Source organism: Atopomonas sediminilitoris (genome assembly GCF_022601735.1).
Lineage (GTDB): Bacteria > Pseudomonadota > Gammaproteobacteria > Pseudomonadales > Pseudomonadaceae > Atopomonas > Atopomonas sediminilitoris.
Window position 1 is genome coordinate 1 of sequence record NZ_JAKUMM010000009.1, and the last position, 115,343, is coordinate 115,343.

Annotated in this window: 101 protein-coding genes and 2 pseudogenes (1 of these 103 running past the window's edge); 44 read left to right on the forward strand and 59 right to left on the reverse strand. The window is 58.7% G+C overall.

The features are described from left to right. Positions 1-629: 629 nt before the first annotated feature. From MKI83_RS14215 to tssA, 32 genes and pseudogenes are all read right to left on the reverse strand, one after another. Positions 630-1,106: a hypothetical protein gene (locus tag MKI83_RS14215; RefSeq protein ID WP_241587652.1), complete on the reverse strand. Its 477-nt coding sequence runs from the start codon at positions 1,104-1,106 to the stop codon at positions 630-632. Continuing rightward, complete coding sequence (locus MKI83_RS14220; RefSeq protein ID WP_241587654.1) at positions 1,066-3,423, reverse strand: DUF8812 domain-containing protein; 2,358 nt, start codon at positions 3,421-3,423, stop codon at positions 1,066-1,068. The genes MKI83_RS14215 and MKI83_RS14220 overlap by 41 nt, the downstream gene beginning before the upstream one ends. A gap of 304 nt (positions 3,424-3,727) precedes the next feature. Further along, the gene (locus MKI83_RS14225) at positions 3,728-4,096 is read right to left on the reverse strand and encodes a hypothetical protein (RefSeq protein WP_241587656.1); all 369 of its coding nucleotides are present in this window, start codon (positions 4,094-4,096) and stop codon (positions 3,728-3,730) included. Positions 4,097-4,184: 88 nt separating this feature from the next. Further along, a pseudogene (gene tssI, locus MKI83_RS14230) lies at positions 4,185-5,186 on the reverse strand (type VI secretion system tip protein TssI/VgrG); the annotation flags it as partial. A 91-nt stretch (positions 5,187-5,277) separates the two neighbouring features. Beyond that, complete coding sequence (locus tag MKI83_RS14235; RefSeq protein ID WP_241587659.1) at positions 5,278-5,670, reverse strand: hypothetical protein; 393 nt, start codon at positions 5,668-5,670, stop codon at positions 5,278-5,280. After that, positions 5,667-8,591, reverse strand: coding sequence for an NlpC/P60 family protein (locus MKI83_RS14240; RefSeq protein WP_241587662.1), 2,925 nt, complete (start codon positions 8,589-8,591; stop codon positions 5,667-5,669). Before MKI83_RS14240 ends, MKI83_RS14235 begins: the two co-directional genes overlap by 4 nt. Before the next feature lie 15 nt (positions 8,592-8,606). Then, positions 8,607-9,602 carry an SEL1-like repeat protein gene (locus tag MKI83_RS14245; RefSeq protein WP_241587665.1) on the reverse strand — a complete coding sequence of 332 codons (996 nt, stop codon included), beginning with the start codon at positions 9,600-9,602 and terminating at the stop codon, positions 8,607-8,609. A gap of 14 nt (positions 9,603-9,616) precedes the next feature. Further along, on the reverse strand, positions 9,617-11,674 hold the full coding sequence (locus MKI83_RS14250) for a type VI secretion system Vgr family protein (protein WP_241587668.1): 2,058 nt from the start codon (positions 11,672-11,674) through the stop codon (positions 9,617-9,619). Positions 11,675-11,709: 35 nt separating this feature from the next. Then, positions 11,710-12,714 (reverse strand): serine/threonine-protein kinase, encoded by a 1,005-nt coding sequence (locus tag MKI83_RS14255; protein ID WP_241587670.1) that lies wholly within the window; start codon positions 12,712-12,714, stop codon positions 11,710-11,712. Then, positions 12,711-13,463, reverse strand: a complete 753-nt coding sequence (locus MKI83_RS14260) for a PP2C family protein-serine/threonine phosphatase (protein ID WP_241587672.1) — start codon at positions 13,461-13,463, stop codon at positions 12,711-12,713. Before MKI83_RS14260 ends, MKI83_RS14255 begins: the two co-directional genes overlap by 4 nt. Positions 13,464-13,468: 5 nt before the next feature. Beyond that, a complete protein-coding gene (gene tssM, locus MKI83_RS14265) occupies positions 13,469-16,981 on the reverse strand; it encodes a type VI secretion system membrane subunit TssM (protein ID WP_241587675.1) in 3,513 nt (1,170 codons plus the stop codon). Between the two features lie 15 nt (positions 16,982-16,996). After that, complete coding sequence (icmH, locus tag MKI83_RS14270; RefSeq protein ID WP_241587677.1) at positions 16,997-17,863, reverse strand: type IVB secretion system protein IcmH/DotU; 867 nt, start codon at positions 17,861-17,863, stop codon at positions 16,997-16,999. Between the two features lie 2 nt (positions 17,864-17,865). Further along, positions 17,866-19,197 (reverse strand): type VI secretion system baseplate subunit TssK, encoded by a 1,332-nt coding sequence (tssK, locus tag MKI83_RS14275; protein ID WP_241587679.1) that lies wholly within the window; start codon positions 19,195-19,197, stop codon positions 17,866-17,868. A gap of 10 nt (positions 19,198-19,207) precedes the next feature. After that, positions 19,208-19,690: a type VI secretion system lipoprotein TssJ gene (tssJ, locus tag MKI83_RS14280; protein WP_241588003.1), complete on the reverse strand. Its 483-nt coding sequence runs from the start codon at positions 19,688-19,690 to the stop codon at positions 19,208-19,210. 18 nt (positions 19,691-19,708) lie between these two features. Continuing rightward, positions 19,709-20,896 carry a type VI secretion system-associated FHA domain protein TagH gene (gene tagH / locus MKI83_RS14285; RefSeq protein ID WP_241587681.1) on the reverse strand — a complete coding sequence of 396 codons (1,188 nt, stop codon included), beginning with the start codon at positions 20,894-20,896 and terminating at the stop codon, positions 19,709-19,711. A gap of 14 nt (positions 20,897-20,910) precedes the next feature. Next, a complete protein-coding gene (locus MKI83_RS14290; protein WP_071871070.1) occupies positions 20,911-21,045 on the reverse strand; it encodes a type VI secretion protein in 135 nt (44 codons plus the stop codon). A gap of 39 nt (positions 21,046-21,084) precedes the next feature. Then, positions 21,085-23,220, reverse strand: coding sequence for a lipase family protein (locus tag MKI83_RS14295; RefSeq protein WP_241587684.1), 2,136 nt, complete (start codon positions 23,218-23,220; stop codon positions 21,085-21,087). A gap of 17 nt (positions 23,221-23,237) precedes the next feature. Next, positions 23,238-23,993: a hypothetical protein gene (locus tag MKI83_RS14300; RefSeq protein ID WP_241587687.1), complete on the reverse strand. Its 756-nt coding sequence runs from the start codon at positions 23,991-23,993 to the stop codon at positions 23,238-23,240. After that, on the reverse strand, positions 23,990-24,838 hold the full coding sequence (locus MKI83_RS14305; protein WP_241587690.1) for a DUF4123 domain-containing protein: 849 nt from the start codon (positions 24,836-24,838) through the stop codon (positions 23,990-23,992). Before MKI83_RS14305 ends, MKI83_RS14300 begins: the two co-directional genes overlap by 4 nt. Continuing rightward, positions 24,835-26,922: a type VI secretion system Vgr family protein gene (locus MKI83_RS14310; protein ID WP_241587692.1), complete on the reverse strand. Its 2,088-nt coding sequence runs from the start codon at positions 26,920-26,922 to the stop codon at positions 24,835-24,837. The genes MKI83_RS14305 and MKI83_RS14310 overlap by 4 nt, the downstream gene beginning before the upstream one ends. Before the next feature lie 21 nt (positions 26,923-26,943). Next, positions 26,944-28,458, reverse strand: a complete 1,515-nt coding sequence (locus MKI83_RS14315) for a sigma-54 interaction domain-containing protein (protein WP_241587695.1) — start codon at positions 28,456-28,458, stop codon at positions 26,944-26,946. Positions 28,459-28,468: 10 nt separating this feature from the next. Next, the gene (tssH, locus tag MKI83_RS14320) at positions 28,469-31,096 is read right to left on the reverse strand and encodes a type VI secretion system ATPase TssH (RefSeq protein WP_241587700.1); all 2,628 of its coding nucleotides are present in this window, start codon (positions 31,094-31,096) and stop codon (positions 28,469-28,471) included. A gap of 51 nt (positions 31,097-31,147) precedes the next feature. Further along, a complete protein-coding gene (gene tssG, locus MKI83_RS14325; RefSeq protein WP_241587703.1) occupies positions 31,148-32,158 on the reverse strand; it encodes a type VI secretion system baseplate subunit TssG in 1,011 nt (336 codons plus the stop codon). Next, complete coding sequence (gene tssF / locus MKI83_RS14330; protein ID WP_241587706.1) at positions 32,122-33,891, reverse strand: type VI secretion system baseplate subunit TssF; 1,770 nt, start codon at positions 33,889-33,891, stop codon at positions 32,122-32,124. Before tssF ends, tssG begins: the two co-directional genes overlap by 37 nt. Before the next feature lie 21 nt (positions 33,892-33,912). Next, on the reverse strand, positions 33,913-34,380 hold the full coding sequence (locus MKI83_RS14335; RefSeq protein WP_241587709.1) for a hypothetical protein: 468 nt from the start codon (positions 34,378-34,380) through the stop codon (positions 33,913-33,915). Beyond that, entirely contained in the window at positions 34,380-34,766 is a 387-nt protein-coding gene (locus tag MKI83_RS14340; protein ID WP_241587712.1) for a hypothetical protein, read from the reverse strand. The genes MKI83_RS14335 and MKI83_RS14340 overlap by 1 nt, the downstream gene beginning before the upstream one ends. A 2-nt stretch (positions 34,767-34,768) precedes the next feature. Beyond that, positions 34,769-35,614 (reverse strand): hypothetical protein, encoded by an 846-nt coding sequence (locus MKI83_RS14345; RefSeq protein ID WP_241587715.1) that lies wholly within the window; start codon positions 35,612-35,614, stop codon positions 34,769-34,771. Beyond that, positions 35,614-36,123 carry a PAAR domain-containing protein gene (locus MKI83_RS14350; RefSeq protein ID WP_241587718.1) on the reverse strand — a complete coding sequence of 170 codons (510 nt, stop codon included), beginning with the start codon at positions 36,121-36,123 and terminating at the stop codon, positions 35,614-35,616. The genes MKI83_RS14345 and MKI83_RS14350 overlap by 1 nt, the downstream gene beginning before the upstream one ends. A 10-nt stretch (positions 36,124-36,133) precedes the next feature. Then, positions 36,134-36,544 carry a type VI secretion system baseplate subunit TssE gene (gene tssE, locus MKI83_RS14355; RefSeq protein WP_241587721.1) on the reverse strand — a complete coding sequence of 137 codons (411 nt, stop codon included), beginning with the start codon at positions 36,542-36,544 and terminating at the stop codon, positions 36,134-36,136. 3 nt (positions 36,545-36,547) lie between these two features. Beyond that, positions 36,548-38,023 (reverse strand): type VI secretion system contractile sheath large subunit, encoded by a 1,476-nt coding sequence (tssC, locus tag MKI83_RS14360; RefSeq protein ID WP_241587723.1) that lies wholly within the window; start codon positions 38,021-38,023, stop codon positions 36,548-36,550. 17 nt (positions 38,024-38,040) lie between these two features. After that, entirely contained in the window at positions 38,041-38,550 is a 510-nt protein-coding gene (tssB, locus tag MKI83_RS14365) for a type VI secretion system contractile sheath small subunit (protein ID WP_241587726.1), read from the reverse strand. 18 nt (positions 38,551-38,568) lie between these two features. Then, positions 38,569-40,131 (reverse strand): type VI secretion system protein TssA, encoded by a 1,563-nt coding sequence (gene tssA, locus MKI83_RS14370; protein WP_241587727.1) that lies wholly within the window; start codon positions 40,129-40,131, stop codon positions 38,569-38,571. A gap of 587 nt (positions 40,132-40,718) precedes the next feature. Between tssA and MKI83_RS14375 the strand changes: the two genes are divergently transcribed. The 14 genes and pseudogenes from MKI83_RS14375 to MKI83_RS14440 all read left to right on the forward strand — a co-directional run bounded on the left by MKI83_RS14375 (position 40,719) and on the right by MKI83_RS14440 (position 58,131). After that, on the forward strand, positions 40,719-41,237 hold the full coding sequence (locus MKI83_RS14375; RefSeq protein WP_071871082.1) for an Hcp family type VI secretion system effector: 519 nt from the start codon (positions 40,719-40,721) through the stop codon (positions 41,235-41,237). A gap of 11 nt (positions 41,238-41,248) precedes the next feature. Further along, complete coding sequence (locus tag MKI83_RS14380) at positions 41,249-41,536, forward strand: PAAR domain-containing protein (protein WP_241587729.1); 288 nt, start codon at positions 41,249-41,251, stop codon at positions 41,534-41,536. 55 nt (positions 41,537-41,591) lie between these two features. Then, the gene (locus tag MKI83_RS14385) at positions 41,592-43,661 is read left to right on the forward strand and encodes a type VI secretion system Vgr family protein (protein WP_241587731.1); all 2,070 of its coding nucleotides are present in this window, start codon (positions 41,592-41,594) and stop codon (positions 43,659-43,661) included. After that, positions 43,654-44,541, forward strand: coding sequence for a DUF4123 domain-containing protein (locus MKI83_RS14390; RefSeq protein ID WP_241587734.1), 888 nt, complete (start codon positions 43,654-43,656; stop codon positions 44,539-44,541). The genes MKI83_RS14385 and MKI83_RS14390 overlap by 8 nt, the downstream gene beginning before the upstream one ends. Beyond that, positions 44,538-47,858, forward strand: coding sequence for a toxin VasX (locus MKI83_RS14395; protein WP_241587736.1), 3,321 nt, complete (start codon positions 44,538-44,540; stop codon positions 47,856-47,858). The genes MKI83_RS14390 and MKI83_RS14395 overlap by 4 nt, the downstream gene beginning before the upstream one ends. 11 nt (positions 47,859-47,869) lie before the next feature. Continuing rightward, the gene (locus MKI83_RS14400) at positions 47,870-48,967 is read left to right on the forward strand and encodes a DUF6708 domain-containing protein (RefSeq protein ID WP_241587739.1); all 1,098 of its coding nucleotides are present in this window, start codon (positions 47,870-47,872) and stop codon (positions 48,965-48,967) included. A 50-nt stretch (positions 48,968-49,017) separates the two neighbouring features. Further along, a pseudogene (tssI, locus tag MKI83_RS14405) lies at positions 49,018-50,031 on the forward strand (type VI secretion system tip protein TssI/VgrG); the annotation flags it as partial. Continuing rightward, entirely contained in the window at positions 50,028-50,591 is a 564-nt protein-coding gene (locus MKI83_RS14410; protein ID WP_241587741.1) for a DUF4123 domain-containing protein, read from the forward strand. The pseudogene tssI (MKI83_RS14405) and the gene MKI83_RS14410, both read left to right, overlap by 4 nt. Further along, the gene (locus MKI83_RS14415; protein WP_241587744.1) at positions 50,588-53,476 is read left to right on the forward strand and encodes a toxin VasX; all 2,889 of its coding nucleotides are present in this window, start codon (positions 50,588-50,590) and stop codon (positions 53,474-53,476) included. Before MKI83_RS14410 ends, MKI83_RS14415 begins: the two co-directional genes overlap by 4 nt. A 5-nt stretch (positions 53,477-53,481) precedes the next feature. After that, positions 53,482-54,432, forward strand: a complete 951-nt coding sequence (locus tag MKI83_RS14420) for a DUF6708 domain-containing protein (protein WP_241587746.1) — start codon at positions 53,482-53,484, stop codon at positions 54,430-54,432. Continuing rightward, positions 54,429-55,388, forward strand: a complete 960-nt coding sequence (locus tag MKI83_RS14425; protein WP_241587748.1) for a hypothetical protein — start codon at positions 54,429-54,431, stop codon at positions 55,386-55,388. Before MKI83_RS14420 ends, MKI83_RS14425 begins: the two co-directional genes overlap by 4 nt. Before the next feature lie 107 nt (positions 55,389-55,495). Continuing rightward, the gene (locus tag MKI83_RS14430; RefSeq protein WP_241587750.1) at positions 55,496-56,710 is read left to right on the forward strand and encodes a hypothetical protein; all 1,215 of its coding nucleotides are present in this window, start codon (positions 55,496-55,498) and stop codon (positions 56,708-56,710) included. Positions 56,711-57,062: 352 nt separating this feature from the next. Next, on the forward strand, positions 57,063-57,524 hold the full coding sequence (locus MKI83_RS14435) for a DUF3291 domain-containing protein (RefSeq protein ID WP_241587752.1): 462 nt from the start codon (positions 57,063-57,065) through the stop codon (positions 57,522-57,524). Between the two features lie 22 nt (positions 57,525-57,546). Next, positions 57,547-58,131, forward strand: a complete 585-nt coding sequence (locus MKI83_RS14440; RefSeq protein WP_241587754.1) for an NAD(P)H-dependent oxidoreductase — start codon at positions 57,547-57,549, stop codon at positions 58,129-58,131. A gap of 1 nt (position 58,132) precedes the next feature. Here the strand turns inward: MKI83_RS14440 and MKI83_RS14445 are convergent, their stop codons facing one another. Continuing rightward, positions 58,133-58,825, reverse strand: a complete 693-nt coding sequence (locus MKI83_RS14445; protein ID WP_241587757.1) for a TetR/AcrR family transcriptional regulator — start codon at positions 58,823-58,825, stop codon at positions 58,133-58,135. 152 nt (positions 58,826-58,977) lie between these two features. Between MKI83_RS14445 and MKI83_RS14450 the strand changes: the two genes are divergently transcribed. The 6 genes from MKI83_RS14450 (at position 58,978) to ggt (ending at position 65,160) form a co-directional block, all read left to right on the forward strand. Further along, positions 58,978-60,411 carry a coniferyl aldehyde dehydrogenase gene (locus MKI83_RS14450; protein ID WP_241587759.1) on the forward strand — a complete coding sequence of 478 codons (1,434 nt, stop codon included), beginning with the start codon at positions 58,978-58,980 and terminating at the stop codon, positions 60,409-60,411. A gap of 9 nt (positions 60,412-60,420) precedes the next feature. Further along, the gene (locus MKI83_RS14455) at positions 60,421-60,972 is read left to right on the forward strand and encodes a twin-arginine translocation pathway signal protein (protein ID WP_241587761.1); all 552 of its coding nucleotides are present in this window, start codon (positions 60,421-60,423) and stop codon (positions 60,970-60,972) included. 27 nt (positions 60,973-60,999) lie between these two features. After that, positions 61,000-62,595, forward strand: a complete 1,596-nt coding sequence (locus MKI83_RS14460) for a GMC family oxidoreductase (RefSeq protein ID WP_241587764.1) — start codon at positions 61,000-61,002, stop codon at positions 62,593-62,595. A 91-nt stretch (positions 62,596-62,686) separates the two neighbouring features. Next, complete coding sequence (gene coaD, locus MKI83_RS14465; protein ID WP_241587766.1) at positions 62,687-63,166, forward strand: pantetheine-phosphate adenylyltransferase; 480 nt, start codon at positions 62,687-62,689, stop codon at positions 63,164-63,166. Between the two features lie 38 nt (positions 63,167-63,204). Beyond that, complete coding sequence (locus MKI83_RS14470; RefSeq protein WP_241587769.1) at positions 63,205-63,456, forward strand: YfhL family 4Fe-4S dicluster ferredoxin; 252 nt, start codon at positions 63,205-63,207, stop codon at positions 63,454-63,456. 6 nt (positions 63,457-63,462) lie between these two features. After that, complete coding sequence (gene ggt, locus MKI83_RS14475) at positions 63,463-65,160, forward strand: gamma-glutamyltransferase (protein WP_241587771.1); 1,698 nt, start codon at positions 63,463-63,465, stop codon at positions 65,158-65,160. A gap of 46 nt (positions 65,161-65,206) precedes the next feature. Here the strand turns inward: ggt and MKI83_RS14480 are convergent, their stop codons facing one another. The 4 genes from MKI83_RS14480 to MKI83_RS14495 all read right to left on the reverse strand — a co-directional run bounded on the left by MKI83_RS14480 (position 65,207) and on the right by MKI83_RS14495 (position 68,038). Then, a complete protein-coding gene (locus MKI83_RS14480; protein WP_241587773.1) occupies positions 65,207-65,569 on the reverse strand; it encodes a multidrug transporter in 363 nt (120 codons plus the stop codon). A 78-nt stretch (positions 65,570-65,647) separates the two neighbouring features. After that, entirely contained in the window at positions 65,648-66,226 is a 579-nt protein-coding gene (locus MKI83_RS14485; protein ID WP_241587776.1) for a lysophospholipid acyltransferase family protein, read from the reverse strand. A gap of 62 nt (positions 66,227-66,288) precedes the next feature. Further along, on the reverse strand, positions 66,289-67,101 hold the full coding sequence (gene mutM / locus MKI83_RS14490) for a bifunctional DNA-formamidopyrimidine glycosylase/DNA-(apurinic or apyrimidinic site) lyase (RefSeq protein WP_241587779.1): 813 nt from the start codon (positions 67,099-67,101) through the stop codon (positions 66,289-66,291). Between the two features lie 7 nt (positions 67,102-67,108). Continuing rightward, positions 67,109-68,038, reverse strand: coding sequence for an AEC family transporter (locus MKI83_RS14495; RefSeq protein ID WP_241587781.1), 930 nt, complete (start codon positions 68,036-68,038; stop codon positions 67,109-67,111). A gap of 94 nt (positions 68,039-68,132) precedes the next feature. On the opposite strand from MKI83_RS14495, the gene MKI83_RS14500 reads away from it, so the two are divergent. After that, entirely contained in the window at positions 68,133-68,537 is a 405-nt protein-coding gene (locus MKI83_RS14500; protein WP_241587784.1) for a GFA family protein, read from the forward strand. Here MKI83_RS14500 and MKI83_RS14505 read toward each other — a convergent pair. The 7 genes from MKI83_RS14505 to MKI83_RS14535 all read right to left on the reverse strand — a co-directional run bounded on the left by MKI83_RS14505 (position 68,534) and on the right by MKI83_RS14535 (position 72,731). Beyond that, a complete protein-coding gene (locus MKI83_RS14505) occupies positions 68,534-68,743 on the reverse strand; it encodes a DUF1127 domain-containing protein (protein ID WP_241587786.1) in 210 nt (69 codons plus the stop codon). The two genes, MKI83_RS14500 and MKI83_RS14505, sit on opposite strands and share 4 nt — an antisense overlap. A gap of 145 nt (positions 68,744-68,888) precedes the next feature. Next, on the reverse strand, positions 68,889-69,338 hold the full coding sequence (locus MKI83_RS14510) for a YaiI/YqxD family protein (RefSeq protein ID WP_241587788.1): 450 nt from the start codon (positions 69,336-69,338) through the stop codon (positions 68,889-68,891). Next, complete coding sequence (locus MKI83_RS14515; RefSeq protein ID WP_241587790.1) at positions 69,338-69,763, reverse strand: TM2 domain-containing protein; 426 nt, start codon at positions 69,761-69,763, stop codon at positions 69,338-69,340. Before MKI83_RS14515 ends, MKI83_RS14510 begins: the two co-directional genes overlap by 1 nt. A 9-nt stretch (positions 69,764-69,772) precedes the next feature. Then, on the reverse strand, positions 69,773-70,630 hold the full coding sequence (locus MKI83_RS14520; protein ID WP_241587792.1) for a hypothetical protein: 858 nt from the start codon (positions 70,628-70,630) through the stop codon (positions 69,773-69,775). A 52-nt stretch (positions 70,631-70,682) separates the two neighbouring features. After that, positions 70,683-71,471, reverse strand: coding sequence for a zinc ABC transporter permease subunit ZnuB (gene znuB, locus MKI83_RS14525; protein ID WP_241587794.1), 789 nt, complete (start codon positions 71,469-71,471; stop codon positions 70,683-70,685). Continuing rightward, entirely contained in the window at positions 71,464-72,240 is a 777-nt protein-coding gene (gene znuC / locus MKI83_RS14530) for a zinc ABC transporter ATP-binding protein ZnuC (RefSeq protein WP_241587796.1), read from the reverse strand. The genes znuB and znuC overlap by 8 nt, the downstream gene beginning before the upstream one ends. Further along, the gene (locus MKI83_RS14535; protein WP_241587798.1) at positions 72,240-72,731 is read right to left on the reverse strand and encodes a Fur family transcriptional regulator; all 492 of its coding nucleotides are present in this window, start codon (positions 72,729-72,731) and stop codon (positions 72,240-72,242) included. The genes znuC and MKI83_RS14535 overlap by 1 nt, the downstream gene beginning before the upstream one ends. Before the next feature lie 70 nt (positions 72,732-72,801). Here MKI83_RS14535 and MKI83_RS14540 point away from each other — a divergent pair, with 70 nt between their 5' ends. Then, a complete protein-coding gene (locus MKI83_RS14540; RefSeq protein WP_241587800.1) occupies positions 72,802-73,725 on the forward strand; it encodes a zinc ABC transporter substrate-binding protein in 924 nt (307 codons plus the stop codon). Here MKI83_RS14540 and MKI83_RS14545 read toward each other — a convergent pair. Together MKI83_RS14545 and MKI83_RS14550 are read right to left on the reverse strand one after the other, a co-directional pair. Then, positions 73,720-74,670, reverse strand: a complete 951-nt coding sequence (locus MKI83_RS14545) for a homoserine kinase (protein ID WP_241587802.1) — start codon at positions 74,668-74,670, stop codon at positions 73,720-73,722. The genes MKI83_RS14540 and MKI83_RS14545 overlap by 6 nt on opposite strands. 3 nt (positions 74,671-74,673) lie before the next feature. Further along, positions 74,674-74,961 (reverse strand): DUF2782 domain-containing protein, encoded by a 288-nt coding sequence (locus tag MKI83_RS14550; RefSeq protein WP_241587804.1) that lies wholly within the window; start codon positions 74,959-74,961, stop codon positions 74,674-74,676. A 74-nt stretch (positions 74,962-75,035) separates the two neighbouring features. On the opposite strand from MKI83_RS14550, the gene polA reads away from it, so the two are divergent. The 3 genes from polA (at position 75,036) to ppk1 (ending at position 81,495) form a co-directional block, all read left to right on the forward strand. Further along, on the forward strand, positions 75,036-77,927 hold the full coding sequence (gene polA, locus MKI83_RS14555) for a DNA polymerase I (protein ID WP_241587808.1): 2,892 nt from the start codon (positions 75,036-75,038) through the stop codon (positions 77,925-77,927). Positions 77,928-78,267: 340 nt separating this feature from the next. After that, on the forward strand, positions 78,268-79,278 hold the full coding sequence (gene hemB, locus MKI83_RS14560) for a porphobilinogen synthase (RefSeq protein WP_241587811.1): 1,011 nt from the start codon (positions 78,268-78,270) through the stop codon (positions 79,276-79,278). A 57-nt stretch (positions 79,279-79,335) separates the two neighbouring features. Then, on the forward strand, positions 79,336-81,495 hold the full coding sequence (ppk1, locus tag MKI83_RS14565; RefSeq protein WP_370867404.1) for a polyphosphate kinase 1: 2,160 nt from the start codon (positions 79,336-79,338) through the stop codon (positions 81,493-81,495). 34 nt (positions 81,496-81,529) lie between these two features. Here the strand turns inward: ppk1 and ppx are convergent, their stop codons facing one another. Continuing rightward, a complete protein-coding gene (gene ppx / locus MKI83_RS14570; protein ID WP_241587815.1) occupies positions 81,530-83,029 on the reverse strand; it encodes an exopolyphosphatase in 1,500 nt (499 codons plus the stop codon). A gap of 190 nt (positions 83,030-83,219) precedes the next feature. Between ppx and trxA the strand changes: the two genes are divergently transcribed. The 5 genes from trxA to MKI83_RS14595 all read left to right on the forward strand — a co-directional run bounded on the left by trxA (position 83,220) and on the right by MKI83_RS14595 (position 88,948). Continuing rightward, positions 83,220-83,546 carry a thioredoxin TrxA gene (gene trxA / locus MKI83_RS14575; protein ID WP_241587818.1) on the forward strand — a complete coding sequence of 109 codons (327 nt, stop codon included), beginning with the start codon at positions 83,220-83,222 and terminating at the stop codon, positions 83,544-83,546. A 222-nt stretch (positions 83,547-83,768) separates the two neighbouring features. Continuing rightward, the gene (rho, locus tag MKI83_RS14580; RefSeq protein WP_241587821.1) at positions 83,769-85,028 is read left to right on the forward strand and encodes a transcription termination factor Rho; all 1,260 of its coding nucleotides are present in this window, start codon (positions 83,769-83,771) and stop codon (positions 85,026-85,028) included. Positions 85,029-85,114: 86 nt separating this feature from the next. Then, on the forward strand, positions 85,115-86,584 hold the full coding sequence (gene ubiD / locus MKI83_RS14585; RefSeq protein WP_241587823.1) for a 4-hydroxy-3-polyprenylbenzoate decarboxylase: 1,470 nt from the start codon (positions 85,115-85,117) through the stop codon (positions 86,582-86,584). Beyond that, positions 86,581-87,570 carry a CDP-6-deoxy-delta-3,4-glucoseen reductase gene (locus MKI83_RS14590; protein WP_241587826.1) on the forward strand — a complete coding sequence of 330 codons (990 nt, stop codon included), beginning with the start codon at positions 86,581-86,583 and terminating at the stop codon, positions 87,568-87,570. The genes ubiD and MKI83_RS14590 overlap by 4 nt, the downstream gene beginning before the upstream one ends. Before the next feature lie 169 nt (positions 87,571-87,739). Continuing rightward, positions 87,740-88,948: a PilT/PilU family type 4a pilus ATPase gene (locus MKI83_RS14595; RefSeq protein ID WP_245399789.1), complete on the forward strand. Its 1,209-nt coding sequence runs from the start codon at positions 87,740-87,742 to the stop codon at positions 88,946-88,948. A 3-nt stretch (positions 88,949-88,951) separates the two neighbouring features. On the opposite strand, the gene MKI83_RS14600 is transcribed toward MKI83_RS14595, so the two are convergent. Then, complete coding sequence (locus MKI83_RS14600; protein WP_241587833.1) at positions 88,952-89,356, reverse strand: MerR family transcriptional regulator; 405 nt, start codon at positions 89,354-89,356, stop codon at positions 88,952-88,954. Between the two features lie 108 nt (positions 89,357-89,464). Here MKI83_RS14600 and MKI83_RS14605 point away from each other — a divergent pair, with 108 nt between their 5' ends. Further along, a complete protein-coding gene (locus MKI83_RS14605; RefSeq protein ID WP_241587836.1) occupies positions 89,465-90,547 on the forward strand; it encodes an NAD-dependent epimerase/dehydratase family protein in 1,083 nt (360 codons plus the stop codon). Here the strand turns inward: MKI83_RS14605 and MKI83_RS14610 are convergent. The 8 genes from MKI83_RS14610 to MKI83_RS14645 all read right to left on the reverse strand — a co-directional run bounded on the left by MKI83_RS14610 (position 90,525) and on the right by MKI83_RS14645 (position 100,101). Further along, positions 90,525-93,422, reverse strand: coding sequence for a S8 family peptidase (locus tag MKI83_RS14610; protein WP_241587839.1), 2,898 nt, complete (start codon positions 93,420-93,422; stop codon positions 90,525-90,527). The genes MKI83_RS14605 and MKI83_RS14610 overlap by 23 nt on opposite strands. A 187-nt stretch (positions 93,423-93,609) precedes the next feature. After that, positions 93,610-94,845 carry a heme biosynthesis HemY N-terminal domain-containing protein gene (locus MKI83_RS14615; protein ID WP_241587842.1) on the reverse strand — a complete coding sequence of 412 codons (1,236 nt, stop codon included), beginning with the start codon at positions 94,843-94,845 and terminating at the stop codon, positions 93,610-93,612. Then, entirely contained in the window at positions 94,845-96,083 is a 1,239-nt protein-coding gene (locus tag MKI83_RS14620) for a uroporphyrinogen-III C-methyltransferase (RefSeq protein WP_241587845.1), read from the reverse strand. Before MKI83_RS14620 ends, MKI83_RS14615 begins: the two co-directional genes overlap by 1 nt. Before the next feature lie 38 nt (positions 96,084-96,121). Continuing rightward, on the reverse strand, positions 96,122-96,406 hold the full coding sequence (locus tag MKI83_RS14625; protein ID WP_241587848.1) for an antibiotic biosynthesis monooxygenase family protein: 285 nt from the start codon (positions 96,404-96,406) through the stop codon (positions 96,122-96,124). A 34-nt stretch (positions 96,407-96,440) separates the two neighbouring features. Next, entirely contained in the window at positions 96,441-97,223 is a 783-nt protein-coding gene (locus MKI83_RS14630) for a uroporphyrinogen-III synthase (RefSeq protein ID WP_241587851.1), read from the reverse strand. Continuing rightward, complete coding sequence (gene hemC, locus MKI83_RS14635; RefSeq protein WP_241587854.1) at positions 97,220-98,164, reverse strand: hydroxymethylbilane synthase; 945 nt, start codon at positions 98,162-98,164, stop codon at positions 97,220-97,222. Before hemC ends, MKI83_RS14630 begins: the two co-directional genes overlap by 4 nt. A 96-nt stretch (positions 98,165-98,260) precedes the next feature. Next, positions 98,261-99,013 carry a LytR/AlgR family response regulator transcription factor gene (locus tag MKI83_RS14640; protein WP_241587857.1) on the reverse strand — a complete coding sequence of 251 codons (753 nt, stop codon included), beginning with the start codon at positions 99,011-99,013 and terminating at the stop codon, positions 98,261-98,263. Positions 99,014-99,018: 5 nt separating this feature from the next. After that, on the reverse strand, positions 99,019-100,101 hold the full coding sequence (locus MKI83_RS14645) for a sensor histidine kinase (RefSeq protein ID WP_241587859.1): 1,083 nt from the start codon (positions 100,099-100,101) through the stop codon (positions 99,019-99,021). 167 nt (positions 100,102-100,268) lie between these two features. On the opposite strand from MKI83_RS14645, the gene argH reads away from it, so the two are divergent. From argH to MKI83_RS14670, 5 genes are all read left to right on the forward strand, one after another. Beyond that, positions 100,269-101,663: an argininosuccinate lyase gene (gene argH, locus MKI83_RS14650; RefSeq protein ID WP_241587862.1), complete on the forward strand. Its 1,395-nt coding sequence runs from the start codon at positions 100,269-100,271 to the stop codon at positions 101,661-101,663. Positions 101,664-101,725: 62 nt separating this feature from the next. Then, the gene (gene ypfJ / locus MKI83_RS14655; RefSeq protein WP_241587865.1) at positions 101,726-102,583 is read left to right on the forward strand and encodes a KPN_02809 family neutral zinc metallopeptidase; all 858 of its coding nucleotides are present in this window, start codon (positions 101,726-101,728) and stop codon (positions 102,581-102,583) included. A 133-nt stretch (positions 102,584-102,716) separates the two neighbouring features. Next, the gene (locus MKI83_RS14660; protein ID WP_241587868.1) at positions 102,717-104,243 is read left to right on the forward strand and encodes a methyl-accepting chemotaxis protein; all 1,527 of its coding nucleotides are present in this window, start codon (positions 102,717-102,719) and stop codon (positions 104,241-104,243) included. 8 nt (positions 104,244-104,251) lie between these two features. Continuing rightward, complete coding sequence (locus MKI83_RS14665; protein WP_241587870.1) at positions 104,252-104,956, forward strand: substrate-binding periplasmic protein; 705 nt, start codon at positions 104,252-104,254, stop codon at positions 104,954-104,956. Between the two features lie 16 nt (positions 104,957-104,972). After that, positions 104,973-105,710 carry a substrate-binding periplasmic protein gene (locus MKI83_RS14670; protein WP_241587873.1) on the forward strand — a complete coding sequence of 246 codons (738 nt, stop codon included), beginning with the start codon at positions 104,973-104,975 and terminating at the stop codon, positions 105,708-105,710. A gap of 82 nt (positions 105,711-105,792) precedes the next feature. Here the strand turns inward: MKI83_RS14670 and phnX are convergent, their stop codons facing one another. Genes phnX through MKI83_RS14685 form a run of 3 tightly spaced genes read right to left on the reverse strand, consistent with a single transcriptional unit; the run spans position 105,793 to position 108,470 of the window. Then, positions 105,793-106,623: a phosphonoacetaldehyde hydrolase gene (gene phnX / locus MKI83_RS14675; RefSeq protein WP_241587876.1), complete on the reverse strand. Its 831-nt coding sequence runs from the start codon at positions 106,621-106,623 to the stop codon at positions 105,793-105,795. A 2-nt stretch (positions 106,624-106,625) separates the two neighbouring features. Beyond that, positions 106,626-107,741 carry a 2-aminoethylphosphonate--pyruvate transaminase gene (locus tag MKI83_RS14680; protein ID WP_241587879.1) on the reverse strand — a complete coding sequence of 372 codons (1,116 nt, stop codon included), beginning with the start codon at positions 107,739-107,741 and terminating at the stop codon, positions 106,626-106,628. A gap of 27 nt (positions 107,742-107,768) precedes the next feature. After that, positions 107,769-108,470, reverse strand: a complete 702-nt coding sequence (locus tag MKI83_RS14685) for an HAD family hydrolase (protein ID WP_241587882.1) — start codon at positions 108,468-108,470, stop codon at positions 107,769-107,771. A gap of 173 nt (positions 108,471-108,643) precedes the next feature. Between MKI83_RS14685 and MKI83_RS14690 the strand changes: the two genes are divergently transcribed. From MKI83_RS14690 to MKI83_RS14725, 8 genes are all read left to right on the forward strand, one after another. After that, complete coding sequence (locus MKI83_RS14690; protein WP_241587884.1) at positions 108,644-109,564, forward strand: LysR substrate-binding domain-containing protein; 921 nt, start codon at positions 108,644-108,646, stop codon at positions 109,562-109,564. Between the two features lie 149 nt (positions 109,565-109,713). Further along, positions 109,714-110,730, forward strand: a complete 1,017-nt coding sequence (locus MKI83_RS14695; RefSeq protein WP_241587887.1) for a putative 2-aminoethylphosphonate ABC transporter substrate-binding protein — start codon at positions 109,714-109,716, stop codon at positions 110,728-110,730. Between the two features lie 58 nt (positions 110,731-110,788). Next, on the forward strand, positions 110,789-111,847 hold the full coding sequence (locus tag MKI83_RS14700; protein ID WP_241587890.1) for a putative 2-aminoethylphosphonate ABC transporter ATP-binding protein: 1,059 nt from the start codon (positions 110,789-110,791) through the stop codon (positions 111,845-111,847). Positions 111,848-111,895: 48 nt separating this feature from the next. Then, complete coding sequence (locus MKI83_RS14705) at positions 111,896-113,608, forward strand: putative 2-aminoethylphosphonate ABC transporter permease subunit (protein ID WP_241587892.1); 1,713 nt, start codon at positions 111,896-111,898, stop codon at positions 113,606-113,608. Position 113,609: 1 nt separating this feature from the next. Further along, entirely contained in the window at positions 113,610-114,515 is a 906-nt protein-coding gene (locus tag MKI83_RS14710; RefSeq protein ID WP_241587894.1) for an EamA family transporter, read from the forward strand. 47 nt (positions 114,516-114,562) lie between these two features. Then, positions 114,563-114,841 (forward strand): hypothetical protein, encoded by a 279-nt coding sequence (locus MKI83_RS14715; protein WP_241587896.1) that lies wholly within the window; start codon positions 114,563-114,565, stop codon positions 114,839-114,841. 88 nt (positions 114,842-114,929) lie between these two features. Beyond that, on the forward strand, positions 114,930-115,163 hold the full coding sequence (locus MKI83_RS14720; RefSeq protein WP_241587898.1) for a TIGR02647 family protein: 234 nt from the start codon (positions 114,930-114,932) through the stop codon (positions 115,161-115,163). A gap of 26 nt (positions 115,164-115,189) precedes the next feature. Continuing rightward, positions 115,190-115,343, forward strand: the 5' end (the start) of a protein-coding gene (locus tag MKI83_RS14725) for a class I adenylate cyclase (RefSeq protein ID WP_241587900.1). Its footprint extends 2,684 nt past the window's final position; the window shows 154 of its 2,838 coding nt (coding positions 1-154); the start codon lies at positions 115,190-115,192; the stop codon falls past the right edge of the window.

A 115,343-nucleotide genomic window follows, 5' to 3' on the forward strand; every position in this document is an offset into this window, starting at 1 on the left:
GCACGTAAACCTTGTACAACATCCGTTTGGCAGTTGACCTTATACAGCCCTGTAAAAATAAATCTGTCACCTTTTCGCATGCGGCCTTGCGGATGGAGGCGCCATTCTGCCCATTTCTTATATTGCCGTATATGCAGTCGATTACCGGTCCTATGTCTCTGAGCGCAAGGGTATAGAACACCTCAAATGAGGTGTTCTATCCGGAAGTTTCGTACGTCAACGCCGGAGTACCGTTAAACGCGACCAAGGCTCTGGACGTTTGGCCTGCGTAACCAACGATATCGGCTAGTACCATCGTTTCCGCCCCCCAACTTACCGTCAACTCCCCGGACTCCATGTTTCCTTGATAGGTCTCCGTGGTGCCGTTCCTAGTAAATGTGAGGGTCTCCTTCTGCGCATATGCCGAGGTAGCTAACGCCAGAGTAAGGAGCAAAGTGGCGAATAGCGGGAGCACTAGAATCGCAACCCCCAAGAAAAATCTATTAGACATTTACCACCTATCAACTTACGGAAAAGGCGGTAAATTTATTTCTAGATTTGCGATACCTAACAAATAAACCCACCTTTTATCCTTATGCAGATTTATAAAATAAATCCGCCACCTTCCCTGGTCACCTTTTCGTATATTTCTATTCAACCAAGCCCGGATCACTGCATTCTACGGCTTGCATTTTTTCCCCAACAACAACAACGGAGCAGTGTTGAGAATATTCGCCATAATTATCTTTTTCGAAATAATTAAACCTGAAGGTTATTCCGTCTTCTTTAAACACGAAAGAGTCGAACCCAGAATACGAGTACCCCACACCCAAGTCCTTTCCATTCATTTCACACATGTCTTTTCTATCAACAACCTTCCAGTGCTTTTGCGGACTTATTAGCTCAAGCCTAAGACATGGATAAGGGGACTCCGAGTTAAACCTGGTGTATCGAAAAATAACCTCATTAATTCGCTTTACGTTCATCTCCATCGCATAGACCGAAATCTCATCGGCTGCGACCGCATCGAATATAGGATGCAGCGGGAACATTACGAGCGCCGTTAACAATTGCCTTTTTTTCATTCTATTTTTCCAGAAATTCCAATCTTTTTGCGAATCGATCATTTGGTAAATTTTCCGGCCATATAGACCGTTTTTTAATAGCCGCACTAAAACTAGCCAAATCATTATTTGCCACATGAATTTGGATCTCTGCGCGTATAGATGGCGTATAGTCACCTCGATACCTGAGATCGATGAGCATGTCTTTAATTTTGGGGTTAAGCTTCTCCCAGTCTGTACTCCCGAAAGACTCAACCACATCTCTTTTTGCGCATATCCTTTTGACATCCTCTTCCATGAATCCGTAAACGAAAAGGAAAAGATCGTGCTGCTGCTTTCTTGTAATCTGAAACTGCCTGATTTTTTCGCTTGCACCCGCCAAATAATCGCGCGCATTATTCCTCTTAAGCCCTGCCCCATTATCTAGCCAAGACAAAAGAGGCTCTGAGATCCCAACACTTTCCAAGTTAGCCTTAACATTTGGCTGATGACCTACATCATATCCTCTGCCAATCGTTACCCCAGATGCTCCTACGGGCGGCCAATGTACTATTCGACTAAAATATATTGAACCATCAATGTCATTCCCTTCGACATCAAAAGTTAATTGTCCTTTTGGTACTTTCAGCCACTTTAGGTCATTCTCATCATCTGACTTTCTAAAATTAAAAATCAATCCAGTAGACTGAAAATGCCAAACCACCCCATCCGCAGCTATTCCAGACTGTTCGGCCAACTCACTCCACCAACGCAGCTTCTGAATTCGCTTCTTCTCTTCCACCCACACAGCATTCGGGTCTGCCGGGGTGTGTTCCATTAAGGCATCCAGCTCGTCCCATTTGGTTTGGTTCCAGAGCCACTCGCTTTCGTGTTGGGTGATCAGTTGGCCGAGGGATTGGGCTTGCCAAGGTTTGCTGAGTGCGGTGCGAATTTCGTCACTGGTGAGGTGGCCGTCTAGGTTGGTGTCGATCACGTCGTAGAGGCGCTGTTTGACTGGGCCTTTGTCGCTTTGGTCGATCAGGGCTTGGTATTGGGCTTTTTCGTCGTCGGTTAAACGGCGCAGGGCGTTGAGGTAGTAGGCCAAAGCCCCTTTGGGCGGTTCTCTGTTTTCGATGAAATCGTAGCCTTGCCACTCCCAAGGGCTGTGCCGGGTGGTGAGTGGGTCTTGCTCGATGACCCAGCCGCTAATCGGCTGCTGCTCTTTGTCGCAGAGCAGGTTGTCGATGCGCCAGTAGCGCTGTGGTTGACTGTTTTTATCCGCCGGCTTGCTGGTGATCTTATGGCTGGCCGGCAGACCGTCGAGGTAACTCTGCGGGATGAGCAGATCACAGCCAACTTCAGCTCCGCTATCGCTGTGCTTGGGCGGATTGTCGGCACTAAACGCGGCCTGATGACCAATCAAACGGCTGCCCTTATGCACTTTAAGCAGGGTTTGTTCACTGACGGGCAGCTGACTTGCCCACGCTCGTGATTTGGCGACAAAAGCGGGCATGTCGTCGGTGGTGAACAGCTCAACATGCAGCAAGGGGCTCGCCGCCACTTCGTCGTGGTTTTGGTACAAGCCCAAGTGGCCGATCAGCTCACCGGTTTTGATCGGGTATGGTGTGTCGAGCACTACCACGCTGTCAAAGGCCTTGGGCTTGTTATCTCCCTCCAAGCTTTTGCGCCACACATAGCCTTGCCCTGCCGCTATAGCCGGTGTTGCTGTGCCGGAGACCAACTCAGTGAGCTTCCAGTATTTGTCGCTCGGCTCGCCTTGTGCTTTAACCAAAGCGCCATCGGGCAGTACGCCCAGAATCGCTCCGCCGTCTTTGCCTTCACGAACGTGCAAGCCTTTTATATCGGCGCTAAACGGGTCTTTGGCACTCTTCCCAATCCGGTAGCGATCGCCACCTAAATAGTCCATTTTTCCGCTGTCTACCCAGCAACCCACGGCCTGATCCGCAGCTGGCGTGCAGCTGACGACTTTGCGCCAACCGCCAGAGCGTTCGTTAGGGTCCACCTCCACCACCGTGCCGCGCGGCAGTACGCACTGCACAGGGTACGTGCGGTTGTTGCCTTTTCGCGCACGCAAACCTTGCACAACATCCGTTTGGCAGTTGACCTTATACAGCCCAGCGCCCCAGAAGGCCGGCTTAGGCAGGTCTGGCTTAGCGGTATAACCCTGCCAATCTTGCAGGTGCATATACAAACTGTAGAGCGTGATAGCCGGCGGCGTAGCTGCACCGGGCTTATTCAGCGCTGGTGCTTGTAGGCGATGACGCACCAAGACAAAACCGGTGGAAAACGGCGCTCGCTTAAAGGTCGGCACATCCCCCGCGAACTCGCTGAAGGGGTAACGCTCGTCGATGCGATAAGCCACCACCTCACCATCGGCCATGCAGCGCACGCTGCTTTGATCGAAGGCGGCTTGAGTGCCGCTATCGAAGTGAATACCGCCATGCCACAGGCCGTTATTGCCCACGGGATAAAACCCGCCCTTGGCTTTGGCCAACGCGGCCATGGCGGCAAATGGGTCGGCGTTGGTGCTACAGGGGTATACCCAGCTTTTTGCCGGCGCCAGCGGCGTGCGCTTGGCCTCGCTGGGCGCTGCACTTGGCGCATTAGTCGCTGACGGTAGGTTTTCTTGTTGAGTCATGATTCTTCCTTGAGGTTAAACGCCAACTGCCCAGTGGCCGTTCGACTTAAATTCCACAGCTCTGCGCTGCCCCTGTAATAGCAAAATCACCTAGCGCACCAGAAAACGCCAAACGCATACGCTGATCAGCTGACTCTTCGTATTCAGAAATATTCGCCCGGCTTAAAACCTCAACCCGCAACACAATGCCTTGCGTGGCATATGCAGTGTATTCATCAGCAGCCTCTTTGAGCAGCATTTCCAGCAGCCCTGCTTTTGCCAGCTGGATGTAAGCCTTGTCCTCCAACAGCACTACGCTAAAAAACTCTTGCTCAAGAGCAACTGCCTTTTCAGCCGCAATAGCGCAGATGTAATTAGGCGAATCGCCACCCAGCTCATAAGCCGCCAACGCATCCTCATAACGCAAAGGCTGCAATGAGTCGCCATGACACCCCTGCAACACAGCGACGAGCCCAAGCAAGAGCAGCTGCGCATTCCATCGTTTATCGAGCACTGCGCATTCCTTAACCCGAAAAATTCAACATCCGCTTACGCTTCTTCTGCGTACTGGCGGTGCTATTGGTCAGGCCTTGGTCGAGTAAGTTGCCCGCTTGGTCTTTATCCGCCATGCCCGGTAGCACTGGCGGTTTAATGGCGATGCCGCTGCCTTTGCCGGGGCTGCCGCCTTCGTTGAGGCGGGCGAGCGGGCCGACTAGGGTGATGCCACCGGGGTCGAGTTTGATAAAGCTGCCGCCGGCGCTGAGGGTCAGTTCGGTGCCGGCTTCGATGACCATTTTTTGCCCAGCTTTAAGATGGATTTCGCGGCCTGCTTTGGTGAGCTGGGCGCTGCCAAGCTGGATGTGTTGTTCTTGCGCGATGGTCAGGTGGTCGTCGGGTTTGACTTCGACTTTGCGGTCTTTGACTACCGTGTGGTGCTCTTCGAGGCGCAGTTCGGTGTGGCTGTTGGCCTCGACCGTGTCGTGCCGCTCGTTGCCGATGCGGATGCGTTGGTCGTGCTCGATGTTTTCGTCCCAGTCGCGCTGGGCGTGCAGGTAGATCTGCTCTTAGCCTTTTTTGTCTTCGATGCGCAGTTCGTTGTAGCCCCCGCCGCCGGGGCTGGAGAGGGTTTTGAACACGCTGCGGGTTTTGTTCGCCGGAAGGTCGTAGGGCACCAGATGCTCTTTGTGGAACAGGCAGCCAGTCACCAGCGGCTGGTCGGGGTCGCCTTCTAAAAAGGTGACTAACACTTCCATGCCGATACGCGGGATGGCGATGCCGCCGTAGCGGTCGCCGGCCCAGTTACTCGCCACGCGCAGCCAGCAGCTGGTGTGTTCGTCGGCTTGGCCTTCGCGGTCCCAGTGGAATTGCACTTTAATGCGGCCGTATTCGTCGCAGTGGATTTCTTCACCCTGCGGGCCGGTGACCACGGCCGTTTGGCTGCCAAGCACTTGCGGTTTGCGATGCACAAACGGCGGGCGGTACGGCACTTGCCACGGGGGGGGGGGTGTGACGAGGAAGTGGTTGCGGTTACTCGGCTCGGCCGCGAAGGTGCTGAACGAAATCAACTGGATGGCGAACAGCAATACACTACTCGCAAATAGCTGAGGGCTTTTCACATTAATGTCCGATGCATTCTTCGTAATCAATTGCGAAGGAAGTGTCGAACTTAAGCTCTTGTGGTTCGTCCACATCACCTGAAATGTTGAATAACTGACGCAGGGTCACGTCGTACTGCACCCATCCGATAGTGCCGGTGCCGTTTGTATCGAAAAACAACTTGGCCATCACGCTCTCGCCAGTGTCGTTGTCGATCAGCAAATTGGTTTTTTCCTTACTCACATATTTGAACGGAAAGTTACTACTTCTCACTAGTTCGGTCAGATACGCATAGCAAGAGCCTTCCTCTTGATTCTGACTCGCCGAAAATGGCTCTTCCGGGGGAAGGGGGGCGCAGGCGGCATTGCCGATAAGTGTGAGTAGAAGTAGCGCGAGATAGAACGCTTTTCTCATTTTTTGTTGGCCTCGAACTCATTCACGAAACGGGGTTTGATGTTTTCCAGATGCTTCTTGTATGTGGCCTGGATCGTGGTATCCGTCGAGTGCCAGCGTGCCCAGTTACCATTGTGTTTGTTGATGTAGAACGCTTTGTACTCCATGCCACCGAGTACCGAAGGGAAGACGATGAAGCGTTTTTTCTTATCTGTGACTTGCTTGTTTCCGCCTTGGCCGCTCATGCCCTTGTTCTCGAACGCTTCCCAAATGCCCGTCGGTGTGAAATCCGGATGTTGCGAGAAGAATGAGCTATCCCAGCCGTAGTGGGGCGGCTCACCAAAAGCTTCCATGCCACCGGTGCCGCATTTTACGTACTGGAGCGATTTGAAATGCGCGGTTTCGTCTCGATACATGCGCTCGATGATCACTGCCATGTCTTTGCCGTACTTGTCATAGATGATCCGCAGCGCGGTCTTGCCATCCTCCACGGTGTAGTCGGCGCCACTGGATACTAGGGTGTATTTCTTCAACTGGTGGATAAAGGCAATGGGATGGAAGTGGTGGACCAACGGTTTGAGTCCGACCAATTTTGCGTCGTCCCAGAAAACCAAATTGTCGATTCGCTCTTGTTCGTGTCTGAGTAATTCCTGGTTGTCTTTGAGCAGGCTATTCAGGCGCTGCCATTTCGTATCACTGGACTTCGCTTGCCATTCTGTGGGGTGCAAGGCAATCAGTTTGGACCAGCGCTCGCGTAGGGCCGGATCACGCAAGGCCGCTTTTAGCTCCTTCGAACTTACCTCACCGTTCGCATCACCGTGGCTGTCGATCTCGTTGTACAGCTCTTTAAAGAACGCTGGCATGTTGTCGCTATCTAGGAAACCGTCAGAGTTGCAGTTCTGCTCTTCGACGATGCGAAAACCATACTTCTTCAGGTCGTACTGAGAGATGACTTCCAGACCCGAGGAGGCGTTGGTCGGCTTCTTTACCAAACCTGCGATGCTCTGCCGATTTTCCAGCACGGCCACCTGATACCACTCTTGCCCGTTGCTGTCCTTGATGATCGGGCTCTTGTCCATCGGCACGACGTGCTCCCGCTTCAGCCTGTAACTATTGGCGGGTAAGGGGCTCGGCTTTGCGTTCAGAATCGAGCGGTCGGCCAGCTCAGTCCCTGCGGGTAGACGCAGCTGCTTGCGCCCTTCTTCCAACTTGGCTTGGTTTTCTAGAAAGGCCGGCAGCTGAGCATCCCCAGTAAAAATCTCGACATGCACTTGGTGCTTGCCGGTTCGCCCACCAGCGACAGTCGGTGTTTCGTACAGGCCCATGTAGCCGATCGGATCACCGGCCTTGATGGCCGTCTTTAGAGTGGCGACGAAGTCGAAGCGGTTGGGAACAACGCTCTCGCGGTTGACCATTTTTCCTTTACCCGTGTCCTCCACGCAGATCCAGAAGGTTGACGGTAGGGTGCCTTCTCCCTTTAGTCCACCTTGTCCCGGAACAAAGGTACATTCGGCCATGGGATAGTTCTTTCCGTCTTCCAGCTGAAGCCAGATCACCTTTTCGCTATCGAATTCGACAATGCTACCTGGGCATAGAACTTGGTTCGGTGCCACCTGAGGTCCGCCTTTGTCTCCTGATGGCGCGCTGCGCACTTTGACGCCGTTTAAGGTGCTGACAGTCGCACGAACCTTGCCTTGCCAGTAGCCTGGGCGGTCACGCTCTGGAGGCAGCACCTCCTGTAGACGCCGCTTGCCGGCACTGTTTTGGATCGGCTGGCCGTTTTGCAACGATGCGAACCAGACTTCGTCACCCTCCTTCTTTTCTCCGACCTTTCCCTTGGTAATACGGCCCCGCGAGAACCGATAACTGCCGTCGGTAGTTTCTCGCTCTTCGAGAATCATGAATTCCGTACCACTGGGAATGTTGCCCAGTACTTCACTGCCGAGTTCGCCCTTAGGCAGGTTTCGCGCCGGCCAGCCGCCGTTGACCACTTTGACCCGTTGCGGTTCTTTTTCCTCTTCAGCCGCATAGTGCTCGTAGGGCAACAGATGCATGTAGAGGCTATAGAAAACCAGGCTGTTTTGTTTGTCCTTGTTGGCATCAGTCGCCTTGTTCGGTGGAGAGTAGTACTCATGGCGGACTAGGCAGAATGAGCTGGAATAACGCAGGTTGGTGCACTGCGCGCTGCCAGTGTAATTCGACTCCAGATAGTCTCTGTTCAGACGATAGGCCACGACCTCGCCATCGGCGATACAACGCACGGGCTGTTGACGGACACATTGCGGTGAGCTTGCTTCGCTGAAATGCACGCCGCCATGCCAGAAACCATGGTTTCCCAGTAGGTAATGTCCGGAGGATTCTTTGCTCAGAAGGCTGAACAGCTCTTCTGCTTCGCTGTATTGCTGACCGCTGGCTTTGCGGATCGGATATTCGAAGTTGAGCGTTGGCCTGACCTTCGCCTTGGGTGGTTCAGCCGCTGGTGCTGATGCCGTAGCTGAGGGTATGGCTTGGGCCGTGGTTCGGAACTCCTGCTTTGGCCGTAGGTACTTGTTGGGCATCGGCCAGTAACCGCTCCCCGCCCCGAAGCGAGCGGATTTTGGCCCTGTTGAGGTCTGCGATCCGAAGAACACTCCCTTAATTCTAGGCTCGGCGAAAGACTCCACAACGCCTGTGTGACTCATGTCGGTCCAGAGAGCTATATCACCGGGCTGTGCGGCCTCCTGAGAAATAGACTCAAAGTGTGTTGAGTCGATATTCAGCTGTGCCGTGGAGCGGTACGGAATGCTGTACCCCGCATCCTTGAGCATTAGATGCAACAAATGTGAACAGTCGACTTCTTTGCGCCCGTCTCCATCAACATCTGCATTGCCACCGCTGCCATAACCGTATTCGTAGCTTGTATTGGGGTAATTGACGCGTTGTTCGAGTAATCCGGTACTCATGCTGGAATCCCTGAATTAAAGGCAATGAATGTTGTTAGGCTCGACGCCAGCGGCTCTTAGAGCCTCAATGGATGGCTGCAGGCCATGGACTCCCATGGCCTTTGCTTCCTGATAACAGGCAAGGGCACGCTGAGCGTCGCGCTCGACGATTTTTCCGGCTGCGTAGGCGCTGCCCAGCTCCACCAATGCAGCGGATGCCCCCAATCGGGCCGAGCTTCGGAGGGCTTCCATAGACTTTTCCGGATTCAGGCATAGGCGGGGGGCACTATATTCGCCTTCGTCGCAGTAGAAGCTGGCTAGGGTGAGGGCGGCATCGGGGTCACTGTGCGATGCGGTTTCCAGCAGTGATTGGATAAGCGTGTTGTGCAGGCGTGGTGCCTGACCTGAGAGGCTGATTCCTGCCGCGAGATAGGCGGCCTTGGCCGACCCTAGATTGGCACCATACAGATAACTGTCTAACGCCGAGGCATAGAGAGCAACGAGGGAGTTGGAGGGTGTTTCGACAGCTAGACGGTCATAAAGGTTACCCCGCTTTACAGCGACGGCCGCCGGGTCGTTGGTATTATCGGTAGGCAATTGTTGACCCAGCGACCAGTCCTCAATTTTTTTAAGCTCCCAGCAGTTTGTCCGCTCGAATAACAAAATGATTAGAAACTCTCCTTTGTTGTCACGTAGCGTTATTCGATCAGGAGAATTCACTTCTACGTTCAGTTCATTGCTCTTTTGCAGGGCGAGCAATCGCTCCACCTCGCGAGTTGGATCCGATGCTTTGTTGCTGGTGACGCTTGCTTGATCGCCCTGTACAACGACTCGTTGCAGCGTCAGTGGCTTTTGTATGTATGCCTGACGAGTCTTAGTGTTTTGTATGAATGATTTGGTGAAATCATCAAAGTGCTCAGCGGGGCAAGAAGTTGCCCAGGCGTCGTTTATCAGCCCATTGGTAAAGAAGGCTGCCGCTAGGATCGCTGGCGCTGCACGACGTAGAAGTCGGGCTCGAGTAGGAAGGGGCATGGAGCAATGTCTCGTCATTCAGAAAATAGGAAAAATGCTTGCGGTTGCTTTTCTGTCTTCAGCAGTGAATTCAGCTGCGCCTGCTCCAACACATCCCCACCGATATCACTATCCGCCATGCCCGGTAGCACTGGCGGTTTAATGGCGATGCCGCTGCCTTTGCCGGGGCTGCCGCCTTCGTTGAGGCGGGCGATTGGGCCGACTAGGGTGATGCCGCCGGGGTCGAGTTTGATAAAACTGCCGCCGGCGCTGATGGTCAGTTCGGTGCCGGCTTCGATGACCATTTTTTGCCCCGCTTTAAGGTGGATTTCGCGGCCAGCTTTGGTGAGCTGGCCGGTGCCGAGCTGGATGTGTTGTTCTTGCGCGATGGTCAGGTGGTCGTCGGGTTTGATTTCGACTTTGCGGTCTTTGACTACCGTGTGGTGTTCTTCGAGGCGCAGTTCGGTGTGGCTGTTGGCCTCCACCGTGTCGTGCCGCTCGTTGCCGATGCGGATGCGCTGGTCGTGTTCGATGTTTTCGTCCCAGTCGCGCTGGGCGTGCAGGTAGATCTGCTCTTGGCCTTTTTTGTCTTCGATGCGCAGTTCGTTGTAGCCCCCGCCGCCGGGGCTGGAGAGGGTTTTGAACACGCTGCGGGTTTTATTCGCCGGCAGGTCGTAGGGCACCAGATGTTCTTTATGGAACAGGCAGCCAGTCACCAGCGGCTGGTCTGGGTCGCCTTCTAAGAAAGTAACCAGCACCTCCATGCCGATACGCGGGATGGCGATGCCGCCGTAGCGGTCGCCGGCCCAGTTACTCGCTACGCGCAGCCAGCAGCTGGTGTGTTCGTTGGCTTGGCCTTCGCGGTCCCAGTGGAATTGCACTTTGATGCGCCCGTATTCGTCACAGTGGATTTCCTCCCCTTGCGGGCCGGTGACCACGGCCGTTTGGCTGCCGAGCACTTGTGGTTTGCGGTGCACAAACGGCGGGCGGTACGGCACTTGCCACGGGGTGACGAGGAAGTGGTTACGGTAGCCTTGTTCGAAGTCTTCAGCGCTTTCTAGGCCCTCACCCTCAAAGTTAAGGATGTCGGCGTTTTCTTCCAGCACTTGCGGTTGTTTGCCGTGATGCAGCACTTCGGTGAGTAGCCAGAGGTCATTCCACTCTTTTCGCGGGTGGTCGCTGATTTCCAGCAGGTGGCCGGTGACTAAGCGCGGCTGGTCGCTATCGCCCTGGCCTTGTTGGTAGTCGGCGCGGTGGCGTTCTTGAATGCGTTGGCTTAGGTGTTTGCCGCGCGGGCGCTCGGTGAAGGCGCCGGGGTAGTCGTAGTCTTCTAGATCCGGTTCGCGGCGTTCATCGTTTGGCGTAAAGGCCGCCTCCATGAGCAGGCGCGGTTTTTCGAAGTCGTAATCGCGCCGGGTCACGCGGCGGGTGCGGCTGGCGACGCGCACGGCAAAATGTTTGATCACCGGCTCGTCGGCGGTCATGCCGCTATCGGGTAAATACACCGTGGGCCGGCCGAGTTTGCGGAAGCTGGTTTGGTCGTCGCCAAACACCAGCACATGGCCGGCTTGGCTGTGCTCGAAGTGGTAGTGGATGCCCTCTTCTTCGCACAGGCGCTGGATAAAGTGCAGGTCGCTTTCGTCGTACTGCACGCAGTAATCGCGCTTGGGGTACACCGTGGGGCCGAGCTGGAGCTGGTAACCGCCTTGGACGATGCCGTGCTCTTCCAGCACAGTAGCGATAATGTCGGCCACGGTTAAGTGCTGAAAAATCCGCTGGTTATGGCGCAGCGCTAAGTAGCTCAGTTGCGGCTGCAAGGTGACGTGATAGCGGGTGAGCCGATGGCCCGACTCTCCCTGCGCGACCCGCTGGATCACGCCATGCACACCCTGCCCTTGCGGGGTATAGGCGAGAAAGGCACGGCGGTGCAGCAGCGACTCTAAATCCAGATCAGGCTGCTCGCTGACTAAGGTGATGTCGAAGCGGTACGGCTGATTGAGCGCTTCGCGGCCCTCGAAGGCGAGCACTTGCAGGTCGTGCTCCAGCCCGTCGATGGCGAGGGTGAAATGCGCAGTATTGGCCGGGTTGAACATGGCGTTTCCTTCCGTGGTATTTCTGGGTGGTATCCCTAAGCGCGCCGACCGAACCAACGCGTTCGCCAACGACTCGGTACAGCAATCTCTTCGCACAAGCTTTGTAGCAGCTCGGCGAGGCTGATTCGTTTAAGCGGGTCAAACTCCAGCGCTTGCGCCAGCATCGGCCAACGGACTTCTGGCCATTGCGCAGCTGGCTCGAGCACTAAGCCCGTCTGCACCGCTTGCTTGGCGCTTAAACGGCGAAACGGGTGTTGTCCGCTGGCTAGCTCATACAGCACGCAGGCCAGCGCGTAGACATCAGCAGCGGCGGTTAACTCGCCACCATCGAGCAACTCAGGCGCGGCGTAACGCGGCGTCCACGCGGCAAAGCGGCTGCGCGCCAGCCGTGGCAAGCCGGGTAAGCGGCTTTCTTCAGCTTGGCCTAAACCAAAATCGAACAAGGTGATGGCGTCATCGCCGAGCATCAGGTTGCTGGGTTTGATATCGCCATGCAGTACGCCGTGTTCGTGGGCATAGCTCAACGCTTGGCACAGCTGCTGACCGATCTCTTGCACCTGCAGCCACGGCAAGCCTTGCTGATTACTCAACAATTGGTCGAGGGTAATCCCCTTAAGTAGATCCAAAACGATAAACGCGCGACCACAGTCGGCATCCACTTCGAAGCTGTGCAGGCGCACGATATTGGGGTGGCGTAAGCGGGCGGTTAAAGCAAACTCGCTGTACAGCAAGGCATTGGCGTCTGGGTATTCACAAAAATCCTCGCTGAGCACCTTTACCGCCACCACAGGATCGGGGTCGCCAAACTGTTCGCGCAACAAGTCACGACAGCGGTACACCGCCCCCATGCCGCCGACGCCAAGCAGGCGCTCGATTTTATAACGCCCGCACAACACCTCCGGCAGCGCATTGCCCGCCAACTGCTTTTGCCGCGCTTGCAACGAACCGGAGCGGGCATTGGCGGCAAACTCGGCAAAAGCATCGTCACGCTCGGGCGCATCGATGGCGGCGATGCGTAAGTCTTCCAGCGCTGCACTCATGGGCGACCTCCGTAGTGCAGCACCACGGCGCTCAAATTGTCGCGCGCGGGGCCGCTGAGCACCTGTGCGAACAGGCGCTCCAACGCTTGTTCAGGGTTGGGCGAGGCCAGCGCATGACATAACTGACTGGGGCTTAAGTATTGATACAAACCATCACTGCACAGCAGGTACGCATCCCCCGGCAGGGCTTCTAACTCAAGCATCTCCAGCTTCAGCTCGCTGGCCGCACCGATGGCTTGAGTCAGTGCTTGCGCCTGCGGATGTTTAGCCGCGGTTGTAGCATCCACTTGCTGCTGCTCGATCAGCTCGCGCGCCAAGCAATGGTCACGGCTGAGTTGATACAACTGGCGGTTACGCAGCAAATAACACCGACTATCCCCCGCCCACAAACAGCTGAGTTGCTGCCCGTCGGCCAACAGGGCGACGACGGTGCTGCCCATCACAGGGTCGAGACTGCGGTCGGCCAATAGGGTCAGCTCGTCACTAAAGCGACGATTTAACCAATGCAAACATTGCTGCGCATGGCGGGTACGTTCGGCCAAGCTCAAGTCCGCATAGGGTAGCTCCGTCAAGCTTTCGGCAATCAAACGGCTGGCCAACGCGCCGTCGCGATGGCCACCCATACCGTCGGCCACCAGCCACAAGCCGCGCTCGGCCAAGTTGACGAAGCTGTCTTCGTTACGCGCCCGCACCTTGCCGATGTCGCTGCGCGCGGCACTACGCCAGCGCGCGGCAACAGGTTGCAGCATGCCCATCAGAGCTGCGCCGGCAGTTGGAATTGACGCAACTGCGCCAAGTCAAACGGGTTTGGCGAGCGCTGGCTGTGCAGCAGGTAGTTAGCGCGCAGGCCGCCCAAATCGGCCTTGACCATCAACACATCGCGGCCGCTAAAGTGGTCGACATTCAGCGTGTCGAGCAAGCGGAACAGCGACCACACGCCGTTGTTTTGCTCTTGCGCCACGCGGCGACCGCTTAAGTCTTCCAACGTTAGGCTGACGCGCGCTTCACCGGCCTGCGCAGGCCAGCGGAAGGCGTGCTGCACAATCGGCCCGTGGCGGTATTCCAGCTGCTGATCGGCCATGCGGAAGTCGGCGCGGCCCACGGTGGGGTCGAGCGAATACGGCTCGAGCTTGAACAGAATCTGCGGCTCGGTGGGGTTCTCGGCAAAGAAGCTACGCTGAATCACCTGCGTGCGGTTGAGCTGGGCGAGGAAATCGCGCGATACCGGCAGCACCATGTCATCCACACGGCGCAGCTTGTAGCGGCCGTGGTCGAGGCTGACGAAGGCTTTCAGGTAGTCCTCATAGAAGCGCTGGGCTACGCCCTGCTCTTTGAAGAACTCGCGGAAATCCGCCAGCGCCACTTCGCTGTCGCTGTGCGCGGCAAACGGATAGCGCTTATCCAACGCGCTGGCGTAGAAGCTGTACAACTCATCTTGATAGCGACGATTGAGGTAGCCGTAGGACTGCTTGAGCAGCAGGTTCCAGCTTTCCCGCGCGGTGAGGCTAAACCAGTTGCCCACCGGCTGCGGCAAGCGCCCCGCGTTATAGCGCAGTTGGCCAATAGCACCGCTCTGCCCGCGCATGCGCGCTTTGGCCAGATCGAAGGCGGTTTGCCCCGGATTGCTGGCGTGCGCCACGCTAAACAACAGCTGTTGCAGGCTGTTCAGCGACTGCATGGCCTGCGCCAGATCGGCGGTGGGGCCGGCGTTGTCGTCCAGCAACTGGTGCAGCGGGGCGAAGCGCTGCTCGACACTCTGGCGCGCCGTGGCGGGCAAATCGGCCAGCGACTTCTGCGCTTTCTTCGCTGCTTGCGCGGCCAGCTTGCCGAGCTTTTTGTTTTTCGCCAGTTGGCCGGCGGCGTCTAGGTCGGCCTCACCAGCGGCATCGGTTAAACCTTTGAACTGGGTGTGCTCACGCACCAACTTAAGCGCAGCCAGAATCGGCGAATCAGCAGCAGTCAGCTGTGACAGCAAGGTCGCGCCCTGCTCGGCTTCGAGCACTGGCAGCAATTCAAGGCGATTAACCGCATCGCTCCAATGACTGGCGTAATCGCGGAAGTACAGCGCCTCGACCTCGGCCATTAAGCGGCGCATGTCCATCACGCTGAGTTCTTTGTCATCACCCAGCACCCAGTTGTCGCGCAGAATGTCGCGCAGCAGCTGGCCGCCTTGGCTGATAAACACCTGCTTGTAACCGCGTTGGGTGTACAGGCCCGGAATGCGGTAATCGCCACCGCGAAAGCCCGTGGCCACTTGGTCGAAGCTCAGCGGCGCCATCTCTTTAGAACGCGCGCGCAGTTCGCGGTACACCACGTTAGCCAGCGACTCGCTGCGCAAAATGGCGCGGGCCTCGGCCACTAGGGCGTTATCCAACGGATACGGCGCAAACGATTCACTCAGCAAACGCTCGAAGTGGCCATTCAAGCCGCTCTGCACAGCGTTATCGCCGGGGTAGCGCTGCGACCAATCGGCGGCCAACCATTCCTTAAGGAAGTCGGCATCCAGACGCTCGTGCATGTTGAGCATCAAGTAAGCACGCAGGCTGTTGAGCAAGGTTTCGCGGTCTTGGCGATTGGCACGCACTTGGCCTTCCAGCTGCGCAGCCACTTGCGGCAGCAGTTGGCTGGCGAGCACGTGGCGATAGTGCTGGTGCAGCTCAGGGTTTACTTGCTCGCCTTGATACAGACCGGCGCGACGCCACAGGGCTTCATCGGCGCTACGGGGGAACTCCAGACTTGCCGCGTAGGCTTTGTCCAGCAACGGCAGACGCGCTTCGGCGTCCTCCAGCCCTTGCTGCGCGCCCAGCATGTCGCGCAGCTCCAGCCAATACGCCTCAAGGTTTTGCAGGCGGGTGTGGTTCTGGTTAAAGCCCAGCGCCCACAGCGCAGCCATGGCGCTCACACCAACAATCGCCGCCGCATACAGGGCGCGCTGGCCCCAGCTGATGCGGTTCACTTCGCGCTTATCCAGCGTGGCTAAATCGGCCTCGGGGAAGATCACTTCGGTGAGCAGCTGCTTAATAAAGCGCGCGCGGCCGCTTTGGTAGGTGGGCAGCAAACCCCGGTCGAGGCCCAAGTTGCGGCCGATGCTGGCGGTTTGTGCGTCCATGCCGCTGGCCACGCTCGGCGCACTGGTTAAGTAGAAGCCGCGCAGCTTACTGGCCCGCTGGTAACGGTTGCCTGAGAACGCCAGCTCGACAAACAAGCACAGCGGCTCGCCCAATTGGCCAAGCTGATGCGGGAAGTCGAGAATGCGCCCACGGCGCTGCTGATCGCGCTCTTGGTGCACGCGCATGATCACTTGGCTGTTTAGGCGGCGCAGCAGCTCTTCAAACTCTTGGCGCACGGTTTGCGCATCGGCGCCGTTTTGCTCAACACGGAAACTCGTCCCCAGCACTTGGTCACTTTCTTCGCGCGACAGCTGATCGAAGAACTCATCAAAACCGCTCAACTGATCGCTTTTGCTCAGCACCAGATACACCGGCACTTCGGCCCCCAAGCGCTCGTGCACTTCGTGTAGACGCTGACGGGTCTGGCGAGCGAGATTTTCCAACGCCAACTCACTGTGGCTGAGCAGGCTCTCCACCGGCAGCACCACCAGCACGCCATTCAGCGGCCGCGCGCGGCGCTTGCGCAGCAGGCCCAGCAGGCCCTGCCAGGCGGATTTATCCACCGCACTTTCTTCATGCGACAGATATCGGCCGGCGGTATCGAGCAACACGCCATGATCAGCAAAGTACCAATCGCAATAGCGGGTGCCGCCGATGTCGCGGGTGAGCTTCTGTTGCTCACGATTCAGCGGGAACTCCACGCCAGAGAAATCCAGCAGCGAGGTCTTACCCGCGCCTTGCGGGCCGATCAGCAAGTACCACGGCAGGTCGTTGCGCCAGCGCTCGCTGCGGCCGCGATACAGGCTCGAGCGGCGAATGGTGCGCAGTGCGTCTTTAAAGCGGCGTTGCAGTTCGCCCTGCTCTTCGTCGATCACCTCTTGCTGCAACTGTTGCTGCTGCACGGCTTCGTCGCTGGCCTCGGCCTGCTGACGACGATTAGCGCGCCAGTGGCTAAACACCAGCCCCAAGCCCCAGCACAGCATCAGCACGCTGATGGTCACTAAGCGGCTCACCGCAGGCTCCCAGAACTTCACCTCGGCCACGGCGAAATACGGCCCGGCGAACCACACCAAGAGACTCAGTGCCAACACCAAGCACAGGCTCCACACCCAGGTTTTGGCGAAAAAGCCCGCCAACTTACCGAAGAAATCCTTCATCACTGTCGTCCCTGTTTACTTCACGGGCGCTTCAGGCGCCGCTTCCAGCGTTTGGTACTGCTCGAGTACCGCCGCACGTTCTTGACTCAACACCCACGAGAAACCGCCATAAATGGCCGCCATGCTCGCGGCGCTGAGCAGCAACACCAGCCACCACGGCACGATGCGCAGCAAGCGACGACGCACATCACGCAAGCCCTGCCAATGCGGTGACAGCTCACGCGGGGTATCACCGCGCAGCATGCGAATCTGCCGATACAGGCTGTCGCGGATGCCCTCTAGCTCAAGCATGCCGCGACTGAGCACGCGGTATTTACCTTCAAAACCCAAGCTCAGGCACAGGTACATCAGCTCGAGCATCGGCAAATGTTTCACTGGGTTGCGGCTTAGGCGTTCGAGCAGCTGAAAGAATTTCTCACCGCCGAAGGTTTCGTTATGAAAGTGGCTGAGCAGGCTCATCTGCGACCACTCGCTCTCGTTACCCCAGGCCGTGGTAACCACCGCCTCGTCAAGCACGGTGCACAGCACATAGCGCGCGGCCATCACTTGGCTGTTTTCCACGCCATCATGCAGGGCGCTGTGTTCGAACAGTTTCATTTCGCCGGCCAGCTGCTCTTGCAGCGCGCTAAGCTGCTCGGGCTCATCGCTGTGCTTTAAGCGCACCACTTCCGAAAGCAGGCGCGCGGCGGCGGCCACCAGCGGGTTGATGCTGATATTGAAGCTTTCTGCAGGGCGCAGGCGGGCGGCGTAGATCATCCGCTCTTCGAGCTGCTCAAACTTGGGCGCGCTGTTGAAGTCGGTCAGCGGGCTTTCTTTGCCAGCCTCGGCCTGACGGTTGAGGATGACGGTTTTGTCATCCGCGTAGTCCATTTCCTTGAACATACTCAGTTCCTAATCGCCCAGAATTTCAGTTCAAGCCCGGGGAAGTCCCCAGACACATGAAAGGCAAAGCCGCCGCTGCGCTCCAGCTGCGCCAGCTCTTGCGAGCTGATCTCCAGCGCAAAGTAAGTTTTGTCCGAGTGGAACGGGATCTGCCGCGGCGCGACCGGCATCGGTTTGACCTTAAAGCCCGGCAAATGCAGGTTGACCAGCTGGCGGATGCGCTCCACGGGGCCGACCTTGAGCTGCGCGGGCAGGCGGTTGCGTAGGGTTTCTGGGTCGCAATCGGCGCTGGCGGCGAGCACAAACGACGAGGTGCCGAGCAGCTTGTGGTCGTGCAGCGGCGACACTTGAATGCCGTACTGGCGCTGCTGCAACAGCAGCTCGATGGCGTGTTGTTCGAGCACCATCGACAGCACTTGGCGAATGGCGTCCATCAGCTTGCGGAAGCTCACGCCTTGGTCGCTGTGCACATAGCTGCTTTCTAGGCGCGGGCGTTTGCTCTCGCTGGCGAAGGTAGCCAGCTCGCCCAGCAGGCCGAGCAGCTCGCGGTAGATTTTCTCGGGGTGCAGTTGCGGCAGGCTGAGGTAATGGCGCAACACCGGCTCGCTGCGGTTGATCAGCTGCAGCATCATAAAGTCGCCCACTTCGGCGCCGCCGACCTTGCCGGTACTACGGATGCGTTCGGCCAGAATGTCGCCACGGTGGGCGAGCATGCTGATCACTTCTTTCAGGCACGACAGCAAGTAGGTGGACTGCTGAAAGTGCACAAAGGTGGGAATAAATTCGTAGTCGAGGGTGATCACCCCGTCCGGCGAGGTATCCAACACATCGCACAGCGCCAGCTTGACGTAGGCCTCGTCGTTTTGCTGCTCGCCGAGCAGCAGCTTGAACTCGGGCCGCGCGCAACTGACTTGGCTGCTGCTGTTTTCGCCGGCGTTGGAGTCCACCACATCGGCGGCAATCGCCAAGTAGCGCGCCAGCACATCTTGCTGCTCGCCACGGCGGCTTTCGATATGGTTGCCGGTGACCAGCGGCAAGCCCAAATACACCCGCGTACTGCCGCTGTTAGGCGCGATATCCAGCGCCAGCGGCTCTCGCTCGCTGCCCAGCTCGAACAAGGTGCCATCGGGCATGATGCCGCTGGCCTTGCTGACCACCAGTTTGCCCATGTTTAAAAACTGGCGATCGATCTCCAGCTCAAAAAAACCCCAGCCGTACACTTCTAGCCGCTGGGTGCGGGTTTTCAGTTGGTAATCGTAATAACGGTCGTTCTGCTGGAAGTGCTGCGGGCGCAGCAGCATGCCTTCTTGCCAGACCACTTTGTGCATCAACATGGTGTGCTCCTCAGTCGTCTTGCGCGGCGTTATCGGCCGGATTGCTTAAGCCCAAATCACCGACAGCCAAGGTGACACGGTTAATCGCCTCCGGCTCGAGCTTGATCACGTAATGCCAGCGGCTTTCCGGCAAGTCGCGGTAGGCGGCCAACACGCCGACATAGCGGCTGTCGGGTTTCACCGACAGTTGCAGTTGCTGCTGCTCGCCGGGGCGCAGCGACAGTTCCTCTTCGGCGACGAGATCCTGTGCCAATACATCTTTGCTACGTTGGTAGAGGGCGAAGAAGTCGCTGTTCTCAAACGCCACCGGACGTTTGAGCTCATACAAGCGGACCACGATCGGCGATGGCCGGCCGTTAAGGTCAGGGTTTAGGTGGTCGCTGCCTTGCAGCTCCAGCGCCAGCTTGGTGGTGCTGGAATACGGCGATAGGCTAGCGCAGGCCGCCAACAGGCCGCACGCCAGCAGCACCAGCGCGCTGCGCAGGTGAGTCATAACAATCATGGAAGCTCCTTACACGTCCGTTTGTAGGGTGGCGATTAGCCGCGTTTGTTCTTCGTAAGCACGAGCAAATTCGCGCGCAAATTGATGCTCGCCCCAACTGCCGTCGTCCTTTTGATGACTGTGCCAGCGCTGATAGGCGCGCCAACGGCTGCCTGCGGTGGCCAATAGCGGCTTACGCTCGCGCTCGAAACGCAGCGCTAATTGCTCGGGGGCGAATTGCTCGTGCATGGCGCTGACTGCCGCGCGACTGCCAGCCAACATGGCCACCTGATGCGCCTGTAAATCGCGGAAGGCGCGACCAATCGCCTGCCCCGCCGGCATCTGCCCTTGCTTGCCGGCCAGTAACGCCGCGACTGCTTCTTCAGTGGTGTGCTGGTTTTTCAGCGGGTTATTGCCGCTGCTGGCCACGGTGGTTTGCGCTAAACGCAGCTCGTTTTTCAGCTCGGCGCGGGTACGCAACCCTTGCTGCAAGCCGCCCACGCACTGCTTGAGTAACTGTGCCGCGCGCAATGCCAAGGCTTCGCGCTGCTCGGCCGGCAGATTGGCTAAATCGATACCCAACTCGGCACTCAAACGCTGCCAAAAGCCTTCGCTGACCGGCGCCACCTCTGGCGTAGGCAGGGGCTTGGGCTGCGGTGCCGGGGCCTCGGGCACCAGCTCGGGCACAGTAAGGCTTTCCATATCGATACGCGCATAGTCGCCGCGCTGGTCATCACTGAGCGGGGCGCCCAAATCGCTTAGGTAATCGCTTTCGGCATACAAGCGCTCTTGCTGATCCAACGCGCTGAGCGGGTCGAGGCCGAGAAACGCGTCATCGGGGATGATCTGCCCCGCAGGCTGCGGACGGCCCACTTGGCCCTCAAACTGCGCGGGGTCTTGCACCAAACGGGCACGAATCTCGAACTCCCCGAGGCAAAACACGCTGCCGTGCTCAATGCGGTGCGCATCACCTTTGCGTAGCCGCGCGCCGCTGTCCTTAAGCCTGACGCCGTTGGTGCTGGTATCGGTGAGGTAAAAGCTGCCGTCGCGGTAGCTCACCTGCGCATGATGCCCCGACAAATGCCGTTTGCGATCAGGGATTACCCAGTCGCAGTCATCATTACGACCGATCAGGCCACCAGCCTGTTTAAAGGTACGACTGGTCAACAAACCCGGCACAAACTGCTGCGCGCTGACCATCTCAAAAACCAGTTCCATGGCGCTATAACTCCTTAAACACCGCGATTAACGGCGGTGGGTTCACCCAAAGGGCGGTATTCGTCGTCGCTGTATTTGTAGTTGCCGGTGCAGGCAGTGAGGGCAAACAGTGCACACAACATGAGTGCTGTTTTGGTGAGTCCCTGCATGGTGTTACTCCTTGGTACCAAATTAAGTTCGAATAAGGGTTATGCCGTGGCTGCTGAGTTCGGCGCGCTAACGGGGGTCTGCGCCAATTGCGCGGCCTGTTGCACAGGCTGCAGGGCAAGCCAATCCGCCAATAAGGTGCTGAGCTGCGGGTGATTAACGTGTTCGCCAAAGACATCCGCCATGCTCAAGCGGCGCTCGGCTTGAGTCAGCAGACGCTTTTGCAGCGCGGTGATACGCGAGCGCTGCTGGCTGACCATGGCCTCACCGGCTTGCTTGCCGCGGCCGTAAAAATCCAACAACTCGATTTCCGTTTTGCCGTAAAAACGCACGTCATTACGCACCGCGCGCTTAAAGGCTACGTAGGAGGGGAATTGCCAATCGCGCAGCTGCTGGTCTAACGGGCTAAGCCACTGCTGGAGATCGTTGGCTTCAGCGGCGGTAAACAGCTGCCCTTCGCGCTGCTGCACAGCGGCTAACCAACGCACTAAGGTGGTCAAAGCGCTACGGCTGTAGCCGCCATCACTGGAGTGCTGTTTAGCAGAGAAAATCTGCGCCAAAAACGACTTGCGCGCAGGCATGTCACTCAACTGATCCGCTTGTGCGGCATAACGTGCGCACGTTTGCTCGCTGATGGCCTCACACCCCGGTTGCCATAACACCGCAACCTCACTGCCGCCATTGGCTTTACGCGGAATAAAGTGGCGCTGCTCGCCATGATGCTGGTAGTCATCGCCGTGCAAGTTCACTAAGCCACCGATCAACAACCCTACCCCCGGCGCGCTCGCATCCGCCGCATAGGCCACCGTACCAAGCAAGACCAAGCGCCATTCGGCGTCCATCCACGTCGTCGGCACGCTAGGCACTGGGTCGTTATGGTTCACCAAGCGGTGATGTACCAGCCCTTTAGCCGCAGCCACAAAAGCCTCATCGCCGGCACGTGGTGCGCCATAGGTGTACAAGCGCGTTTCACTCGACCAGTCACGCCGCAGCCACTCAGCCAGTAACAAAGCAATCGCGCCACCTAAGCTATGGCCGCAGACAATGATGGTTTGGTTGCTATAAAAAGCATCAAGATAGGCAGTCGCAAATTTTTTAAGCGCCAAAAAAGCCCCATAAAAACCACGATGCGCTTGCCCTTCACCCTCGGCGTAAGCTACTTGGCGTGCATCCGCATCACGCAAGATATCCCACTCTTCTTTTGTGCCTCGAACAGAAATTAAAATGATATCTGGGCTATGGGTAATAAATGCTTGCGTGTCGGTGTCTTCATCATGCAAGAAATGTACTTTTTCCGGATTATCCCAGCCCGCAGCGGCCTCGGCTTGATAACGCTCAGGATCATAAGGCATCACCTCCAACCGCTTTGAATACGGCACTTCCTCCCACAACAGGTTGTAACGTGCCGTTTCAAATTGACTCGACTTAATCAAATAAGGCAGCTGCTCACGAAGAACATTACCAATACTACCCGGCTGCAAATATGGCGGCGGAGCGGACTGATACTCGCCATCAATCTCTTTACTAAAAGGCGCATAGACAAAAGCACTCATTACTGCCAATTGATAGGCATTTAATGCGGTAAATTCTGCGCCGCGCGAAAGCATTGGGCTTAACGCCCGCAATGCTTTCACCTCCAGCACATGGTGCTGATTAGGCTTTAACGCAACACCTACCAGCTGCGCTGCTGCACCGCTATTGGCTTTGAGCAAAGCCGAAGGCTTTGGCCTCCATGAGTTATCTGCATCGGGCAAGTGCGCTTTCGCAGTGACAAAGTCACTGACCTCAACGCGAAAGAAAATGGCTTGCTCACGCTCAGCACGGTTTTTCGCCAAATAGGTTTCACCGTTTGGCTTGCGTGGCCCGCTAGCTTCTTTTTCTGCGGCAACTTGCAACTGAGTGATAGGTAATGCAAATAAAGGCCGACGCTGCAGGCCCATATAAAGCTGATCGCCAGACTTATCCATATCTGAAAAAGACAACACAACTGGCCCGCATGTAATGCCTTCGATACGAGCATAACCTTCGCTGTCTAGCTTGCCTGCATGAGTACATCCTGCGCTGTCGTGCAGCTCGTAACTCAACCCTGAATAGGCAGAGCCAACTCCATGCTCATCAAGCAATCTAATGCTGACCCAGCAACCTGTCAGTGGGCAACTTATAATTTTCTCTTCCATGAAAGCCCCCAATAAGCTCACTCAGTACAGCCCGGATAAATCACACATTCTCGCCCTTCCATTTTGAACGGAATAAACCTAGGCGGTTCGGTACAGAGTTCTTCGAATTTCGTTCCCCAACGCCCTGTGCAAGGCTTCCAACCCTTGTCAAATTTCTTCCAGTACCCGTCCCAGCCAGGCTTTTCAATTCCAGAGTCAGAGAAATCGATTTCCACAACTTTCCCGACCAGATCATTCACCAATAGATATGCGCCATCGTTTTTACAGGACAGCAATTTAGAGATATTACCTAGTCGAGATCTAGCCGTACTCAATCTAAAGAACCACTCACACTGAGCGTTTTTATGCAAAACATCGTAACCTTCAAAGCTAGGAGCCCCCTCTGGCAATTGATAAACAACATACAGCCCACCCAAATCTCGAGAATACTGCCAATCTGCGGGACCGTACTTGCCATAGGTATAAAGCCCAACATTATCTAAACGAACTCGACACCCGGACACGCGATAGAAAACTGGAACTTCAAATCGATATTCAGTCGCCGCATCAGAAAACAAAGGTTCGGTTGTAAATTCACGATAGAGGTCTCGCCTAGACACTGCACAGTTCGGATCGAGCCGTGTATATTGCGCCTGCGCCTCCATACCAAAACCCTTTGGCAGTTTGCCTTGGAAAGTAAACGTTTCTTCACTTAAGGAACTGACTGCGCTGCAACCAATCAGCTGCAATAGCGCGAATAAACCAACTAAACCTCTCAATAAATACCTATTCACGCGCTAACCCTTTGCGAAATAATTTGTGCTAACCGCTGCTGGCAACGCTGCCAATGCTGTTCAGCTGTTTCACTGCTTTGCGGTAACCACGCAGTATCGGCAGCAAGCGCGCTATCCAGATGCCCCGCGAGGTAAAACGCCAGCTGTTCGGCGGTCTGCCAACCCCATTGATCGAAACGTTTAAGTTGCTCCGCGAGCCAAGGTGCTAAAGGCTCTGTTTCGGCGAGATTGGCGGTGGCATGGGGATAGGTTTGCCATAACCATTGCTGCGCATTGTGTAAGCGAATGGCCTGGCTCACTTCACGAGGCTCGGGCACATTCAACCAAGGCGTAGCGAAAGGCGCAGGGCAGGCTTTAGCGTGCGGGTTAGCAAAGGCGCGCCAGTCGTAGTCATGCCAGCACAACACGCTGGCCAAGCTGCCTAAGAGCAAGGGGCGCTGCTCAACGGCTAATGCGCTTAAGTGGCGAGCCAGTACACGACCATCTTGAAAGCGGTAGAGCGCCGGCTGCGGCGCGCGGCCGGCCCACAGCCGGGCCTGCCAGTGCGCTGTTTGCGCGGCAAAATCAAGGCTATCCACACTGGCAAGCCACCCCCACTGCTGGTCTGGGTTACTCAACAACTCGGCCACGGCGAGGTTATCAGCAGCGGTGATGTGCACCAGCCAAGGCGCCATCTCAGCCATGTCGGCCAGCTCGGTGTTTTGGTACAGGTTGCTGTATTGCTGCACCGCATCAGCGGCGAACAGCGCAGGCAACGGATTGGGCTCTGCCAATGTGTCGATCATCAGCAACAGCGCGCGCTCTGCCTGCAACTGCTCATCCAGCCATGCTTGCAAAGCACTCATGCCACGCCCCCCACGGCACAGGCACCGTCACGGCAGGCCTCGCACACAGGGCAAAAGCTTGCACCAAGCTCACGCGCCATTTTCGCCATTTGCAGTTGGCTATTCGCCAAGGCCAGCAACGGCTTTTCACCCGCGACATCGTGATCCGCCGCATTGGGTAGTAACGGCGTCAACAACTGCAACCCGCTGCCCTTGCCGGGGCTACCGCCGGAGTTGAGTTTGATTTGTGCGCCGCTCAAGGTGATGCCGCTGGGGTCGAGTTTGAGGAAGCTGCCGCCGGCGCTGGCGGTGAGTTCCATGCCGGCGTCGACCACCAGTTTGTTGCCGGCGTAGTAGTGGATTTCGTTGCCGGCTTCGACGAACTGGCCGCTGCCGAGTTTGACGTGCTGGGTGTCGGCCACTTTCAGGTGGTCACTGAGTTTGACCTCGGTTTTGCGGTCTTTGAGGGTCAGGCGGTGCTCTTCGCCGCGAATCTCGGTGTGGCTGTTGGCCTCGACCGTGTCGTGCCGTTCGTTGCCGATGCGGATGCGCTGGTCGTGTTCGATGTTTTCGTCCCAGTCGCGCTGGGCGTGCAGGTAGATCTGCTCTTGGCCTTTTTTGTCTTCGATGCGCAGTTCGTTGTAGCCCCCGCCGCCGGGGCTGGAGAGGGTTTTGAACACGCTGCGGGTTTTATTCGCTGGAAGGTCGTAGGGCACCAAATGCTCTTTGTGGAACAGGCAGCCGGTGACCAGCGGTTGGTCGGGGTCGCCTTCTAAGAAGGTGACCAGCACTTCCATGCCGATACGCGGGATGGCAATGCCGCCGTAGCGGTCGCCGGCCCAGTTACTGGCGACGCGCAGCCAGCAGCTGGTGTGTTCGTTGGCTGCACCGATGCGGTCCCAGTGGAATTGCACTTTGATGCGGCCGTATTGGTCGCAGTGAATTTCTTCACCCTGCGGGCCGGTGACCACGGCGGTTTGGCTGCCAAGTACTTGCGGCTTGCGGTGCACAAACGGCGGACGGTACGGCACTTGCCACGGGGTAACGAGGAACTGGTTACGGTAGCCCTGCTGAAAACCATCAGCGCTGGTTACGTCACTGCTGACGTGTTCTTCCAGCACTTGCGGTTGTTTGCCTTGGTGGATGACTTCGGTAAGCAGCCACAGGTCGTTGTAGTCGGCTCGCGGGTGGTCGCTGATGGCCAGTAGATGACCGCTAACTAAGGTGGGCTGGTCGCTGTCGCCTTGGCCTTGTTGGTAATCGGCGCGGAGACGTTCTTGAATGCGCTGGCTTAAGTGCTTGCCGCGCGGGCGTTCGGTGAAGGCACCGGGGTAGTCGTAGTCTTCTAGGTCCGGTTCGCGGCGTTCGTCATTGGGCTGGAAGGCTGCTTCCATCAGCAGGCGCGGCTTTTCAAAGTCGTAATCGCGGCGCGTCACGCGGCGGGTACGGCTGGCCACGCGCACGGCGAAGTGTTTGATCACCGGTTCATCGGCGGTCATGCCGCTGTCGGGCAGGTAAACGGTCGGCTGGCCGAGTTTGCGGAAGCTGGTTTGATCGTCGCCAAACACCAGCACATGGCCGGCTTGGCTGTGCTCGAAGTGGTAGTGGATGCCCTCTTCTTCACACAAGCGCTGGATAAAGTGCAGGTCGCTTTCGTCGTATTGCACACAGTAAGCACGCTCGGGGTACAGGCTGCCGAGTTGAAAACGGTAATCGGTGCGGGTGATACCATGTTCTTCCAGCACAGTGGCGATGATGTCGGCCACGGTTAAGTGCTGAAAGATGCGCTGGTTATGGCGTAGCGCCAAGTAGCTCAACTGCGGCTGCAGAGTGACGTGATAGCGGGTTAACCGGTGACCCGACTCGCCCTGCTCGACCCGTTGCAGCAGGCCATGTACGCCTTCGCCTTGCGGGGTATAGGCGAGAAAGGCACGGCGGTGCAGCAGCGACTCTAAATCCAGATCAGGCTGCTCGCTGATTAAGGTGATGTCGAAGCGGTACGGCTGGTTGAGTGCCTCGCGCCCCTCGAAGGCGAGCACTTGCAGGTCGTGCTCCAGCCCGTCGATGGCGAGGGTGAAATGCGCAGTATTGGCCGCGTTGAACATGGCGTATCTTCCTTGATCCGTTTACACATCCGCCGAGCTAATACGCAACCGTTCCATGCGATACAGCAGGGTGCGGCGTGGTAAGCCCAGTTCCTTGGCGGCGTGGGTTTGGTTGCCGTTATTGCGACGCAGTGATTGCAGCAGCAACTGCCGCTCAACCTGCTCCATGCATTCACGAAAACTCAGTGCGCCATTATCTGCCAGCAAGGTGGGCAGGGTCGTGGCACTGGTTCCCAAATTGAAATGCTCTGGGAGCAACTCGCCGCCCTCACACAGCAACACCGCGCGCTCAACCAGCCCTTTGAGCTCGCGCACATTGCCGGGGAAGGCATAGCCGCGCAGGCTTTTGAGGGCTTCTGGCGACCAGCGACAAAGATCACGGGTTAAAAACGCACAAGCCTTGTCGGCAAAGTGGCGTGCCAGTACGAGGATGTCGTCAGCGCGCTCACGCAGCGCCGGCAGTGCGATGGGAAAGCTGGCTAGGCGGTAATACAAGTCTTCGCGGAATTGACCCAGCCGCGCCATCCCTAACAGGTCACGGTGGGTGGCGGCGACAATGCGCACATCCACTCTGTGCGTTTGCGTCGAGCCTAACGGCCGCACTTCGCCCTCTTGCAGCACACGCAGCAACTTCGCCTGCAGGGTGAGCGGCATATCGCCAATTTCATCTAAGAATAAGGTACCGCCGTTGGCAGCATCCAATAGCCCTTCGCGATCACGATCAGCACCGCTAAAGGCCCCTTTGCGATAGCCGAACAGTTCGCTTTCTAACAGGCTCTCCGGCAGGCTGGCGCAGTTCTGCACGATGAAAGGCTTGTTGCGGCGTAAGCCATGATCATGGATGGCGCGTGCGGCTAACTCTTTACCGGTACCCGTTTCGCCGGTGAGTAACACGTTCACGTTGTTATCCAGCACCTTACTCAATAGCTGGTAAACACCGCGCATAGCTGGGCTGTCGCCGATCAAGCCATAGTCCAAGCTACGCACACGATTGTGCTCGCTTTGCGGGCCACGCAGACGGCACAACAACTGGTGCTGGCTCAGCGCAAAGCCACCTAGCTGCTGCAACGATTCTGCAAAGTGCGCCAAGCTACCGCTGCGCCGCCCCGCACATAGCAACACACCTTGCGTGCGGCCACGCGCATCCTGCCACGGCAAACACAACAAGCTGCGCCACGCCGGCGAACGCTCCGGCAAGAAAGCGGTGTCATAGGGACTGCTGAACAGGTCGCCAATGGCTAATACGCGGTTCTGGCACAAGCAATACTGCAGCAACTGTTGATCGGCATAGTCGGCGCTAAAGCGGCTATCGCCACCGGCGATACGCTTGCCATCTAGCCACTGGGCGCTGAGCTGCAACTGGGTGTGGGTATCGTCCAGTAAATACACTTGGCTTAACTGACTATCGGTTAAGCGTGCCAACGCCACGGCCAGCTCAGCCAGCAAATTAGGCACATCGGGCGCTTTACCCAAGGCGGTGTAATAGCTCAGCAAGCGCTCGGCATAGAGTGCAGGCCTAGGCATTGATTCAATCATGGGCGCTTCCTTACGCAAATTCACAGATCACCGCCTGCTCACCGTCCACGGTGGCGTGTACGTGCTTGAGTGTTTCACCACTGGTCATGCCGTCGAGCAAACAGTCGACCACCTGCGGCAACAGCAATTGCTCCAGTAGCTGATCAATGAGGCGTGCGCCGCTCTCGCTGTGCGTGCACCGCGCCACCAGCTCGCTAACCAGCGATGGACTGAAGCTAAATGCCAACTGGCGTCGCGCTAAGCGCTCAGCAAAGCGCTGCAACTTGAGTTCAATCAGCTCGCTGAGCAGCGCGCCATTGACGGGGTAATACGGCACCACGCGCATACGCCCCAGCAGTGCCGGCTTAAAGTGGCGGCTCAGCGCAGGGCGAATGTGTTCCAGCAGATGCTCAGCCTCGGGGCGTTGGCCGTCAGCGCACAGTGCGCTGATTTGCTCGCTGGCGAGATTCGAGGTGAGCAGAATCAACGTATTGCGGAAATCGATTTCGCGACCTTCGCCATCGTTAGCCACGCCCTTGTCGAAGATTTGGTAGAACAGGTTAAGCACGTCGGGATCAGCCTTTTCCACCTCATCAAGGAGGATCACTGAGTAAGGCTTCTGGCGCACCGCCTCGGTGAGCATGCCGCCCTCGCCGTAGCCCACGTAGCCGGGTGGCGAGCCGATCAGGCGCGAAACGGTGTGTTTCTCCTGAAACTCCGACATGTTGATCACGGTTAAAAAGCGCTCGCCGCCGTAGAGCAAGTCGGCCAGCGCCAGCGCGGTTTCGGTTTTACCTACACCACTGGGGCCGACCAAGAGGAACACGCCGGTCGGCGCCAGTGGATTATTCAGCCCAGCTGCTGCTGCGCGCATGCTGCGGTCAAGTGCCTGCACGGCCTGCTCTTGTCCGCGCACACGATTACGCAGTTCTGCGGCAAAGCTGGCCACTTTCAGGTTGTGTTCGCGCGCCAGCTGGCTGAGCGGCACGCCTGTCCACTGGCTGATCACCTCGGCAACCAGGCGTGGGCACACCTCGTAGCTGACCAAACGCTGCTCGCTTTGCAGCGCACTGAGCTCGGCTTGCTGGCGCACTAAGCGCTCGGCGGGGTTTTCTTGCACTTCTTCAGACGCCGGCTCGCTAGCCGCTTCATCTACGCCCTCTTCAGTCTGCTCTGCCTCAACCACCACAGGCTGGGCCAGCTGTTGGCGCAGGCTGAGCAGTTCGCTAGCCAGTTCACGCTGGGCTTGCCATGCGTTGGCCAGTGCGGCCTCTTGCTCACGCAATTGCGGCAGGCGCTCGGCTAACTCGTCCAGCATGCTGCGCTCGGCCAGCACCCCAGTGGCGTGGTCGCGCTCTAGCGCGGCTTGCTGGCGCTCGCCCTCGGCCAACTCGTTACGCAGGCGCTCCAGCGCCGCCGGCGGTGCCGCGAGACTGATGCGCACGCGAGCGCAGGCGGTATCGAGCACATCCACGGCTTTATCCGGCAGCTGACGACCAGCCAAATAACGGGCTGATAACTCAGCCGCAGCCTGCACGGCATCATCACGCAGGTACACGCCGTGACTTTGCTGGTACACCGGCGCAAGGCCGCGCAGGATGGTCACCGCTTCGCTGACCGTTGGCTCGAGCAGCTTGACCGGCTGAAAGCGCCGCGCCAGCGCCGGGTCTTTCTCGAAGTATTTTTTGTACTCGCTCCAGGTGGTGGCGGCGATGGTGCGCAGCTCGCCACGCGCCAGTGCGGGCTTAAGCAAGTTGGCGGCATCCGAGCCACCGGCTTGTGCGCCTGCGCCGATCAGGGTGTGCGCTTCGTCGATAAACAAGATGATCGGCTTGGCTGAGGTTTTTACCTCGTCGATCACCCCTTGCAGGCGGCGCTCGAACTCGCCCTTCACGCTCGCGCCGGCTTGCAGCAGGCCCATGTCCAGCGCCAGCAGCTCAACGCCATGTAGCGCCTGCGGCACATCACCGTGAGCGATGCGTAGCGCCAAGCCTTCGACCACCGCGGTTTTACCCACGCCGGCCTCACCGACCACTATCGGGTTGTTCTTCCGCCGCCGCGCGAGAATATCGATCATCTGGGCGATAGACTCATCACGGCATAGCACTGGGTCGAGGCGGTTTTCTCGCGCTTGCTGGGTGAAGTTGTGGGTAAACCGTGCCAGCGCCGATTCGCCAGCGCTCACCGAGCGCTGAGGCACGACGCTGTCTTGACTGGCGATAAAGTCACGCAGGCGTGGCAGGTTAATCGCCGCTAACAATGTGGCACTGTGACTGCCGATATAGCGCAGTGGGCTTTCTAAAACGCTCAGCAGCAACGCCGCCTCATCAACTTGACTGCGCTTGAGCTGCAAACTAGCCAGCATTAAGGCGTCTTGTAGCCATTGCACCAGCTCTTGGGCAAACACCGGGCTACGGGTTTCACCCAACTCACCGCGCGGCTGCAGCTGCTTGGCCAGCTCGGCGCTATCTAACTGTGCATCGTTCAAGGCGCGAGCGAGCAAGCTTTGCGGGCCGGCGTCGAGCAACACCAGCAGCAAGTCTTCAGGCAAAATTTTACTGCCAGCGCGGGCCACACAGCGCTCGGCGGCGGCTTCTAGGTGCCCCCGACAAGCACTATCAAGCGCTTGTACCAGCTGTTGTAGGTCGACATTGATCATGCGGTAGTCCTTAGCGTGCATGAGGCACGCGGCCCTTGCGGGCTCATCCTTTTAACGATTAGTACGACTGCCCAAGGTGACGACACCTTCGGCGTTATTCAGCCCCAGCCAGCTGGTCCAGCCCAGGCGACAGGTGTTGTCCTGCCCTAAGCTGAGCTCGCGCATGGCATCGCGCCTAATTTGCAGGCGCAGGTCGTAATCCATGGGGTCTCGCAGGGTAAAGCGCACCAACTCGCACAGCGGTACATAGCCGTCACCGATGGGCAAAAACTCGTGGAAGCGCTCCCAGTCCAACTCGCGAATATGAATACGGAACTTGCCGCCGCGATCGCGCACCCGCTCACCCAGCACCAAGCTGTCACCCAAGCCACTGTTGCGCAGGCCTAAGCCATTGCGCTGCTCAGGGAGGATTTCCACTTGGCGCTCAAGGCATTGCTCAATGCGCAGGTCGGCGTGCTTGAAGTAGTAACGCAACACCGACTCAATCAGCGCCGCCGAATGGGCACGCAAGCTAAGCAGGCCGAGATAGGGCAACAGGCGCTTCCAGTTCAGCTCTGAGCTTTGCCGTAGTTCACTGCCACCCAAGCCAATCAAGGCGAATAGGCGCTCGGAGAACCGATCACGGGCGCCGACCTGATAGCTGGCGCGGTATCGATATTTCCGCCAAATCGGCAATAACAAACGCTGCAGCCGGTGGTGAAACAGATCCAGAAAGTCGCGCGTGGGGTTGCCGTCTTCGCTGTCACCCAGCGCTTGCTCGCCATAAAACGCCGGCAACGGCGAGTTAGCCCCGCACAAGCCGATCACGTTTAAGCGCATGCGCGCACGCAACACACCGTGCTCGTGAAAGAACTCCACGCGGTCGACATCGCTACCAGGAAAGCCAAGGCTGGGGTTGGCGTGTAACTCTAAGCAATCCTCCACGTCATCCGCCGATAACTGCGGATTAGCCTCGGCTAGCGCGTGATGCACCTGCTCCATCGCTTGGAACAAGTGGTAGAGACGAATCTCACGGCTTAAACGGGTCAGAGAATGGGCTGCATGCCCATACGCGGCGTCCATGCGTACTCCTCCCCTTGTTCACTGTTAACCCTCAGTTCGTGATACGAGTTCAAACTGGCGTAAAGGGCGAAAAACTCATTGAGTATCGAGGCAAACAAGAACAAATCACCCTCGCCGATAAAGCACTCCTGATCCATGCTCAGCACCGTTCGCACGCCGCGCACTGGCAAGCCTTTGAGCAAGCGATCGACGTGCTGATGGGCGATACCGGTCAAGCCACTGAGTTGGCGGCGACTGATACGGTCGGCGTGTTGATCGTAATAACGGGGAAAGTCATACGTTTGCAGAATCACCCGCAGCGCATTGACGTCAGCCAGCGACAGATAATTCAGCGACATATTGGAAATCAGCTTCCACAAAAAATCACGATTAAGCGGCGGCGCATAATGCGCGGTGGCCGGCGTGATGTTGCGAAAACGCAAGAACTCCGGCGTGTCTTCACTCGGCAAACAGATATCGCCCACGGCCAACTGGCGCGGCAAATTCTGATTACTGCACGTCAGCTCAATCGAGATGGTTTCGTGCTGCTCGCCTTGGCGCTGACTGAAACTTAAATACGTCTCGAGATTGCTATCAAGCAGCGATGGCCGCTGCCGGACGCTGTAATAAGGCCGCGCCCGTTGCGCACCGCTGGCCGGGTCGTGCTCGAACGACTCAAACGGCACGTACTCCTCATAACCTTGCCCACCCGGACGCCAACCGGTCACGCGCTCAACGGCAAACACCCCGCAGTGCTCCGTCTTGTGCTCGGCAGGTAGCAGCAAGTATTCGTCCTGCTTGCCATCCATGCGGATCGGCAAGGCATCGTGGGCAAAGAGGTTGACCACGGGCGTGCAATACAGGCGCACGTTATCCAGTGTTGGGCGAATGCGATACGCCGTGGCTTTGCAAATATCAAAGGTCAGCTCAAAACCACGGGCTTGCTTGAGTATCGCCTCCGGCAGCTGAGCGATACGCTCTAGCCCCTGCACATCGACAAACAAAAACTTATCTTGGAACGCGTAATACTCCTGCAGCAGCCGATAGCCGCGGAAGGTGTTGAGTGGATACGGCATTAGCGCATCCTCTTCCGCAAAACCAACCGGCTGCACCTGTTCGGGACGCAGATTAAATTGCGCCTCCAGTGGCTTGCCTTCGCCATCCAAGAGCGTGACCTGAATGCCACTTAAATTGCGCAGCAATGACAGATACAACATCTGACTGATAAAGCGTTCGCCGGCCAAATGCAGACGCAACGAGCGCAGTGCCACATCGCCCAAATGGCCGTCGGCGCTCATGGCTAAAGTGAGCTTGAGCAACGCACCGTCGCCCTGCACCGAATACTCCAAAGCCGTGGCGGCTAGGGCATGCACCGTGGTGGCGTAACACGTGCGAAACTGGCAGCGCACGCCATGCTGCGGCTTGGCCTCAACACTGGTATGGCGCACGACCGGCACACTGTTGGCGCTGTGTTTGAGTGGCTCAAACTGCAGCATGCTGAACGCGGGCATCGGCCGCATGTAGTTAGGCCACAGCAGCTGCATGAGTGAGTGCGTCAGCTCTGGCAGCTCATCATCGATCTTTTGTCGCAAACGCCCGGTTAAAAAGGCAAAGCCCTCGAGCAGACGTTCAACATCCGGATCATGACTGCCCTGCCCCAAAAACGGCGCCAACGCAGGGCTACGCTCAGAAAAGCGCTTGCCCAGCTGGCGCAGCGCGCTGATTTCGCTTTGGTAATAGTGATTAAAAGACATCGCTCTTCCCTGAAAGATACATCACGGACACAGCGACGCATCGCGGATTGTCCACGTATGCACCCCATTGCCCTGCCGCTGATACGGCGACTGCTTAAGCTGAGCCAAAAACTGCGCCTTATCCAAAGTGCGCTGTTTTTCCTGGGCGAACAGCGTTAGCTGGTAGCTATCAGGCACGCTGCTTGGCAAGTCGTTGATTAACGCCACGTGCGAAAACACTTCAATTACGCCACCGGGTTCTACATAGGCCACATCCAGCTCATGGCCTTTCGCGTTGGAGTAGTCCTTAACTGCGATACGTACGGGAAATATACAAGCGTTTGCAAAAATAGCCGTAAAGACTGGTTTGCCCTGCACAGCACAACCCAACAATAAAGCAGGCAAAAAAATCACCACTGAAATTCGCCAAGAAAATAAATAAATAAGGTTACGAGCTCTGCGATAACAAACCGCCAACGCCTCTCGCCCCACGCCCCAACACAACCCCATTAGCGCCCACCCTCATACGCAAACTTATTACTCAACCAAGACGACACATAGATACAAACAACAATTACAAGCCATCCAGACGCAACATAAAACAAGGCACGAAGAGGGTGCTGCGGCAAAAGCAGCGCAGCCGTAGCGATAGAGAAAACCACACCAGCACCATATTTAACTTTCCGAAATGGGATAAATACAACCAGCAGATTCGCCACAGAAAAAACCAAAAGCACCAAGTAAAAAACAGCGCCTGGCGCTATGCCTCTGGACCCGAATCCACCATTCCATAGCAAATACAAATGGTGCGCTATATCGTTAGTCACAACAAACAGAACGAGACCTAGACCGTGAGCAAGTGCGCTGACTAAGCATGTTTTCCAGTAGCTGCTCATCTTCATTTTTTCCAAATACCATATTTGCTATAGGACTCAGCAGAAATAGGAGCCTCAAGCTTAATCATCGAACTTTGAACGTATTGAGCTGTCGTAATTGTTTTCTTGAGCACAACCCCACGATGGTTAACCACCTTAGCTATTTTGATTAGCTGGTGGTTATCTGAAGCCCAAAGCGCCCCTCGAAGCACCATGAAATTATCGTAAGAGTTGTTGTAATCTTTTTCGCCTAGAAGGGTTCCATCGCCCCATTCCATTCCAGTCTTAACGGTGGCTAAAATTGCCCTATCTTCATCACCAAGCTCCTCACAGCGCATCTTGAAGGTATCTACGGCAAATGGAATTTGGCCAATAGCATCGGTCCAGTAAGGAAGCCCTCCCACTGTAATCATGAGGTAGCCATCGCCTCCTTGCTCCGATTGTTTCCAGTCACCCGATTGGCCGCTATAGAAACTGATGGACCACCGATCGACAATGGAGAAGTCGATAATCTGCTTCCACGTGAAGTGTTTATATGCAGAGTAGGCTTCTGAGTTTGGCTTGGACGAGTCCGGATGCAGCCAGATAAGCTCTCGATAGCTATCCGCCAGAGGCTCGAACCACTGGACTTTCTCAGCGTACAGCTTATCGGCAGTTATGATACGGAAAGGCTTTTCGTCCTGCTTCGGCCGGACGGCGAATAAAGGAAAACCATTCTTGCGGGTAACCAGCCAAGCGTTGGGAACTATAACCTTAGGTGCTTTTTTATCCTCACTTGGAGTGCTTTCCGACTGCACTTTAAGTTCGGTCTTGCCATGCTTTGTCTCGAAAGTATGCGAGGCTCCGTCAATCGTAATGAGTGTTTCCATTAGTCTTCTCCGGAGATGTACAGCGTAATTGCCTCTTGCTGGCTTCCTGTGGAAATAACTCCAGTCATGCCGCCACCCGATGTAGCCCCCTGTTTAACGGTACCGTTTTCGGAAACGATTCGATACGCAAGGCCCTTGAGAGGTTGACCATCCGCCGTTTCAAGAGAGAACAAGCGATCGAAACAGGCCTCTAAAGAGATCGGGCTTGGCTCGATAAACTCGGCCACTACCACGCTCGTACCAATAATCACCGTCCCTGCACCAGCCACCACGCTGTTGCCGTGGCTGCCTACAGTGCCAACCACCGTGGCGGGTTTGCCGTTAATCAGCACATTCGGGATGACCGCGCTAGCCAAAGTGCTGCCGCAGGCCGTAGGGTCGCCTTGACGTGCAGCGGGCAAGTTCTCGAACAACACATTGGGCGAACCAACGGTGATCGGGTTAGTGCCGTGCCCAGGGATGGGGCATGACGTCGGGTCGGTTTTCCGTGCCGCGGGTTTGCCTGCCATTGCCTTCTCCTTAACTCACCCTGACCTGACCACTGCCGTCCAACTGCGCGCTAAAGCGCACGGGGCGCAGGCCGCCTTCCATGTGCAGCTGTGCTTCAATGTCGAAGGCCAAGCGCAGCGGGTCATGCGCGCGCGGCAAGGTGTGCACGCGTACGCGCGACAAGCGCGGCTCGTAAGCCTCGATGAAGCGTTCGATCGACACGCGCGCTTGCTGCAACGAATCGTGCAGGCTCAGGCGCATGTCGTTGAGATCTGGCAACCCGTAGTCCGGCAGCGTCTGCACGCTGCCGGCACGGGTGCTAAGCATCTTGCCCAGATGCAGTGCTATCGAATGCGTGAGCACCCCTTCGGCGTCGGCTTTGCTGACTCGTGCCGGTGCCTGACCGCTCAAGCGTTCGAATAAACTGCCTTGGGCTTGCATGCCTTACTCCTTGTCCAGCTTGCCCACCAAGGACAAGGTGAAATCGGCGCCCATGTACTTAAAGTGCGGGCGCACCGACAAGCTCACGCGATACCAGCCCGGCTCACCATCAACATCGGTGACTTTGACCTGCGCGGCCCGCAGGGGGCGGCGACTACGCACTTCCGAGCTGGGGTTTTCTTGGTCAGCCACAAACTGGCGAATCCACTTATTCAGCTCCAGCTCGAGGTCGGTGCGCTCTTTCCACGCGCCGATTTGCTCGCGCTGCAACACTTTCAAGTAGTGCGCCAAGCGGTTAACGATGAACAGATACGGCAGCTGGGTGCCCAGCTTGTAGTTCAGCTCGGCAGTGCGACCTTCTTCGCTAGTGCCGAAGAACTTGGCCTTCTGCGCCGAGTTAGCCGAGAAGAACGCGGCGTTATCGCTGCCCTTACGCATGGTCAGGGCGATAAAGCCTTCTTCGGCCAGCTCGTATTCGCGGCGGTCTGAAACCAATACCTCGGTGGGGATCTTGGTTTCGATTTCGCCCATGCTCTCGAAGTGGTGCAGTGGTAGGTCTTCTACCGCGCCACCACTCTGCGGGCCGATGATGTTCGGGCACCAACGGAACTTGGCGAAGCTGTCAGTCAGGCGCGAGGCAAAGGTGTAGGCCGTGTTGCCCCACAGGTAATGCTCGTGGCTGGCTGCGACGCTCTCATGATAGACAAACGACTTCACTGGGTTTTCTTCTGGGTCATACGGATGACGCAGCAAGAAGCGCGGCAAAGTCAGCCCCACATAGCGGGCATCTTCTTGCTCGCGGAAGCTCTGCCATTTGGTGAACTGCGGGCCTTCAAAGTGATCTTTCAGGTCTTTCAGATCAGGCAAACCGGTAAAGCTTTCCAGACCGAAGAACTTAGGCCCTGCCGCAGCAACAAAGGGCGCATGCGACATGCTGGCCACACTGGCCACGTACTGCATGGTTTTGATGTCTGGGGCGCTGGGATCAAAGAAGTAGTTGGCGACAATCGCGCCCACTGGCTGACCACCAAACTGGCCGTACTCTGCGGTGTAGATGTGCTTGTATAGGCCCGACTGGACAATCTCTGGCGAATCTTCAAAGTCATCCAACAGGTCTTGCTTGGAGACGTTAAGGATTTCCAGCTTGATGTTTTCACGGAAGTTGGTGCGATCGACCAGCAACTTCAAACCGCGCCAAGACGATTCCAAGGCTTGGAATTCGACATGGTGCAGGATTTCGTCCATTTGCTTGCTGAGCTTGGCGTCGATCTCGGCGATCATGCGATCAACCAAGGCCTTCTTCACTGGCTCGTTGTTGTTCTGCGGCTTAAGCAGCTCTTCAATAAACGCGGACACGCCGCGCTTCGCAATACCGTAGGCTTCGTCTTCTGGGGTCAGCTTGGTTTCAGCAATGATCCGGTCAAGAATGCCTAGTTCGGCGCCTGCAGCGCCACGTTCCATGACTGCACTTGTGCTCATGTTGACGGTCCTTGTCGTTAAACTTCTTCGGCGGTGGATTCGCTAGCCAAGCCAAGCTCAGCCAGTACGCGATCGCGTGACTCGTCATCGGCGAGCACGCCTTCGATGGCCTTGCGAAAAGCTGGGGCATTGCCCAGCGGGCCTTTGAGGGCCATCAGCGCGTCGCGTAGCTCCATCAGCTTTTTCAGCTCCGGCACTTGCTCAACGATGCGCTCGGGGGTGAAGTCTTTTAGCGAGCTAATCGGCATCTGAATCGCCAACTCTTCGCCATCGGCACCGTCTTGCAAACGGTTCGGCACTTGCAGCGTCAGGTTTAAACCTTGCTTGCCAAGCACCTCATCGAAGCTGTTTTTATCGATGCTGATCGGCTTGCGATCTTCAACCTTGCGCTCGTCAGCTTGCTGGGTGAAATCACCCAACACCATCAGCTTCAGTGGCAGTTCAATTTCTTCCTGCGCATTGCCGGTAGCCGGCTTGAACGTGACGTTAACGCGTTCCTTGGGTGCTACTGAGCCTTCTTTGGCCATAGCTTTTCTCCTTGTGGGTTAGTCCAGTACCACTTCCAAATCGAGGTGGCACAGCCTGCGGTAAACCTCATCCCTGCGTTCGCGCACCGCATGGTTTTGCGGTAACAGCTCGCAGCAACTGTGCAGCAAGCGCAGCACATCCAGCGCCAATTCCGGCTCCCACGCCGTAATGCCGCTGTCGCACAACGCCTGATCTAGGTTTTCAAGTTGCGTTTTGGCCAGGTCGTATTTCTTCGCCTGCATACACAGGCGCACCATGGCCAGTTGCCAGTGAAAGCGCTGGCGGCCGCCGTGCGCTTGCTGCATGCCCTGCTTGAGCAGTTGCACGCAGACTTTTAAACCGTCTTTACGCAGGCGCTGTAGCGCCTCTTGCAGGGCCAGCTCCCACGCCGCTTGTTGCTCAGGCGCGTCGGGCGAGCGACTGCTGGCTGGTGCCTCGCGCTGGGTATGCGGCAGTACGTGTGCGGCGATCCACGCTTGCGTTTCGCCATCGGCAAAACCTTGGCCATCGTGAAAGCTCAGCGTGGGCAAATCAGGAAAGCGCTTGAGCAAAAGGGCCAGCTGCACTTCCACTTCGTGGCAAGCAAGCGCGCAATCCAGTCCATCTAGGCATTCCCAAACCAAGCGCTGACCATCCAGCCAAAACGGTGCACGCGCCACGCTGGCCTCAAGGTCGACCAAAAGATCAGCGAACGCTTCTTGCTCTAGGCGCTCTCGATAGCTGGCGAGCTTGTCCGCCGGCACTCCGCGCAGACTGGTCACGCCCTCGGCGTTACGCTCAGGTAGGCTATCGATACCTAGCCACAGCAAGCTGCGCGCCAAACGCAGGGGACGCACGTCACTGGCTTTTTGTTTCAGCCAATAACCACACAGACTGCGGCTGCCGTCTTGCAACGCGCGCAGCGACTTTTGCGCGTCACGTTCATTATCAATCGGCGTTGCTGGGTTAATCAGTTGACTGGCCGCTTGTTTAACCTGCGCCAGCATAGCCTCGGTAGCGCTAGGTTCTGGCTGGTTTTGCTCGCTACGCTTAAGCATTTCTTTAAGGCGACGATTGAGCGGTAGCAACAACGGCGCTTGCTCGCCCAAGCGCTCAGAAAAACAGGCATCTAGGGCTTGCAGGTGTTCACTGAGCTGGCGAAATAAAGCTTGGTTATTGCGCAGCGGAATATCGTCGGTAAGCACCGCTTCCAGCCGACCAAACAGCCAAGTCAGCGGCGCGCTGCGGGTGCGCTCTTTGCGCGGGTGCAGTTCAGCCCAGTGTTGAGTACACAGGTGATGCAATAATGCGATGCCGCCTTGCAGGCCGGCGAACGACTCGCGCTGATACAAGCCCCAGATATACCAAGCAGCCACACGAAGGTCTTTGGATTGCTCGCGCAACAGCAGCTCAGCGCCATCGATCACGCTGGCCCAATCGATACTGCCCGCACCTTGCAGCGAACCCGCTTTAGCCAACTCCGTTTCAAGCTTCTCGAACTCAGGGCTATAACGGACATCATCACCAGCGAACTGCGCCGTAGTGACAGGATGCTTGGCAATATCGAGACAACGATTTAAACACGCCGAGGCGAATGTCATTCCGTGACAATCCTCACACTTATATCCGTATAAATAATGCAGATATGTTTTGTCGAACAATCCCGCAACTAACACCTACGAACGGCAATTAACTGCGCAAAAATAAAGTGGCACAAGGCTAGACCTGACCTCGCGACAAAACAACCCCAGATCGCATACCTGAAACTTACTCAGAAACAACGACAAAACGTCTTTTAATCTTAAAAAAATCTTTATATTTCAATAAGTTAAAAAATAATCAGACACCGATAAGCCTGCCTGCCACCCCAAAAACAAACACAAATATGCGATCAGACTCACAATTATTAATGCGCAACTAACGGCCATGCGACGCTCGCACTATCGTGACACAGTTCGCACTAGATTTTATTTGACGACAATATCCCGTCACACCCACTACCTGCGGTAAAAATTACACAGCAACTGCGCAAAAGCCTGCGCACTTTGTAATTACGCTCAACTTATATACGCCTAATAAACCTATATAAGCGGGATAAACAAAGGCCCGCATAAAGTTGGCACAGCTTTCGCTAATACCCTGCCACTTGGGCAATCACGCCCATTCACCCAAGGCAAGGAGATAGCCAATGCCAACACCCGCGTACATGACCATCGAAGGCGAAAAGCAAGGTCTGCTCACTTCCGGCACCTTCACCGAAGGCTCTGTCGGCAACATTTTCCAAGAAGGCCACGAAGACCAGATTCTGGTGCAAGCCTTCAACCACCAAGTGATCATTCCGCGCGACCCGCAGTCTGGCCAGCCAACCGGCCAGCGCGTGCACAAGCCGCTGATGATCACCAAGGTGTTCGACAAGAGCTCGCCGCTGATTTTTAACGCCCTGACCTCTGGTGAGCGCATGAAGAAGTGCCGTATCGAGTGGTACCGCACCTCCTCCACCGGCACCCAAGAGCACTACTACACCATCGAACTGGAAGACGCGATCATCGTTGACGTGCAGTCGCGCATGCCTAACTGCCAAGACCCAGGCCAAGCTCACTTCACCCATTTGGAAGACGTGTACCTGACCTACCGCAAGATCGTTTGGACTCACGAAGTGTCTGGCACTTCCGGTTCTGACGATTGGCGCACGCCGATCTCTGCTTAAGGTGCGTTGTAATGCCTAAGGCAGGACGCCTCGGCGATCAGGACAGCGGCCATGATGCCTGCGGCCCCACCGCCGTCATCGCCGCCAGCCCTAATGTGTTGATTAATAACCTACCGGCGCTACGCCTCGGCGACCCACTGGCTGTGCATGGCTGCCCCGCGCACGCCCCGCATGGTCGGGCCTTGGCCGTTGGCAGCGGCACGGTATTGATCAATAACTTACCCGCTGGGCGCGTCGGCGACGCCGTCAATTGTGGCGGCGTCATGGTGCAGGGCTCACCCAACGTACTGATTGGTTAAGCCCACAGGGCCAGGCTTGCCTGGCCCTACTCTTTTTTTACGCAAGGAACAAAGGATGTTCGACCCCGCCAACCACACGCATTTCTCCCTGCAGATTGCTGGGCAAACCCACGGTTTTCAGGTGTTGTCGTTCAGCGGCGAAGAAGCGCTAAACAGCCCCTATCGGTTTGACATCGAGCTGGTCAGCGAAAACCCCGCGTGGGATCTGGAAAAACTCCTGCACCAAAGTGCTTTCCTTGCGTTTAACCCTCAAGGCCAGGGCGTTCATGGCCAAGTTCACAGTGCCTCGCAAGGCGACGCAGGCCAACGCTTAACCCGCTATCGCCTACGTATCGAGCCTAAGCTCAGCTATCTTGCACTGCGCAACAACTTGCGCATTTTTCAACGGCTCACCGTGCAGCAAATCATCAGCCAAGTGCTTGGCGAGCACGGCATCCTAGGCGCCGATGTGCTGTGGCAACTGAATGCCAGCTATGCGCCGCGGGTGTATTGCGTGCAGTACCACGAATCCGACCTGCACTTTGTGCAGCGCCTGTGCGAAGAAGAAGGTATTCATTACCATTTCCGCCATACCGCAGAAGGCCACACCTTAGTGCTTGGCGATGATCAAAGCGGCTTTATTGATCTACCTGCACAGCCGTATTTACAAGACTCCAGCCTGGTCGCCGACACCCCGGTGATCCGCCGCTTTGCCCTGCGTGTTGCCAGCCGCACTAGTCGCGTAACGCGGCGTGATTACGATTTCGAGAAACCACGCCTGCTGATGGAGGCAGCTTTCCAACCGAATGACCAGCGCCGCGAGCCAGACCTTGAGGATTACGACTACCCCGCACGCTTTACCGAGCGCTCACGCGGCAAGCAGCTCAGCCAACTGGCCCAAGAGCGCCACCGCGCCGATTACCAACAAGCCAACGGGCATAGCAACCAACCCTTACTGATCAGCGGGCACCTGCTGCCACTTACCAAGCACCCGCGCGCCGATCTTAATCAGCGCTGGCTGCTGACCGGCATCCGCCACGAAGGCAAGCAGCCCCAGGTGCTGGAAGAAAGCACTGACATTCTTAATGCCTCCTCCCATGGCAGCAAGGCCAGTGGCGACACGTTTGAGCAGGGCTACCGTAACCACTTTATCGCCACGCCGTGGGATGTGCCATTCCGCCCAGCTTTGAAGCACCCCAAAGCACGCATCCTCGGCAGCCAAAGCGCCGTGGTCACAGGCCCCAAAGGTGAAGAAATTCACTGCGATGAATACGGCCGCATCAAAGTGCAGTTTCACTGGGACCGCGAAGGTCAAGCCGACGAGCGCACCAGCTGCTGGCTGCGCCTAGCCACCGGCTGGGCCGGCGATGGCTACGGCGCCCTTACCCTGCCGCGCATTGGCATGGAAGTGTTAGTGACCTTCTTAGAAGGCGACCCCGACCAACCGCTGATCACCGGCTGCCTGTACCACAAAGAACACGTAGTGCCGTACGACCTGCCAGCGAACAAAACCCGCAGCGTGTTCAAAACCCTCTCTAGCCCCGGTGGCGCGGGCTACAACGAACTGCGCATCGAAGACAAACAAGGCCAAGAGCAAATCTACCTGCACGCCCAGCGCGACTGGGATGAAAACATCGAGCACGACCAAAAAATCCGCATCGGCCACGAACGCCACGACACCGTAGAAGCCAACAGCCACACCGAGATTCGCGGCGAAGAACACCGCACCACCGTGCAACCGCGCAAAACCGAGGTCAAAGCCTGCGACCACCTGACCGTAGGCAACAACCAACACATCAAGATCGGTAGCGGCCAGTTCATTAAGGCCGGGCAAGAAATCCACCTCTCCAGCGGCCACAAAGTAGTGCTCGAAGCCGGCAGTGAGCTCACCTTCAAAGCCGCCGGCAGCTTTATCAAACTCGACGCCAGCGGCATCACCCTGGTCGGCCCACTGATCAAAATCAACTCCGGCGGCAGCCCCGGCAAAGGCTCGGGGGCCAAACCGCTGTTGCCTGGCAAGGTGCAGGCAGCCGATGCGGATAAGGCGGGCGAACTTCTCCTGCCCACACTCCGCCAAGCGTTGCTGCAAAAGAAACCACTGTGCCCACAGTGCAGGCAGGCGATGCAGGAGCCCCCCCATGAATAACCAAGCACTATGGCCCGCCCTGCCCAGCGAGCTACCCTGGCACAGCCACGCGGCACTGCTATTAGATGGCGTCACCGTGAGCGATCTGTATGCCAAGTTATACCAGTGGTATGACAACCCTCAGTTCGAGCCACTCTTCCTTGATACTCCATTGGCTGAACTAAGCGACATCTCGCCAGCGCTCATCCGCCTAGACAGCATAAACGACCCCGTACTGAACCTGCTGAGCCCGCTTGCCGATCAAGAATGGGGCTACCTGCTCTTTAGTAATGCCCCATGGCACGATCAACTCGACCACCTGCGCTGGCTACTTCACGTCGATGCCACCAATAATCAAGAGCTGCTCCTGCGCCTTGCCGAGCCCGCCGTAGCTCACGCACTGGCGCTCACAGAAGCCAGCGAGCCACCTCTCTTTGGGCCATTCACTGAGCTGCTCATTCCCAATACCGAGCTCAAACAATGGCACCGGCACAAACGTCAAACCACACCAACCAAACACCGCCACGAAGCCAACTATCTGTTGAGCGCTGCGCAGCTAGACGCTCTAGGCGAAGCCAGCTTCCGGCAAACCATCCTCAAGCTAGACGAACATCTAGCCGACTACTTTCCCGAATATCGCCAACACCTCGACACGCGCGAGCAGCGCCAGCAGGCCCGCAAGCTGGCCGAACAAGCCTACGCGCAAGGCTTTGCCAGCGAACGCGAAATCCTGCTGTATGCCAATGTGTTTGCCTATTTAGGCGAGCATGCGCTCAGCGAACATGCCGATTTAGCAGCGCTTGTGTTGCAAACAAGTTCGCAAAGCCCATTGCAACGCATCGAACGCGCGGCGCAAATCGCTCAAGATAGAGCTCAGGCACGAAAAGGAATTTCTGCATGACGGCCCAGCAACCTCCACGCAACCCCAACCATGCCAGCGCCAACTGCAACGATGCCAAACAAGCCGTGGCCACCTGCCCGCTACTCAAGGCCAAGGTTCAGTTGCTGCCACTGCGCTACGCCATCGTTGAGCGCCATGACCCAGGCCAGGCATTGGCCATGCCCTACCGCTTAAAGGCTCGCCCACTGGGTATCCGCCTATTACGCGATGGCTGGCTATACGTGATTGTCGAGCAACAACCCCAGCCTATCCTGCATGAGTACCGCATCGAGCAAGGCTTGATCAGCCAGTTGCTATGGAATAACAGTGAAGTTACCAGCGATACCCGCACCACCTCAGTTGGCCCTGCACAGCTGATTTTCCCACGCCACGCTCACCTCTACGTGGCTTACAGTGAAGTCCAATGGACTGCCGCCAAATGCGCGCAAGTCCTCAAGCACCGGCAAGAGCGCCAACATTTCATGCAAAGCGCGCGCTGCCAAGCAGCAGGCGGCAATCTATTAACTCGCGAGCAAACAGCGCAGTGGCTAGCCGAAATCGCCGAACCGGCCGCCAAGCCCGACCCCAATATCCCCGCCGCCGAGCAACAAGACTACCTTTGGCAGCAGGCAACGGTTTTTCGCAAAACGGCCCTTGGCCAACTGGAAAGGCAGCTCAACCCTAACTACCAGCACGATCATCTTTATTTGCTGGTGCGCGACGATATCGGCGTCATGCGTGATCTTGCCGAGCATCAAGATGCCGTGGTTGAGTGGATCAGCCGTTGGAGCAACGATGCCGAAATCGAAAAGAAATACGTCATCGGCACTTACATCGAGCGCCTCTACCACCTCGACGAAGCCAAACTTCTTCAGGCAGCAACGCAGGACCCACGCTTCTCCCAGCTGCAAAAAGACACCAACGCCGCGCAACGACAAAGCATTGTCGACTACCTGAACGAAAAGCACCGCCCCAGCAGCCAAGTAGGCCGTGGCGGCGCCGCACAAAAGGCCGCAAGTACCAGGGCTGCCCGTCTGCGGATGCAGCAAAGCCTCGGCGGACCGCTGTACGAGCGGTATGCCGACCTTATCGACAGCCTCGATGATCACGCCAAAGACACCCTGCACGGCGCTAAATTTGGTCAACGCGGCATCAGTGACCTGGTACATCGCCGCGAAATGGAGGTCTTCTTAGCCGAGCAGCGCAAACACCTCCAGCGCTGGAATGAACGCCTTGACCTCATCAGCGAAGACCGTACAGCGCTACTCAGCGCCAAGCGCTTCCACCAGGCTGCCTGGTATTTCGACCCGCGCTCCAGCACACAGATAGAGGCAGCCCTAGCCACCGAATACGCCTGCTTAAAGGATATCTGCCGCACCGACCAAGCCACCGATGCACTGGCCAGCCTGCTCAACCAACATCCCGAGCTGAGTCTGCCCGGCTTCTATACCTTAAGCCGCACGAATCAAGCCGACGCGCAAACAAAAATTGCTGGCCTGATCAAAGGGCTGCGCGATTCAGCCATGGCCAATAACGACCGTAGCGGCACACAGCAGCTCAGTGCTCAGTTCAATAGTCTGATCGAGCGCCAACTACCGCACGTCTTTCACCTCAGCGCCGACGCCATCACCTTCAATCAGTTGCGCAACACCGCCTACGAGCCAGCCAAACAACTCAGTTTGGCCGCCGCGCTGGATAATGCACTTAACGCTGTGCGCACAGGCGCGCCGTTCGACCCCAGCAAAGTGCTCCGCGCACTGCCTAAGGCGGCGTGGCTGGACGTACTTCGGGCCTTTAAGCAAGGCGGCATCACCGCAGAGTTTGCCTCCGCTAGCCAAATCCAAGCCTTTACTCGCGACTCACAGAAGCTGCTCGAGCTACGCCGTGAGCTAACTGCCTACAAGCACCAGATTCGCCAAACCTTGGCCCTCGAGCGGCGCGGCAGAGCCCCCAAAGGCACTCACCGCGACTTGATTGCCGCACGCAAAAGCTTGCAGCAAAGCCTGCAGCCCTTAGAAAGCAAAGTCGCCGCCGCCCTAAGCCCCATAGGCGATGGCCCAAGCAAAGCAGGCTTTACCATTAAGGGGCTGAACACAGCGCAAGTCGCTGAGTTCCAGCGAATGGCCGACGACTACCGCCACAAACGGTCCTTCAAAGGCTTGAGCAATGCCGTCTTTAGCTCAGCTGGCGCCGATGTGTTTGCATCCGCAGTGGCGGTTTATCAGATTCGAAATTTTGTTGTGGTAGCGACAGAGTTTGCAGACAAAACTGACCGAACAACTGCGGATGCGGCTTCTTTCTTTAATGCACTGTTCTCGATGAGTGCCAGTGTCTTTGCGGCGGCACAGGGCATTGCCGTGACTAGCCTTAACGTCGCCTTTAATAATTACGCCAGCGCCGCTGGCAAATTGCGCATAGCCGCAAGAATCGGCAGGCTGACTGCCAGCTTTGGAATTCCAACCTATCTATTTAGCTCCGCAGCCTCCGCGCTCAGCTTAAAGGGCAGCATCGAAAAGCTCAGTGAGGGCTTACGCCGAGGCGATGCAGGCATGTTAACCGGCGCAACCATGAGCAGCCTGGGGGATGCCGGGCAGGTCGGTTTGAACGGCTGGGCCTTCTATCGAAGTGGCGGCATTGTTATCGATGTACTCAAGACCCCTCAGCAGGCACGCGCAGCGGCTTGGGCCGCTGCTGGGGGGCGCTTAGTCAGCATTGCCGCCCGGGTCAACTTAGTAGGGTTGGCGCTAACTGCCCTGCAGCTGGGCGGCGAGTGGCTCTATAACCGCAATAACCTCAGCAAAATCGACCAGTGGTTACAGCAAGGCCCATGGGGGGAAAGCAATGCCGGGCGCCCTTTAAGTGAGGAGCATCAACGCCTTGCTGCTATCACTAACGCACCCAGCGCCGCCTTACAAGCTCACGGCTCAGGCCAGCTAACCCTGCAACTGCCCGGCGTACTCACCGCCGAATTAGATGACAGCAACATACATATCGCTGCTTACTGGCTTACCGACATGCAACGTAATCACTGGCAGCCTTGGACCGAGCCACTGCTCTACCAATTAAAACCGCTAAGCCAAGCCCACGAGCCTCTGCGCTTAAGCCTAGAACTCTTCCCCAATGAAGCCAATGCCCAGCACGGGCTGGGCATTGAAGTGCGCTACCCAGCTCTACCAGGCAGTACCACCATGCAGCTCAAGCGCTTTGAAACCCTAACCCTCAATGCTCACGAGGCAAGACCCTTGGCCGAAGTCGCTCTTCTGCGGGTACGCAACCCGGATGCCCCTATACTGCCGCTGACCCGCGACGCACTAATCGATGAGCCCAGCAAGTCTTAATGAGCAACTCAATGACCGACAACAACGAACACGCCCTTGACCTCAAACAACAGCCGCCCTGCGCTGGCGAGGTACGTCAGTTCGCCACGGGTCAAGCGCTGTTTTTCGCCCCACTACCTTTACCTACCGGCAGCCAGGCCATGGACCTTGGCGGCAGCTTTATCGAGGTAAACGAAACTTACCTAGATGTCGGACAAAGCAACTTTAATAAAGCCTTTCAAGCTCAGCTCATGATTTGGGGGGTAATGTGCATGTTGATAATGTGCTTAATCATTGCCCCGTTTCTTGTAGGTTCTATGTCTTTATTTGACTCTCATAAGCGCGCCTTTCTAGAGCATGTAAACTGGATTCTTCCAACAGCTATTACGCTTGCATTATGCGGTGGCAGCTTTGCCGCCATTTTAGGCGGCACCGTCGTTATTCGTACCACACTGCAAAAAGCCCAAACCCGTCCGATCCGCTTTAACCGCCAGCGCCGCGAAGTGTGCTTCTTCCTTGAGCGCTCCGACGAGCCAATCATCTGCCCGTGGGAGAAGGTAGCCGCGTGGGTCTCCACCAGCACAGGCACGACCGGCGAAGCCATCATGAGCACCTACACCTTCGGCATCGCCTTCCCCGAAGCCGCCACGGGCCTCACTCATGTGTTTAATCAAGGTGTAATGACGCCGATCCACGGCCTCAGCAAATGGGAGGCCATTCGTGTATACATGGAAAAAGGCCCCGAATTTTGCCCAGGTACGGCCCCCTACGAAGGCCTGCACACCTTTGATGAAAAGCGCCAATCAGTGCACGAGAATTATCGCGACGGCTACACCTCAGCCATTAGCGTCCCTTGGTGGTACTTGTGCAACATCGTCACCTGGTGGCGCTTCCCCTATTGGGTCGCCGAGTGGGATCACCGCTACAGCATGAAAGCCATGCCAGACAGCATTACAGCATGGTCACAACCGCTGCCTGCTGAACAGTGGGCCAAACCCAGCGCCGAACTTCTCGTCCAATCTGCCGCCATCGAAAAAGCCTTCGCCAACGGGCAAAGCTTTCAGGACTATTTCAACCAAGCCAACAAACAACCCCATCAAACGCACAACGAACACGCAGACAGTCCGTGACTGCCTAAGGGCTTCACGCTTGGACACAAACAACAACCCATCTAGAAGCGTCTAGGGCTACAGCCACCCCGTGGGACGTGCCCTTCCGCCCCGCACTCAAGCACCCCAAGCCATGCATCCTCGGCAGTCAAAGCGCCGTGGTCACCGGCCCCAAAGGTGAAGAAATTCACTGCGATAAATACGGCCGCATCAAGGTGCAATTCCACTGGGACCGCGAAGGCCAAGCCGACGAGCACACCAGCTACTGGCTGCGCTTAGCCACCGGCTGGGCCGGCGATGGCTACGGCGCCCTTACCCTTCCGCGCATCGGCATGGAAGTGCTAGTGACCTTCTTAGAAGGCGACCCCGACCAACCGCTGATCACCGGCTGCCTGTACCACAAAGAACACGTAGTGCCGTACGATCTGCCGGCCAACAAAACCCGCAGCGTGTTCAAAACCCTCTCTAGCCCCGGTGGCGCAGGCTACAACGAACTGCGCATCGAAGACAAAAAGGGTGCCGAGCAGATCTATATCCATGCCCAGCGCGACTGGGACGAGAACATCGAGCACGACCAGAAGATCCGCATCGGCCACGAACGGCACGACACCGTAGAAGCCAACAGCCACACCGAGATTCGCGGCGAAGAACACCGCACCACCGTGCAACCGCGCAAAACCGAGGTCAAAGCCAGCGACCACCTCACCGTGGGCAATAACCAGCACATCAAGATCGGCAGCGGCCAGTTCATCCAGGCTGGACAAGAAATCCACCTTTCTAGCGGCCACAAAGTAGTGCTCGAAGCCGGCAGCGAACTCACCTTCAAAGCCGCCGGCAGCTTTATCAAACTCGACGCCAGTGGCATCACCCTGGTCGGCCCACTGATCAAAATCAACTCCGGCGGCAGCCCCGGCAAAGGCTCAGAGGCAGCGCCTATTCTGCCGGGGGTGGCAAAACAGGCGGATGCGGATGTGCCGGGTGTGCCGCTCGAAGCTTTGGCCAAGCAGAGCCTGGTTTTCCGTCATGCGAGCAAAGGTGTGTGCGAAGTCTGTGATGCGGCCAAAAAAGCGGAAGCGGCGAAATGAACACCAGCGCAGCGATGCTGATCGACGGGACGGCAATCGAGAACGTCCTGCCCTGGCTGTACCAACACTATCCCGAACACCAGCCGCGCCCACTCTTGCTTGAAACACCCTACGAAGCACTGATGGACATCGGACCCATTCTGCTGGGTGCGCCGGCTGGCAGTGCGCTCCACCGCGATTGGGCGGCTGGGCTGGCAGAGTTACAACAAGGTCTATGGCTGGAAACGACCTTGCCGATCGACCAACTGTGCGCCAGCTTGCAGCGGCGCTTGCGCATTCATTCCCCGGATGGCCGTGAGTTCTGGCTGCGCCTAGCCGATGCACGTCCGCTGCGCCTGGCCTGGAAAGCCGGCGCTACATGGCCGCCGGGCTTCTGGCATGGTATTTCAGGCGTCTGGTTGCGCAATGAGCAGGGCCCCCTCAAAGCATGGGGCAATGATGCCCCTGACCTCGATTGCGCGCCCCATGAGAACGGCCTGAAAGCTCAGGTGGTTCTGGATTGGCCGCTGCTGGAAGCACTGACTCAAGACATGGATAGCACCAAGGAGACGGCCGCATGAACCAGGCTGTAACGGCACCTGCCAATTTCACCCCCGCCAGCTGCCCATTACTAGCCGCGGTACTGCCGCTGCGTTATGCGATTGGGCCGATAGACCCGCAGAACCTGCCATCCAGTATCGATGCACAAGGCCTTGGCCTGCCGGACATCACTGGTCACTTCCCGGAGCTTGGGCCGGACCATCCAGTGCTGGGCGAACGCGCTATCGGCTATGTACCACGCGTACTGCGTGATGGCTGGTTATATGTCTGGCAAAGCGAGCTCAAGCAACTGAGCGAGTATCAAGTCCAGGGCAGCAATCTGCAGCAGACACCTCGCGGCGGGCCCGTGCTGGATAAGAGAGGTGCTGCTTATTTGATGCTGCCCGCCGGAACCCCCGCGATGATGGTGTGGTCACCGGTAAATTGGAGTGACAGCCAGTTCGCTGCTGCTAAAGCTAAAGCGGATGTGCGCCAACGCATCATGCGTGAAATTATTCCCGGTGCAGCGCCCCTGAGTGGTCAGGTGACGGCTGTGCATCGACAGATCGGCGATCTTGCCCCGTCGAATTACAGCTGGAGCTGTGCCCCCAACCCACGCTTCTGGAAGCTTGACGACCCAAGGTTGCACCGGATGCAGCGCTGCGAACAGCAGCACTATGGCATTGTCGACGACCCCTGGGGCGTGCTGCTGGACCTTGCGGGGCTGTTGAGGGCGCGCAACAAGGCGTATGACAAGCTCTGTCATTACCGTCGCGACGAGTGGGCTATCGCTACCACCCTGCAATCACTCAGCGAAGGTGACGAGCAACTGCGCAAGGAGCTACCGAGCAGTACCGATTATCCAAGGTTGCAACGGGTGCTCAAAGAGCAGAAAACCGAGGCCGATGCCATCGACGCCGACCGTCGCCGACTCGTCTCGCTCTGGGCTGAGTGGTTCACCACCCTGGGGCAGAACAGCCCCAGTAGCCTGGAAACGGCCTGTGGGCATTTCGATATTACTCAGCCCGATGCTCGCGATGCCCTGGAGGCCAGCTTTGCGGCCGCCTGTTTGGGACCATCCGCTACTGGCATCGGTGTAAAAGTTATCGAACAAGCGCTCAATCCGGAGTCCAGCACCACCGGCAAGCCTTGGCTGGTGTGGGCGGTACTTGGCGTGGCCCAGCGCATCGGCGGCGGCGAACTCAAGCAACTGTTGCACGTACCGGAAAACGTTGAACCGATAACATCTGAGGTCAAGAATCTTGCACGCGCCATAACGTTAGTCGCAGCCCTTAACCAGGGGGCTGACAAGCTACAGCGTTTGTCGTTAGCGAAAGCCGGCGAAGCCCTTAGCGCAGCCATGTCACCGGTGCTCGGTGGCCACTTGCGCACCCTGACAGAGCACGTCAACCAAGCGGCGATGACCTTGATGATCGCGATGCTGACGCGTAGCCAGCAACGCCTGGAGGTGATGGATTTGAGCCAGCGGCAGAGCATGCTATGGCTCACCGAACAGATGAATCAGGCCCATAACAAGGGCCAGCGGCGTCGCTGGCAAAAAGAGCTGCAGCGGCTTGAAGCAGAGGAAGCCCGCGCCGCACGCCAAGGCGCAGGCAAACCGGGCATGCCACCGACACCCGCACCAGTTGCCAAGCACGTACAGGCAGGTATTCCTCACTTGCGTGTGGTGCCAAAGCCACAACCTGCGCCACCACATCCTGGCCCAGGCTATGGCAGCGAAGTACCTCATTCACCTGCGAAAACAGCACCGTCTTCGCCCCCTAACCTGCCGCCACTGCCACGCCAGGCCGCACAGTTTGAGATGCCCAAGAATATTGGCGAGCTTATGGACGAAGCGCCGCTAAAGACGCTGATTGCGCTGGTGGCGACGTGGAATTTGTATAAGAGCGGAAGTGCTTTGTGGGCAGATGGTACCAGTAAGAATCTAGTGTCCACAGTCGGTGCGGGGCTGGCGAGTGCAACAGCCATCGCGGCCGTTGTCCAAAAAATGGCTGATGTGAAGTGGGAAGCCCATACCAACGCTGCCGGCAAATTCAATCCGACAGCCCAAAAGCTGTTAGCAAGCGCACTTGGTAGGGGTGCAGCTACCATGCTTCTACAAGCGGTGACAGCAGGGGTTGACGCTGCATATTTCGGTTGGGAAGCGTTGGACTCCTACAATGCCGGCGATCTCGACAGTGCGGCGATTCAGGTGGGGTTGAGTGGTGCCAACCTGGCGTATATGCGCGTCTCCCTGCAAATGTTCCGCGCCCTGCGTATTGCCCGTGCAGCGGTGATCGCGGGTGATGCCGTCGCCATCGGCCGCGGTACCGCCGCTATCCCGGCACCAATACTGGCGCAAACTCTGGGTCTGGTTATCACCATCCTCGGTGGTTTGATTGCTATGTGGTACACCAAGGACACTCCGCTGGAGGGCTGGGTGAAGCAAACCCGCTTTGGCATTCGCCCCGCCGACTGGTCTGGCAGTTATGAACAAAGCATGATCGCGTTTTATCAAATGGTGATGCCGGTCAAGATGGAGCTCAAGCGCTGGACGGACAGGGACCCACGTACGTTTGAACCTGTCAGGGAAGTCCGCCTGTTTTTGATACTGCCTGGGCAAAAGGCATACACCCAAGGCATGCTGAGCTTTAGCGGCAGCGAAGAATGGGAGCGTGAAAGCGGTTTGCTTAACTTCAGTCCAGCCAAAGGCACCTGCATTCCACTGGTTTGGGGCGAAGAAGACCCAATACCCTTCGACCCTGATGTGGGCTCGCGTATCACCCCCGAACTCGGCGGCGGTATACGCCTGCGCAAGGCCTACCATGAAAGCGATACCCTTAGCCTGAAACGTATTAGCGGCACGCTGATTTATCAGCCCATCGAAGGCCTGTTTTTGCCGCCAATCATTATCGACCTGAGCTGACCTCTATGAGTTTGCAAACACTACGTACTTTGCTTGCCGATAAGCTGGGCGGCAACAGCCCCAGCACTATTCTCAGTGCGGATCAATCCACCGGCCAGCAGCCTATGACGTTGGGCGATATAGAGGAGCACACTGAAAACTACCTGGCCGTCGAAAATGGCGAAGGTAAATACCGGGGGGGGTTGACGGGGGCTTTGGCGGGAGTCGGAGCGCTTCTTTGCGCATACTTAGCAGTTACTGATTATCTCGCTGGGGATATTGAAGGCACTATTGATTCTGCCCTGTTCGCACTGGCGCTATTTTTTATACCTTTCCTATGGGAGGTGATGCGCCCCCTACCTTTGCCCATCCTGTTTAATCGCCGCACCCGCGAACTCTATTTCGAACAAGACCGCGAGCTATACCACAGCCCTTGGGATTGCATCGCGGCTGCGGCCTATGAGTTCCATATGGTTGGCCCTTACACCGGGGGCATGCGCAATGCCGCACTTGAAGTATTGGTGCATCGCTTTAATCACCCAGAAGAACAGATGTTGTTGAGCCTCGGCCTGCCCATCGGCAAAAGCCTCGACCTACAAGAAAGCTTCTGGGAGTATCTGCGTTCTTATATGAACAACGGTCCCTGGTTTGATGAGCAGGGGAATAACAGTACGTCGGATGCCTTTGCCAAAAGTCAGCTGGAGGTACGTTACCGTGCCGGCCAAGTGCTGCCTTTCACCTGGCAGCAGCTTCAGGAAGAGCGCCGTGCCGCAGGCGGCAAGAACTACCTCGACTACTCCAGTGCGGTGATGCTGGTCTGTGCGACTCTTCTTTATCCCATGGGCGCTATTCAGGAATTCACCTACAACATCGCCAAACGCCGCGCCCGCAGTCGTTGGCCGGACGTGGTGACGGAGCGCCTGCATGAGGGTGGGCCTATCACACGCTTAATCGACCTGGAGCAGGAAAAGGTGTGATAAGCCTACAAATCTTACGTACTCTGCTTGCCGATAAGCTGGGCGGCAACAGCCCCAGCACTATTCTCAGTGCGGATCAAACCACCGGCCAGCAGCCCATGACCTTGGGCGATATAGAGGAACACACCGAAAACTACTTGGCCCTGGAAAATGGCGAAGGCAAATACCGCGGAATGTTGACTGGGATTCTCGGATATCTAGGGCTTTTCTTTGCATCATTCGCCATTGCCTTTTGGTTTGATGGCCGACATCAGTCGGCTATTGATACTTTTCTGGTTGCTATGGCGTGTCTGCTTTCCCCTTTCTTGTGGGAGGTGCTGCGCCCCCTACCTCTACCCATCCTGTTTAATCGCCGTACCCGCGAACTCTATTTCGAACAAGACGGCGAGCTATACCACAGCCCTTGGGATGGCATCGCCGCTGCGGCCTATGAGTTTCACATGGTTGGCCCTTACACCGGGGGCATGCGCAATGCAGCGCTTGAAGTATTGGTGCATCGCTTTAATCATCCAGAAGAACAGATGTTGCTGAGCCTTGGTCTGCCTATAGGCAAAAGCCTGGACCTGCAGGAAAGCTTCTGGGAGTACCTGCGCGCTTATATGAACAACGGCCCCTGGTTCGATGAGCAGGGTAATAACAGTGCGTCGGATGCCTTTGCCAAAAGTCAGCTGGAGGTACGTTACCGTGCCGGCCAAGTGTTGCCTTTCACCTGGCAGCAGCTCCAGGAAAAGCGCCGTGCCGCTGGCGGCAAGAACTACCTCGACTACTCCAGTGCGGTGATGCTGGTCTGTGCGACTCTTCTTTATCCCATGGGCGCTATTCAGGAATTCACCTACAACATCGCCAAACGCCGCGCCCGCAGTCGTTGGCACCAGATAGTGTCAGAGCGACTTCAATCCGACGGCCCAACTACCCGGCTGATTGATCTGGAGCGCGAACGTGGGCTGGACGTTTAAAACCCGCAAATTTAGCGACAAGCAGTAAGAATATCGCTTCCGGCAAATGCTCAGCCAAAGATCCTTTGATCCTGCGCCTGCCCGGCCAGGTCGCCTTGAGCGACGATATGCTCTACTTCAAGGGTGAAGAGGTCTGGGGCGGCCTGTTCGGTTTCGGCAGCCTGCGCAAATCGGTGGAATGGACCGGCAAGGACTTCGACCGCCATGAGGGCACTCGGATCAGCACCGAAGCCGGCGTCGCCACCTACCGGCGCGTCTACCACCGAGACCGCGAAGGACGCGAACTGAATAAAATCAGTGGGAAACTAAGCTATTCCCCCCCTGGAAGGCCTTACCCTTCCCGCTATCGACATCAAGGACATCGCATGGCTCTAAGAGACCTGATCCAGCAGGCGCATCAAAAATACGGCCAAGCACCCAGCGCAGTCTTGGCGGCCGACCAGCCCACAGGTGAAAAGCCTATGGAGCTGTTTATTACCGACGAACATACTGAGTATTACATGGCGTTACAGACAGGCGGAGATAGCGATAGAGGGATGCTAACTGGAGCTTTAGGAGGCGTTTTAGGTGTAGGTTTCGCTGGCCTATCTATTTTCCTGGCCTTAAATGGAAAGTGGGAAGGGGTACCTATTGGCTTTATTCTTGCCTTTTTTTCTTTCATCGTCCCCTTTCTCTGGGAAAGCAGACGTCCACTCCCTTTGCCTATTCTATTTAACCGCCGCAACCGCGAAGTCTATTTCGACCACAACGGCTTGCTCTATCACAGCCCTTGGGACGGCATCCAAGCCGTTGCCTGCGAGTTTCAGATCGTCGGCCCTTATACCGCCGGCATGAACAATGCCTCGCTAGAGATACTCGTGCGCCGCCTCGGCGAGCCGGACAACGCCCTGATGGTCAGCCTAGGCGCGCCGATGGGCAAGACTCTGGCCATGCAGAAAGGCTTCTGGGAATACATCCGCGCCTATATGAACAACGGCCCCTGGTTCGACAAGGATGGCAACCACAGCACCTCAGATGAGTTTGTTACAAGCCAACTAGCCGCGCATACAAAACCGACAGGCTTTCTCGCCTATACACGCCAAACCATCGCAGAGAAGAAAGCGGCAGCAGGCGGCAAAAACTACCTCAGCGGGATCGACGCTGCACTTTTCGTGGGGCACCTATTTTTCTACCCGATGGATTGGATTCAAGAGTTCACCTACAACGTAGCCAAGCGCCGCTCGCGCAACCGCTGGCACCAGATAGTGTCAGAGCGACTTCAATCCGACGGCCCAACTACCCGGCTGATTGATCTGGAGCGCGAACGTGGGCTGGACGTTTAAAAGGCCGCAGATTTAACGATAAGCACTAGGCATATAGCCTCCGGCTCGGATGCTCAGTCAAAGGCGCTTTGATCCAGCCCTGCCGTCCTGCGCGACGATAAGCACAATCAGCCCAGAGCTCTTACATGCTTCAGAATAAATACGACCGCCTGCCCCATACCGGCGACTTTGAACAAGAAAACGATACCGAGGAGTTTTACCTCTCACCCAAGCCGGTTCCCATTGGTTGATGGGCGGGTGCTGGGGCAGCGATTGAATTCGCATCTGCCGTATATCCCGCATATCCCACACCACCTTGAAAACGTGTTTTAAAGCCGCATGTATAGCCAAGCCCACTCGCAAGGATGCTCTCATGCCGCACTATCACCTCGCCCAGATCAACATCGCCCGCGCCAAGGCGCCGCTCGACAGCCCAGTGATGCACGGATTCACTAGTCGCCTCGAGGCCGTCAATGCCATCGCCGAAGGTAGCCCTGGTTTTATCTGGCGCCTGCAAACCGAAGAAGGCGATGCCACCAGCTTGCGGGTGTTTGCTGACCCGCAGATCATCGTCAACCTATCGGTGTGGCGCGATGTCGAGGCGCTGAAAGCCTTTGTCTTCAGCGGTGAACACTTGCAGTTGCTACAAAACAAAAAGGCGTGGTTCGACAAACTCACCACCCCGTCACTGGCGCTATGGTGGGTGCCTGCAGGTCACCAGCCCAGCATCGAGGAAGCCAAGCAAGCGCTGCACGATCTTGCCGAACACGGCAGCAGTCCTCGGGCATTTAGCATCGCTCAACCGATGCCGCAGCCGCTGTTCAACCCCGCCTAAACACCACGACAAGGACGCCCGTATGCCCGCGAAGAGAATTGCTTTAATCCTCGGCCACCCCGACCGCACAAGCTTTTGTGGGGCGATTGCCGATACCTATGTGCAAAACGCCCAAGCCGCCGGGCATGAAGTACGCAGCTTTTACTTAGGCGAGTTGGACTTCGACCCCATCCTGCGCCACGGCTATCGGCAGCGGCAGACCTTAGAACCGGCGCTGGAGCAGATCCAGCAGGCCCTGTCTTGGGCCGAGCACTTAGTGTTGGTGTATCCGGTGTGGTGGGGTTCGATGCCGGCGCTGCTCAAGGGCTTGTTCGACCGTGTGCTGCTCCCGGGCTTTGCCTTCAAGTACCGGCAAAACTCATCCCTGTGGGACAAGCTACTGGCAGGCCGCAGCGCCCAAGCGTTTCTCACGATGGATACACCAGCCTGGTATTTTCGTTGGATCTACAAGATGCCTGCGCACCATCAGCTGAAGAAAACCATTTTAGAGTTCTGCGGCATCAAGCCGGTGCGCATCAACACTTTCGCACCAGTTCGCTATGCCAGCGAACAACAACGCCAGCGCTGGCTACAGCACGTTGCCAAGATTGCCAGTAGCACCCTGTGATTTAAGCGGGCGCAAGCGCGTGGCCAACGTCGCTCGGCACCACCACACTCAAGGGCACCGCCAGCCGCGCCAATAGCTGATCCAGCTCGGCGCGGTAGGCCTCGCTGACCCAAGCGCTTTCCAGCTGCACCAATTGCAATACGCCACGGCGCAGTTTTTCTGGGGTGATGGCCTCTTCACGCTCACTGACGGTGGCGACAAAACGCACCCACGAGGTCAGCATCACCAAGCCATTGACGGCCAAGGTCTCGGCCAGCTCATCGGTGATGTTAAGAATCCCAGCACGCGCAAAGGCCAGATAAATCTGCTGGGCACTATGCAACGCACTGCGGGCGAATTGGCGGTAACGCTGCGCCAAGGCCTCGTCACTGTCGAGGATGTGTTCCAAGTCGCGGTGAATAAAGCGGTAGTGCCACATGCCGTGCAGCAAAGATTCCAAATAGAACGCCTTGTCATCCATGGTCATCGCGCGGCCGCTGGGCGGCTTGAGAAAGCTCTCCACTTGCACCGCGTAGCGCTCAAACAGTTCCGCGATGATCTCGCTCTTATTGCGGAAGTGGTAATACAGGTTGCCGGGTGAAATCTCTAGATGCGCGGCGATGTGGTTGGTGGTGACGTTGCGCTCGCCTTGTTGGTTGAACAGCTCAAGGCTGGCTTCAATGATGCGATCGCGGGTTTTAATGCGGGGTGCCATAGGGAAGTTACCCAATTTTACAGTTTGTCTTCGGCGCTGATTTGACATTTTAGAGCAATAACTCTAAAAATACCCAACGGAAAATTGTCCGACAGCCTTCTTGCCGTGTGCGCTGACGGAAACGCCCCGAACGCCCACAGAGGAATAGCCCCATGGTAGCCGACGTCGCTTATCTGCAAGATACCCAGCAAGCGCTGGGATTAATGAACAGCCAATTCAATGCCATGCGCGACGCCTATCGTGCCAACCCTATGCCCAGCGCCGAAGAGCGCCGCGCCAACCTGGCCAAGCTGCGCAAGGTCATTCTGGACAACCAAGACTCGCTGATCGAAGCCATGAGTGCTGACTTCAGCAACCGTGCGCGCGAAGAATCACTGCTGGCCGAGATCATGCCCAGCCTGCACGGCATCGACTACGTCAGCAAACACCTGAAAAAGTGGATGAAGCCCTCGCGCCGCAGCGTTGGCTTGGCGTTCCAGCCGGCCAGCGCCCGTGTGATGTATCAGCCCAAGGGCTTGGTGGGCGTGATCGTACCGTGGAACTACCCGCTGTACTTAGCGATCGGCCCACTGGCCGGCGCACTGGCGGCCGGTAACCGCGTGATGCTGAAAATGAGCGAATTCACCCCCGCCACCTCGCAGCTATTCAAAGCACTGATCGAGCAAGTGTTCGACGCTAAGCACGTGTGCGTGGTGCTGGGCGAGGCCGAAGTCGGCGCCGGTTTCTCTAAGCTGGCCTTCGACCACCTGCTGTTCACAGGCTCTACCGCTGTCGGTCGTCACGTGATGCGCGCCGCCGCCGACAACCTGACCCCCGTCACCCTCGAACTGGGCGGCAAGTCGCCGGCCATCATCGCGCCAGAAGCCGACATGGCCGACGCCGCCGAGCGCATGGGCTTTGGTAAGACCATGAACGCTGGGCAAACCTGCGTGGCGCCTGATTACGTGCTGGTGCCACGTGCGCGCCAACAAGAATTTGTTGCGGCTTGGCAGAAGCAGATTTGCACCTTCTACCCTGAGATTGAAACCAATCCGGACTACACCGCGATCATCAACGAGCGCCAGCTGAGCCGCCTGCAAAGCTATCTTGAAGATGCCAAGGCCAAAGGCGCCGACGTGCTGGCGATGCACAAAACCTGCAAAGGTCGCCGTCTGCAGCACCACTTGGTGCTCAACGTAAATGACGACATGAAGATCATGCAGGACGAGATCTTTGGCCCGCTGCTGCCAGTGATCCCCTACGACACGCTGGAAGAGGCGGTGAATTTCATCAACGACCGCGATCGTCCACTGGCGCTGTACTTCTTCGGCAGCGACAAAGCCCAGCAAAACTACGTGCTCAGCCACACCCATTCAGGTGGCGTGTGCATCAACGATGCGCTGCTGCACGTCGCCCAAGACGACATGCCCTTTGGCGGTGTCGGCCCCTCGGGCATGGGCCACTACCACGGCCACGAAGGCTTCAAAACCTTCAGCCACGCCAAGAGCATTTACGACAAGCCGACCTGGTACAACGGCGCCAAGCCGATCTACCCGCCGTATGGCACCGCGCTGCAAAAGCTGGTCTTCAAGCTGTTTATTCGCTGAGTACGTTTGATGAACGCCTCCAATAACCACAACCTTGCCTTGGCGGTTAGCCGCCGAGGCCTGCTGAAGTTCAGCCTGATGGGTAGCGCCATGTTGGCTGCCGCTGGCGTGACTGCCAGCCTCAGTGGCTGTTCCTCCAGTCAGCCTGACACGGGCTACCAAGTGCTGCGCCGCGAGGACGTGAGCTTTCTCAGCGCACTGATTCCAGTCGTCATGCAAGGCACCTTTGTCGCTGGCAAAGAAGCCACCGCCACGCAACTGACACTGCAAGCTTTTGATCGCAACTTGGCGCACTTCTCCCCAGAAGTGCTCAAGCTGATGCAACAGCTGTTGGATGTGCTCGGCATGGCGTTTACCCGCGGCCCGCTGACCGGCGTATGGGGCAGCTGGGACAGCGCCTCCCGCGAGGAAGTCACCGCCTTTCTCGAGCGCTGGAAAAACAGCAGCATCAGCCTGCTCAACATGGGGTATTCCTCGTTGGTGCAGCTGATCCCGATGGCCTGGTATGGCCAAACCGAGGCGTGGGGCCACTGTGGCTACCCAGGCCCGCCAACCATCTAAGCCAGCGCACGCGCGAGAGAACACACCATGCCTGTACCTGATATTTTCCGCCAAGGCATTGCCCGTGGCTGGAAGACCTACGATGGCTCCGCCTTGGAGCAAGACTTAACCTTAGAAGCCGACGTGGCCATCATCGGCTCGGGCGCCGGCGGCGGCACCACGGCTGAAATCCTCTCAGCGGCCGGCTTTAAGGTGCTGATCATCGAAGAAGGCCCACTGCGCACCAGCGACGACTTCGCCCCGCTGCGCGAAAACAAGGCCTACCCGGCCTTGTACCAAGAAGGCCTTGGCCGCATGAGCAAGAATGGCGCGGTGACCATTCTGCAAGGCCGCGCCGTGGGTGGCACCACCACCGTGAACTGGACGTCGAGCTTTCGCACCCCCAAGCCCACCCTTGAGCATTGGGCCAAAGAGCACGCCGTGGCCGGTCACGATGAGGCCAGCATGGCGCCGTGGTTTGCCAAGATGGAAGAACGCCTGGGCGTGGCCAAATGGGCGGTTCCGCCCAACGGCAACAACCAAGTGATCGCCGACGGCTGCGACGCCTTGGGCTTGAAGCACGACATCATCCCCCGCAACGTGCGTGGCTGCTGGAACTTGGGTTACTGCGGCCTTGGCTGCCCGACCAACGCCAAACAGTCGATGTTGGTCACCACCATTCCCGCCACGTTGGATAACAACGGCGAGCTGCTGTATCTGGCTCGCGTTAACCGCCTGCAGATTGAAGGCAGTCGTGTGGTCGGCCTAGAGTGCCTCGCCATGGACGAACGCTGCGTCGCGCCCAATGGCCGCAAGATCAGCGTGCGCGCCAAGCACTATGTGCTCTCTGGCGGCGGCATCAACAGCCCTGCAGTGCTACTGCGCTCCAACGCGCCGGACCCACACCAGCTGGCCGGTAAGCGCACCTTCTTGCACATCACCAACTTCTCCGCCGCACGCTTTGCGCAAAAGCTCGATCCCTTCGCTGGCGCGCCGCAGTCGGTGTACTCCGACCAGTTCCAGTGGCACGACGGCGCCGCCGGCGAGATGTCCTACAAGATCGAAGTGGCGCCCATGCAGCCCGTGTTTGCCTCCACCTTGCTGGCTGGCGTGGGCGAGCAAGCGGCCGCCACCATGGCAGCGCTGCCGCATATCAACTTCATGCTGGCGTTAGGGCGCGATGGCTTCCACCCCGACAGCGCGATAGGCAACGTTGAACTGCGTGACGATGGCAGCCCCATCCTGGACTACCAGATGACCGACTACAGCTGGGACGGCGTACGCCGCGCTTGGCTGAGCATGGCGGAGATCCAGTTTGCCGCCGGCGCGCAGCAAGTGTGGCCGGTGCACGTCGACGCGCCGTGGCTGAGCAGCTGGCAAGAAGCCAAAGCAGCGATCAACAGCCTGCCGCTCGAGCTGTACCGCGCTCGCATTGGCAGCGCGCACGTGATGGGCGGCTGCGGCATGAGTGAAGACCCTAAACTCGGTGTGACCGACAGTTTGGGCCGTCATCACCAGCTGGAAAACCTGTCCATCCACGACGGTTCGCTGTTCCCCACCTCCATCGGCGCCAACCCACAGCTGTCGATCTACGGGCTCACCGCCAAGCTCGCCAGCCAGCTGGTTGAGCGCCTCAAAGCCTAAGCCACTCACCACCACTTGGGCCTGCAGGTTGGCCCAAGTGGTCGGCCTGCGCTAACATCAGCCCACTTTTGCGCAGTTGCTGGAGCCACGCATGAATCGCGTGCTTTACCCAGGTACCTTCGACCCCATCACTAAAGGCCATGGCGATTTAATCGAGCGCGCTTCGCGTTTATTCGATGAGATCATCATTGCGGTGGCGGCCAGTCCTAAGAAGAACCCGTTATTTCCGCTAGAAACCCGCGTGCGTTTAGCGGAAGAAGTCACCGCCCATCTACCCAACGTGCGCGTGGTGGGCTTCTCCACTTTGCTGGCCAACTTTGTGCGCGAACAAAACGCCAGTATCCTGCTGCGCGGTTTACGCGCCGTGTCGGACTTCGAATACGAGTTCCAACTGGCCAACATGAACCGTCAGCTCGCGCCGGATGTGGAGAGCCTGTTTCTCACGCCGTCGGAAAAGTATTCCTTTATCTCATCAACGCTGGTGCGCGAAATCGCAGCATTAGGCGGCGATATCAGCAAGTTTGTTCACCCGCAGGTGCACGAAGCGCTCAAACAGCGCTTTGCCCAGTAAGCGGTGATTGAAGTACCGGCGCGGCCGGAGGAGAAAACATGGCTCTGATCATTACCGACGACTGCATCAACTGTGACGTCTGCGAGCCGGAGTGCCCCAACGCGGCGATTTCCCAAGGCGAGGAAATCTACGAAATCGACCCCAACCTGTGTACCGAGTGCGTCGGCCATTACGACGAGCCTCAGTGCCAACAGGTCTGTCCGGTTGACTGCATCCCGCTAGACCCTGACCACGAAGAAAGCCGCGACGAGCTGATGCAAAAGTATCTGATCATCAGCGGCAAGGCGTAAGCAACCATGCTATTTGGCAACCTCGCTTGGCACGCCCGGCTGGTTGCCGGATGCGTTCTCCTGCTGAGCCTTTGCGTTCAGGCTGGCCCTCAACCTCCGCAAGCTGCGATTGTCAGCGCCCACCCCCTCGCTAGCGCGGCGGGCCAGCGCATGCTGCAAGAAGGCGGCAACGCGTTTGACGCCGCAATCGCCATCAGCGCCGCGCTGGCGGTTGTCGAGCCCTACGGCTCAGGCCTTGGCGGTGGTGGTTTTTATCTACTGCGCCAACCCGACGGTCATGGCGGCGCCAGTTATCCTTTTATTGATGCCCGCGAGCGCGCCCCGCTGGCCGCACACGCCAACCTGTACCGGCGCGGCGGCAAAGTGCAGCCTGAGCTATCCCTCAATGGCCCGTTAGCCGCGGCGATTCCCGGCATTCCGGCGGCGCTGGCGTATTTGGCCAGTCAATTTGGTCAACTGCCGCTGAGCACCAGCCTTGCCCCCGCCATTGAGTTGGCCGAGCAGGGTTTTGCCGTCGATGAGGTCTACCGTCAGCGCGCCAGTTGGCGCCGCACGGCACTGCAAGCAGACGCCACCAGCGCACGCTTATTTCTGCGTGACGGCGAAGTCCCCGCTGCCGGCAGCGTGCTGCACCAGCCCGAGCTGGCCAACACATTGCGCTTGCTCGCGCGCGACGGCCACGCAGGCTTTTACGGCGGCGACTTAGCCGACCAACTGGTCGAGGGCGTGCGCGCCGCCGGTGGCATTTGGAGCATGGAAGACCTGGCCAGCTACCAGGTGGTCGAACGTCCGGCGCTGCGTTTAAGCCTCGACAATGGCGAAACCTTGATCAGCGCACCGCCACCCTCGGCCGGCGGCGTGGCCATCGCGCAAAGTTTGGCCATGCTGCAATGGCTGCCGTGGCATAACACCAGTGCCGTTGACCGCCAACACGCCGTGGTCGAAGTGCTGCGCCGCGCCTACCGTGACCGCCGCTTATTGGGCGACCCAGACCATGTCAGCAATCCACTTAGCGCGCTCTTGGATAGCCGCTATTTGCGCCAGCAAGCGGCCAGTATCGAGCAACACCGCGCCACCCCCAGCGCCGAACTCGCACCGCCGTTAACGCTGCACGAAGGCGACCACACCACCCACTTCAGCGTACTCGACCTGCAAGGCCGCGCGGTGAGCGCCACCTTATCGATCAATCTACCCTTTGGCGCCGCTTTCACGGTGCCCGGCACCGGCGTGCTGCTCAATGATGAAATGGACGACTTCGCCGCCGACAGCCAAGGCAGCAATGCTTATGGGCTGGCAGGCAGCCAAGCCAACAGCATCGCTGCCGGCAAGCGCCCGCTGTCGAGCATGAGCCCCAGTTTTATCGACAGCCCCACGCGCTTTGCCAGCTTCGGCACGCCCGGCGGCAGTCGCATCCCCAGCATGGTGCTGTTGGCCATGCTGGCCCGCCAAGATCAGCAACCCATCACCCAGTGGCCGGCGTTAGCGCGTTATCACCATCAGTTTTTGCCCGATCACATCGAGCACGAGAAAGACGCGTTCACCCTTGAACAACGCGCCGAGCTACAGCGCCGCGGCCATACACTCAAAGCCGTAGGCCGGCGCTACGGCAATCTGCACGTGATTGCTTGGCACAAAGCCGACAATCACCTCAGCGCCGCCAGTGACCCCCGCGGTCTCGGCCAACCTTTAGTGTTTAAGCCTTAAACAAAAACGCCCAGCACAAGGCTGGGCGTTTTTCATCAGAGGCCGCTTACGGCTGCGTCTGATTATTGTGCTTACGGCTCTTGGCCCAGTCTTCATAGCCACTGGTGCAACCCAAGCAGCGTACAAAGGCTTCGTAGCCGGGGGCCAAGACTAGCGCGTCGGTAGACTCAGTCGTATTGCGGCCGATGGTGAACGGCAGCGCCACCAACCATGCCGCCGCGCCGATGGCTGTCGCGCCAATCGCCAAGGGGCGAGCAATCACCAAGTCGCCAATCATAGAATAGGCTGCAGGGGTTTCATTCTGATAACGCGTACTGCTGGCATCTTCAGCATAAGCCTGCCCGCCAAGCAGCGAGGCAGTCATGGCCGTGGCGGCCAAGAGGGCCGTAGTAGTTCGACGGAGCTTCATGGTTCGATCCTTGTTGTTGGGCAGAGGGCTCACTGCATAACTATAACAGCGGATTTACACTTGTCAGCGTGATGCCTGTCAATCGCCGTGATATGCACACTGCGGATATTTAGGCACAAACGGGCGAAAATACCCATACAAAGCCTGCATATCGGCCGTTTGATCGCCGCTGGGGCTGAACGGCGCACCAATCACCACGCGCTTATTCGCAAAGTCGAGCGCAGCCGGCACGATCGGCACGCCAGCGCCCACGGCAATATGGTAGAAGCCCGAGCGCCAGCGCGTGACCTTTTTGCGCGTGCCTTCCGGCGACAAAATCAGCATGAAGTGCTCGTGCGTCGCAAAGGCCGCCACCGCTTGCTCAACGTTGTTGAGCTGTAAATGCCGCTGAATCGGCAAGCCGCCCCACAAACGCATGATGAAACCCCACGGCCAAGCAAACAGCGTGTGCTTACCAAACCAACGCGCACGCATGCGCCACATAAATTTGATGGCGATGAAAATCACAAAATCCCAGTTCGAAGTGTGATGCGCGCCAATCACAATAAACTTGGGCAAATCGGGCAACCGCCCCTCCACCCGCCAACCCATCAAGCGCAAAACCGTGCGCCCCAACCACTGCACCCCTGCATTGGCGGGCAAATAATTACCGGACATCGTTAACCTCTTATTTTTATTCTCGGTAAAGCCGAACACCCCAAGCCAAGCTCACCCCCGAGTTAGCGCTGGCATTTCGAGCAATACACGCTGGCACGCTGGCCCAGTTTCACCTCGCGCAGGGTGCTGCCGCAGTGCTTACAAAACTCACCGCCTCGTCCATACACAAACAGCTCCTGCTGGAAGTAACCGGGCTTGCCGTCGCCACCGACAAAGTCACGCAACGTGGTGCCACCGCGTTCGATGGCATGCACCAAGATGCGCTTGATGGCCGCCGCTAGCTCGTCATAACGCTTACGCGAAATGCTGCCGGCTTCGCGCTGTGGATCAATTCCGGCAGCAAACAAGGCCTCGCTGGCATAGATATTCCCCACGCCGACCACCACCGCGTTATCCATGATGAAGGGCTTTACCGCCATGCGGCGCTTACGTGACTGTTGAAACAGGCGCTGACCATCAAAGGCATCGCTCAACGGCTCTGGCCCTAAACGGCACAGCAGCTCATGGGCTAACGGTTGCTCGCTCCATAACATGGCGCCGAAGCGGCGCGGGTCGTGATAGCGCAGGCACTGACCCGAGCTGAGCACGATATCGACGTGGTCATGCTTTTGCACCGGCGTACCGGCATCCACCATGCGCAAACTGCCCGACATCCCCAAATGCACAATCAAGGTGCCCGTCTCGGCCTCAAGTAACAGGTATTTGGCGCGCCGTGTTACGCGCACAAGTCGCTGGCCCGACAAGCGCACATCGAGGTCTTCAGGTATTGGCCAGCGCAAGCGGCGCTCACGCACATGGACTTGCTCCACCGTGTGGCCGCACACGTGTGGCGCAATACCTCGGCAGGTGGTTTCAACTTCAGGCAATTCGGGCATAGCGACCTCACATCACAGCAGGCGTCACCCTAGTGGCTATCAACGCCAGCCACAAGCCTAAGCTCAGCGCCGCCAGCAAGGTCTGCAAGGTAATCAGCCCAGCCATTAAGCGCGCATCGCCACCCAGCTGGCTGGTCAGCACATAGGCGGTGGGCGCCGTTGGCAAGGCGAAGAAAATCACCATCACCGCCACGCTGATGGTCGGCAATTGCAGGGTCAACGCCACCGCCAATGCCAAGGCGGGCATAAGCAGCAACCGTAACAGACTGCTCGCCAGCAAGGCCCGCCAATGCGTGCCCAATGCCTGCCATTGCAGCGCCGCGCCAACGCACAATAAGCCCAGCGGCAGCGAGGCTTCGGCCAAAAAACCGAGTAGATGGGCGCTACCCAGCGGCAAGCCAAGCCCACTGAGATTGAGCAGCAAGCCCGCTAAACAGGCTAAGATCAACGGATTACGCAGCAGCGGCCACAGCAGCGCACGCCAGCGCAGCGGCCGATCACTGAGCAGCGCCAATACTGACAACACATTCACCGCCGGCACCAGCACAGCCAACAACAAAGCGGCAATTGCCAGCCCTGCTTCACCGAACAGGCCGCCGGTCAACGCTAAACCAATGTAGGTATTGAAACGGATCAGCCCTTGCGTGTGCGGGCCAAACTGGCCCGCCGTCCAGCCACGCCAGCGGCGCAAACCCAGCAACAGCAGCCACCCCAGCAGTAACACAGCCGCTAAGGCTAATAACAAGCGCCCAGGCGCCGCTTGCGCCAGCGGGGCATTGGCCAAACTGCTGACCAGCAATGCAGGGAACAACAGGAAGTAGTTCAGCCGCTCTGCCGCCGGCCAAAAGCCTGCGTCCAACCAAGCACGTTGCTTAAGCCCCGCGCCCAAAGCGATCAACGCCATGATGGGCCACAGTAATTCGAGTAAGCCGCTCATCCTTTCCCCCGACGAAAAACACACTTTACGAGCAGGCAGGCCAATGAGCCACTAGAGTTAGGTCAGTGTGTTAACAAATAACGTGAGGTTTAGCATGGCGTTACTGACTGGCGGCTGCCATTGCGGCGCCTTGCGCTACCAACTGGATGCACCGCTGGACGACTGCGCGCACTGCCATTGCAGTGATTGCCGCAAAACCAGCGGCGGCATTGTCACCACTTGGCTTACCGTGCCCGCGCACAGCTTTACTTGGCTGACCGGAGCGCCGGCCTGTTACCAGAGCAGCCCAAGTTGCACACGACACTTTTGTGCGCAGTGTGGCTGCCTGATCAGCCTAGCCACCGGCAAAGCGCCAGAAGCACTGGACGTGACCGTGGCCAGCCTAGATGAGCCAGAGCAAGCCCCTGCCCACCGGCATGTGTGGGCCAGCAGCCATTTGAATTGGCTCTATCTAGACCCACAACTACCTGCCGAAGCGCAAGAAAACGGCGTGAATTAACGCCAGAACGGCTTAATAACTTCTTGCTGGCGCTGCATCGGCGTCAGACCGATATCGCAGAGCTGCGACTCGGTCAAACGTGACAACTGCGCGCGGGTGTTCAGGCGGCGCTGCCACAGCAAAACAGTGCCGATCAAACTCAGCGACTGAGCGGCACTTGCAGGGTTAGCGGAAAAGGTCTCTTGGGTGCGAGACAAGGCGAACATGATGGTGTCCTTCGGCTTGTGGCCGGGTTTGGTTGAAAACGCCGCCATTGTGCGCCGAACCAAGTGTTACCAATAGACACAGATCAGTTAAAAACGAACCAAACAGTCACAAAATGTAAACACGGTCACCCTGACCATGCCGACACTAGCGCTGCCGCGCCAAGTAGCGATCCAGTGTGTTGGCAAAGCGCTGCTTTTCTTGCGTACCAAAGGCCGCCAGCCCGCCACTGTGAATCCCGCTGGCACGCAGGGTTTCATTGAAGTCGCGCATATTCAGCTTGCTGCGGATGCTGTCTGGGCTGTACGGCTCACCCCGCGGATGCACCGCTTCGGCGCCCTTCTCGATCACCTCAGCCGCCAGCGGAATGTCTTGGGTGACCACCAAATCACCGGCCTGCACTTGGCGCACAATTTCGTTGTCCGCCACATCAAAGCCTTGCGGCACCACCTGACAACGCACGCTGCCGCCCGGCGGTACTGCGATCGCATTGTTCGCCACCAACACAATCGGCATGGCGGTGCGCTTGGCCGCACGAAAGAGGATTTCACGGATCGGCTTGGGGCAAGCGTCAGCATCCACCCAAATCGTCGCCATTAAACAGCGCCTCGTTGCTGAAGAGCATGCTGCTCCGAGACTTGCTCGTTCAGAGTCCAGAAGTCGTACAGCACGCCCAACCCCAGTAGCCCCAAGGTCAGCAGCCAAATCACGCCGCTAATCCACTTGCCGATGTAGAAACGGTGGATGCCGAACACGCCTAAGAAGGTCAGAAAGATCCACGCCAAGCTGTAGTTGCTGTCGCCGGTGTGATAACGCAAGTCAGCGCGGCGATCCATCCCGGGAATCAGAAACAAGTCGATCAGCCAGCCGATGCCGAGCAAGCCCAAGGTGAAAAACCAAATCGTGCCCGTAACCGGTTTGCCGTAATAAAACCGGTGTGCGCCGAGAAAACCAAAAATCCACAGCAAATACCCCAACAACAGGTTGTGCGTGTTGGCGCGCTCGACAGTGGTCACGGTCATGCTTGATCCTTATTTAGGGCTGCAGGTCAGTAACAGTTGCGGCTTTTGCTGCGCGTCGAGCTTCTGCCCCAGCGCCAGCGGATAATCGCTATCCAAGCGCTTAACGCGTGCCGATAGCAACGCCGCCACCCATTGGAAATCTTTTAACTCACGCACTTGAATCTGCACTTGGCAGTTGAAGTTGACGACGTCTTGCGCCACCAAGTCCAACTTTTGCCGCAGGCTGTCGTTATCGCCAGCATCCAGCATCTCCAGGCCGATCACGCTGCTGCCCGCTTTCGGGTCAATCAGCTGCGCACGCTTGGGCGCAGGCTTGGCGGCCGCTTTCTTCGCCGCTTCGGCCTCGGCTGCGGCTTGCGCTTTGGCTTGCTCGGCCGCTTTTGCTGCCGCCGCTAACGCCGCTCGCTGCGCCGCTTGTTGCTGCGCCAATTGCGCTTGGCGCGCGGCCTCGGCTTGCGCTTTGACGGCTTGGGCACGGGCCGCATCTTGCGCGCGCGTTTGCTCAATCGCGCTGGTCAAATCGGTCAGCGCCGGCGCGTTGGGCATCAGGCTGCGGGCTTTGGCCAGCTCACGACTGGCGCTGTCCATATCGCCCTTCGCCAGCGCTTGGCGACCCAGCGCCAAATGCGCCTCGGCAATCTGGCGTTGGTAGCTTTCCAGACGGGTATCGGCAGGGTTGATTTGGCGCAGCTGCTGCAGTGTGGTTTCAGCCGCCGCCAGCTGACCTTGCTGCAGCTGGCCGTCTAGCGTGCGCACCACGCGCACCGAGTCATCCACTTGCACATACGCTTGCTCTGCCATGGCGTGAACGCTGAGCAACGTCGCCAAACTAAAGACACACGCAAAACGGACAGGAAACAACGTCATACCTGCTCCTTGATGAGGTGGAAAGAAAAGAAGTTCAAACAAGCGTTTGAGTCTACACCGCACGACGGGGCAGACAAAAGCTCAACAAAAACAGTGACGCCGCCCCCAGCACAATCGACGGCCCGGCCGGGGTATCGACATACCACGACAAGGCGAGCCCCACGCACACCGCCAGCATGCCCAATAGACTGGCACCGACCGCCATTTGTTCCGGCGTACGCGCATGGCGCTGCGCCGCAGCAGCGGGGATGATCAACAAAGAGGTGATCAACAGCACGCCGACGATCTTCATCGCCAAGGCAATGATCAGCGCGATCAGCAGCATCAACGCCAGGCGAATCGCCAACACCGGCAAACCTTCGACCTGCGCCAATTCCTCATGCACGGTGATATTGAGCAACGGCCGCCAGAGCAGCACCAGCAAGCCCATCACCAGCGCACAGCCACCCGCCATCCAGGCTAAGTCTTCTGCACTGACAGCCAGCAAATCGCCGAATAGATACGCCATCAGGTCGACCCGCACGTTGTCCATCAGGCTCAAGCTGACCAAGCCGAGCGACAAGGTGCTGTGCGCCAAGATGCCGAGCAGGGTGTCCGACGCCAACGGCTGGCGTTGCTGCAGCAGCACCAGCAACACGGCGAGCAAGATACAGCCGACGGTCACCGCCAAGGTTAAATTAACCTCCAGCAGTAAGCCCAAGGCCACGCCCAGCAACGCGGCATGCGCGAGGGTGTCGCCAAAATAGGCCATGCGTCGCCATACCACGAACGAGCCCAAGGGGCCCGCAACCGCAGCCAGCAGCAAGCCTGCGAGCAGGGCATACAACAAAAAATCAGCCATGCTGACAGTCTCCGCTGTGTTGATGAGTGCAGTCAGCGCCATGCACATCGCCGTGCAAGTCATGGCTGTGATCATGATGATGCTGATATACCGCTAGGCTCTTGGCGTCTTGGCCGAACATCTCGACAAACACCGGATCACTGCCCACCGCCTCCGGATGCCCCGAGCAGCACACGTGCTGATTCAGGCAGATCACCTGATCGGTGGCCGACATCACCAAGTGCAAGTCGTGCGACACCATCAGCACGCCGCAACCATGGCGCTGACGTAAGCGACCAATCAAGCGGTACAGCTCCGCCTGACCGCTGACATCCACGCCCTGCACTGGCTCATCCAGCACCAGCAGTTGCGGCGCATGCAGCAAGGCGCGGGCGAGCAAAATGCGTTGTTGTTCACCGCCTGAGACTTGTTGCAGCGGGCTGTGTAGCAGGTGCTCGGCACCCACTTCGGCCAACGCCGCCAAAGCCTCAGCACAGCTGGTTTTGGGCACCAACCGTAAGAACCGCTCCACGGTTAACGGCAACGTCGCCTCGATGTGCAGCTTTTGCGGCATATAGCCAATACGCAACTTGGCTTGGCGTTGCACGCGGCCACTGTCGGGCTTGAGCAAGCCCAGCACGCAACGCACCAGCGTGGTTTTACCGGCGCCGTTGGGGCCGATCAAGGTGACGATCTCACCTTGCTTAAGCTGCAAACTAATGTCGCGCAACACGCTGCGCCCGCCGCGATTTACCGCCACCTGCTGCAGACTGATCAGTACCGGCCCCATCACGCGCCCTCACGGGTTTGGCAGCGGGCACACAGCCCCAGCACTTCCACCATCGGCTGCTCAACGGCAAAGCCGACACTGGCGGCGGCCTGTGCAATCGCCTGATCGGTGGCGCTGTGCTCAAGCTCGACCGCCACTCGGCACTGCCGGCAGATTAAAAATTGCCCGCCGCCGCCATGCTCGGGATGGGTGCAACCCAAGAAGGCATTTAACGAAGCCAAGCGATGCACTAAACCTTGCTCTAGCAAGAAATCCAGCGCGCGATACACCGTCGGCGGGCCAGGACGGCGACCATCTTGCTGGCTCAGTTGTTCGAGAATGTCATACGCGCCCAACGGCTGATGGCTTTGCCAAACCAGCTCCAGCACCCGCTTACGCAACTCGGTTAAGCGCACGCCACGGGCACTGCAACGCTGCTCGGCATCTTGCAGGGCGTGATCCACGCAGTGGTCATGATTGTGCGGCCGACAGGCCAAGGGAGCTTGGGACATGCGCATCACCTGAGCATTAAAGTGATGTTATTCTATAACGATTCAGCCCTTCGTATGACGACTGCCGACCATGTTCTCTGCTTTGCGCCCTGCCCCGCGCTATCTTGTCGCGACTTTCCTCACTGCCTGCCTCACCGCCTGCCTCAGCGCCACTAGCGCCTTCGCCGCGCCCACGGTACTGACCAGCATTAAGCCGCTGCAACTGATCGCCGATGCCGTGCTTAGCGAACAAGGCAGCGCCGAGGTCTTGCTGGCTCCCGGTGCGTCGCCGCATCAATACAGTTTGCGCCCCTCGGAGATGCGGCAAATTCAGCAGGCCGATCTGCTGTACTGGGTCGGCCCTGAGCTAGAAAGCTTTCTGCCCAAGGTGCTGGCCCAGCGCAGCCAACCCAACGTAGCGCTGCTACACGCGCAAGGCATGCAGCTGAAGCATTTTGATCAAGCGCACGCCGATGACGACCACGCCGGCCACGACCATCACGCCGACAGCCTTGATCCGCATTTTTGGCTCGACCCGCGTAACGCCAAGCAGATCGCCAAGCGCATGGCGGAAGATTTCAGCCGCTTTGATTCCGAGCACGCTGCGCACTACGCCGCCAACGCGGAGCGCTTTGCGCAAGCCGTGGACGCCGCCGACCGGCAACTCAAGCAGCGCTTGGCCAAGCTAAAAGACCAGCCGTATCTGGTATTTCATCAGGCCTATGACTATTTCGAGGCGCATCAGGGCCTGCACAACCAAGGCGTGTTCACCTTCACGCCCGAGGTGCAACCGGGCGCGCGCCACCTCAACGAACTCCGCGAACGCCTACGTGCGGTTGGCAACGCCTGCATCTTCAGCGAGCCGCCGCTGGTGCCGCGCACACTGCACAGCTTGGCCAAAGACTTGCCCGTACGCTTCGGCCAGCTCGACCCCTTGGGTCAAGCCAGCGCAAGCTATGTGGCGATGTACTTAGACCTAGGCAACGCGCTGGCTGACTGCCTCGAGCGCTTATAACGCCAGCGGCAACTTGAGCGACACCTGCTGGCGCGCGGCGAGCTTGCCCTGAAACTCACGCGGGTCTTTGACCAGCACTTCGCGGCCTTGGTGCTCTTGCACCGCCACCAAGCGTGAGAGCCAAAAACGCACGCACGTTAAGCGCAGCACCACCGGCCAATACTCGGCCTCTTGCGCGGTAAACGGGCGCAGCCCGGCATATGCCGCCAACAGTGCTTGTGCTAACGCACTGTCGAGCGTGCCGTCTGCACGGCTGCACCAGTCGTTAACGGTGATCGCCACGTCGTACAGCATCCAACCACTGCAGGCGTTGTAAAAGTCGATCACACCCGACAAATGATGGCCGTCGAACAGCGCGTTATCGCGGAATAAATCCGCATGCAGCACCGCACGCGGCAAGCTCGGCAAGTCCGCCAACAGCGCTTGCACCTCAGCCAGCGCGGCGGTCAGCAAGGCTTGCCCATCGGCATCCAACTCTGCCAACAAGCTCGGGCCTAACGCGGCCATCCAGGCAAAGCCGCGATCACTTTGCCGCTCAAGAGCGCCATCGGCGGTGGCTAAGTGCAGTCGAGCCAAAAAGCGCCCAACCTCAGCGCAATGTTGCGCATTGGGCTGTTGGATATGCTTGCCCGACAAACGTGGCTGCAACAGCGCCGGCTTAGCCTTGAGCTGCTGCAAAGCTGCGCCGGACTGATCTGCGATGGCGTACGGCACCGGCAAGTCGGCTTGGTGCAAGCACTCCAGCAGCGCTACAAAGAACGGTAAATCCTGTACCGGGCCGCGCTCGACCAAGGTCAGCACGCACTCGGCCTGTTCTAGCGAGACAAAATAATTGGTGTTTTCGCTACCCGCCGCAATGCCGGCAAAATCCAGCAAACGACCTAACGGGTAACGCGCGACGAACTCAGCCAGCTCGTCACGCTCAAGGGTTGTAAATACAGACATGGTTTACCAGCTAAAGATTTCCCACTGCGGAATCAGCATGTCAGGCTGATCGGAGCGGATAAAGTTACCGGTCTCGTCAGCACGGACCAGAAAGTACGGCTTACCGTTTTTCGGCGTCACCTTGATCGCATACAGAAAACCGTTGACCCGATATTCCTCCACCAAACGATCGCCTTCCTTGCGGATGGTAACGTCAGGCTCGGCGTCGGCGGCATCTTCGGCGTGCACCACAGTCGCCAGTGGCAAGCACGTCATCAGGGCAACCAGTGACCAGCGGGATAATGTGCGCATGGTAATCTTGTCCTTTTTTTGGCGGTGATACGCATAGTGTATCCCCTGCCCTCGGGAAAAGGTTGACCCACCGCATGTCCAACGCCCCCTTAATTCTCGTCGATGGCTCCAGCTATCTGTACCGCGCCTTCCATGCTTTGCCGCCGCTGACCAACAGCAAAGGCATCCCCACCGGCGCAGTAAAAGGTGTGCTGAACATGCTGCGCAGTTTGCGCAAAACCTACCCCGACAGCCCGTTTGCCGTCGTGTTCGACGCCAAAGGCCCCACCTTTCGCGACGAAATGTTTGCCGAGTACAAGGCTCAGCGCCCGCCTATGCCCGATGACTTGCGCGTGCAAATCGAACCCTTGCACGCCTGCATTCGCGCCTTGGGCTTACCACTGCTATGCGTCGAAGGCGTTGAGGCGGACGACGTGATCGGCACCTTGGCGCGCTCCAGCGCGGCCGCCAGTCGGCCGGTGATCATTTCCACCGGCGACAAAGACATGGCGCAGCTGGTCGACGGCCACGTCACACTGGTCAACACCATGACCAACACCACCATGGACATCGCCGGCGTCAGTGAAAAATTTGGCATCGGCCCCGAGCTGATCATCGATTATCTGGCCCTGATGGGCGACAAAGTCGACAACATCCCCGGCGTTCCCGGCGTCGGCGAGAAAACCGCACTGGGCCTATTGCAAGGTCTAGGCGGCGGATTGGATGTGATTTACGCCAACCTCGAAGCTGTGCGCACGCTGGACATTCGCGGCGCTAAAAAGCTGCCCGAGAAGCTCGCCGAACACAAAGACATGGCTTACCTGTCGTACCAGCTGGCCACCATCAAGACCGATGTCGTGCTGGAGGTCGAACTCGACGAGCTACACCCCAGCGCGGCGGATCAACCCGCCTTGATGGCGCTCTACCAAGACTTAGAATTCAAAGGCTGGAGCGACGAATTGCAGCGCGCCGGCGTCAGCGCCGGCTCAAGTGCCAGCGCCAGCCGTCAACCCGCCGGCAGCGCGCCCGGCAGCCATGCCGATTTGTTTGCCGCACCCAGCGCGCCAGCCGCCAAGCCCGCCAGCCACCAAGCCAGCGTCAAGAGCGCTGCCGACACGCCGAACGCGGCCCCTGCGGCCCCAGCGGCCCCAGCAGCCATTGTCGCTGCGCCACTAAGCACCGACTACCAAACCGTGCTCGACCGCGCCGACTGGCAGCGCTGGTTACAAACACTGCAACAGGCCGACCTGATCGCCTTTGACACCGAAACCACCGGCCTCGACGCCATGCAGGCCGACTTAGTCGGCTTATCGTTTGCCGTTAAAGCCGGCGAAGCCTGCTACGTGCCGCTAGGCCACAGCTACATGGGCGCACCGGCGCAGCTAGATCGCGAGCAAGTGCTCAACGACATTCGCCCCCTACTGGAAGACCCGCACAAAGCCAAGCTGGCGCAAAACGGCAAATACGACATCAACATCCTCGCCCGTGCTGGCATTGCCGTGCAGGGTTTGGCGTTCGACAGCATGCTTGAATCCTACGTCCTCAACGCCACCGCCACCCGTCACGACATGGACAGCTTGGCGCTGAATTACCTCGACCACAGCACCATTCGCTTTACCGACATCGCCGGCAAAGGCGCCAAGCAGCTGACCTTCGACCAAATCGCCCTCGAGCAAGCCGGCCCCTACGCCGCCGAAGACGCCGACATCACCCTGCGCCTGCACCAAACCCTGCACGCCCAACTGAGCGCCACGCCCAGCCTGTTGCCGGTACTCAATGAGATTGAAATGCCACTGGTGCCGGTGCTGGCCAAAATCGAACGCCAAGGCGCGCTGGTCGACGCAAAATTGCTGGGCGAACACAGCATCGAACTCGGCCAACGCCTCACCGAGCTCGAACGCGAAGCCTTTGCCTTGGCCGGTGAAGAATTCAACCTCAACTCACCCAAGCAGCTCGGCGAGATTCTGTTCACCAAGCTCGGCCTGCCGGTGATCAGCAAGACCGCCAAGGGCCAGCCCTCCACCGCGGAAAGCGTGCTGGCCGAACTGGCCGAGCAAGACTACGACCTGCCCAAGGTGATCATGCAGCAGCGCACGTTGGCCAAGCTGAAAAGCACCTACACCGACCGCTTACCCGAGCAGATCAACCCGCACACCGGACGCATCCATACCAGCTACCATCAGGCCGTGACCGCCACCGGACGCTTATCTTCCAGCGACCCAAACCTGCAAAACATCCCGATTCGCACCGCCGAAGGCCGACGCATTCGCCAAGCCTTTGTCGCCCCTGCCGGCTACCAATTGCTGGCCGCCGACTACTCGCAAATCGAGCTGCGCATCATGGCCCACTTGGCGCAAGACGTCGGCCTGCTGGACGCCTTCCGCCACGGTCGCGACGTGCACCGCGCCACCGCCGCCGAGGTATTTGGCGTAACGCTGGAGGAGGTCAGCACCGACCAGCGCCGCAGCGCCAAGGCGATCAACTTTGGCCTGATCTACGGCATGAGCGCCTTTGGCCTAGCCAAGCAACTGGGCGTCGATCGCAAAGAGGCGCAGGCCTATATCGACCGCTATTTCGAGCGTTACCCCGGCGTGCTGGCCTACATGGAACGCACCCGGGAACAAGCCGCCAGCCAAGGCTATGTCGAAACCCTGTTCGGCCGCCGCCTGTACCTGCCAGACATCAACGCCCGCAACCCAGCGCTGCGCAAAGGCGCCGAACGCACCGCGATCAACGCCCCGATGCAAGGCACCGCCGCCGACATCATGAAAAAAGCCATGATCGCGGCTGACCAATGGCTGCCCAATAGCGGCTTCGACGCCCGTGTCATTCTGCAAGTGCACGATGAACTGGTACTGGAAGTGCACCAAGACCAAGCGCCAGCGCTGCGTGAGCCGCTGTGTGAAGTGATGGCCAACGTGGCCGCGTTATCGGTGCCCTTGGTGGTGGAAGCCGGTATCGGCAATAACTGGGATGAGGCGCATTAACCGCAGCCGCCCGTCGCCGCCCGTCGCCGCCCGTCGCCGCCCATCATAGTGCCGAGTTAGTCAGCGACCTAGCTTGGCACTTAAAGCACCGCTCGCGCCCGCAGCGAAGCAGGCTGATTGAGTCGCCAAACTATTTTCTGCGCGGGTCGCCGACTTTTGTATCGCCCTTGGCTGGGCGACTGACTTTTGTCATCGCGGCCCGCAACGCTTGCACTGGCCGGCATAGGCGCACCCTTTGCCCGCACTGACTGACCCAAATCACGCCCTGCCGTCATGATTCAGTCATAATGCAACGCTAGATTTGTCACATTGTCTCTGCGTGCAGAGTCTGGAGCCGTCCGTGTCGTTTACGCCCGTTGCCCGTTCATTCCCCGCCAGCCGTCCTCGTCGTATGCGTCGTGATGCTTTCTCGCGCCGTTTGATGCGTGAAAACACGCTGAGCGTTGATGACCTGATTCTGCCGGTGTTTGTGTTAGACGGCCGCCAACAGCGCGAAAGCATTGCCTCGATGCCAGGCGTTGAGCGCCTGTCGATTGACCTGCTGCTTGAGGCCGCGGAAGAGTGGGTGCAGCTGGGCATTCCTGCGCTGGCGCTGTTCCCGGTCACGCCGCTGGAGAAAAAAACCCTGGATGCGTGCGAAGCGTGGAGCCCCGACGGCATCGCCCAACGCGCCACTCGCGCCCTCAAAGCGCGCTTCCCCGAGCTGGGGGTGATCACCGACGTAGCCCTTGATCCGTTCACCACCCACGGCCAAGACGGCATCATCGACGACGACGGTTACGTGCTGAACGACATCACCAATGCCGCGCTGGTCAAACAAGCGCTGTCCCACGCCGAAGCCGGTGCTGACGTGGTTGCCCCGTCCGACATGATGGATGGCCGCATTGGCGTCATTCGCGCCGCGCTCGAAGCCGCCGGCCACGTCAACACGCGCATCATGGCCTATTCGGCCAAGTACGCCAGCGCGTACTACGGGCCCTTCCGCGACGCGGTTGGCTCGGCCGGCAACCTCGGCAAAGGCAACAAAGCCACCTACCAGATGGACCCCGCCAACAGCGACGAAGCGTTGCACGAAGTCGCCATGGACTTGGCCGAGGGTGCCGACATGGTCATGGTCAAGCCGGGCATGCCCTATCTGGATATCGTGCGCCGGGTTAAAGATGACCTGCGCGCGCCAACGTTTGTCTATCAAGTCAGTGGTGAGTACGCCATGCACATGGCGGCTATCAACAACGGTTGGTTGAGCGAGGCGGTGATTCTTGAATCGCTGCTGGCGTTCAAGCGTGCCGGTGCTGATGGCATCCTCACTTATTTCGCGGCCACCGCCGCACGGATGTTACAGCGCAGCTAATGCAGCACGCGCGGCAGGATGCCGCGCCGTTGCCTAGGCTGTGCAAGGATGATGTGAATGAACCTGCCAGGCGCTTCAGAAACCCTTGTGGAAGCCGCTCTCGAAATGACCAGCGAAAGCCCCGCCGCCGTTGAGATTACCCCGCCGGACCTTAACGACACGAGCCTGTACATCCACCGCGAACTGTCGCAATTGCAGTTCAATATTCGCGTGCTTGAGCAGGCCTTTGATGAGCGTTATCCGCTGCTCGAACGCCTGAAGTTTTTGCTGATTTTCTCCAGCAATCTCGATGAGTTCTTTGAGATCCGCGTTGCCGGCCTGAAAAAGCAGATCAACTTCGCCCGCGAACAAGCCGGCCCCGACGGTCTGCTGCCTGCCCAAGTGCTGGCGCAAATCAGCGAGATTGTGCACACCCAAGTGGGCCGCCAATACGCCGCGTTGAACGAACAGCTCATCCCACAAATGGCCGCCCAAGGCATTCGTTTCATTCGCCGCCACGACTGGACGGCCAAGCAAAAAACTTGGGTGCGCCGCTTCTTCCGCGAAGAAATCGTGCCGTTGATTGTGCCGATCGGCCTCGACCCGACGCACCCGTTCCCGTTATTGGTGAACAAGAGCCTGAACTTTATCGTCGAACTCGAAGGCGTGGACGCCTTCGGCCGCGACTCCGGCTTGGCCATTATTCCGGCGCCGCGCTCGCTGCCACGGGTGATTCGCCTGCCCGATGACGTCGGCGGCCCCGGCGACAACTTCGTGTTTTTATCCTCGATGATTCACGCGCATGCCGATGATTTGTTCTCCGGCATGAAGGTCAAAGGCTTCTATCAGTTCCGCCTTACCCGTAACGCGGACTTATCTGTTGATACCGAAGACGTAGAAGACTTGGCCCGCGCCCTACGCGGCGAGCTGCTGTCACGCCGCTACGGCGACGCGGTACGCTTGGAAGTCGCCGACAACTGCCCCAAGCACTTGTCTGACTACCTACTGCAGCAGTTTGGCCTGTCCGAGGCGGAGCTGTATGAGGTCAATGGGCCGGTCAACATGACCCGCCTGTTTGGCATCACCGGCCTGCCCAGCCACCCAGAACTGCAATACCCTGCGTTCACCCAAGCCCTGCCAAAATCATTAAGTATTAGTGACGATATTTTCCGCAATATCTCGCGCCAAGACGTGCTGTTGCTGCACCCGTACGAGTCCTTTACGCCGGTGGTGGATTTTCTCCGCCGCGCCGCCAAAGACCCCAACGTACTGGCCATCCGTCAAACCCTGTACCGCACCGGCGCCAACTCAGAAATGGTCGATGCGCTGGTCGAGGCCGCGCGCGCCGGTAAAGAAGTCACCGTGGTGATCGAGCTGCGTGCCCGCTTTGACGAGGAGTCCAACCTGCAACTGGCCAGCCGCCTGCAGCAGGCCGGCGCGGTGGTGACCTACGGCGTGGTGGGCTACAAAACCCACGCCAAAATGATGCTTATTCTGCGCCGCGAAAACGGCGAGCTGGTGCGCTACGCCCACCTCGGCACCGGCAACTACCACGCCGGCAACGCCCGCCTGTACACCGACTACAGCTTGCTGACATCAGACGAGATCCTCTGCGAGGACGTGGCCAAACTGTTTGCCCAGCTGATCGGCATGGGCAAAACCCTGCGCATGAAAAAACTGCTGCACGCCCCCTTCACCTTGAAGAAGGGCATGCTCGACATGATCCAGCGCGAAACCACCAACGCCCTTGCCGGCCAACCGGCGCACATCATGGCTAAGGTCAACGGCCTGACCGACGACAAGATCATCCGCGCGCTGTACAAGGCCAGTCAGGCTGGGGTGAAGATCGACCTCATCGTGCGTGGCATGTGCTGTTTACGCCCCGGGATTCCCGGCGTATCGCACAACATTCAGGTGCGCTCGATCATTGGTCGTTTCTTGGAACACAGCCGGGTGTATTACTTCCTCAACCATGGCGCCGAAGAAGTCGCCTACCTGTCCAGTGCCGACTGGATGGAGCGCAATTTGGATAAGCGCGTGGAGACTTGCTTCCCGGTGGAGGGCAAACGCCTTACCCAGCGCGTACGCAAAGAGCTGGAAGTATTCCTCAGCGACAACACCCAAGCGTGGATACTGCAAAGCGATGGCAGCTACATTCGCCAGCAACCCAGCGGCAACCAAAGCGCGCGTAATGCGCAAGCGCAGTTGCTCGAGCGCTTGGCTAACAGCAGCAAATAAGCCTTGCGGGTGCGCCCACAAGGGCGCGCTCGGCTTAGGCGAAGGTTAATTCATAGCCAGCTTTGCCTAGCCAGCTGGCCTCTTGTTCAAAGTCGGCCACGGTTAGACTGCGCTCTTGCAGCCAGCCATCAGGGAAAACAATCTGCAAACTGCGCCGGCCCGCGGTGAGCGTGAGGATAGGCGCTTCGTCTTCGCGGTTACGGAATAACAGAATCGCCAGACGCAAAATGATGCACACCCGCAGCAGGTTTTCACCTTCGCTACCCAGCTCACGGAAACGGTCGGCACCCAAACCACGGCGATGACCGCGCACCAGCAACGCCATGATCAGCTGATCGTGCTTAGAGAAGCCGGGCAAGTCTGAATGCTCAAGCAAGTACGCACCGTGCTTGTGGTACTGGCTGTGGGCGATATCTAAGCCAATCTCGTGCACCCGCGCAGCCCAACTCAGGCGCTCCGACCACTGCGGGCCTTGCAGCTCCCAGTCATCGGCCAGCTTGCCTAAAATCACGAGCGCTTTGTTTTCTACCCGCGCAGCCTGCTCTAGGTCGGCGTGGTAACGCTCCATCAAGGCGCTCAGCGAACGCTCGCGCACGTCTTCATGGTCGTGCCGACCGAGCAAGTCATACAGCACCCCTTCGCGCAACGCGCCTTCGGAGTGGTGCATTTGTTCTAAATGCAGCGCATCAAAGGCCGCTTCAAGAATCGCCAAGCCCGCCGGCAAGATCGCATTACGGTCAGGCTTAACCCCGTCGATACTGAGCTTGTCGAGGTGCTCGCACTTAAGCACTTGGCGCTTTAAGCGCAGCAAGCCTTCGCGATTGACTTCACCCTTGCCTAAGCCCATTGCAGCAATCGCGGCCCCAATGGCGCGAATCGAGCCGGACGAGCCGACCACGTTGTCCCAGCCACGACCTTGTAATGACTGCTCGATGTTCATGAGTTCCAAGCGCGCGGCGGTATAGGCTTTGGCATAGCGCGCCGGGCTGAGCTTGCCATCGGCAAAAAACTGTCGACTAAACGCCACGCAGCCCATCTGCAAGCTTTCGCGCAGCAATGGCTCGAAGCGTTCGCCAATAATGAATTCGGTGCTGCCACCACCGATATCAATCACCAGACGCTTGCCCTCGGCATCCCCTAAGGTGTGCGCCACGCCCAGATAGATCAGCCGTGCCTCTTCGCGGCCGGCGATCAGCTCCACCGGATGGCCCAGCACGTGCGAAGCCTCGCGAATAAACGCTTGGCGATTCTTGGCTTGGCGCAACGCACTGGTGGCCACCACACGCACGCTACCGGCCGGCATACCGCGCAACAGCTGGGCAAACCGTTCTAGGCAGTCGAGGCCGCGTTTAATCGCCTCATCACTGAGCTGGCGTGCCTCATCAAGCCCCGCCGCCAATTGCACTTTCTCGCCCAAACGTTCCATCGGCCGGACTTCACCGTGGTCAACTTTGGCCACCACGATATGAAAACTGTTCGAACCTAAGTCGATGGCAGCAACGCGGGGAAACCCGCTGGCGGTGCTGTGCGGCATGCATACTTCCTCAAAAAAACTGGCGCGCGTAGAGAACACCTTGGTCGAAGGTTGCGCATTTTGCCAGACCTATCGATAGAGCGCCCAACCTGAGTCAATAGTATCTATCAATCCAACACGCGTTTCGCTCCCCGCCCAGCCAAGCTATTATGTGCCCCATTCTGCTAAGTCGAATCCTGGAGATTGCCTTATGAGCGAGTTCATCAATAACGTTACCGACGCCTCGTTTGACGCCGACGTACTGCAAGCTGACTGCCCTGTGCTGGTCGATTACTGGGCAGAATGGTGCGGCCCATGCAAGATGATCGCCCCTGTTCTGGACGAGATTGCCAAGGACTATCAAGGCAAGCTTAAGGTCTGCAAACTGAACATCGACGAAAACCAAGACACCCCGCCTAAGTACGGCGTGCGTGGCATCCCGACACTGATGCTGTTCAAGAATGGCAACGTCGAAGCCACTAAGGTTGGCGCCCTGTCTAAGTCGCAACTGGCGGCGTTCCTCGACAGCAACCTGTAAGTGTTTTCCGATAAAACCCCGCTCAATGCGGGGTTTTATCGTTTATAGCGGTAAAAACTGGCTTGCCGCTGCCTAAAGGCGGTGCTATGGTTCCTTAGCTGCTGATTTTCTTCGCAGCTCCTCTTGCTGTATTTCCCGCTTTGCCGTGCTCTTGCGACATCCTGGTCGTTACACGCATTGCTTATTTCCGACAACGCGACCCCGCATCCCATCTTCTCTCTTATGAATCTGACCGAACTCAAGCAAAAACCCATTACCGAACTTCTCGAACTCGCCGAATCCATGGGCCTTGAAAACATGGCTCGTTCGCGTAAACAGGACGTGATCTTCTCGATCCTGAAAAAGCACGCGAAAAGTGGCGAGGAAATTTCCGGTGATGGCGTACTGGAAATTCTCCAAGATGGCTTCGGCTTTCTGCGCTCTGCGGACTCTTCGTATTTGGCCGGCCCTGACGATATTTACATCTCGCCAAGCCAAATTCGCCGCTTTAACTTGCGCACCGGTGACACCATCATCGGCAAGATTCGTCCCCCCAAAGATGGCGAACGCTACTTCGCGCTGTTGAAGGTCGACACGATTAACTTCGATCGTCCGGAAAACGCCAAGAGCAAAATTCTGTTTGAAAACCTCACGCCCTTGTTCCCCAACAAGCGCTTGAAGATGGAAGCCGGCAACGGCTCCACCGAAGATTTGACCGGTCGTGTGATCGACCTGTGCGCGCCCATTGGTAAAGGCCAGCGCGGCCTGATCGTGGCGCCGCCCAAGGCCGGTAAAACCATCATGCTGCAGAACATCGCCAGCAACATCACGCGTAACAACCCCGAAGTGCACTTGATCGTGCTGCTGATCGACGAACGTCCGGAAGAAGTTACCGAGATGCAGCGCACCGTGCGCGGCGAAGTGGTGGCCTCAACCTTCGACGAGCCGCCAGCGCGCCACGTGCAAGTCGCCGAAATGGTGATCGAAAAAGCCAAGCGCTTGGTTGAGCACAAAAAAGACGTCGTGATTCTGCTCGACTCCATCACCCGTCTGGCGCGTGCTTACAACACCGTGATCCCAAGCTCCGGCAAGGTGCTCACCGGTGGTGTCGACGCGCACGCCCTCGAGAAGCCCAAACGCTTCTTCGGCGCCGCGCGTAACATCGAAGAAGGCGGCAGTCTGACCATTCTCGCCACCGCGCTGGTTGATACCGGCTCGAAAATGGACGAAGTGATCTACGAAGAATTCAAAGGCACCGGCAACCTAGAGCTGCCGCTGGATCGCCGCATCGCGGAAAAGCGTGTCTTCCCCGCCATCAACATCAACCGCTCCGGCACCCGCCGCGAAGAGTTGCTGACCGGCGAAGAAGAACTGCAACGCATGTGGATTCTGCGCAAGATTCTGCATCCGATGGATGAAATCGCCGCCATCGAATTCCTCTTGGACAAGCTCAAAGACACCAAGACCAACGAAGAATTCTTCAAGTCGATGAAACGCAAGTAAGCCCACGCTTCAAGCCTCAAGTCGCAAGCGCTGCCTCGGCAGCGCTATGCTATGGCTTGAAGCATGGTGCCGAGGCCGATAGCTGCATGAAGTACTCCGACCTGCGCGAATTCATCCAAGGCCTAGAGGCCCGCGGTGAACTCAAGCGCATCACCGTACCGGTGTCGCCGGTATTGGAAATGACCGAAATCGCTGACCGCACCTTGCGCCAAGGTGGCCCCGCGTTGCTGTTTGAAAACCCTGTTGGGCACAGCATGCCGGTACTGGCCAACTTGTTCGGCACCCCCGAGCGCGTGGCGCTGGGCATGGGCGCCGAGAGCATTCAAGAGCTGCGCGAAATCGGCAAGCTGCTGGCCTTCTTAAAAGAGCCCGACCCACCCAAGGGCTTAAAAGACGCTTGGGCCAAGCTACCGATTTTCAAGAAAGTGCTGTCGATGGCACCCAAGGTGGTCAAAGACGCCCCCTGCCAAGCGCAAGTATGGGAAGGCGACGACGTCGACCTAAGCCGTCTGCCGGTGCAAACCTGCTGGCCCGGCGATGCTGGCCCGCTGATCACCTGGGGCCTCACCATCACTCGCGGGCCAAACAAAGAAAGGCAGAACTTAGGCATCTACCGCCAGCAAGTGATTGCTCGCAACAAGGTCATCATGCGCTGGCTGAGCCACCGTGGTGGCGCATTGGATTTTCGCGAGTGGTGCGAAAAGCATCCGGGCAAACCCTACCCTGTGGCCGTAGCCCTCGGCGCTGATCCGGCAACCATCTTAGGCGCGGTCACACCGGTGCCAGACACCTTGTCGGAATACGCCTTTGCCGGTCTCTTGCGCGGCAGCCGCACCGAGCTGGTCAAGTGCATCGGCAGCGACCTGCAAGTGCCGGCCAGCGCCGAAATCGTGCTGGAAGGGCATATCTACCCCGGCGAAATGGCCGCTGAAGGCCCGTTTGGCGATCACACTGGCTACTACAACGAAGTCGACAGCTTCCCCGTGTTCACCGTCGAGCGCATGACCCTGCGCGACAAGCCGATCTATCACAGCACCTATACCGGTCGTCCGCCCGATGAGCCGGCCATTTTGGGTGTAGCGCTGAACGAAGTGTTCGTGCCGATTTTGCAAAAGCAATTTCCGGAAATCACCGACTTCTACCTGCCGCCCGAAGGCTGCTCGTACCGCATGGCGGTGGTGACCATGAAGAAGCAGTACCCCGGCCACGCCAAGCGCGTGATGCTCGGCGTATGGAGCTTTTTGCGTCAATTCATGTACACCAAGTTCGTGATTGTGTGCGACGACGACGTCAACGCCCGCGACTGGAATGACGTGATCTGGGCCATCACCACGCGCATGGACCCCAAACGCGACACGGTGCTGATCGACCACACGCCAATCGACTATCTCGACTTTGCCTCGCCGGTCTCCGGCCTTGGCAGCAAGATGGGCCTCGACGCCACCAATAAATGGCCGGGCGAAACCGACCGTGAATGGGGCCGCCCGATCGTCATGGACGAAGCAGTCAAAACCCGCGTTGACCAGCTGTGGGCCAGCTTAGGGATTGATGCGTGAGCGCTGAATACGCCGTCACCCTTGAGCCGTCCGGCCATGTACTGCGCGTCCTCGCCGGCGAGCGCGTGCTGGATGCGGCCCGCCGCCTAGGCTTTGAAGTGCCGCACAGCTGCCGTAACGGCAACTGCGAAATCTGCGCGGCGCTGCTGCTAGAAGGGAGCATGCGCTACAAAGGCCAGACCATCAGCAGCGGTGAGGTTATGACCTGCCTGTGCGAACCGCTGAGCGACTGCCGTTTGCACTGGGACAAGATCCTCGCCCCCGGCGAGCTGCTCGTGCACAGCCTAAGCTGCCAGGTGCTGGCGCTTAGCGCCTTGGGGGCTGGGGTTACCCGCGTCCAACTGCGTGCACCGGCAGGAAAAAAGCTGCGCTACCACGCAGGTCAGTACTTGCTATTGGAAAAGCCCGACGGCGAGCAAGCGGCGTTTTCGATTGCCAGCGCGCCGCACCATGGCCGCGAACTTGAGCTGCACATCCAAGTACGCGACAGCGCCAGCCAGCACCTGCTGGAGCATCTGTACAGCAACACACTGGTCAACGTGCAGCTGCCCTTTGGTGATTGCCACTTAGCCGAACTACCCGCCGCACCGCTGGTGCTCATCGCCGCGGGCACCGGCATGGCGCAAATGCACAGCTTGATCGAACACTGCCGCGCCCAAGGCTTTGCCCACCCCGTGCACGTGTATTGGGGCGCTCGCAGCCCGCAAGACTTTTATCAGCTGGATGCTTGGCGCGACTGGCAAGGCGTGCCCAACCTGACCCTGCACCAAGTTGTCAGCGAAGCGCAGCCTGACGATCATTGGCAGGGGCGCCAAGGTTTATTGTTTGAAGCCGTGCGTGAAGATTTCCCCGACCTTAGCGTGCCGCAGGTCTACGCCAGCGGCTCGCCGAACATGGTCTACGCCACCCTCGACGGCCTTGTCGCCGCCGGCTTGTCGCCCAGCCAAATGCGCGCCGATGTGTTTGCCTACGCACCGCGTGACTAACACCTGACCAAGGCTTTCAACTCCAAGCGCGCACCAGCCACCACGCCGTGCCACCCCGCGAGGCGGCGGGCAGCAACCGTACATCCATTGGCAATCCCAACCATCGCCGTTATGCCTACGCTTGTGGGTGTGATTAATCTTGCGAGGGTGCGCTGTGGAACTGACGGCAATGTTGCAAATCTTGGCCCAACAAGACGGCTCCGATTTATACCTGTCGACCGGCGCGCCGCCATGCGCCAAGTTCAACGGCGTGCTCAAACCACTGGCCAGTGAGCCGCTGAAGCCCGGCGAAATCGCCGCCATTGCCCACGCGGTGATGGATGACGAACAGCGCGAGCAGTTTCATCACGAGCTGGAGATGAACCTCGCGCTGTCGGTACCCACGGTCGGGCGCTTTCGCATCAATATCTTTAAACAACGCAACGAAGTGTCGATTGTGGCGCGCAATATCAAACTCGATATTCCGCTGTTTGCCGACCTTAAACTGCCCGAAGTGCTGCTGAAGGTGGTGATGGAAAAACGCGGACTGGTGCTGTTTGTCGGCGGCACCGGCTCAGGCAAGTCCACCTCACTGGCGGCGCTGATTGATCACCGTAACCGCAACAGTGGCGGGCATATCATCACCATCGAAGATCCGGTCGAATACGTGCACCGGCATCGCAAGTCGATCATCAACCAGCGCGAAGTCGGCGTGGACACGCGCAGCTTTCAAGCCGCCTTGAAAAACACCCTGCGCCAAGCCCCGGATGTGATCTTGATCGGCGAAATTCGCGACCGCGAAACCATGGAGCACGCACTGGCGTTTGCCGACACCGGCCACTTGGCGATCTCGACCCTGCACGCCAACAACGCCAATCAGGCGCTGGACCGCATCATCAATTTCTTTCCCGAAGAGCGCCGCCCGCAGCTGCTGAATGACTTGGGCAACAACCTCAAAGCATTTGTGTCGCAGCGCTTGGTCAAAACCCTCGACGGCAAGCGCCGCGCGGCGGTGGAAATCCTCTTAGGCACGGCAACCATCAGCGACATCATCAAGCGCGGCGACTTTAACCTCATCAAAGAAGTGATGGAAAAATCGCGCACGCTGGGCATGCAAACCTTCGACTACGCGCTCATCGACTTGGTGAAAGAAGGCGCGATCAGCGAAGAAGAAGCGATCAAAAACGCCGATTCTGCGAACAACGTGCGGCTAAAACTAAAGCTACATCGCGACGAGCCCGCCAGCGTTGCACCGCCACCAACATCCGCACCGGCTAGCGCAGCTGCCACCGCCAATCTGGGCGCACCCAGCGCCGCCGACAGCCGCGCATGGGGATTGGAGCTGAGCCTTGAGGATATTGAGCCGCCGCCGGAAGAACCCGACACGCCGGCACAATAATGCCTAACCCGACGCTGGCGCGGCCTTAAGCTCAGCCGCCAACGGGTAGCCATGCGCTTGCGCACTGGCGGTCAAGCGCTGTTGCTCGCTGGCCAAATAGCTATCCAGCCGCTGCAGTTGCGCCAAGCGCTGCTGCACTTCTTGACGCTTGGCCCAAATCAGCCGCGCACCCTCGGCACAGTTAATCGCGCCCTTGCGCTGTAACTGCACAATGTGACGGATTTCCTCAAGGGTGAACCCCATCTGCTGGGCATCGCGAATAAAGCGCAGCTGCTCGACACACGCGGCGGAATACTCGCGGTAGTTATTGGCCCCACGCGGTGGCGCGCTGAGCAAACCAATGCGCTCGTAGTAACGCACGGTATGGCGCGAGACCTCGGTCAGGGCTTCCACTTCGGCAATACGCATCGCTAACTCCTTGCAGGTGCAGACGTAACGGACAACCAAACGCAACGCTTGACTGTTGAGTACGCTTCACAGTTTAGCCTGACTTCCTCATCACTCAGGAGACAGGCCATGCATAACATTCTCGTTACCGGCGCCAGTGGTTTTATTGGCCGCTGGTTAAGCCCAGCGCTGACCCAGCAAGGACATAACGTCTTTGCCCTGCTGCGCCAGCCCGAACGGATTACTGAGCTGCGCCAGCAGTGCGCCGCACGTGGCGGTGTTGCCGAACACCTGCAGGCATTGGCTGGCGACCTGACCCTGCCCCGCCTCGGTATGCAGTCCACGCCCGCGCTGAGCCACATTTATCACTTAGGTGCGCAATTCGCTTGGGGGCTAAGCCCTGCTCAGGCACGGGCGTGTAATGTGAACGGCGCACTGGCAGCGGTCGAGCTGGCCGCCGAACACGGGGCTTGGCTGATCTTGGTCGGCGGCTTTATGACCGAAAACACCGCCTACCTTGCAGAGCTCGGCATCAACCGCCAACACCCCGAGCAAACCGACTGGGCTCGTGTGTACCGCGCCACGGGCGCCTATGAGGCCAGCAAGCTGGAAGGCTATTTCCGCGCGCAGGCCTTAGCCAACGCCAAAGGCGTGGCTTTTACCGGGGTTAACCCCGCGACGGTGTGCGGGCACAGCCAGCATGGCAGCTTGGATGCACAACAACCGCTGGCGCAGCTGATCGATAACTTGGCCCAAGGTCGCTTGCGCGGCATTCCCGGCAACGCCGCCCATTGGTTGCCGCTGGTGAGCGTCGATGCACTGGCGCAGCTGTTAGCTCACCTCAGCCAACTCAGCCCTGCGCAAGTGCCGCCAACCTTATTGGCGCTGGACCCAACATCACCCAACCTAACCACCTTGCTCGGCTGGCTGGCTGACGATTTGCAGGTGCCCGCGCCGCGCCACTTTGTGCCGCTGCCACTATTACGCGCACTGTTGCGGATCAAGCCGCTGGCCCGCGCGTTAGCCACCGACCCAGAAGGCTTGGCCTTTATCCGCCCCGAGCGCCTCACTGACGCCAGCGACAGCACCACCGCGTTTATGCAGCAGCACAGCCTTAGCTGGCCGCCGCTGCGCCTATGCGTTGAGCGCAGCGCACAGCACTATATGCAGGGCAGCACCGGGCGCTCACTCAGTAGTGCAAGCCCGTGCTGAGCAGGATCATGCTGTCGTTATTGCCGCGCTGGTTACGGTAGTCCTGAATATGCAACAGGCTACCTTTAAAGCTCAGCGACCAAGTCGGTAGCTCGTAGCGGAAGAAGGCTTCGTACTCGCGATGCCGACCGCTGCTCTCAAGGCTACTGCTCTGGCTGGCCCAGCTCACCGAGTTATCGGCATTCAGGCCGGTCGGCAACTGCCACTGCAACTCGCCACTGCGTACACGCAGCGGTTGGTAGGCCAACACGCCGACCTGCCAGCCTGCCGCCGGCTGCCCCGCCACACCCAGCGTGAAGCTATCACTGGCTAGTGTTGCGTCACGCAGCCAGCCACGTGATTGCAGCTGCGTTTGGCCCACGTTGTAGCGACCAAACGCACGCCAACCCTGCGTCAACGGCACACTGAGATTCAGCCCAGCAAACAGGGTTTGGCTGTCGCCGTTGATCCAGTGGGTGCCTTGCGCACCCAGTAGGCGCTGTTCTTCTTGCAAGGCGCCCACTTGCACACTGGCCCGCACACCTTGTGCTGCGTGGTATCCCCACTCGGCCTGCACGCTGTGCTGATAATCACCACCCCGCTTCTCGGCAAACTGTTCCTCTGCCGCAGCGCGCTGCACCTGCACGCCGGCGTGCCAGCCTTGTCCTAGCTGCCAGTGCACACCGCCGCCCGTCGCTTGCTGGCTCAGGCTTAAGTACGGATTACTCAAGGCTTGAGTCATGCCCACATCGCGCAGCTCAGGCTGCAATTGCAATAAGCCTTGGCTCCACGATGCATCGGTGTTGAAGCTGGCACTCAAGGCCATCTCACGATCAATCGCTTGCCACGCCTGCACCTCACCCAACGATGCCAATCCCGTGGCATCACTGCCGCCGCTGTAACGCAAGCTCAGCCCTTGGCCATCACTGACCTGAGCCATGCTGTGCTCGCTGTTCAGGCGCGCTAAATACGCCGCCGTATCAACGCGGGCCATGCTCGTCGCATCGGCACTCAGCTCACTGCCGGCTAACGCGAACGGCGCATCCAACGAGTCCTTAACCACCAAGTCAACGCTGGCCAAAGACGCGCGCAAGCTGCTGCCCAAAGGATCACTGGCGGCCAGCTGGGCTTGATCCAATGACAGCACCTCGCCGGTGACGGTGTTGATCATTAACCCGCCAATCGGATTACTGGCCGCTTGCAAGTCCAGCAAACCTTGGCCATACACGGCTTGATCGGCGTACTCACCGGTCTTATCCGCCGACAGCAACACGCGCTCGGTGATTTGCTGCGCGCTCAAGGTGGGGAATAAATCCATCAGCAGCGCTAAGGCGCCAGAGACGTGCGGCGCAGCCATCGAGGTGCCGGTTTTATAACCGTAGTTATCGCTAGGCGTTGCCGAGTAGATGCCGGAGCCGGGTGCAGCCAAACAGAAGGCTTTGGCATCACCGCAACGATGCGAGCCGGAGGAGATATTGCCGCTGGAGGCGATATTGACCACCGCCAACCACTGCCCTTGCAGCTCAGGCGCTAACAACGGCAGCGCCGCAAAAAAAATTGGCTGTGCGGCAATGCTGGTGTCGCCGGTGGTGTTGTTACCGGCGGCAAACACAAACACGATGCCGGCTTTTTGCGCCTCGCGGTACAAGGTGGCAATGCTGTTGGTGTAGTAGCTTGTCTCTCCGCTAGAAAGGTCGGCAATGGTCTTCGAGCGATACGCGCTACCGACCGTGGTGCGCTGCCCCCAGCTGTTGTTGGAAACCCGTGCGCCGTAAGCCACTTGCCGATCGAGCGCTTCTTTGCTGCCGAGGGTGACGCTGCCATCGACGCCGTCATCGAGGTATTTGATCGGCAACACCTTCGCCTCGGGAGCAACGCCGTGCATGCCTTGACCGTCGCGCTTGGCGGCAATGGTGCCTGCGACGTGGGTGCCGTGGCTGTGGCCATCGGTCATCGCCGGGCCGCCATCGCGCACCACGCTGCCGCCAGGTGCAATCTGACCTTGCAGCTCTTGGTGCTGAATATCCACGCCGGTATCGACCACCGCGACCACGACACCCTTACCGGTGGCACCGCGAGCATAAGCATGTTCGGCCTTAATCGTGGCTAGACCCCAGTCCTTCTTAAACTCGGACGTGCGAAAGGTCTCGGGATCCACCGGGGCGGGCGCAGGGGTGGGCGTCGGCTCTGGCGTCGGCGTTGGCGTTGGCGTTGGCGTTGGCGTTGGCGTCGGAGTCGGAGTCGGAGTCGGCGTGGGCGTGGGCGTCGGAGTCGGCGTGGGCGTCGGAGTCGGCGTTGGCGTTGGCCCTGGTGTTGGCTCAGGAACCGGTGTCGGTGCAGGCGCCGGAATCGGGTCGGGTGTAGGCTCAGGCGCTGGCGTCACCGGGGGCGCAGGGGTTGGAGCCGGTGTGGGCGCAGGCGCTGGTACAGGTGCCGGTGCTGGTGTTGGTGCCGGTGCTGGTGTTGGTGTTGGTGTTGGTGTTGGTGCCGGTGTAGCCGCCGAAGAAGAACCGCCACTGGAGCCGCCACCCGAACGGCCCGCGGCCGCCGCAACACCACCTACGGCCACCGCAGCCATGCTCAGCTTACCGGCGGTGGTGCCAAACCAGGCAAAGCGCTCGGCCTGACTAAGCTTGCCAACATTGGCTAATAGGGCTTGTCGTTCGGCCGTCGCTTCTTGCGCTAGGTAGCGCATCAGGTCTTCGCGGTACTCAGGGAAGATGTCAACGGTGGGCTCTAACTGCAGCGCGAGCTGATCATCGGGCAGTTCATACAAACGGGTGAACTCGCGCTGGATATCTGCCGGCACATGCGCCGGCGGCAACGGAGCCGCCCACGCACAGGCCTGCCAAGCCACACTGAACCCCACCGCCCAATACCATTGCTGCCACCGCATAGTGCCTCCGTTCCCGGCATCATTGACTTCGGGCGCGGAGTCTATAGAGCGATTAGCGATAAACCGCGTGCACAGTTCGCGGCAAACTTATTAAAAACGGCCACATTGCATAAAACGTGAACCGCGTAATGCTTATAACGATTAACGGCGCCACCAGGGCGCCGTTAATCCTCTGCCAAGCGTCAGATCAGGCGTTCGGCATTGCCACATCCAGCAGTTCGGTGTTGCTGTACAAGCCCTTTTGCAGCAGAGCAAAGGCACCTTCGCGATCACCTTCGGCCACCAGCAAACGCGCGAGTTCCGCCACCGCGTGCGGCAAGCTGGCAAAGCTCAAGCTGGCCTCCAAGTACTCGCGAGCCTTGCCCCACAGCTGATTACGCAGACACAAACGCCCCAAGCACAGCAACAGCTCGGCATCTTGCGCATGGCTTTTCAGCCAGCCTTCGGCCACTTTCAATTGCTTGAGCGCGTCAGCACCGCGCACTTGGCCGTACAGCGCGACAAGGTCGCTGCGGTAGTCTTTATCGATGGCTTTGAGCAGGACTTTTTCAGCTTCTTCGCCAGCACCCAAGCGCTTGAGCTGCTGCGCGTACAAGCCCAACAGGTTGGAGTCTTCGCGACGCTTGGCCGGTAACGCCTGCCAAGCTTGGGTCAAAGGTTGCAGGCTAAGTTCACCCTCGCCTTCGCCGCTGTCGGCGGCTTCTTGCAGACGTACATGCCAAGCCTCTAGCTCCAAGGCATCCAAGTGCGCCGGCGGGAAGATGTTTTGCTTGCGCAGCTCAGGCAGCAATTGACACAACTTACTCCACTGGTCGCTGTGCTCGTACAGGTTCGCCAGTTGGCGCAGCAGCTGCGGCTGACGCGGATTGGCGCTGCGCAAAGGCTCCAGCAACGCCACCGCTTGCGCGGGCTCGCCACGCTCGGCCAACAGCTCGGCGCGAGTCAAAGCCAAGGGCAAATCGCCTTTGGGAGCCACGGCTTGCGCTTGCGTCAGCAGCGCGTCGCACTCGTCGTACTCACCCAACTCGTTGGCTGCTTGCGCGGCGCCTAAGTAAAAGGGCAAGGGCTGACGACTGCCCTCAGCCGCTTTTTTCAGATGCAGCAAGGCGCGCTGCCAGCGGCCTTCGGCCAGCTCAAGAAAACCATCCAAGCTGGCGCGCTCGATGCGCTTGTTTTTGTGATGCCGCGACCACGGGTTAAACGCACTGTTCGACAGCTTGAGCATGTCAAACAGCAGGCGTAAGCCCCACATGACGAACCACAGCACCACCAGCAGCGCGAGGAAAATCCACAAGCTCGACTCAAAGCGCACCTGCTTGTAAGACAGCAGGACATAGCCGGGGTGCTCGGTCAGCGCCCATGCCACCAAGGCAATCGGCGCGGCGATGAGCAGCAATTTGAACAGTCGAATGAGCCAACGCATTACTCAGCCTCCCCGCTCGCCGCTGGGGCAGCCGCAGCCTCCACAGGGGTCAGCAGCAAGTCTTTGCGCTCACGCTGGGCGAGGTAAAGTTGATAGGCGACGAGGGTGTCCGCAATCGACGGCAATGGCACGTCCACCGGCTGTGCGGCCAGCTCTTTGAAGCGCTCCTGCACGTTGCGCACTTCGCCGTGTTCCAGCGGGAAGTAGCGGGCGACGATCTGCTCGGCTTGCTTGAGGGCGTCTTGATACACCTTCGGATCACCGTTAAACACGCTCCACTGCGCTTGTTGCAGGGTCAGGCTGAGCGCCAGTTGCACTTGCTCCAGACTTTCACCGGCCAGAAGTGGGCGGATGCTTTCTTCAGCGGCCACGTCGATACGCACATAGGCCGACAGCTTGCTCAACCATTGCTTCCACTCAGGATCACCTTCGCGGGCACTCAACAGCGGTGGCTCAGCTTCGGCGTCGTAATCAGACGGCAACGGCTTCAAGCTGAACACGTGGTCACGCAAGGCCGACAACTGTAAGAACAGTCCGGTGCGGTCGATTTTGGGCAACATGCGCAGCGCTTCGACACTTTTGGCCAGCTGTTCACGCGCGGCGTAGGCGGCGGGGTCGTCTTGTTCGCGCAGAATGTCATCGGCGGCAATCAGCAGCGCCTGCGCGCCTTGCGCATCGCGCAGGCTGGCCAAACGCAAGCTGGCGAGACGAACCAAGTGCTCACCCTCGGCCAAGCGCCAATCTTGGCGACTGCGATCCAGCAACGTGGCCAAACGCTGATCAAATTGCTGTTGCGAGGCCTGTACCTCAGCCAGTGCGGCTTTCTGCTCGCTCAACCCGGCGGCGCTGGGCATTTGCTCAACCGCTTGCAGCAGTTTGCTTTCCAGCTCAGACAGGGCTTGCTGCTGTTGCTGTAAGCCCTGCTCGGCGGCCACTAGGGCGGGGTCTACTTTCGGCGCGTCAGCCTGTGTGCGCTGACGCTGCAACTCTTGCCAAGCGCTCCAACCACCGGCACCGGCGCCGGCTAAAGCCACGAGCAAGGCCAGCACGGCAACGCCTGAGCCTCCTGACTTGGCGCTCGCAGGCTGCGCCGCACTGGCCGCTGCCGGCTTCACCTCAGGCTTGGCGCTAGGATCGGCCACCGGCGTGCTGGCCGCTGCTGGGCTATCCGTTGCTGGGCTATCCGTTGCTGGGCCATCCGTTGCTTCGGGCTGTTGCTGCTCGGGTTTGTCGCTCACAAGTAATCCCCCTTCCTATTGTTATGCTCGGCTAGATCTTACAACGGCTCTAGCAGAGTGATTTTTTCCTCATCATCCAGCATTGGCTGGATCACCGCGACCGTGGCCAAGCGCTCGGGCGATTGCTGCCACACCTGCCAACTGGCCAGATCACGCATAGTCACCATCACCACGCGATGGCTGGGCCGTTGAATATCGGCATACGCCTCGCCAGAGATAAACCCCGGGGCATTGACCGCCGCCTGAATCACTTGGCGGATGGCCATTTCGTAGGCGCCTTCTAGGCCTTCGGCAATTTGCCGTTCAATCATTACCTTAATCATGTCTGCCTCCTACTGTACCTGCGTCACGCTTACTTTAAGTAAAGCTGATAACGCCCGGCGGTGGGGCTGGCGGCAAGCTGGCGATCAACTCGTCGCTACGTAAACCGCGCAACACCACCACATGCGGCGCGCCTAAAGCGCGCGCCTGCTCGGCCACGCGGGCGCTGGGCACCAGCAAAGGCAGGCGTAGCACTTGCGACCAATGCTCGCCGGCTATGTGCTGCAAATTATCCAGCCCGGCAGCGCTGGACAGCACAATGCCATTGATCGCCCCTGCGGCCAAATGGCTGAGAAGCTCCGCACTGCCGACGCTTGGGCAAACCCGCCGATACAGCGCGAGGCTATCCCAAGCGATGCCTTGGCTATCCAGTTGTTGGGTGAGCCAGTCACGGCCGCCCTCGCCGCGCACTATCAGCACCCGAGCATCGGGGCGCTGCAACGCGTGCTGCACCGCAGGCAACGCCCACAGCGCTTCGCTGTCGCGCCCCGCTTCAGGGCTAGCCGTGTCGAGGCCGTAGTCGTGCAGGATTTGCGCGGTGCCAGGACCTACGCAGGCCCATAGCTGAGCATGCGGGGGCTGCGGCCAATAGCGATCTACCCGCTCCAGCATCAAGCGTGCCGCGGTTTTACTCACCACGATCACCAAGCTATAGCGGGCTAACTCCAGCAGTAAGCTGCGCTCGATAGCGGTTTCTACGCTGGGCTCCAGCGCCAGCAGCGGAAAAGGCTGCGCAGCAACACCCGCCGCCGCTAACTCAGGAACTTGCGTGGCGCACTCGTTCGCAGGGCGCGTGAGCAATAAGCGCCACGAGCTCATTGATCGGCAGCGTCCGCGTACACCGCGGCGAGAATCTCGCCGGCGCCTTGCGCCAGTAGCGCTTCGGCCACTTGCACACCCAAGGCTTCTGGCGCCTGGGCGGGGCCATAAGCCTCGGCGCGCAACAAGCGCGTGCCTTGCGGCTCGCCGACCAAGCCACGCAAGTGCAGTTGTTCATTCTCAAGGGTGGCGTAGCAGGCGATCGGCACTTGGCAGCCGCCGTTTAGCCGTGTGTTGAGCGCCCGCTCGGCGCGCACACGCAGCGCTGTAGGCTCATCGTGCAACACCGCCAACAATTCATGCGCGCGGCGATCATCGACGCGGCACTCAATCCCCACCGCACCTTGGCCGCCAGCGGGCAAGCTGTCTTCGGCGCTGATCGCACTCTTAATCCGCTCAGCAAAGCCCAAGCGAATCAAGCCGGCGGCGGCGAGAATAATGGCGTCGTAGTCGCCGGCATCCAGCTTGGCCAAACGGGTATTCACGTTGCCACGCAAAAACCGGATTTGCAGATCAGGTCGGTGCGCTAGCAATTGCGCTTGGCGGCGCAAACTGGACGTGCCGACCACGCTGCCAGCCGGCAGCTGGGCCAGACTGTCGTAGGTGTTAGAGACGAACGCATCGCGCGGGTCTTCGCGCTCACAGATGCAGTACAGACCTAAGCCTTCGGGGAAATCCATCGGCACGTCTTTCATCGAGTGCACGGCGATATCGGCTTGGTTTTCCAACAGCGCGGTTTCCAGCTCTTTAACAAACAAACCTTTGCCACCGATTTTGGCCAGCGGCGCATCCAACAGCTTGTCGCCACGACTGACCATGGGCAGCAAGGTCACGGTTAAACCGGGGTGCGCTTGTTCAAGGCGGTCTTTTACATAGTTGGCCTGCCACAGCGCCAAAGCGCTTTGACGGGTAGCAATTCGCAGGGTGTTGGCGTCGGCCATGGGGCGCAGCTCCGGATCAGCTCAGATCAAAGTGCCGCGATGATAGCACGCAGTTTGCGCCTGACTTTTTGACCGAGCGCAGGGCAAACCGCGTGTTTACAGCTTCTGCATCAGCTTACGCAGGCCCGCCACGTGGCGGCGGCTGACGGTGAGGGTTTCATCGCCCAAACCACGCAAGTGCAGTTGGAAATGTCCCATCGGCGTACGCTGCAAGCGCTCGATACGCTCGCGCACCACCAAGGCATTGCGGTGTATGCGCACCAGCTGGTCGCCGAACTCGTCTTCTAAGGCTTTGAGCGGCTCATCCAGCAGCACTTCGCCGCCTTCGTGGCGCAAGGTCACGTATTTGTGATCGGCCATGAAGTACAGCACTTGCTCCAGCGGGATCAGCTCGATGCCTTTGCGGGTGCGTGCGCTGATATGGCTGCGCGCCGTGGCATGGCCGCTGTCGTCTTCAACCGGCTTGGTCAAACTGGCCAATTGTACGCGGTTGGGGCGCTCGGCTTTTTTCAGCGCTTCGCTCAGTTGCTCGGCCCGCACGGGTTTAACCAAGTAGCCAACGGCACTGACCTGAAACGCCTCCAGAGCGAACTCATCGTGGGCGGTGCAAAAGATCACCGCCGGTGGCGCATCCAGCTCGCACAGTTTGGCCGCCACTTGCAGGCCATCAAGGCCCGGCATGCGGATATCCAGCAAGACGATATCCGGCCGCAAGCGCTCAACCAGCGTCAGCGCCTCTTCGCCATTGGTGGCCATGGGTTCCAATACACGGTACCCATTGATTTGCCCAACTAAGCGGGCCAAGCGCTCACGCGCTAGTGGTTCATCATCAACAATCAGGACATTCATACTGCTCAGGCTTCCGGCATGAGTCTGGAACAAGGATAGCTCAGCGTAGCAATGTAGCGACCCGCGCGGCGCTGTGCCGAGATTGCGGCCTCGCTGCCGAATAGCACTTTTAGGCGCGCTTGAATGTTCTCCAGCGCCAAATGCGTGCCGGTGGACTCCACCACCTCGTGCTCTGCGCACGGATTGCTTACTTCCAGTCGTAGCAGCTGACCGTCCCATGCGCCAGTCACGACCACCTCACCGCCTTCAATTCGCGGCTGAATGCCATAGATCAGCGCGTTCTCCAGCAACGGCTGCAAACTTAGCTGTGGAATCGGCAGATCATCGGGGATCGCCGCCACATCCCAGCACATTTGCAGACGATCACCCAAACGGTAGTGCTCGATCGATAAATAGCGCTGGCACAAATCCAACTCTTCTCGCCAACGCACCAGCGTGCCGGGGGTGGCGAGACTGGCTCGAAATAAATCGGATAAATCCAACACCGCCTGCTCGGCTTTATCGGCATCGACAGCCACCAAGCTGGCAATACTGTTGAGGCTATTGAACAAGAAGTGCGGCCGAATGCGCGCTTGCAGCGATTGAATCCGCGCGCGCAATTCTGCCTGTTGCTGAATACGCCACTGCGATTGCAGCCAGAAATAGCGCAACACCAGGGTCGACATGATCAAGCTGATCAAGCCATTGCGCAGATAGCGAAGATTGCCTTCGCTGTCCGGCAGCACCACAAATAAACGCAGGGTTTCGGCGGCCAAAGTGCACATCAGGGTGAGCACCACCACCAAGGCCACGCACATCAGCGCGGCCGTGCGGGCGTCCAACCGCGCCAAACGTGGGCGCAAGGCGCACAGCAAAGCAGCTGAAAGCAGCACGTTCCACTGCACAAACAGCGATGTCAGCGCGAGGCGCACCCAGTCAAAACCCGCCTCCATCGGTTCAGCCAGTACCAGCACTAACACCAGCAGCTCGGCCATCACCACCAAGGTGAACACCGCCTCACTGGTGCACAGTGACGGCACAAAAAAATCATCTTCTTCGCTAAAAAAAGGGCTGCGCTGGTTGTTTGCACCCGCGTCCTGAGAGGCCATGCTGATTCCTTGCTGTGACAATGGCGAGCGCCGTGGCGGGCACAATACTCGCCGCTATGTCTCAAACAAACTAGCAGGCCAGCAAGCCATACAGGCTATGCGGGCAAAAAAAGGCCCTGAAATGCTATGATCTGCGCACTTTTCGCCAGCAGATCTCTAGGTCCGTCATGAGCCAAACACCTACCAACCAGTCCTGGGGCGGCCGTTTCAGCGAGCCCGTCGATGCCTTTGTCGCCCGTTTTACCGCCTCGGTCGAGTTCGACAAGCGCCTGTACAAGCACGACATTCAAGGCTCTATCGCCCACGCCACCATGCTGGCCAAGGTCGGCGTGCTCAGCGATGCCGAGCGCGACAGCATCATTGACGGTCTGACGGCCATTCGCAGCGATATCGAAGCCGGCCAATTTGACTGGCGCGTTGATCTTGAAGACGTGCACATGAACATCGAAGCCAAGCTCACCGAGCGCGTCGGCATCGTTGGCAAAAAACTGCACACTGGGCGCAGCCGGAATGACCAAGTAGCGACCGATATTCGCCTGTGGCTGCGTGAAGAAATCGACGTCATCCTCGGTGAAATCACCCGCTTGCAGCAGGGTTTGCTGGAGCAGGCCGAGCGCCACGCTGAGGTCATCATGCCCGGCTTCACCCATCTGCAAACCGCGCAGCCGGTCAGCTTTGGCCACCACCTGCTGGCTTGGTTTGAAATGCTCAGTCGCGACTACGAGCGCCTTGTTGACTGCCGTAAGCGCACCAACCGCATGCCGCTGGGCTCGGCGGCGCTGGCGGGCACCACCTACCCGATCGACCGCAGCGTGACCTGTGAGCTGCTCGGCTTTGAAGCCATCAGCGGCAACTCGCTGGACGGCGTCTCCGATCGCGACTTCGCCATCGAATTCTGCGCCGCCGCCAGTTTGGCGATGATGCACCTGTCGCGCTTCTCCGAAGAGCTGGTGCTGTGGACCAGCGCGCAGTTCAATTTTATCGACTTGCCCGACCGCTTCTGCACCGGCTCGTCGATCATGCCGCAAAAGAAAAACCCCGACGTACCCGAGCTGGTCCGCGGCAAAAGCGGCCGCGTGTACGGCCACCTGATGGGCCTGCTGACCCTGATGAAAAGCCAGCCACTGGCTTACAACAAAGACAACCAAGAAGACAAAGAGCCTCTGTTCGACGCCGTCGACACCCTGCGTGACAGCCTACGCGCCTTTGCCGACATGATTCCGGCGATCCAGCCTAAAGTCGCGGTCATGCGCGAGGCCGCACTGCGCGGCTTCTCCACCGCCACCGATCTGGCTGACTATTTAGTGCGCAAGGGTCTGCCCTTCCGCGACTGTCACGAGATCGTCGGCAAAGCGGTGAAGTACGGCGTCGACCAGAGCAAAGACTTGGCCGAAATGAGCTTGGAAGAACTCCGCCAGTTCAGCGACCAGATCACTGACGACGTGTTCGCCGTGTTGACCCTTGAAGGTTCGGTCAACGCGCGTGACCACATCGGCGGCACCGCTCCCAAGCAAGTGCGCGCCGCCGTTGGCCGTGGCCGCGAGCTGCTCGCTCAACGCTAAGCGCTTGCCTCAGCTGAACACGCCAACGTCTATGCTGATCTCTCAGCCAAGGAGAACCCTCTATGCGTTGGCGCAAAGCTCGCTCCAGTGACAATGTGATCGACGCGCGCGGCCGTGGTGGCCGGCGCGTCGGCGGCAAGCTCAGCCTCGGCGGTGTGGCGGTCGTGGTGGTGGTTGGCTTGCTGATGGGTGAAGACCCGATGCAGATTCTCGGCAAGCTCGCCGGCCAAGCGCTGACGCAACAAAGCGCGCCTGTAGGCCCGGTGACCGGCAATGCCGAAGACGTAGCCTTCGTTAAAGCCATCTTGGGCGACACCGAAGACACCTGGGGCCAGCTATTTAGCGCCAGCGGCCAACGCTACCCCGAACCCAAACTGGTGTTGTTCTCCGGCCAAGTGCAATCGGCCTGTGGCTTTGCCAGCGCAGCGGTTGGGCCGTTTTATTGCCCAGGCGATCGACGGGTGTATTTGGATTTGCAGTTCTTCTCCGAGATGGCCACCCGCTTTCGCGCCGCCGGCGACTTCGCTCAGGCCTATGTCATCGCGCACGAAGTGGGCCATCACGTACAAACCGTGCTGGGCATCTCCAGCAAGGTGCAACAAGCTCGGCAACGTGGCCAGCGCGTCGAAGGAGACAACGGCTTACTGGTACGCCAAGAACTCCAAGCCGATTGCTTCGCCGGCGTGTGGGCCCACCACGCCCAAGCACGCCACCAATGGCTGGAGCCCGGCGACGTAGAAGAGGCGCTCAACGCCGCCAACGCCATCGGCGACGACACCCTGCAACGCCAAGCCCAAGGCCGCGTGGTACCGGATGCCTTCACTCACGGCAGCGCCGAACAACGCATGCGCTGGTTCCAAAACGGCTTTACCCACGGCCAGCCGAGCCAATGCGACACGTTTGCTGTCAGTCGCCTTTAATCGCCCGACAACTTGCACCCCAACCTCACTCTGCTAAACCTGATTGATAGGTCTTACGGCGTGCAGTAAGCCCTAACTCATCTGGATGGAGCGTCACCGTGACCTGTTGATACTCATTCATCAGGATGCACGCATGAACTTTCAAAGCCTAAAAGTGCGGCTCAGCGTTTACATCATTACGCTCGTTACCGTGCTCTTGCTGGGGTTTGCCTACTACGGCTATCACAACACGCAAGTCACGCGCAGCGAGCAAATATCCGCATCGATCGCGCGACTCAGTAAGCGTCTGCAACTATCGCTCCCGGCGCCGTTGTGGAATTACGAAAAAGGCTTTGTCGAGGCCGCCATTCGCGCGGAGATGCACGACCCCAGCGTTGACACCCTGATCATCAGCAACGACGGCAAGTTAATTGCCGGCTTTGCCAAAGACGATGACGGCACGATCCGCACCGTGCAGGAGATGCCTAAATCTTTAGACAACCCGCGCACCATTAAGCTGATTTACGAAGACGGTGACGAAAAAAACACCGTAGGCCAAGCCGACATCGTGATCAGCGATGCCTTGCTCAAAAGCGAACTGCAAAGCCTGCTAATCCGCTCTTTAGTGCAAACACTGCTGTTGGACGGCGTGATCATTTTCATCTTGATGAGCCTGATGCATTCCAACGTGCTTAAGCCGCTGTATCACATGAACAGCGCTCTGAGCGAGCTGGCCCAAGGCGGCGGCGACCTCACCCATCGGCTGCGCATCAAGCGCTTAGATGAGGTCGGCACGTTAGGCGCCAGCACCAATCAATTCATTGAAAAGCTGCAGCAGATCATCAGCGAAATCAAAGCGCTCTCCAGCCAAGTACGCGACAGCGCCAGCAGCAGCCAAACCCACAGCAAAGCCAACGCCAAAGGAATCGACGCCCAACAGCAAGAGCTGGATCAAGTTGCCACCGCGGTGACGCAGATGACCAGCGCGGTGGAGGAAGTTGCCCGCAACGCCACGCAAACCGCGCAAGTCACCGACGAAGCCAGCACCTTTGTCACCCGCGCCTCGCAGGTATCCAGCAATGCCAATCAAGCCATAGGCAAACTGGTCGGCGACATTCAGCAGGTTGCCAAGCTCACCGCGTCGTTGGCCGAAGAAAGCAATGAAATCGACAAGGTGATTGAGGTTATCAACGCAATCGCCGAGCAAACCAATCTGCTGGCACTCAATGCCGCGATCGAGGCCGCCCGCGCCGGCGAGATGGGCCGTGGCTTTGCCGTGGTCGCCGACGAAGTTCGTGTGCTGGCCAGCCGTACGCGCAACTCCACCGAAGAAATTCGCACCATCATTGGCCGCCTGCAGGACGCCACCGGCAAGGTCGTCACCGCCATGGACCAGAGCTGCCAATACGCCAGCGACGTGGGCCGTGAGTCCGAAGATGTGCAGCACTCGGTGAGCAACATCAACGAAAAGATGAGCAAAGTGCGCGAGATGAACATCTACATCGCGCAAGCCGCCGAAGAGCAACACAGCGTGGCGGAAAGCATCAACAAGAGCGTCACCCGCATTGCCCAACTCAACCACGACAACACCCAGAGCATCGGCGTCGGCCAGCAGGAGATCAGCAAGCTGAGCCAGCTCTCGATGCAGCTCGACCGTCTCATCGACCGCTTCAACGTCTAGGAGTGCTCATGCAACCGTTACGCTTTGCCATACCGTTTGCTGTTGTTGCCGTTTGCGCCTTCAGCACGACCACTGTTGCCGACAACTTTCAGCTCAACAGTCTCGATTGGCCGCCCTACACCGGGGCCAAGCTGGCTGAACAAGGCTCCTCGGCCAAGGCCGTCAAAGAGATTTACGCCAGCGCAGGACACAACGTCAGCATCAAGATCTTGCCTTGGCAGCGTGCGGTCGATACCGCCAAGTCTGACCCCAACATCGTTGGCTATTTTCCCGAGTACCACGACACCAGCCTCGACTGCGTGTTCTCCGACCCGATCGGCACCGGCCCGCTGGGCTTTGCGCAAAACAGCAGCAAACCCATCGCGTGGCAGAGTCTTGATGACCTCAAGGGCCTGCGCATCGGCGTGGTGGCCGGCTACGTGAATACGACCGAGTTTGATCAGCGCGTCAGCACAGGTCAGCTCAGTGCCGACGCGACCCAAAGCGATGAGCAAAACCTGATCAAACTGGCCAATGGCCGCCTCGATCTTGCGGTTATCGACCGCAATGTCATGGCCTACCTCATCGACAACTCGCCCAAGCTGGCCAGCCTCAAGGACAAGCTCCAATTCAACGACACCCTGTTGGAAGACAAAACCTTGCACATCTGTTTCACCCAAGACGCCAGTGGCCAAGCCGCAGCCGAGCTGTTCAAACAGGCCCAGTCGAACTAATTCATGGAGCACCGCAATGAACCTTAAACACCACTTAGCTGCCGCCTTCCTTCTTCTTTGTGCCAGCTTTGCGCAGGCCGACACGGTAACCGCCGCTGGCGACCCATGGCCGCCCTTTTTAGACCCCGAACACGCCAAACAAGGCGTGGCGGTTGAGATCGTCGCCGCTGCTTTAGCCAGTCAGGGGCATACCTTAAAGTTCAGCTTCATGCCGTGGCAGCGTGCGTTGGATGGGGTTAAAGAAGGCTCCATCGACATTCTGGTCGGCGCCTGGCACACGCAAGAGCGCGAAGCGTATTTGCTGTTCGGTGAGTCGTACTTATCCAACGATTTGAAATTCATCAAACGCAAGGACGATACCTTCGCCTATACCGGCATCGACAGCTTGAAGGGCAAAACCATCGGCACCGTGCGCGGCTATGGCTACGGTGATGCCTTTGAAAAGGCCAATAACTTCAAGAAACAAGAAGCCGCCGAGCTCATGCCCAGCATCCTTAAGCTGGTCGGCGGACGGATCGACCTGACCCTTGAAGACGAAGTGGTCGCACGCAGCTTGATCAGCAAAACCCAGCCTGATGCCTTGGACAAACTGGCCTTTGTTGACCCACCCTTGTCGAGCAACCCATTACACATTGCCGCTGGGCAGAAAAACGCCAATAAAGCCAAAATTATTGAGGCCTTTAATAAGGGCTTGGCCGAGATCAAAGGCAACGGCACGTTGGATGAGATTCTCAGCCGCAATGGGCTTAAGTAACGCCTGAACCCCTCGTTTTAACCGAGCGCAGAACATGCCCTGCCCACACCGTGAGCAGGGCATGTTCGTAATCCGGCGCTGATTAGGGTCGCTCGCCGCGTGCTAGCCGCTGTTGAATGTCATCTAACACGGCGTCGAGTTCGGCCACGCTGGCAATCACGTAGTGCGCGCCGGCGGCGAACAAGCTGTCGCGCGCGGGTTGCTGCACCGTCTCTTGCTCGGCAGCACTCAGGGCGAGCCACTGCGCATAGGTGAGCCCGACAGCATTGCCCGAAGCCGCCAAACCGACGGTCCACATGCCCGCAGCCAAGCCTTCGGCAATGCCGGGCACGGTGTCGTCGACCTTGACGCAAGCACTGACGTCGCTCACGGCTAAGCGCTGCACATTCTCCAGCGCCATCCACGGGCCGGGGCGGCCGCCGGCGGGTAAGTCATCGGTGGCGATGGCAATATCCGGCGCAATACCGGCCGCGTGGGCGTGCGGCAACAAGGCCTCCATCACCACGCGCGGGTAGCCCGAGCAGGAGCCGATCTTCAAACCCCGTGCCCGCAGTTGCGCCAAGCATTCGCGCGCGCCGGCAATCGGTGCGGAGTAATCGGCCACGCGCTGCACTTGCAACGGCATAAACGCGTGATACAGGCGATCCACATCGGCATCGGTCATGGCGCTGCCAAACCGCGCTTGCCAGCGCTCAGCCACCGCACTTTGCCGGCCCAGCGCTTGAATATGATCCCACTTGGCCAAGCCCATCGGTGCGCGGGCTTCGACCATCGAAATCGAGATGCCTTGTTCGGCAAACACATCGATCAGCACTTGCGTGGGGGCGAACGAGCCGAAGTCCACCAAGGTGCCGGCCCAGTCAAAGATCACCGCTTGCAGCGGGCCGCAGTAACGGCGTTGGTAACGGTACATAGTCAGTGCTCCTGTGCGGGCGGTTGCCAGCCCATATCCGTCAAGGCCGCCGCCAAGGCGGCTAACGCTTGCTCAATGTCGTGGCGCTGAATCGCGCCAATACAGCCAATACGGAAGGTTTCCACGCGGGTCAGCTTGCCCGGATAGAGGATGAAGCCGCGCGCGCGCACCGCTTGATACAGGCGGGTAAAGTCGTAATCGGCCAGCTTAGGCGCGTGTACTGTGATGATGATCGGCGCTTGCCGATCCGCTAGCAGGTAGCTGGTGAGGCCTAACCGGGCTAAGCCTTGGAGCAAGGTATTGGCGTTGTCTTGATAACGCGCCAGCCGTGCCGGCTGCCCGCCTTCGGCGATAAAGCTATCCAACGCGCTGCGCAGCGCCGCCAGCACATGCGTGGGCGGTGTGTAACGCCACTGCCCAGTGCGCGCCATGTAGGCGTGTTGGTCGTACAAATCCAGCGCCAGCGAGTGGCTGTTGCCTTGCGCATTGGCTAACGCTTGACGCTCGACCAGCACAAAGCCCATGCCCGGCACCCCCTCTAAACATTTGTTAGCCGAGGCAATCAATGCGCTAAACGGCAGGCTGCGCGCATCCACCGGCAAGGCTGCGAACGCGCTCATACTGTCGATGATCAAGCCACGGCCGGCGGCAGCGGTCACCGCCGCCAGCTCCGCCAGTGGATTGAGCAAGCCGGTGCTGGTCTCGCAATGAATCACCCCCACGTGACTCACTTCGGGGTGTGCCGCCAAGTAGCTGGCCAAGTGTGCAGGGTCGGCGGCTTGATCGTCGGCAAAGGCCAGCGTCTGCACTGCGCGGCCCATCACTTCGGCAATCTGCGCCATGCGCTGGCCGTAGGCGCCATTGCTCAGCACCAACAGCGTGCCATCGCGTGGCAGCAAGGTGCCGATGGCGGCCTCCACGGCGAAGGTGCCCGAGCCTTGCAAGGGCACACACACATGGCTGTCTTGCGCCTGCGCGATGGCTAACAAGTCAGCACACACGCTGGCGGTCATCTGGTTAAAGCGCTCATCCCACGAGCCCCAATCGCGCAGCATGGCGCTTTTGGTGGTTAGGGTAGTGGTCAAAGGGCCTGGGGTGAGCAGGATTGGTTCTCGCATAACACTCTCGCTAGGGCTTAACGCCCGTTATTCGGCGGCGGCACGGCGGCGCGGCAGAGGTTGATCGAGCCAGCGCTGCGGCCAATGGCGCGCGCTGGCCAGTGCCGCCAGCTGGGGATTGGGGTTGGTGGCTACCGGCTGGCTGACCCACTCCAACAGAGGCAGATCGTTGTGGGAGTCGCTGTAAAACGTGCTGTCAGCAACGCTAAACGGCTGCTGCGCTAGCCACCGCTCTAGACAGTGCACCTTGCCCACGCCATAGGTCGGCTCGCCGGCACCTTGGCCGGTAAAACAGCCGTCGCGCTGCTCGCACGGCACACCAAACGTGTTGCTAGGACTAAAACCCAATGCCCGACCGATGGGAGCGACTAAAAAGTCTTCACTGGCTGAAATCAGCAGCAGCTGATCGCCGGCCATGCGATGTTCGGCCAGCAAGTCCCACGTATCGCGATACAAACGCGGCACGATGTGCTCTTGCACGAACAAGCCGACCTCCATCTGCACTTCGCGCACGCAGCGGCCTTGCAGCGGGGCGAGGGTCAGCGCCAAGTAGGCTTGCATATCCAGCCCACGCTCTTGGTAGTCGGCCATGAGCGCCTGATGGGCTTGGGCAAAGGCGACCGGCTCGACCCAGCCCAAGCGCTGCATGTGCTCACCCCACAGTTGCGAGCAATCGCCCTCCAACAAGGTGTGGTCGAGATCAAAAATGGCCAAATTGGCGCGCGGCATGAAGGCTCCTAGGGCAACAAAAACATGGCACGCAGTATCAGCAGCCGCGCTGGCCTAGCCCAGACAGCCCCCCTAAGCCATAGGCCAAGTTTTGCTTAACCCTTGTCATCGGCCTGTCATCTGCCTGCCGTTTACTGCCCTCACCCCAGCCGCCGCCAAGGTATAAGCACAGCATGGCCAGCCTGCCGCCGTTAAATGCGCTCCGCGCCTTTGAAACCTCTGCCCGCTTGGGCAGCTTCACCCGTGCCGCCGAGGAGCTGCATGTCACGCAGGCGGCTGTTAGCCAACAGGTCAAGCAGCTGGAGCGCCACCTCAACTGCCAACTGTTTGTGCGCGAGGCCAAGGGGCTGCGCCTGACCGACATCGGCCGCAGCTATTTGCCGCCGTTAACGCAGGCGTTTCATAACTTGCACAGCAGCACCGAGGAGCTATTCGGCGAGCGCAGCCGGACGCAGCTGTCGGTCAAAGTCTCCAACTCCTTCGCCGAGCATTTTTTAGCCCCGCGCTTGCACCGTTTTTTGGCCGAATACCCGCGTTTTCGCCTGCGAATCAGCTCATCGGCGTGGACAGTGTTTGAAGACGACAGCAACGCCGATATTGAGATTTGCAATGGCTACGGCGACTGGAGTAATCGCCACGTCGAGCGCTTAACCACTGAGCACTGGGTCGTGGTGTGCAGTGCGCAAACCTTAGAGCGCCACGGCGCGCCGGCCTCCGCGCGCGAGCTGTGCGACTGGCCGATGATCAGCGTATTGGGCTACCGCGAAGGCTGGCACCAGTGGTTGGCCTGCCAGCAAATTGAACGACTCGCCCCGCCGCCCGCGCTGGAGTTCGACACCACCACACTGGCCATGCAGGCCGTGCAGCAATGCGATGGCGTGCTACTGACGCGCAACTTCCTGGTGGAAGACGCCCTGCGCCAAGGCACGCTCGTTCGCCCCCACGCCGGCGTGATGGCCACTCGCGGCGGGCATTACTTAGTCTGCCAACGCGGTGATCAGCGTCCCAAAGTGCTGGCCTTCTGCGATTGGCTCAAGCGCGAGGTACGCCACCACGGCGCCGGCCTGCGCCGGCTCGACAGCGCGGTGGTCTAGCCCAAGAGAGCCTGAGCGATGCCCTTAGAAAATCTTAGCCATATCAGCAACCGACGTCACACCGCTGCAACACGGGCTGCCTAGCATCCTCCCACGTCCTCACCACGCAAGCCCTAGCTGACGTTATAACGACCCAGGAGTGAATCACCATGCGTAAGCCCCTCAAGCACTGGCTGGCCCTGTCCGGCACCCTGCTGGCCCTCTCGGCCCAAGCCAACACCGAACTCACCGTGTACACCGCACTCGAAGCCGAAGACCTGAAAAAATACGCCGAGCGCTTTAACCAAGCTCACCCCGACATCAGCATCAAGTGGGTGCGCGACTCCACCGGCATCATCACCGCCCGCCTGCTGGCAGAAAAAGACAACCCGCGCGCCGACGCCGTGTGGGGCCTCGCCGGCACCAGTTTGATGCTGCTGCAAAAAGAAGGGCTGTTGCAGGGCTATGCGCCCAAAGGGGTAGAAGCCTTGGCTCCGCTGTACCGCGACAGCCAAAACCCGCCGCAGTGGGTGGGCATGGATGCGTGGATGGCAGCGATCTGCTTTAACACCGTGGAGGCCAAGAAGCACAACCTGACCCCACCGCAAAGCTGGCAAGACCTGACCAAGCCGGAATACCAAAACCACATCGTCATGCCGCATCCGGCCTCATCCGGCACCGGCTATTTGGATGTATCCGCTTGGCTGCAAACCTTTGGCCAAGACAAGGGCTGGGCCTACATGGACGGCCTGCACCAGAACATCAAGAGCTACACCCACTCAGGCTCCAAGCCTTGCAAGATGGCCGCCAGCGGTGAAGCGGCGATCGGCATCTCGTTCGCCTTCCGCGGTGCACGTGAGAAAGAAAACGGCGCGCCATTGGAGCTGATTTTCCCGCAGGAAGGCTTGGGCTGGGAAATGGAAGCCGCCGCCATCATCAAAGGCAGCAAGCACAGCGCCGCCGCCCAAACCCTGATGGATTGGGTCGTGAGTAAGCCCGCCAACGAGCTGTACAACGAAGGCTACGCCATCGTCGCCATGCCCGGTGTGGCCAAGCCGGTGAAGTACTTCCCCGCCGAACCCGAAAAGCTGTTGATCAAAAACGACTTCGCTTGGGCGGCGCAAAATCGCGACAGCATCCTCACGCAGTGGCAGAGCCGCTACGAAGGCAAAGCCGAAGCTCAGTAATTCACCCTGTTCCACGCCGGCGCCTGACGCCGGCGTGTTTGTGTTTCTAGGAGTTGCCATGCACGCCCACGGATTAAGCCTTGCCAACATCAACAAGCACTTCGGCCACTTTCATGCCCTGCGCGACATTGATTTGCAGATCAACGCCGGCGAGTTGGTGTGCTTTCTCGGCCCCTCCGGCTGCGGCAAAACCACGTTATTGCGCATCATCGCCGGCCTAGAGCAGCAAGATCGCGGCAGCATCACGCAAAACGGCCGCGACATCAGCGCGCTGCCACCGCGTGAGCGCGACTTCGGCATTGTCTTTCAGTCCTATGCGCTGTTTCCCAACCTCAGCGTGTTCGACAACGTCGCCTTTGGTCTACGCAGCTTGAAGTGGGCTAAAGCCGCGATCAAAACCCGCGTCATGAGCCTGCTGGACTTGATCGGTCTGGCTGACCAAGCGCGCAAATACCCCAATCAACTGTCGGGCGGCCAACAGCAACGCGTCGCGCTCGCCCGCGCCATGGCACCCGAGCCCGGCCTACTGCTGCTGGACGAGCCGCTCTCGGCGCTGGATGCCCGCGTGCGCCAGCACTTGCGCCGCGAAATTCGCAGCCTGCAACAGCAGCTCGGCGTGACCACCATCTTGGTCACCCACGATCAAGAAGAAGCCCTGACCATGGCCGACCGCGTGGTGGTGATGAACCACGGTGTGATCGAACAAGTCGGCAGCCCCTTGGAGATTTACCAGCAACCGGCCAGCGCCTTTGTCGCTGACTTTGTGGGCGCGATGAACTTTGTCGACTCCACCCTCACCAGCACCCAGCAAGCGCAAGTGGGCGAACAACTGTTCAACCTGCCCAGCCCGGCCGGCCAGCAAGGCAGCGCGTTGCGCTTGGCCATTCGCCCCGAAGAAGTCGAGCTGTGCTCGCGCAGTGGCGACAGCCTGCCGGTGGTGGTTGAGCAGTTGGATTTTCTCGGCACCTATATCCGCTCGCACGTGCATGTGCCGAGCCTCAATCAACGCCTGATCGTTGATATCGACCCACGCAGCGCCCGCGCCCTCAACCTAGCGCTGGGCCAACACTTGGGTATGCGTTTGCCTGCCAATGCGCTGCGCTGCTTTGCCGCTTAATCAATCTTGTGTTGTCGGGGCGCCCATGCGCCCCGTGAGGATGTTCTCTTGAAGTTGACTGCCACCGCCGCGCACGCGCCCTTCACGCTGCCCTTGTCTGCCCGTCAGCGCGAGAAGCTGTTTTGGGCTTTGTTGATGCTGCTCGCCCTCGCCGCCTTTGCGCTGCTGTTGCTCGGCCCGCTCTACAGCTTGTTATCCAAAAGCGTGGCCGATGGCAGCGGTCAGTTCGTTGGGCTGGCCAACTTCAACGCCTACTTAGCGGGTGGCGGCATTCAACGCGGCCTCAGCCATTCGCTGTGGATTGCCAGCAGCAGCATGCTGATTGTGGTTAGTCTGGCCTTTGCTTGCGCGTGGGCACTCACGCGTACCCGTCTGCCGCTGCGTGGCGTGATTAAAGCGCTGCTGATGTTGCCTATTTTGGCGCCGTCGCTACTGCCGGCACTCAGCCTGATCTACCTATTCGGCGAGCAAGGCATCTTTAAGAGTTGGCTCGGCGACACCTCGATTTATGGCCCGCTGGGTATTGTCTTGGGCTCCTGCTTTTGGACCTTCCCCCACGCCTTGATGATTTTGCTTACCGCCATGAGCCACGCCGACGCCCGTCATTACGAAGCCGCCGACGTGTTGCGCGCCTCGGCGTGGCGCACCTTTTTCACCGTCACCCTGCCTAACGCCCGCTACGGTTTAGTCAGCGCGGCCTTCGTGGTGTTTATTTTGGTATTCACCGACTTTGGCGTGCCCAAGGTGATCGGCGGCAATTACGAGGTGCTGGCAACCGACATCTACAAACAAGTCATCGGCCAGCAAAAGTTTGAGATGGGCGCGGTGATCAGCGTGCTGTTGCTGCTGCCGGCGCTGCTGGCCTTTGTCGCTGACCGCTGGGTGCAACGCCGCCAAGCCGCCAGTGTCACCGCCCGTGCGGTGCCCTACAGCCCGAAAACCAACCGCCGCCGCGACCTGACCGGCGCCTTGCTGTTGTCACCGGTCTTGGGCTTTATCTTACTGGTGGTCGGCATGGCGATTTACGCCTCGCTGGTGCGCTACTGGCCCTACAACTTGGACTTAACCCTGCGTAATTACGAGTTCGGGCGCATGGATGGCGGCGGCTGGAGCGCCTACGCCAACTCGCTAACCTTGGCCAGCCTCACCCTGTTGGTAGGCACCAGCGTGGTGTTCTTCAATGCATGGCTGAGTGAACGCACCCCGCAGCCCAAACCGCTGCTGGCGTTGTTTCAGCTGTGCAGCTTGCTGCCGCTGGCGGTGCCGGGCCTAACCCTCGGCTTGGCCTATATCTTCTTCTTTAACCACCCGGCCAATCCGCTGAATGGCTTGTACGGCGGCATGGCCATTTTGGTGATGTGCACCGTGGCGCACTTTTATTCGGTCGCCCACCTCACCGCCCTGACCTCGCTCAAGCAGCTGGATCAGGAGTTTGAAGCCGTAGGGCAGTCACTACGGGCCTCGCGCTGGCGCATGTTGCGGCAAGTCACCCTGCCGCTCAGTGCGCCAACCTTGCTCGATATCGCCTTGTACTTGTTCGTCAACGCGATGACCACCGTGTCCGCGGTGATCTTTCTCTACGGCCCAGACACCGCTCTGGCGGCCGTCGCAGTGCTCAACATGGATGAGGCCGGCGACACCGCGCCGGCGGCGGCGATGGCCGTCACCATCATGGCCACCTGCTTGCTGGCCAAAGGCGTACACTGCCTGTTGAGCCTGTGGCTCACCCGCCACACGCAGCATTGGCGCGGACGCGCTTAACATGAGCGGCCTAACCCTGCTGCTGGTGTTGTTATCCGCTCTGGCGCATGCCAGTTGGAATTTAGCCGGTAAAAAAGCCAGCCCCACGCTGGGCTATTTTTGCTTGGCCTCATGGTGGGGCTTTTTACTCGGCTTGCCGGCCGTGCTGCTACTGGCATGGCCGCTGCTTAGCGCCTTAACCGCCCCCATCTGGGGCTGGCTGGTGCTCACAGGGTTGTGCCAATGCCTGTATTTGTGGGGGCTGGCTAACGCCTATCAGCGCGGCGAGCTCTCGGCGCTGTACCCGTTGATTCGCTCCTCGCCGCTGATTTTGCTGCTGATTGGCAGCCTCTGGTTAGGCACCGCCGAACGCATCAGTACGCAAGCCGTGGTGGGTATTGTGTTGATCGTCGGCGGCTGCTTTTTTCTGCCCATGCAACGCTTCAGTGATTGGCAATGGCGCAACTACCTCAATCAAGCCACCTTATTCGCCCTGTTGGCCGCCACGGCCACGGCCGGTTATTCGCTGGTCGATGACATCGCCACTCGCGCGATCCGCGAGCTACCCGAACACAACATGAGCCATGCCGGCATCGCCTTGGTTTACGTGGTGCTGCAGGCCGGCACCGCCAGCGTCTGGACCTCGTTAGCCATGCTACTGCCGGGCGAGCGTGCACAATTTAAAGCCTTACCCATAGCGTGGCACAGTAGCTTGTTCACCGGTGTGATGATGCTGGTCACCTACGCGCTGGTGGTGTGGGCCATGGCCTACGCCAGCGATGTCAGCTACGTGGTGGCGCTGCGCCAAGTCAGCATCCCGATTGGCGTAGGCTTGGGCATCGCCTTGCTTGGCGAGCGCATGAGCGGGCCCAAACTGCTCGGCGTGAGCATCGTAGTGAGCGGCTTAGTGCTGGTGGTGCTGGGCTGAATCCCGTCGATCGGCTATGGTGACGCAACTCTGTTAGGAATTGCCCCATGAGCCACAACGAAGACGAAGCCTTTAGCGAGAGCAAACTGCTCGAAGCGGTGGAAAACCAACTGCGCGACAATGACCCCGCATTCGTACAAGCGGTGCTCAACAAGCTGACCTTAGTCGGCCAAGCGCGCGAAGAATCGCTACAGATGATGGCGCTGGTGCTGGCTTATTGCATTGAACAAATGCTGCGTGAAGAGCACGCCAGCTTTGATCTGGCCAGCTACGAAGCGCACCTGCGTAACCTGCCCGATTTACCCCCAGCCTTTGACGAAGACTGATCTGGCGCAAGTTCAACAGCCAATCGCCAGCTACACTCACTGCAACATCCCTGCTCGCACCGACCGTGTTTGTCCTTAAGGAGTTGTTATGGCTTTTACCGCCGAGTTATTGGCCGAAGTAGAAATGCTGGCCCTGTTCAACCTGAGCAATCACCAAGAAGGCCTTAAAGTGCACCACGATGCGGCCGACAGCCTCGTTGCGGCCGCCAACCGCCTGCATCAAAAAGGCCTGATCAGCCTCCCCGATGGCGGCTATTTAACCAGTTTAGGGCTCGACGCCGCTGAGCACGCGCAAGGTCTGCTGACCATTCTGCGCAGCTAACGGCCGGCCCACACACAGGGCATCCCGTGGTCAGCTCGCCGGAAATTCGTCCGCAGATTGACGACGGCATCGACCGCAAAACGCTCACGCAACTGCGCGAGCGTTTTCTTAAGGTCAATGCCGGTCGTTTAGATCGCGCGCAACAAGCACTACCAACGCGCCAGCAACTGGTGCTGACCC

Bases quoted from the DNA above. Each gene is read 5' to 3' on its own strand.
- MKI83_RS14215 (WP_241587652.1), bottom strand. From the start codon at position 1,106: ATGATCGATTCGCAAAAAGATTGGAATTTCTGGAAAAATAGAATGAAA.
- MKI83_RS14220 (WP_241587654.1), bottom strand. From the start codon at position 3,423: ATGGCCGATGGTGAGGTGGTGGCTTATCGCATCGACGAGCGTTACCCC.
- MKI83_RS14235 (WP_241587659.1), bottom strand. From the start codon at position 5,670: ATGAGAAAAGCGTTCTATCTCGCGCTACTTCTACTCACACTTATCGGC.
- MKI83_RS14240 (WP_241587662.1), bottom strand. From the start codon at position 8,591: ATGAGTACCGGATTACTCGAACAACGCGTCAATTACCCCAATACAAGC.
- MKI83_RS14245 (WP_241587665.1), bottom strand. From the start codon at position 9,602: ATGCCCCTTCCTACTCGAGCCCGACTTCTACGTCGTGCAGCGCCAGCG.
- MKI83_RS14250 (WP_241587668.1), bottom strand. From the start codon at position 11,674: ATGTTCAACCCGGCCAATACTGCGCATTTCACCCTCGCCATCGACGGG.
- MKI83_RS14255 (WP_241587670.1), bottom strand. From the start codon at position 12,714: ATGAGTGCAGCGCTGGAAGACTTACGCATCGCCGCCATCGATGCGCCC.
- MKI83_RS14260 (WP_241587672.1), bottom strand. From the start codon at position 13,463: ATGCTGCAACCTGTTGCCGCGCGCTGGCGTAGTGCCGCGCGCAGCGAC.
- tssM (WP_241587675.1), bottom strand. From the start codon at position 16,981: ATGAAGGATTTCTTCGGTAAGTTGGCGGGCTTTTTCGCCAAAACCTGG.
- icmH (WP_241587677.1), bottom strand. From the start codon at position 17,863: ATGTTCAAGGAAATGGACTACGCGGATGACAAAACCGTCATCCTCAAC.
- tssK (WP_241587679.1), bottom strand. From the start codon at position 19,197: ATGTTGATGCACAAAGTGGTCTGGCAAGAAGGCATGCTGCTGCGCCCG.
- tssJ (WP_241588003.1), bottom strand. From the start codon at position 19,690: ATGACTCACCTGCGCAGCGCGCTGGTGCTGCTGGCGTGCGGCCTGTTG.
- tagH (WP_241587681.1), bottom strand. From the start codon at position 20,896: ATGGAACTGGTTTTTGAGATGGTCAGCGCGCAGCAGTTTGTGCCGGGT.
- MKI83_RS14290 (WP_071871070.1), bottom strand. From the start codon at position 21,045: ATGCAGGGACTCACCAAAACAGCACTCATGTTGTGTGCACTGTTTGCC.
- MKI83_RS14295 (WP_241587684.1), bottom strand. From the start codon at position 23,220: ATGGAAGAGAAAATTATAAGTTGCCCACTGACAGGTTGCTGGGTCAGC.
- MKI83_RS14305 (WP_241587690.1), bottom strand. From the start codon at position 24,838: ATGAGTGCTTTGCAAGCATGGCTGGATGAGCAGTTGCAGGCAGAGCGC.
- MKI83_RS14310 (WP_241587692.1), bottom strand. From the start codon at position 26,922: ATGTTCAACGCGGCCAATACTGCGCATTTCACCCTCGCCATCGACGGG.
- MKI83_RS14315 (WP_241587695.1), bottom strand. From the start codon at position 28,458: ATGATTGAATCAATGCCTAGGCCTGCACTCTATGCCGAGCGCTTGCTG.
- tssH (WP_241587700.1), bottom strand. From the start codon at position 31,096: ATGATCAATGTCGACCTACAACAGCTGGTACAAGCGCTTGATAGTGCT.
- tssG (WP_241587703.1), bottom strand. From the start codon at position 32,158: ATGGACGCCGCGTATGGGCATGCAGCCCATTCTCTGACCCGTTTAAGC.
- tssF (WP_241587706.1), bottom strand. From the start codon at position 33,891: ATGTCTTTTAATCACTATTACCAAAGCGAAATCAGCGCGCTGCGCCAG.
- MKI83_RS14335 (WP_241587709.1), bottom strand. From the start codon at position 34,380: ATGGGGTTGTGTTGGGGCGTGGGGCGAGAGGCGTTGGCGGTTTGTTAT.
- MKI83_RS14340 (WP_241587712.1), bottom strand. From the start codon at position 34,766: ATGAGCAGCTACTGGAAAACATGCTTAGTCAGCGCACTTGCTCACGGT.
- MKI83_RS14345 (WP_241587715.1), bottom strand. From the start codon at position 35,614: ATGGAAACACTCATTACGATTGACGGAGCCTCGCATACTTTCGAGACA.
- MKI83_RS14350 (WP_241587718.1), bottom strand. From the start codon at position 36,123: ATGGCAGGCAAACCCGCGGCACGGAAAACCGACCCGACGTCATGCCCC.
- tssE (WP_241587721.1), bottom strand. From the start codon at position 36,544: ATGCAAGCCCAAGGCAGTTTATTCGAACGCTTGAGCGGTCAGGCACCG.
- tssC (WP_241587723.1), bottom strand. From the start codon at position 38,023: ATGAGCACAAGTGCAGTCATGGAACGTGGCGCTGCAGGCGCCGAACTA.
- tssB (WP_241587726.1), bottom strand. From the start codon at position 38,550: ATGGCCAAAGAAGGCTCAGTAGCACCCAAGGAACGCGTTAACGTCACG.
- tssA (WP_241587727.1), bottom strand. From the start codon at position 40,131: ATGACATTCGCCTCGGCGTGTTTAAATCGTTGTCTCGATATTGCCAAG.
- MKI83_RS14375 (WP_071871082.1), top strand. From the start codon at position 40,719: ATGCCAACACCCGCGTACATGACCATCGAAGGCGAAAAGCAAGGTCTG.
- MKI83_RS14380 (WP_241587729.1), top strand. From the start codon at position 41,249: ATGCCTAAGGCAGGACGCCTCGGCGATCAGGACAGCGGCCATGATGCC.
- MKI83_RS14385 (WP_241587731.1), top strand. From the start codon at position 41,592: ATGTTCGACCCCGCCAACCACACGCATTTCTCCCTGCAGATTGCTGGG.
- MKI83_RS14390 (WP_241587734.1), top strand. From the start codon at position 43,654: ATGAATAACCAAGCACTATGGCCCGCCCTGCCCAGCGAGCTACCCTGG.
- MKI83_RS14395 (WP_241587736.1), top strand. From the start codon at position 44,538: ATGACGGCCCAGCAACCTCCACGCAACCCCAACCATGCCAGCGCCAAC.
- MKI83_RS14400 (WP_241587739.1), top strand. From the start codon at position 47,870: ATGACCGACAACAACGAACACGCCCTTGACCTCAAACAACAGCCGCCC.
- MKI83_RS14410 (WP_241587741.1), top strand. From the start codon at position 50,028: ATGAACACCAGCGCAGCGATGCTGATCGACGGGACGGCAATCGAGAAC.
- MKI83_RS14415 (WP_241587744.1), top strand. From the start codon at position 50,588: ATGAACCAGGCTGTAACGGCACCTGCCAATTTCACCCCCGCCAGCTGC.
- MKI83_RS14420 (WP_241587746.1), top strand. From the start codon at position 53,482: ATGAGTTTGCAAACACTACGTACTTTGCTTGCCGATAAGCTGGGCGGC.
- MKI83_RS14430 (WP_241587750.1), top strand. From the start codon at position 55,496: ATGCTCTACTTCAAGGGTGAAGAGGTCTGGGGCGGCCTGTTCGGTTTC.
- MKI83_RS14435 (WP_241587752.1), top strand. From the start codon at position 57,063: ATGCCGCACTATCACCTCGCCCAGATCAACATCGCCCGCGCCAAGGCG.
- MKI83_RS14440 (WP_241587754.1), top strand. From the start codon at position 57,547: ATGCCCGCGAAGAGAATTGCTTTAATCCTCGGCCACCCCGACCGCACA.
- MKI83_RS14445 (WP_241587757.1), bottom strand. From the start codon at position 58,825: ATGGCACCCCGCATTAAAACCCGCGATCGCATCATTGAAGCCAGCCTT.
- MKI83_RS14450 (WP_241587759.1), top strand. From the start codon at position 58,978: ATGGTAGCCGACGTCGCTTATCTGCAAGATACCCAGCAAGCGCTGGGA.
- MKI83_RS14455 (WP_241587761.1), top strand. From the start codon at position 60,421: ATGAACGCCTCCAATAACCACAACCTTGCCTTGGCGGTTAGCCGCCGA.
- MKI83_RS14460 (WP_241587764.1), top strand. From the start codon at position 61,000: ATGCCTGTACCTGATATTTTCCGCCAAGGCATTGCCCGTGGCTGGAAG.
- coaD (WP_241587766.1), top strand. From the start codon at position 62,687: ATGAATCGCGTGCTTTACCCAGGTACCTTCGACCCCATCACTAAAGGC.
- MKI83_RS14470 (WP_241587769.1), top strand. From the start codon at position 63,205: ATGGCTCTGATCATTACCGACGACTGCATCAACTGTGACGTCTGCGAG.
- ggt (WP_241587771.1), top strand. From the start codon at position 63,463: ATGCTATTTGGCAACCTCGCTTGGCACGCCCGGCTGGTTGCCGGATGC.
- MKI83_RS14480 (WP_241587773.1), bottom strand. From the start codon at position 65,569: ATGAAGCTCCGTCGAACTACTACGGCCCTCTTGGCCGCCACGGCCATG.
- MKI83_RS14485 (WP_241587776.1), bottom strand. From the start codon at position 66,226: ATGTCCGGTAATTATTTGCCCGCCAATGCAGGGGTGCAGTGGTTGGGG.
- mutM (WP_241587779.1), bottom strand. From the start codon at position 67,101: ATGCCCGAATTGCCTGAAGTTGAAACCACCTGCCGAGGTATTGCGCCA.
- MKI83_RS14495 (WP_241587781.1), bottom strand. From the start codon at position 68,038: ATGAGCGGCTTACTCGAATTACTGTGGCCCATCATGGCGTTGATCGCT.
- MKI83_RS14500 (WP_241587784.1), top strand. From the start codon at position 68,133: ATGGCGTTACTGACTGGCGGCTGCCATTGCGGCGCCTTGCGCTACCAA.
- MKI83_RS14505 (WP_241587786.1), bottom strand. From the start codon at position 68,743: ATGTTCGCCTTGTCTCGCACCCAAGAGACCTTTTCCGCTAACCCTGCA.
- MKI83_RS14510 (WP_241587788.1), bottom strand. From the start codon at position 69,338: ATGGCGACGATTTGGGTGGATGCTGACGCTTGCCCCAAGCCGATCCGT.
- MKI83_RS14515 (WP_241587790.1), bottom strand. From the start codon at position 69,763: ATGACCGTGACCACTGTCGAGCGCGCCAACACGCACAACCTGTTGTTG.
- MKI83_RS14520 (WP_241587792.1), bottom strand. From the start codon at position 70,630: ATGACGTTGTTTCCTGTCCGTTTTGCGTGTGTCTTTAGTTTGGCGACG.
- znuB (WP_241587794.1), bottom strand. From the start codon at position 71,471: ATGGCTGATTTTTTGTTGTATGCCCTGCTCGCAGGCTTGCTGCTGGCT.
- znuC (WP_241587796.1), bottom strand. From the start codon at position 72,240: ATGGGGCCGGTACTGATCAGTCTGCAGCAGGTGGCGGTAAATCGCGGC.
- MKI83_RS14535 (WP_241587798.1), bottom strand. From the start codon at position 72,731: ATGTCCCAAGCTCCCTTGGCCTGTCGGCCGCACAATCATGACCACTGC.
- MKI83_RS14540 (WP_241587800.1), top strand. From the start codon at position 72,802: ATGTTCTCTGCTTTGCGCCCTGCCCCGCGCTATCTTGTCGCGACTTTC.
- MKI83_RS14545 (WP_241587802.1), bottom strand. From the start codon at position 74,670: ATGTCTGTATTTACAACCCTTGAGCGTGACGAGCTGGCTGAGTTCGTC.
- MKI83_RS14550 (WP_241587804.1), bottom strand. From the start codon at position 74,961: ATGCGCACATTATCCCGCTGGTCACTGGTTGCCCTGATGACGTGCTTG.
- polA (WP_241587808.1), top strand. From the start codon at position 75,036: ATGTCCAACGCCCCCTTAATTCTCGTCGATGGCTCCAGCTATCTGTAC.
- ppk1 (WP_370867404.1), top strand. From the start codon at position 79,336: ATGAACCTGCCAGGCGCTTCAGAAACCCTTGTGGAAGCCGCTCTCGAA.
- ppx (WP_241587815.1), bottom strand. From the start codon at position 83,029: ATGCCGCACAGCACCGCCAGCGGGTTTCCCCGCGTTGCTGCCATCGAC.
- trxA (WP_241587818.1), top strand. From the start codon at position 83,220: ATGAGCGAGTTCATCAATAACGTTACCGACGCCTCGTTTGACGCCGAC.
- rho (WP_241587821.1), top strand. From the start codon at position 83,769: ATGAATCTGACCGAACTCAAGCAAAAACCCATTACCGAACTTCTCGAA.
- ubiD (WP_241587823.1), top strand. From the start codon at position 85,115: ATGAAGTACTCCGACCTGCGCGAATTCATCCAAGGCCTAGAGGCCCGC.
- MKI83_RS14595 (WP_245399789.1), top strand. From the start codon at position 87,740: ATGTTGCAAATCTTGGCCCAACAAGACGGCTCCGATTTATACCTGTCG.
- MKI83_RS14600 (WP_241587833.1), bottom strand. From the start codon at position 89,356: ATGCGTATTGCCGAAGTGGAAGCCCTGACCGAGGTCTCGCGCCATACC.
- MKI83_RS14605 (WP_241587836.1), top strand. From the start codon at position 89,465: ATGCATAACATTCTCGTTACCGGCGCCAGTGGTTTTATTGGCCGCTGG.
- MKI83_RS14610 (WP_241587839.1), bottom strand. From the start codon at position 93,422: ATGCGGTGGCAGCAATGGTATTGGGCGGTGGGGTTCAGTGTGGCTTGG.
- MKI83_RS14615 (WP_241587842.1), bottom strand. From the start codon at position 94,845: ATGCGTTGGCTCATTCGACTGTTCAAATTGCTGCTCATCGCCGCGCCG.
- MKI83_RS14625 (WP_241587848.1), bottom strand. From the start codon at position 96,406: ATGATTAAGGTAATGATTGAACGGCAAATTGCCGAAGGCCTAGAAGGC.
- MKI83_RS14630 (WP_241587851.1), bottom strand. From the start codon at position 97,223: ATGAGCTCGTGGCGCTTATTGCTCACGCGCCCTGCGAACGAGTGCGCC.
- hemC (WP_241587854.1), bottom strand. From the start codon at position 98,164: ATGGCCGACGCCAACACCCTGCGAATTGCTACCCGTCAAAGCGCTTTG.
- MKI83_RS14640 (WP_241587857.1), bottom strand. From the start codon at position 99,013: ATGAATGTCCTGATTGTTGATGATGAACCACTAGCGCGTGAGCGCTTG.
- MKI83_RS14645 (WP_241587859.1), bottom strand. From the start codon at position 100,101: ATGGCCTCTCAGGACGCGGGTGCAAACAACCAGCGCAGCCCTTTTTTT.
- argH (WP_241587862.1), top strand. From the start codon at position 100,269: ATGAGCCAAACACCTACCAACCAGTCCTGGGGCGGCCGTTTCAGCGAG.
- ypfJ (WP_241587865.1), top strand. From the start codon at position 101,726: ATGCGTTGGCGCAAAGCTCGCTCCAGTGACAATGTGATCGACGCGCGC.
- MKI83_RS14660 (WP_241587868.1), top strand. From the start codon at position 102,717: ATGAACTTTCAAAGCCTAAAAGTGCGGCTCAGCGTTTACATCATTACG.
- MKI83_RS14665 (WP_241587870.1), top strand. From the start codon at position 104,252: ATGCAACCGTTACGCTTTGCCATACCGTTTGCTGTTGTTGCCGTTTGC.
- MKI83_RS14670 (WP_241587873.1), top strand. From the start codon at position 104,973: ATGAACCTTAAACACCACTTAGCTGCCGCCTTCCTTCTTCTTTGTGCC.
- phnX (WP_241587876.1), bottom strand. From the start codon at position 106,623: ATGTACCGTTACCAACGCCGTTACTGCGGCCCGCTGCAAGCGGTGATC.
- MKI83_RS14680 (WP_241587879.1), bottom strand. From the start codon at position 107,741: ATGCGAGAACCAATCCTGCTCACCCCAGGCCCTTTGACCACTACCCTA.
- MKI83_RS14685 (WP_241587882.1), bottom strand. From the start codon at position 108,470: ATGCCGCGCGCCAATTTGGCCATTTTTGATCTCGACCACACCTTGTTG.
- MKI83_RS14690 (WP_241587884.1), top strand. From the start codon at position 108,644: ATGGCCAGCCTGCCGCCGTTAAATGCGCTCCGCGCCTTTGAAACCTCT.
- MKI83_RS14695 (WP_241587887.1), top strand. From the start codon at position 109,714: ATGCGTAAGCCCCTCAAGCACTGGCTGGCCCTGTCCGGCACCCTGCTG.
- MKI83_RS14700 (WP_241587890.1), top strand. From the start codon at position 110,789: ATGCACGCCCACGGATTAAGCCTTGCCAACATCAACAAGCACTTCGGC.
- MKI83_RS14710 (WP_241587894.1), top strand. From the start codon at position 113,610: ATGAGCGGCCTAACCCTGCTGCTGGTGTTGTTATCCGCTCTGGCGCAT.
- MKI83_RS14715 (WP_241587896.1), top strand. From the start codon at position 114,563: ATGAGCCACAACGAAGACGAAGCCTTTAGCGAGAGCAAACTGCTCGAA.
- MKI83_RS14720 (WP_241587898.1), top strand. From the start codon at position 114,930: ATGGCTTTTACCGCCGAGTTATTGGCCGAAGTAGAAATGCTGGCCCTG.